Origin of the sequence: Candidatus Deianiraea vastatrix, assembly GCF_007993655.1 — a bacterium.
Taxonomy (GTDB): domain Bacteria; phylum Pseudomonadota; class Alphaproteobacteria; order Rickettsiales; family Deianiraeaceae; genus Deianiraea; species Deianiraea vastatrix.
The window spans coordinates 936,550-1,051,892 of sequence record NZ_CP029077.1 but is presented as its reverse complement, the minus strand read 5'-3'; the positions used below and the strand labels follow the sequence as shown (position 1 = coordinate 1,051,892).

Below are 115,343 nucleotides of genomic sequence, written 5' to 3'. Positions count from 1 at the left end.
TGTAATAGTTAAAACTAAATCCATAGCTCCAACTCCGCTTGCAAGTTTGCCAGTCAATTTCACACCAACAACATCAGGCTTAGTCATGTATATAGGCTGATTTAACATTACAGATTCAGCTTCAATTCCGCCAACACCCCAGCCCAAAACGCCAATTCCGTTAATCATTGTTGTATGCGAGTCTGTTCCAACTACAGTGTCTGGAAATAAAACTCCATCTTTTTGCGAGACAATCGGGGCAAGAAATTCAAGATTAATTTGATGACAAATACCCATTCCAGGCGGAACAACTTTAAAATTGTTAAAAGCAGATTGACCCCACTTTAAAAATTCGTATCTTTCTTTATTCCTTTCAAACTCAAGACCCAAATTCTCATTATGAGAATTTTCACCAGCCCAGCTATCAACCTGTATTGAGTGGTCAATTACAAGATCTGTTTGATTAAGGGGATTTACCAAGTCTGGATTTTTCCCTCTTTTAATCATTTCATTTCTCATTGCCGCAAGGTCTACAACAGCCGGAACACCGGTAAAATCTTGCATTAAAACACGAGATGGGAAAAATGGAAATTCAAAATCTCCATTTGCATTCTTATGCTTTACAAATTCGGCAATTTTTTCTTCTTCAAATCCACTTCTAAGTAGATTTTCAATTAAAATCTTTATGGAAAAAGGCGTTTTAGATAAATCAATACCGTGATTTTTTGAAAATTCTACTATATTATAATAAGAATAATCTTTTCCCAAAATACTAACTTTATCTAAATAACCCTTTGCCATAAATTAAAGAATTAAATTACTATTTCAAACGCTTTAATAATTCCTCAGCAGGAACAAATCCAGGTATTAAATCTCCAGCAATAATAAATGCAGGAGTTCCTTGTATACTAAGAGATCTTAAAATATCATAACTTGCTTGAATAGCTTCTTCAGTTTTCTTTGACTCCATTTCATCTTTAACAGCCTTGTAACGACCTTTTGTAGAGGCTTGAGCTATATCATAAACATCTTGCGGAGATATTTGACCCTTGTGATTCATTAATCTAAAGTGGAAATCATCAAAATGCTCAGGATCTTTAGCAAATACAGCAATTGAAGCCTTTGCAGCAACCAATGAAGCTTCACTCATAATCGGAGCGTTAATTAATAAAACCTTAACATCATTTCTTTTTTGGAATAATCTTCTAATTTCATCATTTGCTTTTTTGCAATATCCACAGTTATAATCAAATATTTCAATTATAATGTTGTTAGAATTTTTATCACCAATAAATGGAACTGATGAGTCTTTTATTAATTTTTCATACTCAACAGAAGCGTTTTTCTTAGAATTTGCCATTTTCTCTTCTTTTTGTTTTGCAAATGAAGCATTAACAGCATCAACTATTTCTTGACCATGACCCTTTATGTAAAATTTTACAAAGAAAAAGTTAAATAAAGATAAAAATAATAAAGATAAAACTATTTTTAAGATACATCTGCATGGACAACACTTTTTTTTCTCACAGCTAGAACCTTCAGTGCTACATTTATTTTTTCTGCAACAAACATTGCTCATTTTAGAAAAAAATGACTTAAAATTTAATAAACTTTTTACATTCATATTGACAATAAAATTATGATTACAATCTTTTAACTAGTAATAACAAAAAAATTTAATAATCAAGTAAAAATGAATATTTTTTATAAATTTTTAAAAAACATACTAAATATTTTATTTTTTAACACATGCAAAGTGTGTAAAAAACATTTAAGTGAAGGCTTTTTATGTCAAGATTGCTGGAAAGATATTGACTTTATTGAAAATCCAATATGTATAAAGTGCGGAATTCCATATAAATTTGAAATTAATAAAGATGCACTATGTCAGCAATGTCTCTCAAATCCAAAAATTTACTACGATATTGCAAGAAGTGTTTGTGTTTATGCAGAAAATACAAAAAAAATGATTCTTGACTTAAAATATGGTGATAATCTGTCTATTGCAAAAAATATTGCATTTATGATAAATATAAAATTTTCTAATATTATCGAAAAATGTGATATAATAACAGGTATTCCAAGTGATAAAGAAACTTTGAGAAAAAGAAAATTTAATCACTCTTGCCTAATAGCAAAGCATATATCAAAATTAACAAAAGTAAATTATAATCCAATCGTTTTAGCAAAAATTAAAAAAACTAGAAAACAATCAAGTCTTAATGTTGAAGAAAGAGTAACAAATTTAAAAAATTGCTTTTCCGTTTTAGATAAAGATTTAGTTTCTAAAATAAAAAAAATTGTTATAATTGATGATGTTTTTACAACTGGAACAACCTTTAATGAAGTATCAAAAGTTTTGAAAAAATATAATTCAAATATCGAAATTGTATGTATATCTTTTTCAAGAGCTCTTAAATTTAATGATAAATAAAATATAAAGATATATTAATATTATTATTTATTACATTGTTACTTTTGTCAGTTTATATAAAAAACCCTTATAAAATATGAATATTTCTAATTGTCACTTTTTCTTTAAAAATTGTCAGTTTTTAAAAATTGACAAAATTTTCTAATAATTTAAAAAAATATTGACAATTATGAAAAAAGTTTGTCAGATATTTTGTGTTTTTGTCAATTTAAATGGATTTATTGTCAGATATTTTTCAGTATATAGCAGGCTCTCTTCTATTCTTTTTCGTCTTTTATTTAGGTTTTAGAAAACTAAATAAAGTTACAGCAGGTATAGTAGTTGATAGTTTGTTTGCAGCTGGTGATATTTCTAAAAAAGTCTTTACTCCAAATAAAAAACCTGAAGAAAGAAAAATAGATACAAATGAAAATGAAGTTGAGCAAAATATTGATAATGAATTGGAAAATCAAGTTGCACAAAACCTATATCAAGAGCAAGGTATAGAAGTATTAGACAAGAAACAAGAAATTAAAAAAGAAGTTGTTAAAGATAAAATTGTTGGTGTTGCAGATATTGCAGATGTTGTTGTTGGTAAAATGACTTCTAAATTAGCAAAACAAACTATTGAAAATCTAAGAAATATGGACTTAAATACTTTACAAGAAAAAGGAATTCATCAAGCTACTCAAGAAGCTAGAGCTAATTCGGGAAATTCCAAAGGTATGTCAAGAAATATTTAATATTCTGTTGCTACAAAAACCATTATACATCCTGTATTTTTCGAATCTATATAAGTTGCACCACTTGAATAACCCCCAGTTGATACATTAAATGTTGTTGAATTACATTTATTAGATACATCATTTAACCCAAGAACAAATCCTTCAAGTGGCTTTCCATCATCCATTTTATTATCAACATCATATGCAATATCTGGTGTTACAATACCAGTTGTTCCCCTTCCAGTTGAAGTTTGTGTTGCATATGATGCATATTCCATTATTGTTTTATATTTTGACATATTTGAATTTTGACTAATTTCAAGCGGAATTTCACTTGTTATTCTATATCCAGCATTTGGAAATATTTTTGAACGAGGAATATTTAGTCCAATTGAACATATTTGCGATCCTGCCATTACCGTCATTCCAGTATATTTATCTGGTATAATTCCTGCATAATTAAGATGTTGCCAAGCTAAAAAAGATTCACCAGTACCATCTGCAAGTACATCATATTTTCCATTTCCATTTCCATTTTTTATTGCTGAATTTATATCAGTTGATGCTCTTTCAAAATCACCAGGAAGAGAATTATATGTCATTCTAAATGCATCTATCATTTTTTGATATCCTGTTATTTCATAAACAAGAGATTGAGCCTTGCCTCTTTCTATAAATCCATTTGCAATAACAGTTAGTGAAACTAAAATAGCTATTATACATATAACTATAGCCATCTCAGCTATTGTAAAAGCATTTTTTGCTTTATTTTTATAATTCATATTCTATATTAACAATTAACTTGAAATCATTATATTTGTATGCTAGAAAAAATAATAGTCAATATTATCATTATCCTTCTTATATCATCATGTGGTAAATATGATAAAAGACTATTTATAAATGATAGAAAAAAAGAACAGAAAAAACAAAATAAAGATAATACTAATAATATAAATGATATTACACTTTAATTTTTTATATTCAAATAATATGGTACACTCGGCGGGAGTCGAACCCACGACCAAAGGTTTAGGAAACCTCTGCTCTGTCCATCTGAGCTACGAGTGTATAATACCAGAAATAAAACTTCTTATTTTATATTCAAGTATTTTTTTACAATTATTTTAATGTTTTTCTCTTGATTTTTAATTTATTATTTGATGTACCTTTCCTATATAAAAGATTAAATTTAGTGAATTTTTATTATATTATTTAATTAATGGAAAAAAATGAAATTTTAAATCCAGAAAAACAAGACGAGCTAATGATTAGCCTTCGCCCTACCCTGCTTAGTGAATTTATTGGTCAAGGAGATTTAAAGCAAAATCTGTCAATCTTCATACACGCAAGTAAAATGCGTCAAAAAGCTATAGATCATATACTTTTTTACGGTCCACCAGGGCTTGGAAAAACAACACTTTCTCAGATAATTTCTAAAGAAATGGCTACTGGATTTCGCATGATAGCAGGGCCAATGCTTACAAAATCTGGAGATTTGGCTGCAATTTTGACTAATTTGCAAAAAAATGATGTCCTTTTTATTGACGAAATTCACAGGCTGCATCCATCAATTGAAGAGGTTTTATATTCAGCAATGGAAGATTTTCGAATTGACATAATAATTGGCGAAGGCGTAGCGGCGCGGACTATTAAAATTGACCTTCAACCCTTTACATTAATTGGCGCAACAACGAAAATCGGCATGATTTCAAGCCCACTTCGCACTAGATTTGGAATTCCTATGCAGCTAAATTTTTATACAGACCAAGAGCTTTGCGATATAATAATGAGAGATGCCGGAATAATAGATGTTAAAATCGATAATTCTGGAGCTATGAGTATTGCAAAAAGATCTCGCGGAACACCAAGAATTGCCATAAGAATGCTAAAAAGAGTAGCCGATATTGCAATTTATACCGAAAATTCAATCATTGATGGAGATTTTGCAGATAAAGCATTAAATCAATTAGGGGTTGATATTTACGGACTAGACGACATGGACAGAAGATATTTAAAGTTCATAATAGAAAATTACAATGGCGGGCCAGTTGGAATAGAGACCATTGCATCAGGCATTTCAGAAGATTCATCCTCAATCGAAGATGTAATTGAACCATACCTCATACGCCACGGATTAATCGAAAAAACCTCTCGTGGCCGCATCGCAACGCAAAAAAGCTTTTCCCATCTTGGGCTTGCATGTCATAAGTTGATTTAATTTCTCTTATACCTTCCTTAACCTTTAATCTTTATTTGCTAAGAAATATACTGATTTTATTAGTTTTTTAAAAATCCCAAATCTTGTCAATTTCTACAATTAAAACTCCATCTGGTTTTTTGTCTTTAAACGACCCTTTTGGAATGTAAATTTCAGAAAATCCAAGCTTAATTGCCTCTTTTATTCTAAGCTCAATTTGAAAAACAGGGCGAACTTGACCTGAAAGCGAGACTTCACCAATTGCTATAGTTTTTGCCTTGATTGGTTTTTTCGAAATCGCAGATTTTAAAGATAGGCAAACAGCTAAATCTGCCGATGGATCTTGTGTTTTAAGCCCACCCAATACACTTAAATAAACATCTTTATCAGAAAAATTCATATTGCATTTTGCACACAGCACAGCAAGTATCATAGAAAGCCTGTTATTATCCCACCCAACAGTCGTTCGCCTTGGATTTGGAATAAAAGACGGAGTTACCAAAGACTCAAGCTCAAGTAAAACAGGCCTTGTTCCCTCAAATGTTGAAAAGGCTATACGGCCTTGAATATCCTCCTTGCTACTTGACAAAAATATTTCAGATGGATTTGAAACAGGCTCAAGACCATTTTGAACCATCTGGAAAATACCTATTTCATTTGTTGCTCCAAAGCGGTTTTTAATTCCACGCAAAATACGAAAATAGTTGTTGTTTTCTCCATCAAAATAAAGCATAACATCAACCATATGCTCAAGTAACTTTGGCCCTGCAACCTGACCATCTTTTGTAATATGCCCGACTAAAATCATTACTATATCCTGCATTTTACAGTAATTTAAAAGCTCGTATGCTGCCGCTCTTATTTGCGCAACGCTTCCCGGGTTTGACTCTAGCGCCTCAAGATACATAGTTTGAATTGAGTCAATAATTAGAAACTTCACATCACCAGCTTCAGAAACAGTTTTTAGGATTTTTTCAACACATCCAGACGATGCAACAAGTGCAGGGAAGTTTTCCATTCCAAGCCTTTTTGCACGCATAGATATTTGCCCGACTGACTCCTCACCTGAAATATAAACCGTTTTCATTCCAGCTTTTGATGTATTATATGCACATTGTAAAAGCAGTGTTGACTTACCAATTCCCGGCTCACCGCTGATTAATATCCCACTTCCAGCGACAAATCCTCCACCCAAAACTCTGTCAAGCTCTGATATATTTGATGAAATTCTGTTATGATCTCCAGCCGCTATGCTTGAAATTTCCGAAAGCTTTAGTGCGTCAGATGTTTTTTTGGAAGAATTTTTCTTCTGTTTTCCAAAAAAGCTTGACACTTCGCTAGCGTCACCCTTTTCCTCATGAATTGTGTTCCAGCTATTGCACGCTGTACATTTCCCCGTCCATTTGGCGTAATTCATTCCACATTCAACGCATGAAAACATTTATTGTAATATATGATATAAAATATTATTGATAATTATTTTAATGTAAAGTTTTTTATTTTTGTAATATAATCACAAAAAATACTTGATTTTTAAATATTAAGATATACTTTTACTTGGGTTCGTAGCTCAGCTGGTAGAGCAGTTGGCTCTTAATCAATTGGTCGTGGGTTCAAGTCCCACCGAACCCACCAATTATTTTCCATTTCAAAATTTAAGATTAAAAGAATAGATTTACTGAATATATCGAAAAATAACATAGTATATTTAGGTATTTTCTCTCTCTTTCTTAATTTTCTTAGCCTTTTCAATCATATTTGACTTTTTCATTATGGAATTTACCCTATCTGGCATTGTTATTCCATTTAGATGGTCAAACTCGTGCTGTATACATGTTGCGGCAAGCCCATAAGCCTCTTTTTCATGCCAAGTTCCATTTTCATCTTGAAATTTTATTAATACAGACTCTGGCCTATGTATAACTGCATTTTGCAAAGGAAAAGAAAGGCAGCCTTCTTCATATTTTGACTTTTGATCTGAATATTTCACTATTTGTGGGTTAATAAAGCAATATTTTTTATCAACCATACTTTTTTCATTTTCATTTGATGTTATATCCATTATAAATATTTGCTTCATTATGCCAACTTGACATGCAGCAAGCCCTATGCCCTTATAGTGATACATACTATCAAACATATTTGCTATTTCATTTTTAAGATTTTCATCAAAAACCCTTACAGCATCACATTTTTGCTGAAGTCTTGGATCTGGAAATAAAACTAGCTTTAATATTGACATATTTTTCTTGCGTATTAAAATCTATCTTTTTTTATATTATAAATTTAATAAATATCAAGTAAAATATGCAAACGACATTATTTTGTATATTAATATATTTTATTTTCTTTAAGATAAAAAAACATCTTGCCTTCAAGAGCACAAGGTCTTATTACTATCCAAGAATCTTGGTATATGAGAATATATCGGATAAAAAAAATTCAAAATACATAACACCGCAAGCATTTGAAAAGCAAATTATATACTTAATGAAGAAGAAATTTCGATTTCGCAAACTCGACGATGCAATAAAGAAGAGGCAATATAAATCTATTATTTTAACATTTGATAAAGGTCTTGCAAGCCAATATAAATTTGTTTTTCCGATTTTAAAGAAGTATAATATTCCTGGACTGTTTTATCTGTCTCCAAAATATCAAAATTCAAAGAAAATGACAGAACACAACATTGTTGAAATGTTAAATAGTAGATTAATTGAAATTGGATCATCAGCAATGCACTGCGTTAATTTACAAACTTTACTTCCTGCAAAAAATGTTATTAAAGAAATTCTTTATTCAAAAATCTTTCTTGAGAAAAAATATGGCATTATTTGTAATCATTTCTCATATCCACTTAATATATATGACTATAAAATAACTCAAGTTGTGCAAAAATCAGGATATATAAGTGCTGCAACACAAGATGGTAAATCTTATAATAAAAATAAATATGACTTATTTGAGATTCCAAGGATAAAAATAGATTCAGATGTTAGTTTTGCAAAATTCAAGAAAATTATAAAAAATGGCAAACTATAGTACCACTCTATCAGCTTGCATAGCTAACTTTTCCCTTGCAATTTAAAAAATCTCCTTTAATAATAATGCAAATATATTATAATAACTTGCACGATATTACAAAAATTAGAAATTTCTCAATAATTGCACATATTGACCACGGAAAAAGCACCCTCGCAGATAGAATAATCGAATTTTGCAAAGCAGTTCATGATAAGCAAATGCAAGATCAAATCCTTGATTCAATGGATATAGAGCGTGAGCGTGGAATTACAATTAAATCTCAAACCGTACGTCTTAATTATAAAGCACAAGATGGGCAAAATTATGTGCTAAATTTAATGGATACACCAGGGCATATTGACTTTGCTTATGAGGTTTCTCGCTGTCTTTCCGCATGCGATGGCTCTCTTTTACTAGTTGATACAACTCAAGGCGTTGAGGCACAAACCCTTGCAAATGTTTATAAAGCAATAGATGCAAATCACGAAATAATACCGGTTTTAAATAAGACAGATCTGCCATCATCTGACATAAATGGTACGAAAGCACAAATTGAAGAGGTAATAGGGCTTGATACATCAAATGCAGTGCTTACAAGTGGTAAAACAGGAGCAGGAGTTGATAATCTTCTTGAAAGCATTATAAAATATATCCCAGCTCCAAGTGGAAATGTTGAAGGGCAAACGAAGGTTTTACTCGTTGATGCTTGGTATGATCAATATCTTGGGGTTGTAATGTTAATTTCAGTTCGTGAAGGCGTTTTAAAGCTTCGTGATAAAATTAAAATGCTTCATAATGGCTCTGTTCATGAAGTTGAAAAGCTAGGATTTTTCATGCCCAAAAGAAACGAAGTAAATGAGATAAAAGCAGGGGAGGTTGGGTATATGTGTGCAAATATAAGGCTTGTTGCTGACTGCCTTGTTGGTGATACAATCGTCCTTGAAAAAGACACAACAACCAAGCCACTGCCAGGGTTTAAAAAAGTTCAGCCTGTAGTATTTTGCGGTCTTTACCCAAGTGAGCCAAGTGGATATGTTGAAATGAAAACTGCGGTTGAAAAGCTTGCCTTAAATGACTCAAGTATATCCTACGAAGTTGAGTCATCCGCTGCCCTTGGATTTGGTCTTAGATGTGGCTTCTTAGGTCTGTTGCACATGGAAATAGTCCAAGAGCGTCTTGAGCGTGAATATGACGCAGACCTTGTTACAACTGCGCCAAGCGTTGTTTATAAAATGTATTTAAACGACGGAACTGTAACGGAAATTAGCAATCCGGCAACTTATCCAGATCCAGTATTAATTCGTGAAATAGAAGAGCCCCTTGCAAAGGTTTCAATTTTTACACCGGGTGATTATTTAGGCGATATAATGAAGCTTTGCACAGATAAACGAGGCTCTCAAATTGACTTAAACTATAGCTCCGGAAACCAAAGAGTTATGCTTGTTTATAAAATTCCTCTTGCTGAAATCGTTCTTGATTTCCACGATAAATTAAAGTCAATTTCAAAAGGTTATGCAAGTTTTGAATGGGAAATAGCCGAATATGTTAAGTCTGATGTTGTAAAAGTTTCAATTTTATTAAATGGAGATAGCGTTGATGCACTTTCGATAATAACACATAGAAGCAGAGCAGAGCAACGCGGAAGAGCGCTATGTGCCAAGCTTCGTGAGCTTATTCCAAGGCAGATGTTCGCCGTTCCAATTCAAGCTGCAATTGGTGCCAAGATCATAGCCCGTGAGACAATATCTGCAATGCGAAAAGATGTGACTGCAAAGTGTTATGGTGGAGACATAAGCCGTAAAAGAAAGCTTTTGGATAAGCAAAAAGCTGGTAAAAAACGCATGAAAATGCTTGGCTCCGTCGAAGTTCCGCAATCTGCATTCCTTGCCGTGCTTAAGATTTCGGATGATTAGATTTTCACTAAATAATCTTATTTAGTCTGTTTATGCTTATAGTATAATTCATTTATTCTTTGAATTATTATTTATAAAAAATATAACTAAATATCTTAAAAGTAAATTGACATAAAACAATAATATTACAGCATTTAATCAATCATGCAACAAACTTTATGATACAATGCTTATTTAATATATCTTTTGCCTCAAGATATGCCAATGTCTGCTTTATATCAACGAATATTTGAAGAATGATTTCTACTTATTTTGTCAATCCAAAGTAAAATTACACACCATGTGAACAAACTTAAAATTCATATCAACCATTTCTATCACGACCTACGCTACTACCTCTTGATGAAGCACTGCTTGAACGATTTCTAGAATATTTTATCTGACTAGCGAAATTATCATTTTGTTTCTCGATTTTAGAATTATTTCTACTTCTTTGTCTATCTTTGTTTTTGTCTTGTTTTTCTGTTTTATTATTCATATTTTGTTCTGAATTTTGATAACTATCTTGATATTGATTTTTATAATTATGATTAGCAACCTTAATCAATTGACCGTCAAGTTGATAAGAAGTATATGGAATATTTGCTGGAATTTCTAGAGATTTCGGAAATACTTCTTCATTTAGTCTTTGTTGTTGGGGATATTTTTTCTTAAGGCTATCCAATCTTTTTGCCCCAGTTGGCTGAGGTATGTATTTCTTTACTTTTTGATTCATCGTCATTATCTCATCTTGTTTGCTATTCATTCTCTCTACATCGATAGAAAGAGCATTATATACTGCCTTATTGACAGTCATATCTTTTTCTAATGCCAATAATAATATATTCGTTATAGAAACCCCATCATCATACATAGATCCAGCTAGATTTTTTAATAAACCATAATCATCAACACTTATAGTATTAGGTTTAATTGATGTTATAAAGCAATACTTGCCGATTGCATCAAGAAGAACTTGCTTTTGGTATTTATCTTGAATAAGATTTATTTTACCATAAAGCATCCTAATGTCTTGTAAAGTCAAATTTTCTACACACAAACAATCATAATATCCATTATATTGCCAAGGATTTTGCACACCATTCTTAACATTATCTCTTAGCCACACAACGGCATCAATAAACGCTTGCTCTAAACCTTCGCGCTGTAAAAGATTTGCAAAAAAGTTTTGTGGAATATTAAAAAATTCAAAACGGTTTACATTTTTTAAGACTTTTTGGTCAATAAAAGGTCTTTGTACTTTTAAACTTAGATTCATGTCATTATAAACACTATCATTACCTGTTATTGATCGATCTGAATCTTCTTGTTGCATGACTTCTTCAATTTCAGAAGATAAACTTTCATCACTACCATCCTCATAACTATTTTCACTGGAAATTTCTTCGTCTTCTTCAATTACATTACTACCAGAATTATTGTTGCTATTTGAGCTATTCATATTATATATAAAACTACACTTAACTTTTATATATACAAAAAAAATAATAATCAACAAAAATATTTTTTCCTTGCTTAATATTATTTCGTCATTATTATAATTAGAAAAATAGCAAAAAATGACCTTAAATAGTGCTAAAATTGGTGTTTTATACAAAATATTAAGTCTTGAAATTACCGCACCTGAGTGTCTTTATTTTGAGTCTTTCGGAATTAAAAACGGCACTGTATTTAGGGTTTTAAATAAGAGTCTTCTTGGAAAAATTATTCAAGTTGAAATAAGCTTAGGGCTTGGTAAAACATGCATTATGATTAGAAAAAGTGATGCAAAAAAGATTATTTGCTCGAAATTATGAGTGAAAAATACCTTAAAATCTTGGTAATTGGTCGCCCAAATGTTGGAAAAACATCGATTATAAATAGACTTTGTGAAAGCCGCCTTCGTGTTGGAAATTTCGCAGGTGTTACAACTGGCTTGCAAAGTGTAATGATTGAAAACAAAGGCTGTATATACGAATTTATCGATTTGCCCGGTTTTTATTCAATTTCAAACTGCCAAGGCGAGGATGAAAAAATAGCGGTTGAAATCCTAAAAAATACCGATAAATACGATATAATTTTAAACATTATAGACTGCACAAAAATAGAGCTAGACCTGCAACTTACGAAAGAAATTGTAAAAAGCGTTAAAAAACCTATGATTTTATGCCTAAATATGTGCCATATTGCCGAGAAAAGCGGCATATTTACTGGCAATATAAAGCGTGAAAATGTCTTGTCTATAAATCGATTATCAGATATCTCAAAGCTTGAGTTTTTAGAAAAAATTGACAATGCAAAAATCATAAATGAGGCTGAAATAGCAACGGAAATTACTGATAAAATTGTTGTGAAAAATGTAGAATCTAAATTTGATATATCAAAATTTTTAGACAAAATCTTTTTAAATAAAATAGCTGGACTGCCTATATTTTTGCTTATAATGTTTGTAATTTTCAAGACTGCATTTGGAATTTCAGATAGCTTTAAGGAAATAACCGCCACCTTATTTGATTTCTTGTCAAACAAAGTACAACAAATGCCTTTAAATCGTGAAATTTCATCGTTTTTATCAGATGGAATATTGCGTGGGTTTTTGGGCTTTATTGAATTTCTGCCAAGCATAGCCGTTCTTTTTTTTGCAATAGGTATTCTTGAAAAATCGGGATACATGATGCGAATATCCTTTATTATGGATACAATTATGAAGTTTTTTGGACTTTCCGGTCGAGCAATTATTCCACTTGTAACAGGCTTTGGATGCTCGATTCCAGCGTATTTATCGGCAAGAATACTGCCAAATAAAGTGCAAAAAATCGCAACAATGTTTGCAATCGGTTTTATGACATGCAGTGCGAAATTTACATTTTTTATAATGCTGGTGGGTGTTTTTTTTGAAAAATCTGTCGCCCCGTATGTCATGCTTGGAATCTATATTTTCAGTGCATTAATTGGCCTATTTGTCGCATTTTTGATAGGAAAAGTACTAAAAAACAACCAAAACACACTAATGCAAATTTTTGAAATGCCAAGCTATAAAATTCCAAATCCAGTCGATATTTTGCGATATACATTTTCAAATGTTAAGATATTTTTGAAAAAAGCAGGCGGATTTATACTAATTTGCTCATGCGTTATATGGATTTTAGCAAACTACCCAGTGAGATCTGGCTTTTTTGATGAAAATTTAGATGAAACTAGGGTGCAAATTTTACAAAAAGAGAGGCTTGAAAACAGTATTTTAGGTAAAAGCGGAAAGATAATGGAGCCTATTTTTGCCCCAATTGGCTTTGACTGGAGGATGAATATCGCAGCATTTTCAGGGCTGCTTGGAAAAGAGGTAGGCATTGTTACCATGGGTATTTTATATGGATTTGATGCTGCAAATTTAAGCGATGAAGACCTCGATGCTCGTAAAAAATCTGCACAAAGCAGAATAAAGCGAGCAATTTCCCTTCCATCTGCGCTTTCTATGATTGCATTTTTTATGCTATATCTACCTTGCATTTCCGCAACAGCAACTTTTAAAAAAGAGTCTCAAATGCGCTATGCAACCTTAAGTCTTGTAGTAATTACATCACTTCTTGCATGGGTTTTTGCGTTTTGTGTATACAAAATTTCTACTATATTCATATAATGCAAGATCTATGCTATAGATGTCAAGTTTGGAAATTATGCTTATCAAAATGTCATTCCAAACGTTACAAAATACTTGATAATAAATCCAGAGACTTGTTTAGTTAAGAGTTCTAATGCAAACAAGACACTATATTGCAAATCCAGAATAAGGGCAATCTGCTACGCAAAATAAAGGAAAACACTGTAAATTGATACTTTTTCTTAGAAAATCGTCATAAAATTAGAGTTATCTATTAATGGATATCAAGGTTTAAAATTCATCAAAGCTTGACAATAAAAATTACTATTATTCCATTTAATAGGCTATCATAAGCTTGAAAGTAAGTATAAGAAATTTGACTGGTAAGATATGAAAAATACACTATATACAAATGACAATCTTTTTATTTTATACGGATTAAATTCGGAATCTGTTGACTTGATTTATCTTGACCCTCCATTTAACTCAAAACGCACTTACTCCGCTCCAATTGGAACTAAATCAGCCGGTGCAAGCTTTAAAGATATGTGGACTTGGCATGATGTTGATGAAGCTTACCTAGATAAACTAGTTGATAAATATCCATCTTTGGTGCGATTTATTCAGTCAATTGAGGAAATACATAGCAAAGGCATGATGGCATATGTAACCTATATGACTCAAAGGTTAATCGAAATGCATCGTATTTTAAAAGACACTGGCTCAATTTATCTACACTGCGACCCTACGGCAAGCCATTATTTAAAAATTGTTTTAGATGAGATTTTTGGCAGAGATAATTTTAGGAATGAGATTAGCTGGGAAAGAACAACAGACACAGGAAGTAGCAAAGCTATTGCAAAGTTTTTTCCAAGAAATGTTGACATTATTTTATTTTATTCAAAAAGTGAAAATTATTTATACAACAAATTATACACTGAATATGATATAGAATATATTAATAGCAAATTTAGCGAAAATGATGAAAATGGTAGATATAGGTGGCAAGTCTTAAAAACATATTCAGAAAGTACACTTGAAAGATTAAAAGCAGAGGATAGAATTAAAAAAACCAATAATTCAAAATATTATTACTATAAACAGTATTTGAATGATAGCAAGGGCATTAGAATGAGTAGTTTGTGGAAAGCTGATGATATAGCACCATTGGGTCCAAATGTAAAAGAAGCAACAGGCTACCCAACTCAAAAACCCCTAGCTCTGTTAGAGAGAATAATAAAAGCTAGTAGTAAACCTAATGATATTGTTCTTGACCCATTTTGCGGATGTGCAACAACCTGCGTTGCAGCCCAGAAGTTAAATAGAAAATGGATTGGAATTGACATCGAGCAACAAGCCGCACCAGTATTACTTGAACGCCTTCAAAAAGATGGATTTATTGACGATAGCCTTAATTTTAAGCAAGAGGGTGTTGACTTTATTCATAGAACAGATGTTCCAAAAAGAACAGATATTTCAGAAGAACCAATTACAGCAAGTATTAAAGAAAGGCTCTTTAAAGAGCAAAAAGGTTGTTGCAATGCATGCAATATTTCCCTTGATATATGGCATTTTGAGGTTGATCATATAGTTCCTCGTGCAAAAGGCGGCGGTGATTACTATGAAAATTATCAACTTCTATGCGGTAATTGTAATAGAATTAAAGGCGATAGACCAATGGAATACCTAAGAACTAAAATCAAGACTAGACAGGAATTGATGCAAAATAAGATTACCTTTGGTGAATGATTATTTATCTACAATCTTTATATCATTTACAATAAACAACTATTGCTAAATTCATTGACTTTTATTTTTTATCTACTATAAAGTGGAAAAATTTTTCTATTATGAAACTTAGATATATATTTGCCATATTTGTAATTTGTGGCTTTAGCTTCTTTAATTCTGATGATAATAAACAAGCAGCAACGAAAAATAATGAAGTTCAAATTCAAAAATATGAATTTAAAGACTTAAATGACTTTATAACTAAAGCTCCAGGTGTTGCAGTTCTTGTTATAAAAGATGGCAATGTTGTATTGAAAAATGGATACGGTCTTGCTAATATACAAAATAAAGAGAAAATCAATAGCGATACTATATTTGAATCTGGCTCTCTTGCAAAAATGTTTACAGCTGCCGCAATATTAAATCTTGAAAAAGATGGCAAAATTGACACAACAAAGCCAGCACGAAACTATCTTCCAAAAGATTTCACTTTCATTCCAAATAATATAACAGTAAAAAATCTAATATTTCATACAAGCGGCGTTCCAGATTATTTAAATGATAAGAGATTAAATTTAAATGGAAAAGTAAATTCCGATATACAAATAGAAAATAAAGATGTGATAGAATATGTCAAAGAATATGGTGTTGCGAAAAAAGAAATAAATACAGTTTTTAATTACAGTAATACAAATTATGTTTTATTGTCAATGATTATTGAAAATGTTTCTCAAATGACATACGCAGATTATATGAATAATTTTTTTAAAAGTCTCAATATGCACTCTTTCATACATACAAAGGATAGACAAAAATTACCTAATGAATCAATTTCATATGGAGAATGGCCACATTTCAAAATATTGAAAAATAAAACAAATTATCTAACTACTGGTGACTTTGGAATTCAAATATCAATCAACGATTTTGAACAATGGATAAAATACATCACTACAAATGAATCCTTGTGGAATAAATATCAAGAAACGGGATATGTTGTTAGCAATAATGTAAAAACACCTATACAATATAGCTATGGTATGAGATTTGGAAAAATTGGCGGTATAGAATGTATGTTTCACAGGGGGTACATTAATGGTGCATCAAATATATTCCTATATAACAAAGATGTTAATGCCTTTATTGTAATTTTATCAAATACATCAAGCACTTTTACAGATAATCTTGCAGAATATATCTTAACAGAAATGAAAAAAGTGAGTGATGCACAAAAGGCTAAAAATGTAGCTTTAGAATCTAAATAAACAACTGGAAATTTTATTATATCGTCTATAATATCAAGTAATTACAGAGAAAATATAAGATTTGTTCCACGTGGAACATTTATTAAATAATTTCCCATAAATTCTTGATTTTTATTTTTCTTTCAATTAACTTTATTTAAAAGCTTAAAATTATGCAAAAAGTTGAAGTTTACATGACAGCAGATAATGATGAAGGCGTATTGGTTAAAGTGTGCAATTTATTCGCTGCACGAGGATATTCCATTGAAACTATACATGCAGAGCCATTAAATGAAGAAAAAACAATATCGTCAATTGCAATAAAAGCAAATCTTCCACAAGAAAAGCTTGAAAATATTAAAGAAAAATTAATGCAAATTGTACCGATAAGAGATGTTAAAATTGCAATCTTAGAATAGAGGTTTTTAAATTTATACAATAGTATTAAATTTTTTATTTACTTTTATTTAAAAGTGTTTAGATTTTTTCAAATTGCTTTGGAAAATGAAAAGTGTTATGGTTGGAATGTCTGGCGGGGTTGACAGCTCTACCGTTGCGGCTATTTTGCACTCCGAGGGCTGGAATGTAATAGGCGTAACACTGCAACTTTACAAACAAGAGCAAATTATTGGTAAAAGCAAAACATGTTGCGGCTCTAAAGACATATATGATGCAAAAACTGTATGCAGCAATCTTGGCATTCCGCATTATGTCATTAACTATGAATCAACTTTTAAACAAGATGTAATTGACGACTTCATTCAAAGCTATAAAACTGGAAAAACGCCAATTCCATGCGTAAAATGCAATCAAACCGTGAAATTTCGTGATATGTTAAAAGTTGCATGCGATCTTGGAATTGACTATATAGCAACAGGGCATTATGTAAAAAGAGTAGATATAGACGGTCAAGTTCAGATGCACAAGGCAAAATACTTACCAAAAGATCAGAGCTATTTTCTGTTTGGAACAAAATATGAACAACTTGAAAAAACATTATTTCCACTGGGCGATTTTACTAAAGATGAAACAAGAAAGATAGCAGAAAGCCTTGGTGTTAAAATTAGTCAAAAGCCGGAAAGCCAAGATATTTGCTTCATCCCAGATGGCGATTATGGAAAATTTTTAGTGAAAAACGATCCATCTTTTGAAAAAGATGGCGATATAGTGATGCTTGAGACTGGAGAAGTCGTTGGAAAGCATAATGGTGCTGCGTTTTTTACTCAAGGTCAAAGGCGTGGAATTGGGGTTGGTGGATTTGACGCACCCCTGTATGTAATTAAAACAGATATTGCAAAAAACATAGTCTACATAGGCAAAGAAGAGCTTTTATATTCAAGTGAATTTGAAATTTCAGGGCTTAATTTCCTTTCAAAAGAGCATGCTAGCATGAGTGAGTTTGAGTGCAGTGTTATTGTAAGGGCTTTAAAGCCGGAGGTGAAAGCAAAAGTTTTTCGCATTTTAGACGACAAAATGCTGGTTAAGCTTAAAACGCCAACCCGCGCAATAACATCAGGTCAGGCATGCGTTTTTTATGATGAAACACGCGTTCTTGGTGGTGGGTTTATTATATAGGTAATTATATTGGGATTGTATATTTTGCAAAATCACTATTCATAAAATAATCAATTATTTCATAACTGATTATTGGAGATCTTATAACGGCTTAATTCCAAATGAAAAACATATACAAACTAAATCTGAAACTTTCACGATTGAAGGTTGCAACTCTCTGCTTCGTAACTTCTTAGCAAGAATGAGGAGGAAATTCAAATGCCACTCAAAATGTATCAAAATACTCGAATATTCGATCAAACTACTGATGCTAAAATGAAATGGTCAGTTATCTATTTTAGATTAGCAATGCCATTAATATAATCATAAACTCAAAAAATTAAATTGCAAAATATTTTGTTAATAAATTGATCATGGGGAAGCAAAAATATAGCGAAGATGTATTGTATAAAAAGGTTAAAATTGAGAATAATGAAAGAAATGAATCATCTAATTGCCATCAAAATCAATTTTCTCACAAACAATATCCAAGGAATGGTAATATATATCATAAAAGCAATGCAAATCAGAAAAGATTGCAAATGAAATGAAAAATAACGTTAGCCAAGTCGATCGTCTTTCTCAAAAACAATCGCAAAACTTCCATCAGATGTAATGAAATCAAGATTATCGCTGTGCTTTACCATGGCGATTTTCTTTCTAATTTGCCCAATTCGCTTTGTTCTTTGAATAAGCTCTTGCCCAAGATAGCACCCTTTTTCAAAACTCACGCCATTTAGTTTTTCAAAATCATATTCCAAAATAATGCCCTTTTCCTGTGGAATAAAACGCCCATCAACAATAAGGTTTTGAATTAAAAAGCTATTGTATTCATCATTTTGCTCTCTTCCTTCGTAATTTCCTATATTTCGATAAATTTCGCTTTTAAAACGATTGTCTTGAAATGAAAAATCTGATTTTTCAGGGCTTGATATAACATTAAAGCTAGTTTTGATAAAATCTATTTTTCTGCGTAATTTGTATTTTGTAAGCGTTTGTATAAATGAATCTGCAAAAATATCTGCAATATCGATGAAAATCTCATTATTTTTTGATATGACGAAAAAATCGTATAAAAATCGCCCATTTGGAGTAAGCATTGCACTATAAAATCCGTTTTGCTTTTCAAGTAGTTTTACATCATTTGTTATAAGTCCTTGCAAAAAGCCAAGAATATCGTCTCCGGTAATTTGTATTATTTTTCTATTTGTAAGTAAGTATTTCATAATATTTATAAATTCCTCTAATTAAACAACAAGAAAATTATAATACAAGAATTTTATTGCCAAATGTAATCGATGTCATGCTTATTAATCTTTTTTGATTTTCTATTTAAGAAATTTTCTGATGATATTTCAGGGCAAGATTTATTAGATATTTCAGAATTTACTTCATTCATTGGACTTGAATATATTTGATTTTGTAAATATAAATTCTTTTTTCTTAATCTATACAAAGCCTGATATTGTGCTTTTTTTGCTAAAAACTTCTTTTTATTTTGCGATCTTTTCTTTTCATTGTATTTTGCAACATATTCTTTGCATTTTTCTCGTCTTTCGTTAGTTATACTCTTTTTTACTAAATGCTTATTATTGTTATAATATTTTTTATTATACTCCCTCTTCTTTCTTTTCTTCTCCCTTTCATTTGGCATACAAAATAAAAATATCCCATCAGTATAACATAATATTTTTTTTATTCAAGATATTTTTATTAAAATTCCAATTATTGACTTTTATAAACTTGTTTTTATCTTAAGCCAAATACAATGTTTAAATGAAAAAATTTGATGTAATTGTCATTGGTGGTGGGCATAGCGGAATAGAAGCTGCTTGTGCATCTGCACGTCTTGGAGCAAAAACGGCCTTGATAACTATGAAATTTGACAATCTTGGAGAGCTTTCGTGTAATCCTGCAATAGGTGGAATTGGCAAGGGAACAATAGTTCGCGAAATTGACGCAATGGATGGCGTTATGGGTAGATTTATCGATAAAGCAAGCATTCATACTAAGATTTTAAACGCAAGCAAGGGTCCTGCTGTTTGGGGTTTGCGCGCGCAAGCAGATAGAAAGCTTTATAAAAAAGCAGCACACGAAACGCTTTCGTCTTATAAAAATCTTGAAATTATTGAGGCACTAGCGACAAAAGTTGAATTAAATGGTGGAAAAATTAGCAATATTGAAATTAATAATAATGAGAAAATCTCGTGTAAATCTATTGTTTTAACAACTGGAACATTTTTATCAGGCGTTATTCATCAAGGCGAGTTGACGAGTCAAAATGGCAGAATTGATGAGCCGCCAAGTGTAGAGCTTTCAAATTCGCTAAGGTCTATTGGAATTTCACTTGGAAGGCTTAAAACCGGTACGCCAGCTAGGATTTTTCGCGATTCAATAGATTATAGCTTGCTTGAATTTCAAGAAAGTGATGAAAATCCAATGCCTTTTTCCTATTTAACAGATAAAATAACCCAAGAGCAGGTTGTATGTCATATTACATATACTAATGATAAAACACATGAAATAATTGCACATGCTGAGAGCAGATCTCCTATGCACAATGGGCAAATTTCATCTCGTGGCCCTCGTTACTGCCCGTCAATTGAAGATAAAATCCGTCGCTTTTCGCACAGAGATAGACACCAAATTTTCCTAGAGCCAGAAGGGCTTGATAGCAATTTAGTGTATCCAAATGGAATATCAACTGCTATGCCAATTGATGTTCAAGAGGCATTTATAAGGACTATACAAGGGCTTGAAAACTGCAAAATTGCACGCTTTGGTTATGCTATTGAATATGATTACATCGATGCACGCAAGCTTACAAAAACTCTTGCATTTAAAGGAATTGACGGTCTTTTTACAGCTGGGCAGATTAATGGTACTACAGGATATGAAGAGGCGGCAGGTCAGGGTCTTGTTGCAGGAAGTAACGCAGCATTTTTCGCTCTTGACGCAAAAGAGAATGCAATTGACAATCGTTTTGCAAATGAAAATGCATTTAATATTGGGGCAGAAAATTGCAATAAAAGCTCTCTTAATGAGGAAATACTGTCACAAAATTTGGAACATGAAGGCGATAAAGATGAATGCAAACTACCAGCTTGTGAACTTCAAATGTCTCGTCATAACTCATTTATTGGCGTTATGATTGACGATTTAACAAATCTTGGCGTAAGCGGCGAACCATATAGAATGTTTACATCCAGAGCTGAAAATCGCCTAAATATAAGGAATGATAATGCCGATTTAAGGCTTACGCAAATTGCAATCGAAAAAGGGCTTGCGTCAAATGATAGAAAGGCGTTTTTTAATGAGAGGATTTCACAGATTCGCGCGCTTGAAGATTTGCTTTCCTCCAAAGTTTGCACTCCTGTAGATCTTTTGCAATATGGCATTAATGTCTCTCAAGACGGGGTTAAAAGAAATTGCCTTGAGTTACTTCGCAATAAAGATATTTTGATAAAGGATATAGCAAAGATTTTACCACAAGTCGATAGCTTTACAGAAAACGCTAAATTTGCCGTAAATGTTGACCAGAAATATCATTTTTACATACAAAGACAAAAAGAGGAAATAGAAAGCCTTGCAAAAAGTGGCGAAATGAAGATCCCACAAGATATAAACTATAGAGAGATAAAGGCACTTTCAAATGAAGTGATTGAAAAACTTGAAAGATTTAGTCCGCAAACAATTTTTGCCGCATCGCAAATTTCAGGGGTCACGCCGGCTGCCGTAATGTCAATTATTTTATATATTACAAGTGTCAGAAAAGGAGCTTGATATAATTTCTCAATATAACGAGGTAAAAAGGGCTAACATGGATAAAATTGTCCTGTTTAAAATAGGTGCATTTTATGAAATAATCGGAAATGATGCTATAAAAATAGCGCCAATACTAAATCTTAAAGAGACTTCGAAGAAATATCGTGGGCAAATGTTTCCTATGTGCGGCTTTCCTGTTGGTGCGCAAAGTGAATATGTTAGAAGATTGCTTGAAAATGGTTTTTCAATAGTAATTGTAAACGAAAAGGAGATTAGTGGTAAAGTTAAGCAAAAAAGAGAAAGATTTGTATCAGATATAGTAACCCCTTCAATATCGCACTTGCAAGAAGAGTTTTCATATTCTCAAAATTCTTCATATATCGCATCTATTGGCATGCTAAATAAAAATGCTGCGATTTTATTTATAGATATTTCAGTTGGCGAGTCTTTTATAGAATATTGCCTTCCAAATAGAGATAGCTTAATGAAAAAATTATTTCTATACGAAGCAAAAGAGGTTTTGATTAAAGATGACTTCCCTGTAAATATAGATATATTTGGTATTAATGTTATAAGAATTTCAAACTCAATGATTTGTGAAAATGATTGTATACAAAATATCAATGGTGTTCAAAATTTAACCCATAGCGAGAAAATGCTTTTCTGGCAAGTTCTATGTTATATTGAAAATATTAACCCTGATGTTAAATTCTCTATTAATTCAATAGAAAAAAGATATAATCATAATCAAATTTATATTCCAACTTCAACAATATTAAATCTAAATATTGCAAGTGATAAAATAAGAAATAATAATACATTATTTTATCTTTTAAACAAAACATTAACGCCAATGGGGGCAAGAATGTTAAAATCGATACTAACACAGCCAAAGCAAATTAATATAAATGAAAGACTTGATATTATTGAATATTTAATAAGAAAAGAGGATTTGATGAATGATATTGCTCAAAATCTAAGAAATATTTATGATTTTGATAGATTGATTTTTAGACTGATTAATAAAACTCCAAATAAAAACGACTTTATAAAGTTTATTCAAAGTATATACCACTCAGTTGAGTTAATTAATGTTTTGCTTTTAGAAAGGCTATTTATTTCCGAGATAAATATAGCATCATCATATGGTAAGCAAATTTTCCAAGAAATTTCATCAATTATTCCATATTCAGATAATATTGAATTTCAAGATTATGATATACCTTTGGATAAAATAAAAGCAATATCCGATATTATAAGAGACAATATTGTTTTGATTAAAAAGATATCAAATTTTATTGGCGTTATAGACACGCTTTATAGCCTGTCTTTTTGCTCAAAAGAAAATAATTGGGTACGGCCACAAATTATTGAAAATGATGAAATCTATATTAAAAATGGCTATCATCCAATTTATAAATCTTTGTTTTCAGATACAAAAGTTGTTGAAAATGACTACATTTCAGATAAAAAAAATAGAACTTTTATAATAACTGGCACAAATATGTCAGGCAAAAGTTTGTATTTAAAGCAAGTTGGGCTAATTTGTTTTATGTCTCAAATTGGCTGCTATGTTCCATGCTCAGAGATGAAGATTGGTAAACTAAGTGCTATTATATCACGAATTGGCGGCTTTGATGCTATGGAAGATGGTAAATCAACTTTTTATGTGGAACTTGAAGAAATTGCAGATATGATATATCACGCTGATGACAATTCCCTTTGTTTAATAGATGAACTTGGAAGAGGCGCATCTTTTGAGGATGGTCTTGAAATATCAACTAAGGTTCTTGTCCATTTGCATAAATACGCCAAAACAAGAGTCCTTTGCTCAAGCCATATATATCAAATTACCGAGCTTGAAGGAAAAATTTCTGGAATAACAAACTATCATTTTAAAGCAAACATTAACATTCATGGCACTTTAGAGTTCACATATCTTCTTGAAAAAGGCACAGCTAAGCAATCTATTTTAAAGGAAATCGCAAGAATAGCTGGAATACCGGAATTTTTTTGGAATCAAGATAATATTGCTGACAATGAAGATATGAAATCTTAGCCGTATCTTTGTTTTAAGGATAAAAATTTATCTTGACAATAAAAAATATATTTTTAGCCTAAATTAACATCACTTAAGTCTATGAAAGTTAAATCATCTTTAAAATCTGTAAAAACTAGAAAAGGTTGCCAACTCGTTAGAAGAGGTAAAAAAGTTGTTGTTATATGCAAAACAAATCCAAGATTTAAAGCTAAACAAGGTTAATACTTTTTACAGACTAATTCTTTTATGAATTATCTTGATTTCGCAGGAAAAAACGTCGTAATTACTGGCGCAACTGGCGGTATAGGCGGTGCAATTTTTGACGCATTTTATAAATGTGGTGCGCGCGTTCTTGCAACTAGCACATCAAGTGAAAAAATAGAGAAATTATTTGAAAAATACGAGGACAAATCGAGACTTTTTTCCCTAATCGTCAACATGAAAAACAAAGACGAAGTTGAAAATCTTTGCAAAAACGCAAATGAAAAAATGGGTGGGCTTGATGTTATAATATGTAATGCCGGTCTTACAAAAGATGGACTTGCAATGAGAATGAAAACAGAAGATTTCCAAGAAGTTATCGACATAAACCTAACATCGAACTTCATTTTAAACCGTGAAGCTGGAAAAATAATGATGAAAAATCGCTTTGGAAGAGTCATAAACATAGCATCAATAGTTGGTTTTACTGGTAACATGGGGCAGGCAAATTATGTTGCATCAAAAGCTGGTCTTGCGGGAATGACAAAGACAATGGCTGTTGAATTTGCAACACGAGGCGTGACTTTTAACTGCATAGCTCCAGGTTTTATAGAAACTGCAATGACTGACGCAATTCCAGATGCTGCAAAACAAGCAATTTTATCAAAAATTCCGGTTGGATCTCAGGGAAAACCGGAAGACATAGCCTACGCAGCACTATTTTTGGCATCAAATAACGCATCTTACATAACAGGAACTACAATTCATGTTAATGGCGGCATGTTTATGTAAGCTTTGAAGGTAACTATCAATATTCTAAGTTCCTTCCTTTTGATTTTCTAACTAAAGTATTTCTTACTTTATACAATATTTAATTTCCCACAAAATATAATGAATTGAATATTTAAAAAGTTCTTGACTTTTACATAAGTCTTGCCTAATATGTCTTTATGTTAATTTGTTATAGATATGATACACCTTCTTGAAGTACAAGACTTGAAAAAAAAGCTTAAAAATGGATCGATTTTTTTAATAGATGTTCGCGAGCCAAGTGAGAATGCAGCATCGTCTATTCCTGGTTCAATTTTAATGCCACTTGGAACAATTAATCTTGCTGAAGTTCGCGCGCATAATAAAGATAATAAGCCTATTGCCTTGCATTGTAAAGGCGGAGTTCGCAGTCTTGAAGCTTGTAAAAAACTCCTTGAAGAAGACGCAAATCTTGAAGTATACAATGTAGAAGGCGGAATTTTAGCATGGCACGCAATGGAAAATGGCGAATATGGATCAGCCCCAGTTGGCGGTTGCAGTGCTGGTGGTGGATGTAGCTCTGGCGGTGGCAAATCTTCAGATAGTAAAGTGGGCTGTAGCGATAGTAGTGGATGCAGTGCTGGCGTGAAATCTGAGTGCTCATCGAAGAAAATTGAAGAAAAAACAGGATGCTGTAAAGATTCAAATTATGAAAAAGTAGAATTGTCAAATAAATCTTCTTGCTGCAAGGGTGGTGAGAGAAAATCCGACTGCTGCAAATCTGCAAGTCATCATGAAGCTTTTGGCTCTTCTTGCTGTAAAGAAGGCAATAAAGGTGGTTGCTGTGATGAAAAATCACAATGTTGCAAGAGTGATGCAGTAAAATCTGGATGCTGTAAAGAAACTGGATCGTGCTGTAAGACAGGTGCTAAAAGCTGTAAAAGTCATATTCCATGCTTTCAATTTTGGTTGATATTCTCAGTTATTGCTGTTTATTTCCCAAGAGCACTCCATATATTTGGAATTATTGTGATTTTTAAATTAATTTTCATGGCAATAAAAAATAAATCACAAAAGATTTCATCTGGTTGTTGCAAAATTGATAGTAAATCATCAGGTTGTTGCAAAAATGGCAAGCAATCACCTTCTCAATGCTGTGATGACGCTAAAACTTGTGATAAAAATTCTGCCTGTGATGATATTGATGATGACAATACATCATCTGTATGCTGTGGTGGTAAATGTCGCTAATTTTCTGATATTTTTATGAATGTAGAGGTATTTTTTGATGGAAAGCGAACCAAAACTGCAACATTTGTTGTAAGTGATAAAAAAACTCGCGAGTGTGCTGTAATTGACTCGGTTTTAGATTACGATCAAAACAGCGGCGCAACCTATACAGAGCTTGCAGATAAAGTCATAAAATTCATTACAGTAAATGACTTAAAGCTAAAGTGGATACTTGAAACCCATGTTCACGCAGATCACCTAACCGCATCGCACTACATCGCTTCAAAACTTGGCGGTAAAGTTGGAATTGGCAGGAATATTCTTAAAGTTCTTGAGTATTGGGCGCCCATTTTTGATGATAAAGAAATAAAGCTAGACGGGTCGCAATTTGATGTTTTGTTTGACGATGGTCAGGAGTTTTCAATTGGCGAACTACCTGTACAAGTAATCTATACCCCAGGTCACACGCCAGCCTGCGTCACATATTACGTCGGAAAAAAAGCGATTTTTACAGGTGATACAATATTTTCGCCACTCGTTGGAACGGCAAGAACAGATTTTCCGGGCGGAAGTTCGGCGCAGCTTTTTGACTCTATACAAAAATTATATAAACTGCCAGATGAGACACTTGTCTTCGTTGGTCATGAATATCCTCAAAAAGACAGCGATCCAGTGATTTTATCAACAATTGGCAAGGAAAAAGCGACTAATGTTTCCATTAATTCGCAGACCAAAAAGCAAGATTATGTTGCAAAAATGAATAAATTACAGGTAAATTTGCCAGTTCCGCAGTTAATCCTGCCATCTTTGCAGGTAAATTTAAGAGCTGGAATTTTACCAAAATTCATTAAAATCCCACTTAATGTTCTTCCTGCCGGAAATGCGCAATCTGGTAAAATAGGCGGCTGTAGTGCTGGGTGATTTAGTTGTTTGGAAAAAGCTTCTTTGTTTCTATTTCTTGTAATAAAATCATCCACTTTATTTGTAGCTGTCTCCTTAGATTCTGCAATTTAGTAAAACATATTATAACATTGATTCTAGAGAAAACTGCATTTTGTATTTTTGTTTGCTTGACCGAAATTTATACCACAAAAACATGCTTTTCATAACTGCGAAAAAGGAAATTATAAAATCTTGATGCTTGATTTAGTAATTAAAAGCTTAGCAAAATAAACTTTATTTTTAATCTTGTGTGCCAAAATACAATAAGCAAAAATTATATTAAACATAATGACAATATATTTGACTTATATAATGCCTTTTGTATATAAAATATAAGTTGCATATGCAATGAGTTTTTTTATTTATTTATGTTAGAAAATTTTATAGACAATATACCAGACTTTGCAAAAGATATTAAGCTTAATGCAAAATCACTTTTACTTTCAGAAAGCTCTATTTTGTCAGATGTTCAAGTTGCAATATGTGCTATTTCATGTGCAATTGCGGTAAAAAATAAAAATCTTGAGTCTTTAATCTTGGAACATTTTTCACCAAAGTTGTCAGAAATGCAAATAAATGCAGCAAAATCCGCAGCAGCAGTAATGAGCATGAATAATGTCTACTACAGGTTTTTACATCTTTGCCAAAATCAAGAGTATTCAAAAATCCCAGCAGGACTTCGTATGAACGCAATTGCAAGTCATGGAATTGAGAAAGTTGACTTTGAGCTTGCAAGCCTTGCGGTTTCAAGTATTAATGGCTGTGGAATGTGCATAGATTCTCATGAAAAAACACTAAAAACCCATAATGTTACTTCTGAGCAAATTCAGCATAGTGTAAAAATTGCAGCTGTAATTAACGCTCTTTCTGTGCTATAATTAACTTGACTAGTGGAAGCATTGTGTCTTCCACTATAAATTTTATTTCCATTTTTCTATTTACTTTTATATTTTTATATATAAAATAATTTCGTATTTCATATTTTCACATGGGTGCAAAAAATAAAAATAATTTTATTATTACATCAACTATACTTCTTACAACACTAATATCATCTGTTTTTGGGAATTTGTTTTTCTTTATTTCCATAGTATTTTCCTTATATCAATTAAACGGATATATGCTAACATCAGATGGCAGAGATTATGCAAAAAAATCTTTTTCTTTAATTATGCAATCTAGTGCTTTTAGAAAAGATTTAACTCATTGTATAGTTGAAAATAAAACTATTAAATATGAGGCTATTTCGGCTTGTATGCAAAAAAATGGGCATGATACTGGTAAGATTGATTTAAATAAGGTTATTGATGACAAGTAGCGAATTGTATAGCTTAAAAATAAAATTTCTTTATAAAAACAATTATAAACTTACTACCCTAGCTTAATAATATTTCCTTAATCTCGCCAAGTAATTTTGAAATCCCGATCCTTTTATCAGATGAAGTCTGAATAAATCCCTTTTCTGGAATGACTAAATTATTTAACTTTACAGTCTTTAAAACCTTTTGCCCGTTTTGCGCTAAAGTCTCTTTTTCACTGTCGCTTAATTTGTCAATTTTTGTGTAAATTACAGTATAAGGTACGCTAAATTCCTCAAAAAAAAGCATCATTTCAATATCAATTTCCATAATATTTCGCCTGCTGTCTATTAAAAGATAGCACATTTTTAACCCTTCTCTGTTTTCAAGGTACTGGGAAACTAAAGCCTCCCAATCTATTGACATTTGGCTAGATTTTCCCGCAAAACCATAACCGGGAGAGTCTGTAATTGTGCATTTTTCGTATTGGTAGAAGTTAAGACTGACGGTTTTACCTGGTTTTTTTGATGTAAAAGCGACTTTCCCAAAAAGCGAATTGATTAAACTTGACTTCCCGACATTGGATCTTCCAAAAAAGCAAACCTCACCCTTAGTTTTTATACTTTCAATATCTTTGTATAAATTTGCACTTTTTATGTAACTTACCTTCACATTTTCATTTTAAGCTAAGATAGAAATTTATTATTTTAAAATAAAAGTCAATTTAAAAAAATTGCAATCTTGTGCATAAAATCTTCTTTTGGGTAGAAAAAATACTTGAATTTAAAAATACTTCAATTACTTTGTGTAAAGTGCTACTTTTTACATGCTAAATAAAGGCAAAATATTCGCTTTTGATATAGAAACAGTGCCGGATTTGCATGCCGCAAAACGCCTTTTATGTCTTGATGAAAAAACAACAAATGATGAGGTTTATCGCCTTATAGTTGAGTATCATGAAAAAATTGCAAATGGAAATCAGTTTCTTCGTCAGCCATTTTGGCAGCTTGCGTGCCTTAGCTATGTTGAGGCGGAAATTACCGATACAAAAGATGAAAAATGGTATAAAACCCTAAATATTAAAAGTGCTGGCGATGAAAAATCTACTGAAGAGGAATTAATCTTGGGTTTTTCAAAATATTGCGGGAAAAATACACCAAGGTTTGTAACATTTAACGGCAAAACTTTTGATATTCCAGTTCTAAAATACCGTGCAATGTTTTACGATATTGCCTTTGATTGGTTTTATAAAGAAGAGCAAATTTCGCAATATAGATCTGAAAAAACCTATAGCGATAAATGGGGCGACAGGTATAATCTTGATTTAATTGACTTTTATAAACCGCCAAGCGGAGGACTAAAAATGGCCGAAGTATGCAGCCTATTTGACATTCCAGCTAAGATAAACACAGATGGCAGCGAGGTTTTTACACTATTTAAAGATGGAAAAATTGCAGAAATTAGAAACTACTGTGAAGAAGATGCAATTGCAACCTTTATATTGTTCTTAATATCTGAGTTTCATAAAGGTGAGATTTCAAAATCAGGGTATGAGAAATCACTTGCGTCTTTATTTGAAAATATCGCAAAAATAAAGCATCTTGAGCAGTTTTATAGTCAAGCAAAAACATCGATTAAATTTGGTAAATTTATTGTATGATAGGAATATCTTTTGGTGAAATAGCAGTTGTTGCAATTATTGCCCTGGTTTTTCTTCGCCCAAAAGATTTGCAAGAAAATGTTGCAAAAATTATGACAACAATTACGAAAATCCGCGATAAAACCGATGACTTTAAAAAACAAGCAGTAGATTTAATAATGCAGCAGGAGCATGATGAAAACTATTTACAAAAAATGTATAGCGATATTGTACTTGCAGCCCCATTGATAAAAGACTTTGATGAAAGAGTAAATATCGATATATCAAGAAACAACGAAATTGTAAATAATGATGTTGCATCTGATAATTTTGATATACAAGATATTGAATCTCGAAATGAAGATAGGGATGAATTTGAGGAATTTTTCCTTAAAATGCAAGATGAAGATGATTTTAAAACAGAAAAATCAAGTAAAACTTTATCTGATGAGCCAATTAGTCTAAATCAGAACATGCAATTAAATAATAATAAAGAGGAAAATCTAGACTTATTCCTAGACTTTGTAAGCTTTCCAACTAAAGATGACAAACCTCAAAAAGAAGAAGCTAATAATTCCAGACTATCGCAAGAAATGTTGAATTTTGAAGACATAGACTACGAGGTGTTAAAGGAGAAATTGAAAAAATAATTTTCTAATGACTCTTTTTTTCCTTTCCAGATGTAACAAAAAATAACAAAACAGTCGATATTGCAAAGCCGAGTAGGGCATATATTACCGCTATATCGATATATTCAGGGTAGTCGTAAAGAGTTCCAAATAAAACTATAATGCCGGCAATTAATGTAGTCGATGCATTTGACAAGACAATTTTTATTATCATATTTTTTGAATTACTCACAAGAGTGAAAAGCAAAATAATGAAGCAAATTGATGTAAAAAATATTGCAAATCTAATCATTGGCTTTATATCCTATTAATTTATTAACTCTTCTTATCATAACAACGCTGTCTTTTACTAAAACTTTTTCAAGGCTTGTGTCAAGGGTATGAACTATTAATGTTTCTCCATCAAGATATACACTTATTGTTCCAGGTGTAAGGGTTACCGAGTTTGCAAAGGCAACCATTCCAATTGTTGTAGTTTTTGGTATTCTTATAGTGCAAAAACCACTATTTGAACTACCGCTTACACTCCATATACGACGCACTACATCAATTGATGCAAGAAAAACGCTTTTTACAACCCATACATAATATAGGAATATATGCTTGATATGTTTATATTTTATGTCTCTGTTAATCTTAATTAAATCAAAACTTGTGCATATTAATATTGTTGACCAAGAAGCTATTATTGCGAAAATTAAAAATCCAAAAGAATACTCAGATGACATTAAATACCATATTAATAGCATTGTAAAGAATATTAATAAGTAAAACTTGAGTAATTTTAGGAAGTTTATCACTCTACGACGCATAGCAAACAGATAAAACCTGATCTATAATCTTCTGCGCGCTTGGAAGGGCAAGTTTTTCAAGATTTGCAGCATACGGAAGCGGAACATCTTCAGCCGTCACACGCTTTATTGGTGCGTCAAGATAATCAAACGCAAGCTCATTTACTTGGAAGGCAATTTCGCTTGAAATTCCGGCAAAAGGCCAGCCTTCTTCAACGCAAACTAGTCTATTTGTTTTTTTAACAGATGAAATAATGGTGTCAATATCAAGTGGGCGAATTGAAAGTAAATCTATTACCTCTGCATTAATTCCATGTTCATTTTGTAAAATTTCAGCAGCCTGAAGGGCAAATCTCATAGCGTATGAAAATGCAACTATAGTTACATCACTTCCACTTTTTGCAATTTTCGCCTTACCAATTTGAATTTCTTCATCAAAATCAGGAGTTATATCCCACGAGTCTCCATAAAGAAGTTCATGTTCTAAAACGATAACAGGATTTTCATCACGAATAGCAGCAATAATCAAGGCTTTTGCATCTTTTGCGCTGTATGGTGAAACAACTTTTAGCCCTGGGCAATGTCCATACCAAGAAGCAAAACATTGTGAGTGTTGCGCGCCAACTCTTGATGCAGAGCCATTTGGGCCACGAAATACTATAGGGCAACGAACCTGTCCGCCAGACATATAATGTGTTTTAGCGGCAGAGTTTATAATTTGATCTATCGCCTGCATTGCAAAGTTAAAAGTCATAAACTCAACTATTGGGCGAAGACCGGCAAATGCTGCGCCAACTCCAATACCTGCAAATCCATGCTCTGTAATTGGCGTATCTATTACTCTTTTACTTCCAAATTCCTGTAATAAACCTTGAGTGACTTTATAGGCACCTTGATATTCGGCAACCTCTTCACCCATTATAAAAACATTTTTATCCCTTCTCATTTCAAGTGCAATTCCGTCTCTAATTGCTTCTCTTGTTGTTATTTTTTCCATATCTAGAAATATATTTTTTACACTATGATGACAAAAAATAAAAAATCAAGCATTTTCTTGTAAAGTTTTTATATAATAATCCTATATTTAAACTTCTGAAGAAGATTAAGAGATGAAATATGTATTGCAATATGAAAGTAACTATAGAGAAAAGATTGATGTAGGATTGGACTATATAAAGTTGAATAATCAAGCTTGCAATAGTTTAATTAAAGCGGCAAATTATCGTGCTTTTTCCACGGCAAGTTGACTTTCTTATTTTGTAGCAATTCAAGAGATCGGTAAACGCGCCATCTTGTGTTATGCGGGCGGATTATTTCGTCTATAAAGCCATAAGTTGCAGCAACTATCGGGTTGGTTATCTCTTCTTTATACTCTTTTTCACGAATAGCAAGCTTTTCTTTGTCACCTGCTTCGTCTTTAAAGAGTATTTCAACAGCACCTTTAGGACCCATAACGGCAATTTCAGCGTTCGCCCAAGCGTAATTTACATCTCCACGAAGGTGTTTAGAATTCATAACAATATACGCTCCGCCATATGCTTTTCGCGTTACAACCGTGATTTTCGGAACTGTAGCCTCGCCGTAAGCATAAAGTAATTTTGCACCATGTTTAATTATGCCATTATGCTCTTGATCGCGACCTGGCAGGAACCCTGGTACGTCAACGAATGTTACAAGAGGAATATTAAAAGCATCGCAAAAACGCACAAATCTTGCTGCTTTTCGTGATGAATTTATATCAAGGCATCCAGATAATTCTTTTGGTTGATTTGCAACAATCCCAACTGTCTTGCCCATTAATCTTCCAAAGCCAACTATTATATTTTTTGCATGCTCTGATTGAATTTCCATGAAATCTTGATTATCAACGAAGCGTAGAATTAACTCCTTCATGTCGTATGGCATGTTTGAATTTGCAGGCACTAGGGTATCTAAAGAATAGTCCATTCTATCGCATTTATCATCACTTTGCGTAAACGGCAAGCTATCTTCTTTATTTGAAAGTGGAAGGTATGTAAATAATTTGCGAACATTAAGCAGTGTTGTTATATCATCTGGGAAAACGAAATCTGCAACGCCTGTTTTCTTGCCATGAACGCTTGCACCGCCAAGGTCTTCTTTGCTTATGTCCTCGTAAGTTACGGTTTTTACAACATCCGGCCCTGTTACAAACATATAAGATGTGTCTTTAACCATGAATGTAAAATCAGTGAGGGCAGGGGAGTAAACAGCGCCGCCGGCACATGGCCCCATTATAACAGAAATTTGCGGTATAACGCCAGATGCAGTAATGTTTCTTTGAAAAATTTCACCATATCCGGAAAGCGAAAGCACGCCTTCTTGTATTCTTGCCCCACCTGAGTCATTAATTCCTATTAAAGGTATTCCATTTTGAATTGCCAAATCTTGTATCATGCAGATTTTTTTTGCATTTGTCTCACTAAGTGATCCACCAAGTACTGTAAAATCTTGACTATATACAAATACTGGTCTTCCGTAAATCGTGCCATATCCAACAACTACTCCATCTCCCGGAACTTTGCTTTTATCAAGACCAAAATTTGTCGATCTATGCTCAACATAAAGCCCTCTTTCCTCAAAGGAGCCTTTGTCAAGTAAGACATCAATTCTTTCTCTTGCAGTGAGTTTATTTTGCTCATGCTGTTTATCGATTCTCTTTTGCCCACCACCCATTTGAGCAGCTTCACGCTTTTTAATTAGTGACTGTATAACTTCGCTTGACATAACAAACACATTTTTTAAACTTCTATGACAAAATTTATAAAAAGCAAATAAAAAATCTTGAATAGTAATTTTTATTATATAGAAATTACGAAAGTTGCAATTTTATGAAGATAAATGTAAAGATTTTCCCTTGTTCAAAAAAGCAAAATTTAGAGATTTTGAAAGATATTTTTGGAAATGAAGTCTACGAGGTTAGAGTTATTTCCGTTCCAGAAGATGGAAAGGCAAATCGTGAATTAATTGAGATTTTATCGAAGCATTTTAATACTCCAAAGTCAAATATTACTATTAAATCAGGGCTTTCTTCAAGAGCGAAAGTTGTTGAAATAATAAATTAACAACCACTAGAATGCATTCCACAGCCAAAATCTGAAGGAAGTGACATGTAATTACCAAATTTCGTTTTTAAATACACATCGCTATTATTTGGAACTGGTATTTGAATATTCTCAAATTGTGCGTATTTTAATGGGAAGATTGTTGATTTTGCGTAGGTTTTTATCGCAGTTTCTTCGTGCGGATATTCAATGCCACCTATTATTAAATCTGAATCTTGCGTTTCGTATTTTTTTGCAATTTCACTTGCCCATTTTGCGCTCATAGTTTTAGTAAGTGCTATCTTGCGCCAGTATTTCACAAAATTTACCCTCTCTTTCATTTGCTTTTCAAAATGCTCTTTATTTGCAAAGTCGTAAGGAAAAATATCAATTTCTATATCGTTTTTCTCGTCTCTTACATGTATTATATCTGTTACATGAAATGAAATCTCATCAGTTTTAAGCTCTTTTATTTTACTACGCAAAATTTCGTAGTCTTTACGCATCATTCCAAGGTCTATATCGTCGTCCCACGGGATAAATCCTTTATGGCGTACCGCTCCTATTAAAGTGCCCCAATCTGCCCAGTAGGAAAGGTTATTTGCCTTTAAAATTTTATCTAATTTTGCAAGCAGATTAAGGTGATAAATCTGAATTTCACGAGTAATTCCTGTTGCTGGTTTTAGTTTTGAAATATCGGTTATATTTGCTAAAATTACCCTGTTATTCGCAGATAATTTATCTAATTTTCTCTCTATTTGTTTTGTATGCGAAATTGAAAAAAATATATAGCCAATTAAAAAGAACTTAAAAATTGGGCAGTTTATACTGGTAAGTGAGCAAGAGCATGCAAATTTTGATAGTGCTTTTTTCATTTTTTTAACTAAAAATTTATATTGAGAAATCTGACTTAATTACCTCATTTGTATTAACTTTATTTTTTTTAATCATGCTATTAATTATGATAACTATAATAATAGCAGCACCAATTGAGTAAAACAATTTTAATGAAATTTTACTAACCTTTATATAGCTTTTATATCTAAGATTTAAAATCTTTTGCGAATGCTGGTTGTTAATATTTTCAATGTCTTGCGATATATACTGCATTATCTTCTCTTCTTTTAATCCTATGATTTTCGCATATTGACACACCAGTCCTTGATAATATATTTTTTGCATTATTTCTTCAACCTCTCCAGACTCTATAGCCCTTATTATATTCTCACCTAGTTTCAGTTTTTTAGCAATTTGCTCTACAGTAAAACCAACCTCTGTTCTACGCTTTTCAAGTATATTTCCAACATCAATAAATTTTGCAAGATTACCTTTTTCATTCATATATCTAATAGATATTCCATATATCTTTATAATATGATTTTACTAAAAGTCAAATAAATAAATTGACTTTACGAAAAATATTTCTATGCTTTTTGTGAAATAAGCTTTTTTATGTCAAAATTTTCAATATCTGCAAAACACGAGGGCGTTTTAATGCTTCCACTTGGTGGATGCGGCGAAATAGGTAAAAATATGACCCTTTATTGCTATAAAAATACATGGATTATGATAGATTGCGGTGCGTCTTTTGGTCAAGAGAGAATAGTACCGGGAGTTGATATTATAATTCCCGATATTAACTTTATAAGAGTAAATAAAATTAAGATTTCCGCTATAATTTTAACACATGTTCATGAAGACCACGTTGGTGCTTTATCTCACTATATAAAAGAATTAAAATGCCCTGTTTATGGTACAAAATTTGCTTTAGACTTCGTAAATTTGAGGCTAAAAGATAGAAGAATTGACCCAGGCGAAGTGAAATTTAAAGAGATAAAAAATAGCTTGATAAAAATAGGAAATTTTGATATAGAGCCTATATTTTTAACACATTCAATTCCAGAAATGCACGGCATGCTTATAAAAGCTGGCGATATATCGGTTTTCCATACCGGAGACTGGAAATTTGATCCAGACCCGGTAATTGGTGAGACTTCAGACTTCGTAAAAATGAGAAAATTATGCGAAAATGGTGTAACGGCACTTGTTTGCGATTCAACAAATGTGCTATCTGAAGGTCACTCCAATAGCGAAGGGGAACTTGAGGCAAGCCTATATAGCCTTATGAAAACTAAAAAAGGCATGATTGTAATTACAACTTTTGCATCAAATGTTGCAAGAATTGAGACAATAGCAAAGGTTGCAAGAAAGCTTGGTCGTGTTGTTGGAATATCGGGTTTATCGCTTCATAAAATCACATCAATTGCCCAAAATAATGGCTACCTACAAGGCTATGACTTTTTAGATGCAAAAGAAGCTATGACTTATCCAAAAGGCGAAGTTGTTATGATTTGCACTGGCTGCCAAGGTGAGCCACTTGCAACAATTGCAAAAGTTTCAAATAATTCCCATCCAATAGTAAAGCTACACAGTAACGACACAGTAATTTTCTCGTCAAAAATAATACCTGGAAATGAAAAGAAAATCCTTTCAACACTTAACCGCCTTGCCGATAAAAACATAGAGGTTATAACGGAAAGAGAGCATTTTGTGCATGTCTCTGGGCATCCAAAAAAAGATGAACTTCGTCAAATTTATACAATCGCAAAGCCAAAATTTGCAATTCCAGTTCATGGTGAATCTGTTAATCTTCGTGAACACTGTAAAATGGCACATGATGAAAAACTTGCGGAAAAATCTATATTTTTGCGAGATGGTGATGTTTTGTTGATTGAAAAAGATGATGTTAAAAAAGTTGGAGCAGTGAAAGCCGATTATCTCTGTGTTGATGGCAGATTTTTACTTCCCCCTTCCTCGCGTGCAATATCACAAAGACGCAAAATTAAAGAAAGCGGAGTTTTATCAATGAGTTTTGTTGTAAATAAGGCGAAAATGTCTATTACAAGTGCGAAATTTGATATAATCGGGCTGCTTGATGATGAAAATTCAACATTTAAAAAGCTTGATGAAATTGTTAAAAAACTTGAAAAAGTGATTAATTCAGAAGTGCTGTCATCATTTAAAAAAGATAAAATAAATAAGGAAATTGAGGCAAAAATTCATAAAAAATCCTACGACATGGCAAAGGGTTTTATAGAAAAAAGCTTCCTAAAGAACTTTGATAAATCACCGGTTTTATCGCTGTCTTTGCATTATCTTTAGTTGCTAAATTAATGCACAAATTCCAAAAGCAATAAGCACAAATCCTGAAATAACTTTAAGTACTGTAATGTATTTTTGGGTAATTTTCACTCTTATTTTTGCAACAAATAAACTCAAGAAAATCCACCATGAAATGCCGGCAACTGCTATACCGGAGATCATAACAGCAATTTCATTAAATGTCAAGTCGCTATCACCCATTGTGCCAAATACACCAAGGAAAAACATAATAGTCATGGGGTTTTTCATTGTAAGCAGGAATACGAGAATAATAGTTTGAAAAAAATCTCTAGCATTAAAATCTATGTTGGATACAGGGTTTTTTGCATTTTTTACCTCTTTAAAGCCCATGTATACTAGGGTTAGCCCGCCCGTAGTTTTAATAATATTTTGATACTCAAGTAAAAATTTGGTTAAAAATTGCATTCCACCGCCTGCAAGAAAACCATAAAAACAATCTGCAATTGTCGCCCCAATCCCCACTGCAAAACATGCAAAAAACCCTTTTGCAAGCCCGTTTTTAATCCCAATCATGGCAATTGGCCCTATAGCCATGCTAATTGAAAAACCTATGATTAAAGCTTTTAAGAAAATTTCCTGCATATTTCTATATATTTTACTACATTTGGAGCCCGATATTTTATATTTCAAGAAAAAAACTGACTTCTATTTTTGCATCACCAATAATTTGAAAAAACCTTTATGTATACAGCAGTTTTCAAGGGGAAGCCACACGCAGCACTCAAGATTGACGCAATAGGCATGATTTTATCAAATTTAGCCACGGAAAACACGCTTATTTACAGAGAAATTTCTCTATAAAAGTCTAGCAATTATGATTTCTTTTTCGATGTTTTCGATTTTAATATTGCCTTAAATTCAACTTGAGACAAAACTATCGATAAAATAATCACTCCAGATCCAACTAACTCGTTTGTTTCTATCTTGTCATCAAGAAATAAAACTGCTAAAATAAAGGTAAAAATGATTTTTGAAAAATCAAGATTTTGCAATTTTGTTATACCATTTTTTGCAAGTTTATATGATTTTGCAAAAGAGAACATTGCAAGCGATGAAACCACAATAATTAATAATATTTGCCAGTTAAAATACATTTTGTAATCAAAACCGCCATTTTGACTTAAGTAGAAAACTGCAAAAATTGAGAAAAACAAATCATCATAAAACATTACCTGTATCGTGCTTTGTTTGGAAACTTTTTTAACTGCGATATGCGTGGTGGCTTTAAAAATCACATGTAGGAATAAAATTCCGTAATAAAATCCGTTTATATCAAGCTTTTTTGAGATATAGATACAAACACCAATGAAGGAAAGAGCGCCATAAAGCCAGTATTTTAAGATCATTTTTTCACGCAAGAATATTGTTGCAAAGAGCATTACAACAAGTGGTGTTGCGTGGGTTATGATGTATGCATCGCGCGGCTCGACATAGTGCACGCAGTACATTTTTGTAACTCCCGCTATCATTGCAGTTGAAAGTAGTAAATTTGCAAATCTAAAAATATTCATGTACATTTTTTCTTGCCAGATAGCTTTCGCAAAAATAATATTATACATTATAAACATTCCAATATTCATGTATGATGCAAGCATTAAAGTTTTCATGCCCATGGATTTTGAAAAGTATTTAATGCATGTATACAATATTGCATTAAATAAACAAAAGGATAAATATAAAACCGAATCAGCCGAAAAGGAACTTTGCAGTTTGTTGCTAACTTTTATCATAAAAAACAAAAAAGAAGTGAGAGGAATAGGGTAATTTATCTTTTTTATTTCTACGATAATCTTTTAGCATTTTCTGTATTTGAAATTATGTAATTTAAACCAAAAGAAGAATGCAATTTGCTTGATAAAGCACTAACTACATCCTGCGTCAATAATTTTATATCAGCTTTATATGTTTTAATTGCATTTTCAAGTAAAGAAAGTGAGCTTGTGTAATACTGTGATATTTCCTTTTCTATATAAGCTCTTTTTTCTTCAAGGACTTTTGAATTTTCACTTAAAATATTATCTATTTGTAAATTCATTTCCTTTTCAACTTTACTTATTTCACTATATACACTAGCTATATCTTTATCTAATTGAGCTATTTTTGAAAATAGAGTGTTTTTATTTACATCTCTAGCGGTAATTATTTGGGAAATCTTCTTAGATGTAAAAAGGAAATTAAAAGCAAAAAGCGAACCAAATGACACAAGAAACCAAAAGGCTTGTGATAGGTATGTTGCAAATTCAAGTTGTGGCATTATTTTATAACAAAAAGCATTAAGAAAATTGCAACTAATGCAAATAGACCAATTGATTCACAAAGACCGGCACCAACGTATATATATTTACCAATTTTACTTTCAGCTTGTGGATTGCGAGATATTCCATTTAATCCACTTGAAAAAACTAAGCTAACACCAATAGCAGCTGCACCCATAGCAATTGCCATAATACCTATCGCTATAAATTTCATAGAGGTTGCATCCATAATTACAACAAACAAGTTAATCATTTACCAGATATAAAAACTAACAAAAATAATTTGCAAGCATTTTTTTTATATTATATTTTTTATAGTAATTTTGCAAGATAAAATGATCCACAAATTACAATTCTTACCGGTTTTAAATTGTCGATATTTTCTATAGACGAATATTCTAAAATATTGTTTTCAAAGGCTAAAATTAACTTTATTGCATCTTCCAAAGACTTTGCAACAAGTGTTTTAAGACCTATTTCATTTCCTGCTTTTGCTATAATTTCAGGGCTTTCAGGTATTGCCTCCATTGTTGACCTAATTGCAACTGCCATTTTAATATTATTTAAAAATTGCCATAAAAAACTTCTGCTATCTGTGTCTTTTGTTCTGCCATTTATAATATAGTTTGATATATTGTCTTTTTGCTGCTCAAGTGATAAAAAGTCAGATATTGCCTTTGCTCCATGTGGATTATGCGCTCCGTCAATATATAAAATACTATTTTTTGGCAATAATTTCATTAATTTATGATTTTCATCCACTTTTTCTAGTCTATATCGCCATTTTACAGACTTTAAACCCTTTGCTATTGACTCTATTGTTATTCTTTTTTGCATATATTTAAACCTTAGTTCCAACCACAGCTTTTGCAAGGTATTTATCTGTTCTTTTTTCCATAAATTCAAGTGCTGTTTTTTCTAAAATCTCAAGCTGGGTAGTGATTTTATCTCTATCATCTGTTTTAAATTCATGCTCAAGTTTCTCAATTTCCGCCTCAATTTTTTCTATTTCATCGCTTGATATGAGATTTCCGTCTTCATTTATTGCTTTTTCTATAGTATTTATCGATATTTTTGCGTTTTCAATTGTCTGGGTCAGAAGCTTTGCAAGCATGTCAGATTTTGCGTTTTCAATTGCGGAAATAAGCATGTCAGACATTTCCTTGTAATCAAGCCCATAACTTGGGCAAATTTCAACATCAATAGCATTATCTTTGCCGTCTTCTTTTGCCGAAACTGATAAAATTCCATCTGCGTCTATTTCAAATTTTACGCTAATTTTTGCCATTCCAGCAGCCATTTTCGGTATATTTTTAAGAGTTATAACGCCAAGGCTGCGGCAATCTTTTGCAAATTCACGCTCGCCTTGAACTATATTTAAAATAATTCCTGTTTGTTCATCGTGCGAAGTTGTAAATTCTTGCGTTGCAGAGCATGGAATTGGTGTATTTCGATATATAATTTTCTCAACCACGCCGCCAAGAGTTTCAAGCCCAAGTGATAAAGGGCATACATCTAAAAGTATAGTATTTGAGCCACTTTTTCGCCCTGCAGCACTTATCGCAGCGCCTATTCCAACTATTTTGTCAGGATCTAGGTTTTGAAATATTTCACAAGATAGCATTTCAGCAATTTTCTCTTTTATAATCGGCATTCTGCTTGCTCCGCCAACCAAAATAAACCCATTTATTGCTTTTTTATCGATTTTTGCACTCTCTATTGCACTCACCATCACCTTTATTGTTTTTTCAATGATTTCCTTCGACAAGATCTCAAGTTTTTTGCGATTCACTTTTAAATCTGCGTTTTCACTAAACTCTTCATTATAAGTCAAAAACTCCTTTATTTGTCGTGCTTTTTTTTGCGTTATACTCAGCTCTTTTGCAAGTAAATTGTCTATATCGTCTCCCCCAAGATTTCCATCTCCACTAGTTGAAATAACACGGAAAATCCCTTTTTGCATGCGAAGAATAGAGACATCAAATGTTCCACCGCCAAGGTCATAAACGCCGTAAATTCCCTCTGCACCATTGTCAAGCCCGTATGCAAGCGCCGCTGCGGTTGGCTCGTTTATAATTCTTTTTACTTCAAGTCCTGCGATTTTTGCAGCAATTTTCACCTCATTTCTTTGATTATCATCATAACTTGCCGGCACTGTGATTGTGCAAAGACCAATTTCATCGCTGATATTTTTTATTGCTAAATCTTTTAAATACGACAAAATAAATGCTGAAATTTGCGTTGAATTGTAGACTTTTCCAAATACATTATACCCCTCAAAATTACTGTCTGCAATATGTCTTTTCGCAGATTTTATTACTATATAATCATCGCCTGCAAGTAATGCTTTTTTTCCAACTAAAATATCGCCATTTTTTGAAAATGCAACGCAAGATGGAATTAAATCACTGCCCTCGTCTTCTATTGTAATCGCTTTTCCATCTAAAATATACGACACAACACAATTTGTTGTTCCAAGGTCAATGCCTATATTGACTTTAGATTTCTCGCTATCCATTTGAACATTTCCTCTTATTGGTTCTTCGATTTGCATGCTTTTTATGTAACATATATTACATCATGAAATAAAAAATCTTATTTTCAAGAAGAAATTATTGACTTTTAAAAAACATCTATAATAATGCCTAGAGACTTATTTTTCAGCAATGTATAGACTTTATCACTACCCACTTTGCCCCTTTTCAAGAACCACAAGACTAGTTATGACAGAAAAGTCTTTGAGTTTTACACTAACATCTGAAAATTTCTGGGAAAAAAGAGAGGCATTTATTAAAATGAATAAATCTGGATCCGTTCCATTTCTAATTAAAAAAGCAAGTGAAGAGGAAATTAATGATGGTAAAAATCATTTACTACTTTCCGGCATTAATGCAATTGTGGAATATTTAGATGAAAAACATGAAAATAATCCAATATATTCAGGTACGGCAGAAGATAAAGCTGAAATAAGAAGAATAGTTGATTGGGTAAATGTTAAATTTTATAACGAAGTAGTCTCATACATATTAAATGAAAAAGTAATCATCTTCTTTAAAAACAAGGATATACCTGATACATCAATATTGCATATAGCTGTGCAGAATTTATTTGTACATATAGATTATTTTGGATATTTACTTTCAAAGCGTGGATGGATAGCTTCAAATAAAATTTCTATTGCAGATTTAACTCTTGCTGCTCATATTTCAGTTCTTGATTATCTTGGAATGATAAATTGGGCTAAAATGTCCTCTGGCAACAAGGAAACCTTTAGGGAATGGTATAGAATTATGAAATCAAGACCATCTTTTAGATCAATATTACAAGACTCTGTAGCAGGCTTTGCAGCGTCAAATTCATATAGAGATTTAGATTTTTAAAGCCTAAAATATGGCAACTTTTTTTTATCAAGGCATAACTGAAAATGGCTCTCAGGTATCAGATGTTATAGTTGCAAGCTCAAAAGGTGAAGCTATATCGCAGCTTATGGAAGTTGGTATAGAAGTTGTTAAAATTACAAGAGGTATAAAAAAAAGAAAATCTGATGATATAGGCGTTAAAATAAAATTAAATAGAAAAGACATGATAGCATATTTCATACATGTTGCCGAGATGTCTCATGCTGGTATAAAAATATTGCAATCACTTGATTTACTAATTGAAATGTCAAATAGCAAGAAACTTAAACATACTGTTTCTATAATGAAAGATCAAATTAATGCAGGTTTAAATCTTGCAGATGCAATGCGATATGTTGGCTGTTTTGATGAAATGTTTTGTAATCTAATTTTTGTTGCAGAAAAATCAAACTCTATTGAAAAAGTTGCGCAAATGATAGTAGATTATATTAAGTGGACGGCAAATATTAAAAGAAGTATAAATAAAGGCGTTATAAGACCAATGTTTTCACTTGTTGTGATACTATGTGCGATGATTGGAATGGCAACTTTTATGATGCCAAAATTCCTTGAGACATTAAGCCAAATTGGAAATCAAAAAATCCCATCATATGCTAAAAATTTTATTACATTTTCGGCATTCTTACAGGCAAATTGGTATATGATTCCGGTAATAGTATTTCTCCTATTTCTATGCTTTTTTATTCCAAGGTTTTTTAAAATTATACCAGCTGTAAAATTTATAGATATGTGTAAACTCAAAATGCCAATTTTTGGAACACTCTTGCTAAAGATTGAAATTGCTCGTCTTGCGGCATTCTTGTCAATATTAATACATGCAGGCTATAAAGCAAATGAGGCTATTTTAATGGCAAAAAATGTAATGGTAAATTACTATGTTAAAGATGCCGTTGATAAGGTTGGGGTTATTATGTCAGAAGGTGAAACTTTATATAATTCATTTAAAAGATTTAAGGTTTTTCCTAAGTTTTTCCTATCAATGATTGGTATAGGAGAGACTGTAAATGACATCGAGGGAACAATAATGAATATTAAAGAATCTTATGATAAAGATATTGATAGCACTGTAGAGCTTGCAATTGCAAGTGTAAAGCCAATAATTACCATAATATCTGCAATTATTGTCGGCTGGATGGGTTCTGCAATATTTGGACCTATGTATAATAGCTTAACTGGAATGACAAATTCAATGCGATAGTAAAGCTAATCTCTATTTTTCGGCTTTAGGCAAAATTGCGTGCCGTGAGTTAGTCCTGTTGCAAAAATACTGCTATGATTTTCATCCGCCAAAAATTCAGTTTTTACATTATCACTTTTCAAAATTTCAGCCATTTCGCGCACGCCCTGTATCATTCTCTTTGTCTCATTTAGGCCAACTGTCATGTATAATTTTGCTTCTTGATTAATTTTTGCCTTATCGATTTGTGAAAAAATATACCTATCTTTATACCAAAATGATGGAGAAACCGCTATATAATTATTAAACATATCGCCGTCTGTTAAATAAACCCAAGTTACAAATAGCCCGCCGTATGAATGCCCAACTATTGTTTTTTGCTCATTTGTACGATATTTTTGGTTAATAAATGGAAATAATTCATCCTTAATAAATGCCTTAAACTTTGCCGCATTTCCAGACTTTTTATAATGTAAATCATCATAGTCGTTATCTTTGTAAGTTGAAATTGGCGTATAATCTCTCGTTCTATTTAACGTATACATAGATAGTGATTTTTTGTCGTTGTAGTCTGGTATTTTATCTTGGTCTGTGTAACCAATTGCAACCAAAATTGCTTCTTGCAAAAAACCACGATCAGATAAGTGCTCAAAAATATTATGCGCAATTGCAAATGAGTAATCTTGGTCAAGTAAATATACAACAGGATAGCTATCTTTCGAAGTTTTGTAATGCTTTGGAAGTGATATGTAAAGCCTATAATTTATACCATTTTTGCTGGATTTTAAATAATGAACTTTCGTATTTTTAAGGCTAACCTGCTTTGCAAGTGCATTATTTATGGTAAATAAAAACGAAATTAAAACAATAAATAAAGCACTTTTTTTCATGAAATAAGACTAAATTGCCTCTATATTTTCAAAATCAGATGATTTGCGTGAGTTTCTCTTTCTTTCGTTTTCATCAAGATAACGCTTGCGAAGGCGAAGGGATTTTGGTGTAACTTCAACGAGTTCATCATCTTCAATATACGAAATCATTTGCTCAAGAGTCATGATTTTCGCAGGCGTTAAGCGAATTGCTTCATCTGATCCTGATGCACGAATATTTGTAAGTTGCTTGCCCTTTAAAACATTTACAGGTAAGTCATTATCTCTATTGTGCTCGCCGACGATCATTCCATTATAGACTTTTTCGCCAGGGCTAACGAACATTATACCTCTTTCTTCAAGGTTAAATAATGCATAAGCAACGGCGTCACCGTCTCCGATTGAAATTAAAACACCATTTTGACGACCTTTAATCTCCCCTTTGTATTTTTGATAAGAGTTAAAAGATCGACTTAAGATTCCACTTCCTCTTGTGTCGGTTAAAAATTCACCTTGATAGCCTATTAAACTTCTTGTTGGTGTGTGGAAGATTATACGAGTTCTACCTGTTCCAGATGGTCTCATGTCAACCATTTCACCCTTTTTATTTTGAATTTTCGCAATAACAACGCCAGTACAGTCGTCATCAACATCGGCTTGCACTTCTTCGATTGGCTCTAAAATATCTCCAGTAGTTTTATCTTTTTTAAACAAAACTCTTGGGCGAGAAACCGAAAGCTCAAAGCCTTCACGACGCATTGTTTCAATTAAAACGCCAAGCTGTAATTCACCTCTTCCAAAAACTTCAAAGCTATCTTTTTCTTTTGATTGCTGAAGCTTGATTGCAATGTTTGATTCCGCTTCTTTTTCAAGCCTTTCTTTAATAACGCTTGAGGTTACTTTTGAACCTTCACGCCCAGCAAGTGGAGATGTATTTACCGTGATTGTAATTGACATTGTTGGCGGATCAATTGGTGTTGAAGGAACTGGCTCTTCAACATCTTGCGCGCATATTGTATTAGACACTGTTCCCAAAACACAGCCCGCAAGAACTACGATCTGCCCAGCACTAGCTGTTTCTGTATTGATTTTAGTCACGCCGGAAAATGTCTGAATTTTAGTAATCTTAACCTTTTCAACTGTATTTGAATTTATGTCTAAAACCTTTACGCTATCGCCAACTTTTACATTTCCGCTATAGATTTTACCAGTAAGCATTCTTCCCATAAATGCATCATTTCCAAGCATTGTTGCAAGGAATCTGAATTTTCCATCGCTATATTGTTCAACTGGTGGTTTTACGTGATCTACAATTTTTTCAAATAAATCAATTAAATTCTCTTTTTTGACGTTGCTTTCAAGGCTTGCCCATCCGTCACGACCTGAGGCGTATAAAATTGGGAAATCGCACTGCTCTTCGCTTGCTTCAAGTGCAACGAATAAGTCAAAAGTTTCGTTGATAACCTCTTCTGACCTTGCATCTGGCTTGTCAACTTTGTTTATTACAACAATTGGGCGAAGACCCTGCGCTAATGCTTTTCTAAGGACGAATTTTGTTTGCGGCATAACACCTTCAGAGCTATCAACAAGTAAAACAACCCCGTCTACCATTGATAAAATACGCTCAACTTCACCACCAAAATCTGCGTGCCCAGGGGTGTCTACTATATTTATATTATAGTCTTTATAAACAATTGATGTACATTTTGCAAGGATTGTAATTCCACGCTCTTTTTCAAGCTGATTGCTATCCATGACCCTTTCTGCCATTTGCTGATTATCTCTAAAAGTTCCTGATTGCTGCAGCATTGCGTCAACAAGTGTAGTTTTTCCATGGTCAACGTGAGCAATGATTGCTATATTTCTTAAGTTTTGCATTATTTAATTTCAAAAGTATTTAATGCTCTAAGGTCTTTTTTTAAAAAGCAAGTTTTTTTTAAACTTTCACAAGTAAATTTTAAGATTTTTTAAATCTCAATAATTTACATGAAACTTAGAGCATTATAGAATATTTACTTTGCAGCATCTCCACCAGTTTTTGCAGGCTCATCAGCACCTCTCTTACCGCAAACTTTTGCTATATCGCAATTTTTTATCATTTGCAAATTAGCACCTTTTTCAAGTTTGGATAGAATATCTTCAAGCCTGATAATGTGATTTGACTTTAGTCCTTTAAGATCAACTTCGATAAAAGGCGGGATTTTTCCAACTTCTGCAATAACCTTCGGATTGTAATTCATCACATTCAAATATCCACCAAATTTAATCGGCAAACATTCTAATTTATTTACAAATTTTACAGGAACTGCAACTTTAATTTTATCACCTTTTTTTACAACTTGTAAATCAATGTGAAGAATTTTATTCACTCTAAATTGTATATCTTTTGTTATAACTTGATACTCAGCAACTGGTTTTTTTGATATTTCAGTTTTAAAATTTGCAATGTCTTTCATTTCAACATTATCAAATATTTTTAAAGTAAAAACTTCAGTCATGAAGCTTGAGTTTGTAGTTAATTTTTCTATTTGTGATAGAGATAGCAAAACATTTAAGTTTTTCCCATCTTTTGTATATATAACAGCTGGTAAAACACCAGAAGTTCTGACTTCACGAGACGCAGACTTTCCAATTGAAGCCCTCGCTACGCAATTTAAAATAATTGACATAAACGCAAAATTTAATAATTTAAACAAAAATAACTAAACTGCTTTGAGAGAGAGCAGTTAAATCTAATAATATACAAAATACTAAATTTTTTATTTGCAAGTAATTTTTTCTTATGTATAAAGAAATTAAATTTTTTGTTTTATGAAAGAAGAAAAAGATATTATAGAAAAAGCGTTTTTGGATATTAATTCATTTGAAAAAGCAGAAATTAAAAATGCAGTTGATGCTGTTTTTACAAAATTAAACACATTTGAGCTAAAAATCGCCGATGTAAAGGATGGAAATGTTATTGTGCACGAGTGGATTAAAAAAGCAATATTGCTAAAATTTCGCACATCTGAAAATCAAATTATGCCTTCCGGTATTGAAAGTTACAACTATTTCGATAAAGTAGAGCTAAAATTTGCAAACTGGAGCGAAGATGACTTTAAAAATGCAAAAATCCGCGCAGTTCCAGGTGCTATCGTTAGAAATGGCTGTTTTATAGGGCAAAATGTAGTATTAATGCCGTGTTTTGTAAATGTTGGTGCGTCAATTGGCGATGGAACCATGATTGACACATGGTCAACCGTTGGATCTTGCGCTCAAATCGGCAAAAATTGCCATATTTCAGGTGGAGTTGGTATAGGTGGCGTTTTAGAGCCGCTACAAGCAAACCCAGTAATAATCGGCGATAATTGCTTTATTGGCGCTCGAAGTGAAATTGCAGAGGGCGTTATAGTTGGCGAAAACTCAGTAATTGGAATGGGCACTTTTATATCATCTTCAACGAAAATCGTAGTGCGTGAAACGGGCGAAATTTTATACGGAAAAGTTCCAAGCGGCAGCGTTGTTGTATCAGGCATTATGCCACATGAATCTGGAATTTCCACTCGTGTTGCCATAATTATTAAGCAAATCGATGAAAAAGTAAGAACAAAAACCTCTATTAATGAGCTTTTGCGTGGATAAAGAAAGAATTCTAGCTTATATTGAAGAATAATCGTTGCAAATAGAGGCTATAATAATCGTAAAGCATAAAAAATACTTGACTATTATTTTTACCCAAATAACTCTGACATACAGTCGGAGTATAGCGCAGCCTGGATTAGCGCATCTGTTTTGGGTACAGAGGGTCGGGGGTTCAAATCCCTCTACTCCGACCATTATTATAAAATCAACTTAAAAGCTGTAATAAAAAATCTCCAATTTAGCCAAGTCTTGTAATAATAAATTCCTAACAAATATGACATCTGTATTTTATGATGTTAATGCCATGAATAACTTACATTTTAGTGTAATTGTTATTCATTTTTAGAAAATTACCCTATAATTGGCTTGATTTCTTCGATGAAAAGCAATATCCGCATATGACACCTATTATAAGTCCAGCTATACATGCTGAAATTGTATGGCAATTTAACTCAAATCTACAAAGCATTGTTATCATTGTAATTGGCAACATAATGACAATATATTTTATGCCATATCTTCTGCATACAAATGTCATTGCACATGACGCCATGGATGAATGACCAGACGGCATATTTGATTTCTTTTGATTTGGTCTTATTGAATCTTCAAGATGTATAGCATTATAAAAATGTTTAAAACCATGGGTTAAAATTGTTGTTGATATACCAACATATATCGATTGTATAATTCCTATTTTATCTTGCATTATTATCGGTATTGCAACTTGTAGTGCTGTATTTCCATATCTTGCGTATTTATCCATCGTGCAAACTGGCTTTGTATCATTTGCTTTGCGATTATTGTAAAATGATCTATTACATTTATAAAATGAAGATATAAAAAATCCAATAAATAATAAAATTACTATCAACCATGATGAGCGATATTTAGATATATTTGTTTTCAAAAGTTTTACTATATTAGTCATGATTTGAAAAAATATCAAGTTCCTGTCTATAAAATTCACTTTTCATTCCAAAAGCTCCCATTACTGAATGAAAAATGTAATCTTGGCTATAGTCTTTATTTTGTGCAAATTTCTTTGCATTTATATTGTGCTGCTTTTTAAAATCTTCAGACATCCAGACTAAAAATGGTATTTCCTTCTGAAACTTTGGTGCAATTGAATATGGCGTTCCATGTAAATAAATGTTATATTCACCAAGAGACTCTCCGTGATCTGATATGTAAATTAATGCAGATGATTTTGCATTTTGCTTTAAGAATTCGATTGTTTTATGCAGGAAGTAATCGGTATAAAGTATGGTATTATCATATGCGTTTATTAACTCTTCTTGTGTGCATTTTTGTAAATCAGTTGTTTTGCAAACTGGAGTAAAATGCTCAAATTGCTGTGGATATTTCTCATGATATAAAGGTCCATGGCTTCCTGATTGATGTAAGATAATTAATTGATTTTTGCCATTTTGCATCTCATTTTTTAAATTGCATAACATAATGTCATCATATGTTTTACCCGTCTTTTTTTCATTGCATTGAATCTGCGATGTATTTTCTATTTTGGAAATATTCATCTTAGGCATTCCCCAGTTGTTTGATCTTAAAATAACATCAATTCCATGTCTATAAATATAGCTTGGAAGATTTTCATATTTTGCACTTTTTTTACTACTTCCAAGGTGTGAAAGCATACACTCAATAGATCCTGTTGTATACGTTGTGCAAGATTGCGTATTTGGCATAGCAAAAACTCCATCTTTTTCCAAGTATGGATTTGTCTTTTTGTCATAACCATATAGTGAAAAATTATTTCTTCTTGCAGACTCTCCTATAACTAAAATTACAACATTATTAAACTTCTTGTCGAAATATCCATTTGATATTAACTCTATCTTTTGATTTTTAAAATGTTTTTCAAGGATATATCTGGATGTATTTCCAATATACGAAAATGGCATTATTAATCCACCAAGATGCTTTGCGTTTTTGTCTATCCAAAGCCATGATTTTGAATTAACAAATAATAAAATTACAATACCAAATATTGATACTAAAATTCTAGTAATACATTTCTTAAATGATATTTTACATTCCTTGTAGCATATTAATATAATAGATGGCAATATTCCAAATATTATTACATAAAAGATAATTTTGATATTAAAAAGACCAACTGCTTCATCGTGATTTGTATTAAATACATTTGAAATCATTGTTTTATCAATTATAACCGTATATTGCGTGCAGAAATAAAAACAAATTGAATTAATTAAAAGTGTAGTTGTTGTAAATATTTTAAATATAATTTGATTTACAGAAAGTATAATGCCAAAAATATAGACTATAATAATTTGAATAAATAAGCATTCAAATAATATTATAACTCCACTTAAACTAAATACGGCAATATTTTTACACGCAAAAGTAAATAATGGATATGATGTGCAAAGTGTTAGTAGTGAGTATAAAAATGGCTTTGTAATGTTAAATCTGAAATTTTTTAGCATATAATTTCTCGATTATCATTTGTAACTTTCAAAGTATCTATCAGAAATTTGAATAAATAAAATAACATGATGAAACCTAGCCACGAAAAATATAGTTATGATAATAAAATGGTGCCGACTGAGGGACTCTAACCCCCGACCCACTGATTACAAGTCAGTAGCTCTAACAGCTGAGCTAAGTCGGCACTCCAAAAATCCTGTAACAACAAGAAAAATAATAATCAAGTTTTTTTTATTATTTTCGTAAATGTTAAATATGATGAGATAAATAAAATCATTGCAATACAAAGAACTTGACCCATGGTAAGTAAATTAAAAAATAAGCCAAGCTGCTCATCAGGGTTTCTAAAAAATTCAATAAAGAACCTAAATATAGCATATAATGAGACAAATATTAAAGATAAATAACCTTCCTTTTTCCCAAGATTAGTCTGCTTTTTTAGATAAAGCATAATAAAAAATAATATAAATCCCTCAAAGAAAGATTGATATAATTGGCTTGGGTGACGCAAAAGCATTGTATTGTCTGTTGAAAACATAACACCCCAAGTTTGATCAGTCGGCCTTCCATATAACTCACCATTAATGAAATTCATAATTCTCCCAATTCCAAGGCATAACGGCGTAATTACAGCACATATATCAGTAATTGCAAAAAATCTTTTGTCATACTTTTTTGAAAATAAATAAACGCCTAAAATAAAGCCAATGAGTCCACCATGAAAAGACATTCCGCCTTCCCAAGTTTTAAAAATATCTAGTAATGAATTGTTTATATAATATGAAAAGTTGTAAAATAAAACATAAAATAGCCTTGCACAAAGTATTACACAAAGAACAATGTAAGTGGAAAATTTATCAGTCAGTTCCTTACTTTTTAAGTAATCCCTATTGACATAATATGGAATGATCAAAAGCCCAAAAATGTATGCAAATGAGTAGTAATGTATCTTTATTGACCCAAAAGATATTAATACCGGATCAATATCGCTATAAATTTTTAACCCATTAACAATAATCATAGAAAAACACAAAGATATTCAAAATCATCATCCTTCATGTCATTTAAGACCTTATATTTGGTATATATTTCTATCTTCCCGTGCGTTTTGGCTTTTGATATAATAATTTCATACATTTTTTTACCGACAGTGCTAGCTATATTATCGCTTTCTATATACAAAATCCAGTAATCTTTCTTAGAGATTAATAATTTATATAGATTAATTAATATTTTGTCGTTTTGGCTAAGATTCTTTACCTTTACATTCATTAAAACATCCAGTGTGAGATATTTTTTTATCAATCTAAACATCTTTAATTGACCACAGCTGATTAATTGTATTAATAATGCAGTTTTTATATTTAGGTTATTGAAGATTTTTAAAAATGGCTCATCATTTAGATTTATTTTATATGAATTTTTAATATTTGTTTCCTCAAAATATTGCCTTGCTACATCGCCTATAAATTCATGTATATACTTATCGTTTGTCATAATCTTTGTAACGAAATGATAAAATAAATAATACAATTGACCAAATTAATGCCGAATATGATGGAACAAGTGCCTTTTGCAATGGTGCTATATTGTAAATATAGTGTACATTAATAAATGAATATGTAACGCACCCAAGATACATAGATGTTAGAAATAAACTTGATATTTTGCCAATATTTTTTGTTGTTGAAATAGACATATACCATCTTGTTGAATAAATTAATACTAAAGTTTTCGGCAAAGCTTGTAATATTGTTGAAAGATATATAAATACTATTGACCCACCAAGATTTGATAACATGAAATTTCCAATTGACAGAATTAAAAAACAAATTGCAAAATTTAGTATTTTGTTTTGAAAACTAAATATCTTGTCAAAAAACACTGCAAATAAAAAGGAAAAACCTATAGAAAAAAGCCCATTAAATGTTGCAAAAATTGATTCCTTGCCAATTTCCTTTACAAGAAACGGTGTATTACTTTCAATACATGTTGCAATTAACGCATTAATAATTGCCGATATATAAATTACAAAAAGTGGAATAAGTAGCTTATTTTTCTTATCATCTTCACTTTTTATGCTTGGTATATTTTTTTCATTAGATATTTTTGTAAAGGGGATAATTAAAATGTAGGATAAATATATAAAATATATATAAAATGGCGCTAAATATGATATACTTCCTAGTGCATAGCTAGATATTACAATTACTGTTGATAAAATGTAGTTAATTGCAAAATTTGTAGACGAAAAGCCCATTCTTTCTTCATTGCTTAATATAAATCTTGCATATGAATATGCAGTTGACACAAGCATAGCTGCGCCTATTCCAAAGAAAAATCGTGTGTAAAGTGTGAGATTTAGATTTTGGAAAACAATAAATTCAGCCCCAGATAAAAAGCTAATGATGCTTCCAAGTATAGCAAATAATTTATATTTTGGCCATTTATCTATTATACTTCCAAAAATAAAACATGATGATAAAAAGCCAAGGCATGGCATTGTAAAAATAATATTTTGTAATAATATTTCGTGATTTGGAACGTGGTAAAACGCTTTATTTAAAGATGAAATATTGTATGTCAGTGGCGCCGCTATTAGCGAGCCACATGATGTGAAAAGAGCAAGTAGCAGTATGTCTATTTTTCGCTTCATACTCTAATGCTCAGATTATTACTTTTTGCTATTGCATTGTGTAGATTTTTCATAGCATCAATGCTGTTTTTTTCATAAGTCTCTAAAAGCAGGGTGTATCCTTTTGCAATTAATGATTTTTCTTCAAATTGTGTTGATAAAGTGCTGAGAAAAATTCCAAATAGCCATAAAATTGTTATTCTCATTGCAAAACTTAATATAGCAAATTCATGAATCTTTGCAGCGCCAATAATAAATAAGAGCACTGGCGTACATAATCCAATAATTAATCCACCCTTAAAGACTCTTTTTTTAATTAAAATTAAACTTCCAAGTAAAGGTATTGAGTATTTATAATTAAATCCATTTTGTATAATCTTAAAACCACTTTGAGCATCAATTATATTATCAGATACTTTGCCGTATATTTTATACATTTTCATAAAAATTTGTACTAATTTTTCTACCTCTAGCAAGAAAAATAAAAAATGCAATTGTTTTTTATATTTTTATGTTTTATAAATTTTTCAAATGAGTTTTGTTATGAAAAGTAAAATATTTCATCCTATTGTTTTAAAATTTTGCTTTCTTGGCGCTCTGGATAGATTTATGTTAATTTACTCTGTCTATCTGATATTTTTTGCCAAAATTGGTCTTAGCCCAGCATTAATTGGTATAGCTCTTTCTGTATACGAAATAGGAAAAATTTGTGGTAATCCAGTTTCTGCAACTCTTGCTGATAAATATGGAAGGAAAATATTAATTTCCATTGGATTTATCTTTAAAGCAACAGGCGTTGGTCTTTGGGCTTTTATGCCATCAGTGCAAAGCGCATTTATAGGTGTTTTACTAATTGGCATAGGCCAGTCAGGCACAAGTAATATAGACTCATATATGTATGATGAATTTAAAGCAAATTCACTTGAAAGATACTTTAAAAGCGCAATCGCAATGAAGTCAATTGTAACAAACATGAGCGCCTCAGTTGGTGGATATGTAACAAGCTTGCTATACTCAAATTTTGGATTTTCCGGTGTATTTACAACCTCCGCTATGCTAATGATTTTGGTCTCAATACCATATGTCATTTTCTGCTTGCAAGATTCTAAACTATATACAATTGATAATAAAAATAAATCTCTTATGTATGTTGCCAAAAATGGATTTCTCGAAATTAAAAACGACAGAATAATGTTTTATGCAATATTGCTAGTTTCAATGTTTTTCTCTGCATATATAATGTACACAGACACAAATAAAATGATAATGAATGATATAGGCTTTACCCCAGATGTAATAGCAAAAATATATGCCGTTGCCCATATTACTCCAATTTTTACAACATTAATCTTTTTAATCTTCAGGCCAGGGCTTTTAATTCGTGGCGTTATAGTAATTGCAATGATTATATGGATTGCAATAGCAGTTACATCGTATATGTTTTATGGTAAGCCTTTGGTTGCAGTAATTCTTGTGTTTTTATTTATGTATCCAATATTTGAAACATGTATTAAAGATAATATGCATAGATTAATTAGTAAATCTTCACTTCGTTCAACAATAGTTTCATTTTCATATTTACTATCATCAACACTAAATATATTCTTTAGTTTATTTATAGGCTTTATTGCACATCATTACTCATATAAAGTTGCAATTATTGCATTTTCCTTTACCATTTCAGCATTGATATTTACTGTAATGCTTATTCAGAGAATTAAAGTTATGAAAAGATTATTTTGTTAGTTTATGTTATTTTTTAACTATTTAATGATTATGGCACTTTCAGTCTCAGCACTGATTGTAAGCTTTATTGTAATATTTTCATCAACAATAGTTTCCGTCTTTGCATATGGAATATTGAGCCTATTTTTAACAACAATGTACCTAGTCTTGTGCGCCCCAGATGTTGCAATTACTGAAGCAGCAGTTGGTTCTGCAATTAGTACAATGTTTTTCTTAATGGCTATTCGCGCTATTGAAAATAATATCTCACATAAGCAAAAACATGAGAAAAAAGAAAGAATAAAAATATCTTTAAAAAATGCAACAATCGTTAAAAGCTCTATTGTTTTTTGCTTGTTTGTACTAATGATTTATATTGGTGTTTCAGATGCATTTATTGAAATAGGTAAGCTTGGAAATGCGGTAAATTTTGAATCATCAAATTACTATATTGAACACTCATATCAAGAAACAGGCGTGAAAAATATCGTAACATCAGTTCTTGCATCCTATCGTGGCTTTGATACTTTGGTTGAAAATTTAGTTATCATGACATCAGCTATTGGTGTATATTTTATACTAAAAACAAAAGATGCAGAGGAAGATGTTAATTAGCTGCATTTATGAAAGATGAATTTTTTGCTTGCATTTAAAAAATGAATGTTAATTTATTCAAATAAGAGCCGTTTTAGCACAGTGGTAGTGCACTTTCTTGGTAAGGAAGAGGTCGCAGGTTCAATTCCCGTAAACGGCACCACTTTTTATCTCTACCATAAAATACGATTTTTAATCATTGTGAATAAATCACTATAAAAACAGCCTAAATTACCTTTATTTCCATTTTAAGTTCACACTATATAAACTAGTGTCTATTCTGGTTTTATCATAATTTATAGCGTTACTACAGGTGAATCACGCTAATAATTTGGAGATTTCTCCTGATTTTCGACACTAAACACCATAACTTACATGGATTTAGATAAACGAGAATCTCGACCCTTGCTATTCATTATTTTCTTATTTTGCAATACATTTTCTACACAAAAACCCTAAATTCATAGCTTTGCAAACGAGTGTTTTGCCAGTTTTAAGTTAAGATCTTGTTTGCATATGTTCATTAAGGTTAATATGCTTAGGGATTCGTTGTTTTTGTACATTTTCATCAAAAATTAACTAAATTACTGCATTTTTACTTTGTGCATAGCTTTAGAAACGAGTTTTTTACGATTCAAAGGCTTTATTTGCAATGCAATGAAGGTATGTAACAAATATGGATAATTGTACCAACTGTCAAAAAATATCCTAAATTTACTGGGTTTTGCTTTATTTATTTTCTATTTTTAGCTCCTGTAAAACTTCTTTATCAGCAATAACGCTTTCTGGCTTAATCATCTTAATTTTCGATCCATTTGCGACAAACCCCCAAGAAAAACCTTTTCCAATCGCAATAATTTTGTCATTCATCAGCCTTACAGGAAAGGTTTTAGCCTTCCAGTGTAAAGTATGACCATTTGGAACAGCCCACTGCGGTTCGTCATTAAAATTTTCATAGCTATAAAGTGGATATTTCGTAAATTTTGGATCCCAGTCTACAAAATGCCTCCACTTGCCATTTTCCCAGTTTGAGTCTGTGTCAACAATTTGCACCCATCCATCTTTAAAGTTTTTATCCCTGGATATAGCGCTCATTCTTGGATAATTTTTATTGCTTGGTAAATTTTCTATATAGTTAATTTCTATATTATTAATTGTGATGGTTTTGTGGAAGTTGTCTAAAAAATCCCTTGTTCCACTTGGCAATTTTTTGTCAACGAAACCCTGTTCAAAAAATTCATCCCTAACTTTTGTCGCAGAAATATCATCATCAAAAGATGATTTAACTTGAATAATGTCGAAGTCTTTCTCAAATCTTTTGTCATAATTTGCCTTATCTCTATCGTAGTAAATAAAGGCAATATCATCTTTATTTGGCTCTGCTTTGAAGATTTTTCTATATTCAGACTTTGCGGTTTTGATTAAATTATTATCCCAGTCTTGGATGGTTTTACCTTTTTTGACGTAGTCAAGTTGGATGATAGAGTAATTTGTAAATCCGTCTTCCGTGAGGGTGTTTGTAATCATCTTTTCTCTATCATCTCCGCTAAATACATTTCTTTCGTCTTTTTGCATGCCTTTTGCCTGAGAAATTGCAATTAAAACATGTTTTCCATGTTTTTTTGCCTCTTTAATCATATCGTAATGACCTTGATGAAATGGCTGAAAGCGCCCTGGGTAGACGACGAGGTTGTATTGTTTTTTATTAAACTTCGCACACGAAACAACCAGCATTAATGCAGTAATTAACAGTAATTTTTTCATAATCTTAGCGCATTGTTGCCAAATTATAATAACAAAGAGTTATTAATCAAGAGTTTTTTGCAAAAATATGCTAGATTATGCAGTTCTTTGTACTTGAAAATTGATATTTCTATTATTTACGGCTCTTTGTCAATATCCTTCTAATCTCATCCCTAAACCCATCCATAGTTTTGACATAAATCTTACTTCCAGCCTCAACTTTTTTGCTGTATCTATTGACGCCAAAGCCGATGAAAATGTCTGCCTCTTTTGCCTTCCAGACTTCCAAATCGTTTTCTCCATCGCCTATGTGTACGACTTTTCCTTTGATTTTACCTTCTTTTTTGAGTAATTTAATTAAGTCGCTTTTCTTTTTTGAATAGACTGTATGGCTATCTGGGTTTGCACAATTTACATATTCAAAGTTTGTAGTATCAAATTTGAAAGCAGTTTGAAGAGATTGTTTTGAAAAATCTTTAAAATATCCCGAGTAAATATCGCTTTTTGAAGTTCCAAATTCTTTTACAAAATCTGGGATTATGCCACAGCCGAAAGCTGAGCCGCCAATTATTAAAACCTGATGCCCCTGCGATTTTAGTTTTTTAATGACATTTCCAAGCCCAGGTGTTTGATGTTTTATGATTTTTCCGATTGCAAAATTTAAATCTTTTTTAGACACATTTTTGTAATATTTTGCCGCGATATTCTTGACAACATCATGCTCCTTCTGCGTTTTTATTAAATCGCTAACGAATGCTTGATATTTGGCCATTTTTTTCTCATCACCACCTACAATGCTGTAATATATTTGATCAAAATATGCAGAATCTTTATTAAAATTATACATAGTTGCATCAAAATCGAATATGAAGGTTAGTTTTTCGTCTTTTTTTACGCTACACTTCGCACACGAAATAACCAGCATTAATGCAGTAATTAACAGTAATTTTTTCATAATTTTAGCACATTTTACCAAATTCTAATAACAAAAAGTTATTAATCAAGAAGTTTTTCAAAGAAATGCCTTGCCGCCTCATAGACGGGGTTAATTTTGCCATCTTCTCTTGCAACGTTTAAGATTTGAATCTCCTTCCTTGAAATCCACTTAAATTCATCAGCCTTGCCTTCTTCAAGCTTGAAATTTTCCCATCCACTAACTTGAATTGAAAATACAGTATATGCACATTTTTCGCCGTTAATTACGCAATCGCCATCGAATACTATCTCGTTTATTTTCACAAGTTCTAAATTTAACTCTTCTTTTAACTCTCTTTTAATTAATTGCCTGAAATTTTCATCAATTTCAAGTGTTCCACCCGGTAATTCCCAGCAATTTGGGTAAGATTTCCGGCTAGCAGATCTTTTTTGGATATAAATCTGTCCTTTTTCATTTGTGATTATAAAATCTATAATATGTTTTTCGTATGAGCCGATAAGTTTGTATTTTTCGTTCTGATTTTTGTCTCGAATATAGTCAAAAGCCTCTTTGTGTAATGGATTTTTATCGTCATATTGCATGTAATTTACAAAAATTCGTTTATCAAAGCTGCCTTTTTGCTCTCTTTTTTTCGTTTGTGCTAAAATTACATCGTCTTTTGCTATGTTATTGGCTTTTAAAATTTCGTCTATAACCTCGTAACAATCGGCAATTTCAGCGATTAACTCACCCCTATCTTTAGCCTCGATTACCTCCATTGCCTCCTCGTGAAATTTGTTTAATAGCTCTTTTTTGTACTCCTCTTGCCCAAGTATCTTGTAAGATGCTATTCTTTTTTCGCCATTTACCTCTTTTTCAAAAAGTTTTGACCGTACAAGCTTATTAAATGAATATCTGTGTAGCATAATTTTGATAAAATCACTTTTTAACTATTTCTTAAACTTGAAAGCTTCTTTATAATAATCAACTTTTTTAAGCTTTTATTTGGGGATTGAAAAATAAAAAACTTCTTGATTTTAAAAAATATCTTGCTATCTTTTTACAATTGTAAGTATTTTATGATAAATAAGGTTATTTTAGTTGGTAATGTTGGCCAAGATCCAGAAGTAAAAGTAATGCAAAGTGGCTCTAAAGTTGTAAATTTTTCCCTTGCAACATCTGAAACTTGGAAAGATAAAAATGGCGAAAAAAGAGATAGCACAGAATGGCATAGAATCGTTGTTTATGGCGATAGACTGCCAGATATTATAGGGCAATATGTTAAAAAAGGTACAAAATTATATGTTGAAGGCTCAATTAAGTCTCGTAAATATACTGATGCTTCCGGAAATGAGCGTACAATTACAGAAATAGTCTTGCAAAATTACAGTGGAACAGTGAAAATTCTTGACTCAAAGTCTGGATCTAGCGATAATAGGTCGATAAATTCAGCAGAGGATGGCAGCTCACATAAAGAGCAAATTGCATCACAAGATCATTCAGGTCATATAGATGACGATATTCCATTTTAATGGATGTGCTGAAATTTATTGAACGCCTCTAAGAAAATAGTTTTTACTGCAACCAAAAGTTTATTTGCGATTGTTTGTTACATCTAACAATTGTAATGTTTCAATAAAAATTAATCCAGTTTTATTGGATGCACTTACTTATATCTGTTTTATTGCCAAAATCACTGTTATTAAAGAAAACGCAGCTGCAAATTTATTCCTGAGCTGTAGAAATTATTTTACACTTCTTGGCCGATGTTCATTACTACTTCCCATCTTTCTTATGGAATTTTTAACAGCAGAATTTTAGATTAATTTACGCAAAGCTAGCCTGTGCTTTTGATACAAATTCAAATTTATTTGTGAGATAAGCATAGTTATTCAGATTAAGGCTTTCCGATTGTAATAACTGAGTCACTACTTTCCATCCTTCTTCGTTGGAATAAATTCCTTGTATTTATCTATTTTATACTTACTTACTTTACATTTCTGTGCAGCTTGTGGATTTTTCTTAATTTCCGTTATTCTATTTAAAATAATTTGCACAAATATATTCTCTTCAGGGCTCTTTCCACTAAAAACCTTATCCGTTGCAAGAAGTTCAAATTGCTCTTGCTCAAGCGAGGCTATTAAATTAAGCGATGAGCATAAATCTTTCTTAGTCATCATAAATATTCCAACAGTTTTTGCCCAAAGAGGAACTTTTTCATTCGTAGTTAAAAGCAATTTTGACGCCTCTTCAACTCTTGTCATGTCTTTTAGCTTTATTGCAGAAAGATAACTTGCAGTTGTAAGCCATCTCCAATATCTACTTGGATCTCTTTTTGCAAAACTAATTAAATAATCAACTATATATATATTATCAAGTGGATTTTGCGAATTTGAGTAATAAAGCCCAGCAAGAGAGGGAATATATTCAGAAATAGGGTCAAATTCATTTAATAGTAAAAACCATTTCTGCAGTTTTGCATAATTATAGTCCTTAAGTGGCGTTGTTGTTCCATAGTCATCACCTGCCATTTGTATTTTATATCCAAAATGCCGATAAATAAAGCTATCATCGCCCATGGAGAAAAATTTCATTAAGTGTTTTCCAGGTGGAACAGGGGTAATGGTTAAATCTGGTTTTATATTTTTCGTTAAAAAGAACCATACTAGAAAATTTAGTGCAAAAAATAGCCATATAACATTTCTTACAAAATAATATTCAGATTCACATGAATGTATTATCTTTCTCATAATTTAAACTAAAATTCACGCATTCTAATGTCAAAAATTGCAACAAAAGTAATAAATATACTATAACAAATAGCCTGTGCAAGTAAAATCCCAGTACTTGTTAGAGAATATGACCCATATACAATAAAATCACTTTTTGCAAATAAATCAAGTCTTGGTATTATTACTGATAATATTTTTAATATAACTTCCGTAATTGAGTTAAAAGAAAGCCCAGCTTTAGACATATCAATATATGCAACAAAATTTCCTATAACTCTGGATATAAAATATCCACCAAAACACATTAATAATCCAAGTGTCGAGCTTCTAATTGCAATTGATAAAAGTAATGACATTGTAACTACAACTGCCGCCTCAAGCATTAATGTTAATCCCCAATACATTATATTTACAAAATCCTGCATATATATTACACACATTATAAATACAGCTTGCGCTATTAATACAAAGCTTATTAATAAAAATGATGATACAAAAGAGTATATTATAGATGCACGCGATGGGATTCTTGATAAAAAGACATCCATTTCCTTGTTTTCAAATAATCTTTTAATATGAAATGAAATAAAAACCATCATTCCAATCATAATAATAAAACGACATGTTGCCGAAGCATAGATAACTCTCATTTGATCAGATTCAACAATCGAAGTGCTTCCTAGAAATCCAGCTATAATTGACGCTATAATCATTCCAAATAAAATACCTATTATAAATCTATCCCTTCTTGCTGAATAGATGGTGTGTAAAAATATTCCACGCATATTTTGAAACATGTTATAATAAAAAATCTACTCTATTTCAACAACTAAAAAACAAAAATCAACTTTTTTTTGCTTCCACAGTGAAAAATTATATTTCCCCTTTGTGCAAAATTTTCTTTAATATGAAAGTAAGTAAAAATCCAGATAATATACAGTTCATTGATCTTCTTACCCAAGTCTCACATTTCTCAAATAAGCAAATTAATGTAATTATTAATGTAATAAAAACAATAAATGATGAAAATAAACAATTATATGCAACAAAGCTTGACCTTAAAGATATGGAAAATAGACTTCTTAAACGCATAATTTACCTTTTTGCAGCAATACAAACTATAATGACTTATATAATAAAAATACTTGCTTTTTAGAAATTATCTTAGATTACTATTTCATATATATTTATAAATAGTGCGTTTATTATTGATAATATTTCTAATACTATTCTCATTTAATGCATCATTTGCCGCAGAATATAGTGATGATGAATTTGCTGAATTTGAGAAAAAAATACCGCTAACCCCAGATCCATATGAAAAAATAAACCGCAAGATATTTGCATTTAATATGGCTATAGATGATTATTTTTTTGCCCCAATTGCCAGATCATATATTAAAGTTACAAGTCGTGATGCAAGATCAAAAGTTTCAAATTTTATTTTAAATCTTCAAGTTCCAAGCGATATTATAATATCTGCAACTCAAGGCGATGCTCAAGGCTTTGGAATTTTAACTTGGAGATTTTTTATAAATAGTACCTTTGGATTGTTTGGATTTTTTGATGTTGCAAATAAGCTTGACTTAAAGCCGATGCAGAAAAACTTTAGTGATACTCTAGCTCTTATGGGTGTGGATCTTGGTAGTTATTTTGTTTTACCGTTTTTTGGACCAAGTTTTACAAGAATGGCTATAGATATGCCTTTTAATATGGCGTTAAATATGGAATTTAAAGATGGCACAATGCCAATATCTTATCGTCTTTTTCAAGATAATGAAAATATTCGTCATATTTTAACAAGTGATAAATATAATATTGGATTACTCCCTGTGAAATTAATCGATATTAGAGCAAGATTAATGGGAATTACAACTGATATAGATAACACAGCGATAGATCGCTATGTTGCATATCGTGATATGTATTATCAATTTATGAAATATAGTGCAGATCTTCGTGTAAAGATTATTAGAAATGGCATTTACAAGACAAGAACAAATGATGTAAATATAACAGACTTGTCAGATTTTTGCATCTCTCACCCTTGGCATGATGAGTGCATGTTTCAAGCACTCTAATTTTCTGCCTCTTCAAAACCTTTTTTTCGAATTATACATGAATCGCATTTCCCACACTCCTTACCATTTTCGGGGCTATAGCATGATATTGTTTTTGAATAATCAACACCAAGCGATAAGCCAAGTTTGATAATTTCACTTTTTTTCATTGCAATTAATGGCGTTTGTATTTTCAATTCGCCATTGGAAAATGTTGTTCCTATATTTGCCATTTTCTGAAAAGATTCTATAAATTCAGGCCTGCAATCTGGATATCCGCTATAGTCAATAGCGTTTGCCCCTATAAAGATTTCCTTTGCATTAATGCTTTCCGCATATCCAAGTGCAATTGACAAAAATATTATATTTCTTGCAGGAACATAGGTATTTGGAATGCCATCGTCGATAACGCCAGTCTTGCTAATTTCACCAACTCCAAGTAATGATGAATTAAAATCACTAAATGCAGATCTCATATCAAATATTTTATGCTTTACCTTAAATACTTCCGCATTGTGTTTTGCATATTCAAGCTCTATGCTATGCTTTTGCCCATATAAAAAGCTAATTGCATAGACATCATATTTTTGACTATTTACCAAGGCAAGTGTTGTAACGGAATCAAGCCCTCCAGATAGCAATAAAACACATTTTTTCATATACTACTTTTGATTAATCAGTAATTTGCGAGATGTTGTTAGCTCTTTTTCGGTTTTCGTGTCTTTTGATGGTGCTAAATCTTTACTTGAGTTGCTTGGAACTTGTGTTTTTGTTTCCACATTGCTAGCTTTTGCGTTATCAACAACATCATCACTTGCAGAATCAATATCTATCTTTTTTTCTTCATTATTATCTTTTGCTATCAAATTTTCACGAATTGGCTCAAATAAATATATCTTTTGATCAATAATGCCAGATGATATTTCCGATATTGAATCATACCCAAGCCCAATTTTATCAAGCTTTTTAATTAATCCATACTCGGTTAATATTAGTATATCTTTATTGTTAATGTCATAATCCATAACAATTCCAACTATATGATCATTTCCATAATTTACAACGCTTTCAAGCCTGCAATCTGTTTTTATTGATCTTGATATTACTATTAGTTGCCCAGGTTTGATACTTTTTGCAATACTCTTTATTTTTATTGGCTTGAATTTATCCATAAACTCATCGTATGAGCCTAGTTTTGTGAGGAAGATAGCTGGTATATAGCCTTCTTTAAAGAACATTCTATAAGACCATATAATAAATTCAGGTGTAATATCTTGATTTAACTTGAATATATTGGCATAAAAAGGCAGATTTTTACCCTTTTGTTGATTTTGATATTTAATTTTAATTAGCTCATTTGCGCCATCATGCCCAGTTGTTGGAACAATAAGTGATGATGTGGATAGGTTTTTTTTCACTAAATAAAATGAGCTCTTACCTTTTGTATAGCTGTCTGTTGTGCTAAATTTTCGTGGTAGCGGTATTTGCTTTAGTATGCTTGATTCTGTAATATATTTTTCTCCATTCATTAAGATGCCATCAATATTGAGTTTATAAATTTCACTTACAATATTTAGTGCAATGTGCATCATGGCGTTTATATCTCTTTTGCCAAGAATTTGTTTTTTGTTTGCATTGCAGAAAAATATGCTATCACCGCTCATGTTATATCTTGATGGCATTTCACCAGATAATATAGATTTATAATTTTGATTAAAAATGCTTCTTGCAATCTCCATATCCTCTATTACGCCTTCAATTAGCGATGTGCTATTTTTATATACAGCTGAATCATTTGATGAAAAGTATTGTAAAAATGCCTTATAGTATTCAATTTCTCTTTTCATTCTCTCGTTAATTTCTATTCGTAATAATTTTTTTTCATCATCAGATATTTGCTTTGCCTTTATTTTTTCTAATAAGAATACTATTTCTGCCTGATTTTGATTAGCTTGAGATTTTTCGTATTCAATTGTATCTTTTATTATTTTATCATTGTAACTATCAGATACCCTATTTTCAAATATTGATTGATTTAGCAGGATTTGACAACTATTTGCCGAAAGATTTGATGCTGAATTGTAGAACTTAGCACAAGACGTTAGGCAGAGCGTGCAAATCAATATTTTAAAATAGCTAATTTTATTCATTGTAATTCATTTAAATATTCTTGAATATCGGCATTGGTACAAAATCCAGCAAGAACCGGGTCTTTTGGTGTAATTGACGCAATGCCTTTATACGATCTATCTCTTATTTTTGTAACTGTTGATTGAGTTGTACCAACGAGCTTTATAATGTGCTTATCAAGTAATTCTGGATATTTAATAATTAAATACAATATAGCACATGGTATTAAATTCCTTTTTGCAATTGGTTTATATTTCTTTTTCTTCGTGCTTTTAGTAAGATCTTTCATGAAAGTTGTCATGGTTAGAATTGTATTCTCGTTTGACTCGCATCTTGTAATTTCATCTCTCGTTAGTTGATGATTTTCAATCGGATTTACAGGCTGAACTAAAACCTCATCATTTGCTATAGCCTCAATTTCCATGTAATGAAGATGGCAGAAATCTGCTATTTGTTCAAATGTAAGCGATGTATTTTCAATAAGCCAAGCCGCTGTTCCTTTTGGATTTATAACCATATATTCAAATATTTGTAATACAAATTAAACACCATTTTTTCAAAAATCAAGAGTTATTTTTGATAATACTTTTTTTTGTCCCATCTTTTATTCAAAATGTCAATATACAAGGGGGTAAAAGCCTCGCCAGTAACATTTCCTGCCGTTCGCACGGGACCAATTAATTTGTCAATTGCGAAAATTAGCGATAAAGCCTCAAGCGGATAATTTAAAGTTGCTAAAACTCCAGATAAAATTATAACCGCGCCGCCAGGAATTGGGGGGGAGCCAAGAGAGCTTAAAAAGCAGATTAGACCTATAGTTGCGTAATCAGTAAGCCCGATTTCGATGTGGAAAAGCTGTGCAACAAAGACAGAATAAAGTGCTAAAATGCAGGCATTCCCGTTCATCCCTATGCTAGTGCCGATTGGCATTAGTAAATTCGTTGAATCCTTGCTTGTTCCAAGCTCTTCTTCGGCGATTTTCATGTTCATTGGAAGTGCCGCAGCGCTGCTGCCTGTTGCAAGCCCGAAAATCTGTACCGGCATCATTTTTTTCATAAAAATAATTGGATTTACTCTAAAGCGAATGAAAAGCCACGCGGGATAGAAGATAAATACTAGGATAAATATTGCGAAAACTGCCGATGCGAAGAGCTTTACAAGCGATGCAATAACGGAAACCTCTTGCACACCCGCAATCCATGTCATGAGTCCAAATATACCAAAAGGTGCGAATTTCATTACGATTTTTACCATTGCATACATAATTTGCGCGAAGCTTTGTACGAAATTGCTAAGCCCAGAGCCGATTTTCGCGCGAACAGAGCTTGCTGCAACTGAAAAAACTATCGCAAAAAACATAACTTGAAGTAAATCTGCCTCGTAAAAAGCACGAAAAACATTATCTGGAATAATGTGTAAAAGCTTGTCGCCAAGGGAGGTATTTACCTTTCCGGAGGCAATTAATTTTTGTATACTGCCATCAACTTTTAGCTTTGACAAATCAATATTTGAACCAAGACCGGGGTGTAAAAAAACAGCGGTAAAAAGCCCGATTAACACTCCAAAAACATTCGTTATAATAAACAAAGTAACCCCTTGCATAGAGGATTTTCCAAGGGTTTTTACGTCTCCCATTGATAAAATCGCAGAAGATATCGCAAAAAATATAAGCGGAACTATAGTCATTTTCACAAGATCTAGGAAAATATCGCCCAAAACCTTAAAAGATGCAGGGTTTAGACCTATGTCAAAAAAGCGTAAAAATACACCAAACGAGCAGCCTAAAATAATTGCAACACTAATCTGTTTTCCAAGACTTAGCTTAAAGAATGCACTGCAAGGTAAGAGAAAAATACCAAAAAAAGATTTTTTACGTCTTGACATTTCAAACAAAAATTTCTCAATTAATACTACCAATAAATTTAAAAGCAAGGAAAATTTACATATCTTTTAAATCACAAAAATTAAATTGTCATTGCAACAAAACATTGATTTTTGTAAGAAATGTCTTTCCTTTTTTTCTTGTATTCTCCATTTTTATGAACACAATTATTGTCAATTAGTGTATTATCTGCAAACATTATGCCTGTTGATTTATATCCGTTGCCATCGTCTATTTTGCGATCTATCATATTTGCATCATATACTGTAAGGCCACCTATATCTGCGTTATTTATGGGATATAACGTGTTTATACTGACATAATTTGCTATTATTAACTTTACTTTTTTGGCATTTTTTGCATAAACATCTTTTTGTCTTAAAATATCTGGACCTATGGTTTCACCGTATTTATCGGATGTATCAGTTGTTATGTACCAAACGGATTTATCGGAATATCCACTGACGACAGGTAGAGTGACATTTGCACTTTTTGCTAAAGTAAGACTGCTATCTTCGTGTATTTCAGCTTTTGGATTGACAATTTTTGGTATTATGTTTGACATGGCAAGTTGAATAAAGGCAACTCTTGCGGAGTATAAATATTCTATTCTTCCGTTTCCAAGTTGATTACCGCGGCTTTGTGCAAGGTATGCTGATTTTTGACTTTCGCTTATACTGCCTGATATTTTATTAATTGGTACATCTCCAGGGTAATATTGGTATGATATATGGAATTTGTTTATTCCATTTTTTAAAACAGTATAGTCAGATATTACAGATTGTATTCTATTTTGCTTGGTTTTTTCTTGTATATGGGCGCATGAGAACGCAACTAAAATTGATAAAGATAATACATTAACGCATTGTTCAATTTTCCCCTTTGTAATCATATTTTTTACAAAATAATAAAGATAAATACACCCTACTATAATTGTTAAAATATTTTTTTGAAGTAAAAAGTAATAAAAAAGAAATATCCCTTATAATATCTAGAAATTTGGTAGATTTTATTTGAATTTATAGTTGTAAATGTAAAAACAGCCCCAATTACGAGGCTGTTTAAATCTAAGAATGGATTTTATTTTAAGCCTTGGCTTTTTGACCTATACCCATTTTAGCCTTGATGTAATTTGAAAATTTAATCAAATCTTCATTTCCAGTTTCTTCAACTTCCTTGCACCAAGCCTTAACTTTTTCAGCTCTTTCGGCAACTGAAAGTCCAACGCCTTGCCATACTTCTTCAAGATTTTCCTTGAATTTATATAGCTTTGCAATGTGAGAGCTTGAGTCGCAAATCTTTGAAAGTCTTGCATTTTCCTCTTTGTTCATCGCACTTGTGTGTGTGCTGAGTGCCCTGAGTGCCGATTTATATGAAACTTTAACTTTAGCGCTAACTTCATCAAATCTTTCAGAAAGTGCTTTTTTTAGAACATTTAATTCATATTTTCTAAGGCTTACCATTTTATTTGCAAACAATTGTAGATTTGTTCCAAATTTGAAATTAGATGATCTTTTTTCAGGGTAAGGAAGGAATTCATGAATCTTGCAAAGACCGAATTTTTCTAGGGTTTTTAAATAAAACCAGCCTATGTCAAACTCCCATTTTTGGTAAGAAAGACGAGCAGATCTTGGGAAAGCGTGGTGATTATTGTGGAATTCTTCACCGCCAACTATAAGACCTATTGGTAAAATGAGTGGAGAAATATTCGTTGATGTATCTTTCGCAGCGAAATTTCTGTAACCAAACCAGTGACCAACACCGTTGATAAAACCTGCAGCCCAGAAAGGAATCCAAGCCATTTGAATAAGCCAAACAACAAGACCAGTTGCGCCAAAAAGGTACAAATCAATTAATAACATTAACAAAATTCCTTTTGCAGAGTGTCTTGCATATACATTTCTTTCAAGCCAATCTTCTGGAGTTTCTTGACCATATTGCTCCATAGTTACTTGATTTTTGCATTCTTTCTTATAGAATAAAACGCCTAAAAACATAACATTCCAAACGCCTAAATAAACAGGTGAATGTGGATCTTCAGCAGTTTCGCACTTTGCATGGTGCTTTCTGTGAATTGCAACCCATTGTTTCGTCTCCATTCCAGTCGTCAGCCAAAGCCAAAACCTAAAAATATGAGCAATTATCGGATGCAAAGTAACAGACTTGTGGGCCTGAGATCTATGCAAAAACAAAGTTACACCCGCAATTGTCACATGCGTTGCAACCAAAGTAAAGACTAGTGGACTAACCATTTTTTCAAACAAAATTTACATTCTAAAACCACTATAATTTTAATTGTCAAGAACTTTTATTTTTTTGAGTAATTTGAGTTTATTGCTATAAAATAATGCAGTATTTTAATTATGATATTAATATTTTTTCATATTTTGTGATTTTGAATTGTATTTTTGGGTCAAAATTTTCATCAAGACCTGTTAAATATGACTTAATTGAGTTAATTGTTTCGTCTTTTTTTGTTGCTTGATTTTTATCAATAAAGTCAATATTTTCCTCAGATTTTTTAAATGGAATTTTTATTTGATAATCTATATTAACTAGATATTTTTTCGTAACACCAAGGCTTGATAGCTCTTCTGTGTAAATTACCTTTGCACGAGATGGTATTTTTCCGGGCATAATTGTGTACATTAGATTATCTATAAAATTTTTCCCACTTTCATATTCAACGCTTTCTATAGTGATTGTTTTGTTTATTCGGTTTTCATAAAGATACATTATTCCACCTTCATCTCTTACTGTTTTACTAAATTGCATAAAAATATCGCGTGATGACATTTCTTCAACAATCTTAACTTGATCTTGAATACTTCCAATTGAATATAGCCCATCATATTTATATTCTTCACGAGATGAAATATATTGCTTTATTAGTATTTTTGCAATACCAAGCGTTGGGTGATAATATTTATCAATTTTTGATATTGATATATCACTTACATCATCTTTTTGCTCAATTTGAGTTACAATTCTAGCTTTTGGTTTCATGGAATTTAATTTGTTTATTAACGCACAAGAGCAGAAAAATGCAATCCCAAGTAATATCGTTACAATAAGATATAAATTTCTTGATATTGTTGACGATAAATAAACATCTTTATACCATTTCATTCCATCGGAAAAGTAGTTTCCGGATTCATACAATATTTTTATAATATCTGAATCGTTCTTGTTCATAGATTAAAATAGCTATCTTGCTCTAATTTTTATATTGAGATTTTTTAAAAATCAACGAAAAAATATATGGTGTTACTTTTTCATTCTTTTTTTTATTTTCGTTGCAAAAAAAAGATATATTTTATATATTAATGCTGGTATGACAACAAAAAGTATAATTGATGCAAGTAGCATTTCAAAAGACGAATAATTCTCAATTAAAGCCTCGGCTTTTTTGCCAAATGCGTAACCTAGAAGCACTACAATTATTGAAAAAATAGTTCCACCACTTGTCGTAAGAACGGAAAATAATTTAATATCCATGCGACTAAGACCAGCAGGCACTGCAACAAAATGTTTTACAGCCGGAATTGGAACAAAGCGTCCGAAGAATACCAGAAATTTACTATATTTTAAAAATTGTCCTTCCCAGTATTGCACTCTTTCTTTTGGTAGAAAGAAAAATTTGCCATATTTGTAAAGCAAGCCTCTTCCAAGCCATGCTGATGTATAATATGTTGCAATTGAACCGAGAAGTATACCAAAACTTGCTGATAAAATCACTAAAAATATATTCATTTCACCTTTATATGCAGCAACGCCATAAGTTATTAAGAAAACCTCACTTGGTATAATAATTGGCAAAAATGTACTTTCAATTGCCATTATTCCGATCACACCTATATATCCCATTTTGTCAAAAAATGCGATAACATCATTTAAAAATTGTGATATATCCATGATATTTTTAATTATGTTATGAACTTTTAAAAAAGAATATTTCAAAAGTCAATAAAAAAAAGTTGACAAAAAAAAATTATATGTTAATTGAGTAAATAATTATTGTTGTTTATTTTTTGCTATTATGCAAGGTTTAGAGTTTATTTTGGCAAGATCGTATTTCACTCTTGCGATTACATTTCATATAATATTCCCAACTTTAAATATAGGTCTTTCTTGGCTTATTTTATTTTTTGAAAGCGTTTTTGTTAAAACTGGAGATCAGAAATATCTAAAATTGTGCAAGTTCTGGTCGAAAATTTTTGCCATGCTCTTTGGCGTTGGCGTGATTAGTGGTATAATGATGTCTTTCATGTTTGGTCTTACATTTTCAAAATTAATAGATGTTGGCGGTAATGTTTTGGGACCGTTACTTACTTTTGAAGTTCTTACATCATTCTTTTTAGAAGCATCATTTCTTGGTGTTATGCTATTTGGTTGGAGCAGAGTTGGTAAAAAATTCCACTTATTTTCAACATTCTGTGTTGCAATTGGAACACTAATTTCAGCATTTTGGATATTATCTGCCAATTCATTTATGCAAACGCCAGCAGGAGTTGAGCTAAAAGATGGCATTGTTCATGTTGTTAATTGGGTTGATGTAATTTTCAATCCATCATTTGCTTGGAGATACATGCACATGATAGATGCTGCAATTATCTCTGCATCCTTGTTTGTTTTTGGAATTTCTTGCTATCTAATTAAGAAGGATAAAGACACGGAAATTGCAACAAAAGCGGCAAAAATTTCAGCAACTTTCTTGATGATTGCTTCGCTTTTACAGGTTTTCCTTGGCGATGGACATGGTCTAAATACACTAAAGCATCAGCCATCAAAAATTGCAGCGCTTGAAGCACATTGGGAAAATGAGCCAGGGTCTCAAAAAATTGTGCTTTTCGCAGTCCCAAATGTGAAGGAGGAAAAAAATGACTATGAAGTTGCAATTCCTGCTCTTGGAAGTATAATCCTAACACACTCAAAAGACGGTAAAATACCTGCTATTAAAGACATTCCAGTTGAAGACAGAGCCCCAGTTGCAATTCCTTTCTATTGCTTTAGAATAATGGTTGGGCTTGGAGTTTTGTTTATAATTCTTGGAATATGGGGCTCAATCGCTTCTCGCCGTGGAACTCTTTCCCCTCGTGCAAAAGGAATGGCGCAAGTAATGAGAAATATCTCAATTTGGTCAACATGCCTTGGCCCAGTTGCAGCTATTTGCGGATGGTATGTAACTGAAGTTGGCAGACAGCCTTGGGTTGTATATGGCGTAATGCGCGCGAAAGATGCCATGACTCCAAACCTCGATCCATATTCAGTTTTGTTTGGAATATGCTTTACAGGTCTTGTCTACACAACTATAGCTATCATACTTGTTCGCTATGTTACCGCAACAATTAAGAAGGGATATTCTGCGATTTAGTAGGATTTGAAACTGTCTAAATATTCAATAATTTCCGTTGACTATTATAAAATTTGATATATTCTATTAAAAATAGAATTTTATGAATAAAAAAATAGCCCTTGCTTTTTTTGGAATTTGCTTTTCTTGGACATTTTCTTGGTATGCCTTAAAAATGCAGTCAGCATCGCAGGTTTCCATATTTCTATCCCTTGCCTATAGGTTTTTTATTGCAGCACTTTTGTGTCTTGTAATATCGAAAATCATGTGCTATAAAATGAAAATTGACAAGTCAAATCTGAAATATATTTTAATTTCCGGAGCAACAAATGCTTCACTCAATTTTGCACTTGGTTATGAGGCTGCAAAATATATTCCAAGCGGAATGGTTGCGGCAATTATGTCACTTTCTATAATTACAAACGAGCTTTTTTCGGCATTTTGCGATAAAAGAAAAGTGTCAAAAAGAACAATTGTAAGTGGTTTAATCGGCACTGTTGGGCTGATTTTATTCATTCTTCCAACGATTAAGTTAAGCGAAGATCCAAGGCTTACAATGCTTGGTATTTCCTATGCACTTTGTATGCCGATTCTTGTTTGTTTTGGCTTTCAGTCTATGAAAACATGCGTTAAAAAAACCCAAATTCCCCTTCTTGTCTACATCTCTTATTCCTTTATTGCAGGCTGTATTATAGCATTTATCGTGGCATTATTTCAAAATCATAATGTGCTATGGGATTTTTCGCCAAAATACACGATCTCTCTTGGTTATTTAGTTGTTTTTGCATCCTGCATCGCATATTTATCCCTATATTATTTAATCGACAAAATTGGCTCTGCAAGGGCAAATTATTCATCTTTAATATATACAATCGGCGCAATTTGGGTTTCAACTTATTTCGAAGATTACGCTTGGTCAATAGTGAATTTCGTTGGATTTTTAATGATTATTGCAAGTATTTTTAATGAATTTAGGAAGAAAGTATGAAAAAATTTGCAATAATTGGAACTGGTCTAATCGGTGGATCAATTGCCAAAAAACTGCATAAAACCTACGAAATTTATGGAGTATCAAATGCAGAAATAAAATCTGAAATTTTTGCCAAGACTGCTATTTTTGGCAGCGAAAATGCTATAAATTTGATAAAAAACGCAGATATTATATGCGTTGCAACCCCCATTTTTGCATATCATGAAATTTTTGCCCTTTTATCTGGTCAAAACCTAGATAGCAAGCTTGTTTTTGAGGTTGGATCTGTCAAAAAAATGCCACAAAAAATTGCGAAAAAATATAATCTAAAAATTAATTTTACACACCCAATAGCGGGTAGTGATAAAAGTGGATTTTCAAGCTCCAGTACTGATTTATTTAAGTCTAAAACCATTATACTCGATGATGCAAATTTGGAAAATGTTCAGCTTGAAAAAATCGCTTTTGAGCTTGGTTTTTCAAAGGTGTTGCAGCTCTCATGTAAAAAACACGACGCAATTTACGCAAAAGTATCCCATTTTCCCCAGCTTTTATCGTATTTTTTTACAGATTTTCTGGCAATGTTAAACCTGCTTGATTTTGATAAGGAATTGCAAAATCTAAGCGATAATTATGCAAAATTTAGACGACTTGCGCAGTCAAATAAATCAATATGGATGGGCAAAAATGGCATTTTTAATGCAAATTTAAAAAATCTTGAAAAAATCTGGAATATTTTTAAAAATTATATGCTTGTAAATCTGCGTGGCGAAAATGTAATATTCTCAGATTTTGTCGGGCTTTTCCCTCGTTTTTTATCCGATAATTTTAGTGAATATAGTAATTATTTTGGCTCTGGAATTATTGATTTTATGGCATTTAAAGGCGAAAAATTCTTGCACGAAAGGCTTATAAATACTGCTAAATTTCTAGAATTTTTAAACACTAAATCTGTTTTAGAATATGCAAATTAACGAGCATTTATCGAGGTTTTTTGAGGATCGCAATAACGAAATTTCAATGCGTGATTATATTAATTTTTGTCTTTACAGTAAAAACGGGTTTTATAATAGTGAAAATCCCTTTGGCAAAAGCGGTAGTTTTGTAACTTCGCCCATGATTTCTTCACTTTTTGGCGAAATTATCGCACTTTTTTTGATAAATTTAATACAAGAAAACGCATTAAAATCAATATCCATAGTGGAAATTGGCTCTGGAAATGGGCTTTTAATGCTAGATATTGTGCGTATTTTTGAAAAATACCGCATAAATGCTGAGTTTTTTTCTATCGAAAAAGCAGAAAATAATCGCAAAAACCTTGCCAAGATATTTGAAAATAAAGTAAAAATACTAGAGAAAATCGACGATTTTAATGGCAATAATCCATGTTTTTTCATCACAAATGAATTACTTGACAGCTACGGCGTAAATCAATATATTTTCAAAAAAGATAGATGGAATATGGTAAAATTGCGTATTGAAGATGGGAAAATCGTGCAATTTGCCGATAATAATTTTGACAAAAGCGAACTTGAGGCATATATTGAAAGATTTTACAAAAATGAAAAAACCCCGACTGTGCTTGAAATTTCGCGCGATCAAATTGATGATTTTGAGCATGTTTGTAGAATTGTAAATGCAAATTCCGGCGGGCTTATTTATTTTGATTACGGATATGAAAAATCGCCAAATACATCGACTCTGCAAGCGATTTTAAACCATGAGAAGGTAAATATTTTGCAAAATCCAATGCAGGCAGATATTACGCATCTTGTCAATTTCTCAGTGTTTATGCAGGTTTTTCGCAAGACTGTAGAAAATTATTCAGCGCTTTCCTGCATTTTACAAGGTGAATTTTTACTGCAAAATGGCATTAATGAGCTTGCTGAAATTTACGCAAAATCGAGCAAAAATAGCGATAATATCGACAAAATTCGCAGCAGCGTTCGTCGCTTAACGAGTGAAATGGGTGATTTATTTAAAGTGATTTTAGGCATAAAATTATAAAATTTATTGCTTTTAAAGAAAATGTTTTTATATTTAAAAAAATGTGAAATAAATGATTATTGGAACCGGAATTGACATTTGCGAAAAGAATAGAATTGCAAAAATTTTAAGCGAAAATCCTAGATTTATTCAGAGAATTTTGACAAAAAATGAGCAGGAAATTGCCGCGAAAAAATCCGATTTGGCATCTTTTGTTGCAAAAAGATGGGCAGCGAAAGAGGCTGTTTCAAAGGCATTTGGCTGCGGCATTGGTGCGGCGCTGTCGTTTTTGGATATTGAAATTAGCAACGACGAGCATGGCAGACCTTTGGCAAAAATCTTAAAAAGCACGATAGAAACACCACTTTTTACTGGCACCATCGATGAAATTAAAATCCATCTTTCAATTTCCGACACGCACAACATAACAAGTGCTAGCGTTGTGGTTGAGGGCATTTAACAAAAACATGGTTCCCTCAGATTTGATTATGAGTAATAAGTTTCCTACGTGCGTAGTGTTTCAAAAGTTCAGATTTGAGAAAATTTTGCGATTGATTTTAACATTATAGTGCTGCAATTAAGCAAATTAAAAAAGCATTTATAATCTACATTTTTCAATTATAAATTGACGATAGCAATTACTAAATTTACGACTGAAATAATTGCATGCTTCAAGTGACGTATGGAAAAATGTTCATTGCTGTGCTTGAAAAAAGTGATTAAAATCCAGATTGATAAGTGCTTATCATGAATAATAAAGCCTTTAGAATAAGTAAATAATGGCAAAGATCTTAGAAGTGGCTAAAATTTACATTGATTTGAAGTGAAAATAAGAGTTGTGTTTGAGAAGTTTGAGGAAGGATGAATTTTGTAGTTTAATAGCCGATAAAGTTATTGCTCATGAATAAAGTGTTCCAAAAAATCTACGAATTTGATGTAATTTTGAATTGATTAGCTTGAAGTTGGCATTTCCTTCAGAAAATCTAGGTAAATGGCATTATTAATCTGTGTTTTAGGCTACTTATGGTGATAAATCAAGTTTAGAAATGGCTAATTTTTTTAAGTATCTGAGTTCATACAATTTAGAGAAAGACTTGTCATTATTATAGATTTTGACAAACCAATGTAATGGTATTAAAGCTGTCGATGATTGTATAAAGATAATGAGTAGTTGCAGTTGTATGTTGGATGGAAAAAAGTATTATAAATACTGTGATTTTCATGTTGTAACATCGAGTTTTTGGATTGAAATTGTTATATTATAAAGGAAAATCGCTGAGAATATTGTCAGTTAAAGTGTAAAGATGCGCTGGTTAATTAGGATTTATGAGCATATATTATTGTAATCTTTGATAGAATCTGATTTTACGCCAATACAACCAAGAAGCGATGGTGAGATTTTTTCGTGATTAAATTGTACATTTTTGAGATTTTTTCCTATAATTGACTTTTTACCGCTATTCGTTGTATAAAAAAACGCAGGTACTGTAAAGGTATTTTCATTTTTATTAATGGATAATATGTCAGTTCCATGGTCTGATGAGTAAAATAATAGCGTATTTGATTTAGAAAATCGTGATAAAACCTCAGATAAAAAGTGGTCGGTGTATAGTATGCTATTTATATATGCGTTTGTGGTTTCTTCATGTGTACATTTTGCAATATTTTCGCTTTTGCAATATGGTTTTTGTATTGCAAAGTCTTCGGTAAATTTGTTTGCATATGGTACGTGAGAGCCAATTTGGTGAATGATGTAGAAATTTTTGCCCTTTTGATGGGTAAAGTTGTCTAAAATTGGTAATAACTCCATGTCGTAATTTATATTTCGAACTGGGTCTGTATATATCGAAACATCAGATTTCACGGCAAAATATGCATATGTAGAGTCGTATTTTCCTCTTATATTTTGCGCGCCAATCCAGTGAGTTTTAAAGCCAAGAGACTTCATTATATCAACTATTGAGTATAGCTTTTCTCCATCTTTAACTGAAAGCATTACCGGCAGAGCCTGCCTTGTATTATCTGAATTTGAGATTGATGTGATGCGATTTATGCCGTATTTATCGATTGTTTTAACGTATTTATGAAAGAAATCAGCTCTAGCGCTCTCGCCAATTACAAAAACAACATTTATATCTGAATCGTTTTTAAATGAAAACAATCCCTTGGGATCTAAGTATTTTACATTGCCGACACCACTTTCAAAGCTTCTGGGCAGGTGTAAGAGGTAAAAAATATCCATTATCTGGGTTGTTCTTATACAAAGTCTTTGCATACTGTTGCAAAGCATTGCAAATGATAGCAATAAAGTTGCAACGCATGCTAGGCAGATTTTAATATTTGGCTTTGTTTTCCATGTTATTTTTGTAAAAAAAGATACAATTAGGGTAAAGGCAATGACGTATAAAGCTGTATGTGAATTTACATAAAAGTCTATCATTGATGTGTCATTTTCAAGGGCGGAGGCAATTACGCCGTTGCTCATTTTGTAGTTAAAAAACACAAGAGAGGCCGAGTATATTGATGTTAAAAAGGCAAATATAAAGATTGCAAGGCAAAATCCAATTTTTCGCATTAAAACAAGCGCGCTAAATATTAGATAATGGATTGCAAAATTGATTATTATATAAAGTGGATAGCTAATTTTTATAAGCAATATATGGGATAATTTATATGCGTATGGAAGAAGTATAGCGGCTTCATAAATAAGTACGAAAGCCCACAGTGGCAGTTTTAAACGCAAGGCAAAACTGAAGAATCTTGTAATTTTGAGATGCGTTATTTTTACCAAAGACATACGAAATTAGCAGTCAATTTCGGTAACTTTTAAAGCATTGTCTATAATAAAATTACGCCTTGGCTCCACAACTTCGCCCATGAGAGTTGAGAAAACTTCATCAGCTTTTTGTGCATCGCTTATATTAACACGCAAGATTGTTCTAGACGCTGGGTCAAGCGTTGTTTCCCAAAGTTGTTCTGAGTTCATTTCTCCAAGACCCTTAAAGCGTTGTAGTGATGCGCCTTTTTTACCTATTTCGTTGATAATTTCTGCAAATTTCATGTGGCTTGAAAATTCATAAACGCTTGCGGCGTTGGTAAATTTACATTTTCCAGTTACAATTTCACACATTTCAGCAATTTTTGAATTTGCGAAAATTTTTGCAAACTCCTGCATAGAAAGTGTAGCTTTGTCAAGACTGATCGATTGTGATACGCCACGAACATTACGAGATGCAACGATTTTATTAGTTGCAATGCCGTCTATTTCTTCACTTACAGCTTTAAATTGCCATCTTTCAAGCAGGTCTTCACTATCTGATATTTCAGCGAGTTTTTCGCTAAGTTTTCCAATTTTTGCTGAGAGGGTATCGATTAAATCGAAGTCTTTTGGGCGAAGTCCAGCAAGCACAACTGCAAGAAGGATTTCCTTTTCAATACGAAGTGGAATGCGTTTTATGTAGTTACTAAGCTCAATTGCGGATGTTAAAATCTCTTGTAACTGTGCCCCTGCAATGTCAAGCCCGTTACCATTTTTCAAAACAGAGTTAGAAACTGCGTTGTCTATTAGATATTGATTAAATTGTATATCGTCTTTTAAATAAACCTCTTTACCGCCTTGTTTAACTTTATAAAGTGGCGGTTGCGCTATATATAGATAGCCATTTTCGATGATTTTCGGTAGCTGGCGATAGAAAAATGTTAAAAGCAGAGTTCTAATGTGAGATCCATCAACATCGGCATCTGTCATGATTATTATTTTATGATAGCGAAGCTTTGTTATGTCCATGTCTTCTTTATCAACGCCAATTCCAAGTGCACCAAGAAGGGTTGTTACAACATCCGACGAAAGCATTTTATCAAAGCGAACTTTTTCAACATTTAGGATTTTACCACGAAGGGGAAGGATAGCCTGGGTTTTTCTATCACGACCTTGTTTTGAAGTACCACCTGCTGAGTCACCCTCAACTAAGAAAAGCTCAGACATTGATGGGTCTTTTTCTTGGCAATCGCTGAGTTTACTTGGCATAGAGAAGGTATCTAGTGCTGTTTTTCTGCGTGCAAGTTCACGAGCTTTACGAGCCGCAATTCTTGCCTGCGCTGCAAGCGCAACTTTTTCTATAATTTTTTTCGTTTCAAGTGGATTTTGTTCAAACCAGTAGGTTAGTTTATCATATGTTATACTTTCTGCAACTTGGCGAACTTCAGATGAAACAAGCTTATCTTTTGTTTGAGAAGAAAATTTTGGGTCTGGAACTTTTGCTGATATAACGCAGGTTAGCCCCTCACGAATGTCGTCTCCTGTTATTTCAACTTCATCTTTTTTTGACAAATGTTGTGGGATATATTGATTAATCGCGCGGGTAAGACCTCCACGAAAGCCAGCAAGGTGAGTTCCTCCGTCACGCTGTGGTATATTGTTTGTAAAGCAACGGCAAGTTTCGGTATAAGCGTCTGTCCACTGCATTGAAACTTCAACAACTATGTCATTTTCAGCTCCACGAATTGAAACGATTTGATGAAGAGCTGTTTTTGCTCTTGCAAGGTGTTTTACAAATTCTGCAACACCACCGTCATATTTGAATTCTATTAATTTTTCACGCCCAAGTCTTTTATCTTCAAGTATTATAAATACGCCGTGATTTAAGAATGCAAGTTCACGAATTCTTTCTTCAAGGGTTTCAAATTTAAATTCAATATCAGAGAATGTTTCTGTTGATGGCATAAAAGTTACCTCTGTACCTTTTTGATCAGAGTCGCCAACTATTTTAAGTGGATAATCTGCCACGCCGTGTGAAAATTCCATAACATGCTCTTTGCCGTCACGCCAGATTCTAAGCTTTAAATGTGAAGAAAGTGCATTTACAACCGATACACCAACGCCATGCAAACCGCCTGAGACTTTATATGAATTTTTGTCAAATTTACCACCAGCGTGAAGTTGCGTCATTACAACTTCCGCAGTTGAAACGCCTTCTTCGTGCATTTGAGTTGGAATTCCACGCCCATTATCACGAACAGTAACTGAGCCATTTTCGTTTATACATACATTAATTTTTGTACAATGCCCAGCCAGTGATTCATCAATTGCATTATCTAAAACTTCATATACCATGTGGTGTAAGCCAGTTCCGTCGTCTGTATCACCGATATACATTCCTGGTCTTTTACGAACGGCATCAAGACCTTTTAAAACTTTAATACTATCTGCACCGTAGTCGCCTTGCATAATTTCATTTTCAGGGATTTCATTTTCGTCATTTAGCATATAGGTTTTAGATATGTAAAATTAGGTTAGTCATGTCTTTTTAAAATGCAAGCAAAAAATCTTATTATTATATTGTTTGGATATTGAAAAAGCTAGCATTGCATTATTGTAATTTTAGTTATGGAATTTGCAGGAATTTGTGCATCTGGATTGAAAGTTTTAGATTATTTTCCATAGCGATTTTAACCGCAAGTGCGTTGTTTGCTGCGTTTTTTTGTGCATCTTGTTCGTCCATTGGTTGGATGAAAATTTCTTTAAAATCAAAAGCCCAGTCGGGGATTTTATTATAATGCTCAAGACTTGCAGAAATTAGGAATTTTAAAGCATCAATTTGCAGTCCGTCTGCTGGAATTGTGTATTTTCCATTTACGATTTTCGGTGAGCATATAACTTTTACAAAGTCAGGCAGATTGCGGTATATTGTGCCGTTTGTTTCGATTTGCACTGTGAAATTTTTATGCAGTTTGTTGCAAAGAGGAATAATATTTTGACGCATCGGCTCGCCGCCTGTAATTACTATAAGATTAATTTTACTATATTGCACTTGGTGTTTTTGAACTTGCGCAAGAATATCTTCAAGTGACATTTGACTAAAATTTTCAAACTCAGTATCGCAGAAACTACACGCCAAATTACAGCCTCCAAGACGAATGAAAATAGCAGGGCGGCCTGCGAAAATGCCTTCAGCCTGTATTGTTGGGAATATTTCTTGAACGAAAAGCAAGCTTCCGTCTGTGTTTTCCGGTGGTCTTTTAGGGTTTTTTCCAAACATTTGGTATATAAAAAAATATTTTAAAAATATCTTGACTGCAATTTTTTTTATATTCAAATAAATTAAATTTTTTTTATTAAGTTGCAGAAAATTAAGGATTTTATAGCTCTATATTTACCGATGGTAAGGGCAAAATTATTGAATATTATAGGGTATTTAAAGGCAAACAAGAAAGCTAGTTTGTCGACATTTTTAATATTATTGCTAATTGCATCTTTTACATTTTCCGGGCTATTTGCATCGATTGCAAGGGATGGTTCTTGGGTGCTCAAGGTTGGAGATGAATATGTTGGAAGGAAGCAATTTGAGGGTGAGTTATCAGTTGCAAAGAAAAGTCTTGGATATACAATGTCTGAGCAGGAGATAAAGCAGAAGGTATTTGATAGGTTTGCAATGAAGATAATTTTTGCAAAGGAAATGAAAGCACATGGCATAAATATTGAAGATGAGACGATTTTAAAGATTATTAAGGAAAATCCGATTTTTTTAAAAGATGGGGTATTTTCTGTTGATTTATTCAAGGATTTCTTAATACAAAACAGAGTTACTGAGGAAGATTATATTAACTATTTAAAGCTTGATTTATCCCAGTCTGTAGTGATGGATTTTGCAAGTTATTTTCTTTCAAGCAATGAAAATCTTGCAAAGGTATTGCTCAAATCTAGGACGGAAAAGAGGATTTTCGATTTATATACCATTGCTGAAAATAAGATTAGATTAAAGCAAGAGCCAAGTAATGAGCTTATTTCGGATTATTACAATAAAAATAGAGCATTGTTTAAGACTGATTCTGTATTTTCAGTTGAGTATATTTCAGGAGTTATGATAAGCGAGCAGGTGAGTTATAATCCTGATAAAAAGACTCTTGAAAAACTAAGAAATACTTATAAGCAATTAAAGGAATCTGACATTGTGCGTATTGCGAAAGATGCACATTATTGTCAGATTATTAGGAATATATCAAAGATTGCAACATCAAGTGAGGCTTTTGATGATTTAGCTAGAAGTTATGGATTAAAGCCAAAGACAAGTGAGATTGTTTTGTCGGAAAAGAATGCAAAGTATGCAGTATTGGATGGAATGAAAAAGGGCGATGTTACAACTATTTTGCATAATAATTCATGCCTTGAAACACAAGTTGTAAGGGTTAAAAGCGTTAAGGATGGTGAGTTCTTAAAATTTGATGATGTTAAATCCAAAGTCACTAGCATGGTAAGGAAGCAGGAGCAAGAAAAGGCTGCAAAGATTTTAATTGATGAGTTTAAAGATGTTAGAAAGCAGGGCATTAGCGAGTCTGTTAAATGGCTGAAGGCAAATGGGTTTAGCTCTGAAAATACCTCATTAAATCGCTATGATCAGCAGCAAAAGATTAGCTATGATTTGTTAAAGGATTTATTTACGATAGAAAAGGGTAATTTCACCGGCATTCATGGCTATAGACAAAATGGTGTATATCAGGCTGCGTTGTTTAAGGATGTAATTAGTGCAAAAGAGCCAAGCAAGGCTGAGATTGAAAAGCTTGCAAAGGAAATTTCTGGTATGAAGATAATTGACATTTATCAGCTTTATTATATGAGCTTAAGAGTAAAGTATGACATAAAGATAAACGAAGATTATTTTAATAATTATGTCGCAAAATAAGGACAATATTTATGATATTTTGCACACTCTTCATGATTTAAAGCTGAGTTTTTTATCAAGTGGTTTAGCGTTTAAAAAGGAGGGTGATGCTTATTGCATTGCAAGGAGCGTAGGGCAGGTTGATGTTTCATCAAGGCAGAAGGCTGAGAGTGTAGTAGATGTTGTAAAAGAGGATGTTGTTATAAGAGAGATTAAAAAGGATGTTAGTGTTGATATTGTGAAAGATTTAAATGAAAGGGAAGCCAAGATAAGGGGCATTGCAAGTAAGCTCAATTCTATTGATGAGATAAAGGATTATTTAACAAATGAGGCAAGTTTCTGCGAGATTAAAAAGCTTGCAAAGAACACTGTTGTGTGTGATGGAAGGAGTGATGCAAAGATTGTATTAATTGGGGAGGCACCGGGTGAAGATGAGGATATTAACGGTATTCCATTTTGCGGCAGATCTGGAAGATTGCTGAATAATGTTTTAAAGTCTATTGGGCTTGACAGGGATGTGAATTTATATATCACTAATACGGTATTTTGGAGGCCACCTGCAAATAGAAAGCCGACGGATGAGGAGATAACCCTATGCAGGCCGTTTTTATTTAGGCTAATTGAGCTTATAAAGCCTGAGTTTTTAATTTTATGCGGTGGAACTGCTATTAGCTGTATTGCAGGCCATGATGGTAAAATATCTGATTTGCATGGCAGGGTATTTGATGCAAAGATAGGTGATATGAGCATTAAGGCAAGTGCTATTTATCACCCATCATATTTATTGCGCAGCCCATCTTTTAAGAAGAATGCATGGATTGACATGATGTCAATATCCAAGCATATTGGTCATCTACTTTAGAGATGATTTAATGGCTTGGCCTGTGTCTTTTATGAATGCATTTACATTACTTGGCCCTATTGCCTTGTAGACATAAATTATCATCATAATTGCTATGAAGATTTTTATCATTTTGAACATAATAGTATCAAACTTTAACTATTATAGCAGATTTTTTAGAAGAAGTCAAGAAAAATATTGACTTTAATAAATAAAAGTTTAAGATGGGTGGTATTGTAGGATTTATCATGGAGGATTTTGCCCAAGAGGATGAAGAATATAGGATGGATGCAAAACAGGCTGAGTCGTTAGTTGAAAGGCTATTATCGGACAAGATTATTGACGAGATACAGCTACAGACTATTCGTGATGAAGTTCAGCAGACGGGGCAGGATGTAATAAGTGCTTTAATTGCTGCGCATTTGGTATCTGATAATATAATACAGTCTTACATTAGGAATGTTGATGTAAAGTCAATTGATCTTGCACACACTGCAATTGACCCAAATGTTGCAAGAAAGTTAGCCAAGCACGAGGCTGTAAGCAATGTAGTAATAGCGTTTTATGAGGATAGCAGGGAGGTTGGAATTGCAACTGTTGACCCTGATGTATTATCGAATATTGATGGATTATCGAGTTATTTTGATGGCAAGGATATTGTGCCATATCTTGCAAAGCAGGCGGACATTTTGGCGGCTATTGATAAGTCGTATGAGTATGAGTTTAATATAAGCAAGATTTTAAAGGAGCTTGCAAGTGCATCTGAGTATGAATTTAAGGGGATGGGCAATAGCTATCAAAGCCCTGTTGTAAGGATTGTTGATGCGTTATTGTCTGACGCTGTGCACAAGGGGGCATCTGATATTCACATACAGCCTGATGCAAAGTTTGTAAGGGTGAGGTATAGAATGGATGGAATGATGAATAACCAGTTCACATTTGATGTAAAGTATTACCCGTCTATTACTGTGAGGATCAAGATTATTGGTGGCATGAATATAGCAGAGTCTATAAGGCCGCAGGATGGGGCTATACAAAGCACGATTATGGGTAGGAAGATTGACTTTCGTGTGTCACTAATGCCGACTGTATTTGGGGAAAGTATTGTTATTCGTGTACTTGATAAGAATGAGAGTGTATCGTCATTATCGAATTTCAATTTTTCAAAGGATAACGAAACGAAGATAAGGAAGTTACTTAGCAAGCCTGAGGGGGTATTGATTATGACGGGGCCAACGGGTTCTGGTAAGACAACGACACTATATGCCATGATGTCTGAGATTGCATCGCCAAGGATAAACATGATGACACTTGAAGACCCTGTTGAGTATCACATGCCACTTGCAAAGCAGATGAATGTAAATGATGCTGCAGGCATTACATTTGCTGGGGGGCTTAGGGCTATACTTCGTCAAGACCCTGATGTAATACTAGTTGGGGAAATGCGTGATGAGGAGACGGCGATAACGGCCATGAGGGCGGCGATGACAGGGCATAAAGTGTTTTCAACCCTGCATACAAATGATGCACCATCTGCTGTGAACAGATTGCTGGATCTTGGGGTATCAAGGCACATTATAGCCTCATCTGTAAATGGTATTATAGCACAAAGGCTTATAAGAAGGCTATGCCCTGATTGCAAGAAGGCAAGATTAATGAGGGATGATGAATTTGCAAGGTATAAGATAAAGAAGGTAAAGGATATAAAGGTATATGATGCTGGAAGCTGCAAGAATTGTCATAATATTGGGTACAAGGGAAGATGCAGTGTTATTGAGGTTTTATCATTTGATAGCATGGTTAAGTCAATGATTGAAGATGGTGCGTCGGAGCATGCGATAGTAGGCAAGGCAAAGGAGGCTAAGACTTTTGTGCCTATTCAAATTGATGCTATAAAGAAGGTTATTGGCGGCGTGAGTTCATTTGACGAGGTGTCGCGTGTTATTGATATGTCTGATTATATTGTATGACGGAGGATGTAATGGCTTATATTTCTGCATTTTTTTCTTGACAAATAAACACAATGTTATGTTGTGTGGGTTAAGGATTTCTTGAGTTTTAGTTTGGAAATTCGGGGTTAGTTTAGGTATTAAAATTTAGGCATGATAGAGGGATTAATAAGAGATTACAAGTTTAGAAAGTTTAACAACTTTGGTAATGATTTTATATTTTTAGAAGGTAAGGAGATTGATTTATTAAAGGTAAAGTTTATTTGCGACAGGCGTTTTGGAGTTGGATGCGATCAGTTAATTATCATCACTAAGATTGAGGAGGGGTTACGGTATTATGTAACTATTTACAATGCTGATGGAAGTATTGCAAAGATGTGCGGGAATGCTATGATATGTCTTGGCAGGGAGTATTTAAAAGATGGTGATGTAGCAAGTGTTACGATAAGATATGGGGCAAAGGTTGAGGTAAGAAGGGATGAGAAGGGGGTTAGTGTTAAGATGCCGGAGATAGTACATAACAAGATAGAAAATTTGATAAATGTTGGGAACATGCACAGGGTGCAGGTTGTGGGAGACATGAGAGACATTAGCCAGAAGGTAAGCTATGAGTTTAACATGAGTTATATTAGGATTCTTGACAGCAAGACATTATTTATAACAACTATTGAAAGGGGTGTTGGCAGGACGCTATCGTGTGGATCTGGGATTGTAGCGAGTTGTTATTTTATAAGAAATATTGTAAAGATTTTAAAATGTGACGAGATATTTGCTATAACGGACGGTGTATTACAAAGTAAGATATTTGGGGTATATGATTTACCTTCTGTAAGATTTACCGATGATGGCATTTTTTATGTATGCAACAAAGATCTAGGGGAAAGATTTTAGCAATATTTGATGTCTTGGAGATTTAAAAATTATGGTGGTTGGTTTATTGGTTTTAGAGGCAAGGTCATAGATTAAATTAAATAATTAAGTAAGTTAGTTAAGATATTGGATGGTTAGATATTAGCAAGTATTTTAGGGAGGGCTGTTATTATTGAGATTTATTATATTTAATGGGGAATTTTGAGTGATATTATTATCTTGGATGTCATAGTTATCATCATCATTATTATCGTCATTAATATTTTGGTTATTAAGTTGATATTTGATGCGTTCATTATATTCTGTAATGATATTTTGGACATTATCAATTGATATTTTATCTACTGGGTTAATATGTTGAACAACATCATAGATTAGCTGTTGTTCATCACTTGGGTTATCTGGTTTTATGATGACAAGGCCATCCATAGCGAGGGTTCGAGCCATTATTTGTTTATCTGCGATTGATGGTTCTGATATTTCTTGGTCTTGGGTATCGATATTTATTTTAGTGATGCGTTGTATTATCATGGAGTTACGATTTATGATACGAGACATTTTATCAAGGCGGGATGATAGGGAGTCGAATTCTTCTTGCTGTATTGTATGGATTTGGGAAAGAAGGTCATTAGTTTCTTGGGCAAGGGTTTGGACGGATGAGGAGAAGTTATTAATAGTTTGGGTTGTTATTATATCCACTTGTTAAGAAATATGTGAGTGTTATGTATATGTAGGGAATTTTTTTATGGAAGCATATTTTAAAACATTTTACTTGATAATAAAATTATATTTAATTTAGTGTAGAAAATGTATTAATGCTATGAAGATAGTTAATTGGTTAAACGGGATTATTTTGTACCCGATTTTTGGCATTCCTTTTGCTGTATTATTAATTTTAGGAACGAGCATATTTTTATTTGCTTATTTAAGGTTTATAAATTTCAGGGGTGCAAAGGGGATTGATGAGGCAGCGAGTGGGAATATATCGAAGTTTTCTGCGTTTATGACTGCTGCTGCTGGGACGCTTGGAGTTGGAAACATTTTTGGAGGGGCTATGTGTGTTACTATTGCTGGGCCTGGGTCTATTATTTGGATATTAATACTTGGGGTATTTGGGTCTATTATAAAGTTTAGCGAGGTATATTTAGGGCATAGGTTTAGAAGTGTGAAGGATGGGATGGTAAGTGGTGGGAGTTTTTTTTATTTAAGGGATGGATTTCAAAGGATGGGGATTTTAAGGCAGATTGGTGTTATATATGGGATTGTATTTTTTATAGCGTATCTTGCGGCGGGGACATTTCAGATTAATCAGATAGGGGATTTAATAGCTGAGAGTGTATTTATTGGGCACCCGAGGATAAATGTTATAAGATTAGGGCTTGGGATAATGGTTGCGATATTTACGGGATTTATTTTATTTAGTGGGATTGTAAGGATAGCTGAGGTATTATCGAGGCTTGTACCGACGATGATATTATTATATTGCGTATGTGCTGTGTATATATTTATGAGGAATTTTGGGAATTTTGAGGGTGTGATGAGGGATGTTATGATTGATGCGATGAGGCCGCGGTGTAGTGGGGGGATGATTTTTATGTTAGGGTATTCATTACATAGGATATTATTTGCATCTGACACGGGAACTGGGGTATCTGCGATTGCAAACAGTCAATCGAATGCGTCGGCGCTTGTGCAGGCAAGGTTTGTATCATGGGAGCCTATTTTAGTGAGTTTAACCATGTGTATTACTGGGGTTTGCGTATTAATAACGAACACGCATCATCTTGCGGCAAGCAATGGGATGTTAGGGGTGAAGATAGCATCGCATGCGTTTTCTGGAAGTTTTATAACGCAGGGGATTTTTATATGTGTTGTATGTTTATTTGGGCTTACGACGACGATATCGCATGGGTATAATGTTGAGCAGGCGTGGAGGTTTGTTATGAAGGGTAAGGGGGTTATGATATGCAGGGGGGTGTATATTATGACGATAATTATAGTTGTAACGCAGGATGTAGGAAGGATATTACCGATTATTGATTTATCGTTCTTTTTATGTATAATATTGAACATTATTGGGATTTTAAGATTATCGGGATATATGAAGCGGGAGACTGTAGGGAGATAATTTTTTGGAAAAAAAGCTTGCTTTTAAAAAATAAATGATTTATAAGGGAGTACTATTTTTTTAAAGGTTCTGGGGAAGACTGAGGTTTTAACATTTATATGCGTTAAGGATGTAAGCATTATAGCGTGCGTTGCGAAGGTTAATATTGCAACGAGGGGTTATGAGATTATAAAGCAGGCATCAAGCGAGATTGATCCGACATCTGATGAGAGGTTTTTTGGAAACATGACGATGATGGAGACGCATTTAATGAAGTTAATTCATAGTTTAGAAAGGGACACGGGGGTTGTAATTAGTGATATAGTATTGTGCCTGCCTGATTCTATGTTTGCTATAGAGAAGTTAGGAGTTAGGCATATATTTTTCTTTGATTTATTAGAGGCGGACAAGGGGACAAGATTTAGGATGAAAAGTGAGATATGGCAGCATTTTGAAGATTTAAGCAAAAGCAATGTATTAATGGATATTGAGACGATGAAGTACATTTCAAGCGATGGGGAGGTTATGGATGACATAAGGTATATTAAGGGTGGGCAGATTAAGTCTATTAATTTAGGTTTGTATATATTAGGGGATATAGCGGCAAGGATTTCGAGCATGTTAAATGCGTGCAATTTGAGATTGCGTTTTAGTATGCCTATTAGTTATGCTATGAGGCATTGTTTTGTAGGGCCGGAGGATGACAGCATGGGGATTTTATTGATAAACATTGGGCATTCTGAGATTTCATATTGCGTACTTGGCAGCATTGGTGCTGAAAAGAGCGGGATTATAAGGCTTGGGTCGCATTTTATTGTTGTGCAGATTGCAAAGGAATTAAACATTGAGATAAGGATGGCAAACAAGATATTTAGGTTATATTTAAGCGGGTCTGGGGTTATAGATTATGCGAATTTAGGGGATTTTGTAATTGACAAGATTAAGTTAAAGAAGATTATTGTAAAGAGTATAGAGAGATTATTTGGGTTATTAAACAAGGATTTTATATCAAGCGGAAGGTCTTGCGTGCTTGAGAAGATTATTATAGATGGAGATTTAAAGAATTTAGAGACAACAAGGGATGTTGCAAAGAATATATTTGATGTACCTATTTATAGTGCAAGTATTTCAAACGAAACTGATTTAAGCAAGACGAGATATGATGTATTACATGGGGTAATTAGTAAGTATATTAAAAATCGTATTGATTTAAGTGAGATTAGTGATTACAAGATGAATCTTATGGGGAAATTTTACAGTTATTTTAGCAGGTTTGCGTATCGGTTAAATGGTTTTATATAGTTATTTTAGTTATTTTTTCTTTTTTTTATGTCTATTTCTTTAGATTCTGTAGCGTCTGTATCAAAGCAGCAAAATTTTAAGCCGAGGCTAGTTATTTTTGGAGTTGGTGGAGCTGGAGGCAATGCGATAAACAATATGATTCGTTCTGGGCTTGACGGTGTTGAGTTTTTTGCGATAAACACTGATGCACAGGCGCTTGAGTATTCACTAGCTGAGACTAAGGTTCAGATAGGAAAGGATGTAACTGGGGGGCTTGGTGCTGGGGCATTACCTGAGACGGGAAGGAGTGCTGCTATGGAAAGTGAGGATAGCATTAGAGGCATTTTGGAGGGAACGCACATGTTATTTATTACTGCTGGAATGGGTGGTGGAACTGGGACTGGTGCTGCGCCTGCGATTGCGGAGATTGCAAAGTCTATGGGGATTTTAACCATTGGTGTAGTAACCAAGCCATTTGATTTTGAAGGAAAGTCAAGACAAAGGGTTGCTGAAAGTGGGATAGATGCATTAAGAAAGCATGTTGACACATTAATTGTTATTCCAAATCAGAATTTATTTAGGGTTGTAAATGAAAGAACGTCGTTTGTTGATGCGTTTAAGATTGCAGATGAGGTATTATATAGTGGGGTTAAGTGTATCACTGATTTAATTACGATGCCGGGACTTGTAAATCTTGATTTTGCGGATGTTAAGACGGTTATGAAGAACATGGGAAGGGCGATGATGAGTTCTGGGGAGTCAACTGGAGAGGACAGGTCTGTGAAGGCGGCTGAAAGTGCTATTATAAATCCATTACTTGACATATCATCGGTAAATGGGGCAAGGGGTGTATTGATAAATATTACTGGTGGGTCTGACATGACATTATTTGAGGTCAACGATGCTGTTGAGACTATTAGAAACAATTTAGACGACAGTGCAAACATTATTTTTGGTGCGATATTTAACGAGCAATATGATGGGATTATAAGGGTTTCTGTTGTTGCAACTGGTGTTGGTGACGAGGATGATGATATTATTGAAAGCAGCAGCGGCAAGAAGGCTGAGGAGGATGTTTCCAAGAGAAATGTTGTAAAGAAAGAAGTAAAGGTTGCAGGGTCAAGAAGGGCTATGGAAATTGAGGATGAGGCTGAGATTGAAGATGCAAGAGTCATGGATGATGAGGAAGATGAGCTAGATGATGATTTTATGGATGATGTTGAGAGAGATTTTGATGCAAATGAAGAAGAGTTAATTGAGACAAAAAGCCAGAAGGCGGCATCATCTGAGATTATTGAGGATGACGAGTATTTATTTGGGCAGATAAGTGAGCCACAAAGGGAGGTGATGTTAAAGAAGGTTAAAAGAGATTACGACAAGGAGATAAATGGTGTTGCTGGGGATGAAGAGGCTGCAAGTAGTGAAGGTGGTTTGTCAAAGAAGAAATTTGGATTCAGCGGTGTTATTAATAATATTTTATTTGGCAGCGGAGATGATGAAAAAAAAAAAGTAAGTAAGACGAGAACATCGATTGCAGAGAAGGATTTCTTTGACGGAAATTTATTCAATGAAGAGAAAAATTCAATAGAATACATAGCCAAGAAGGTATTTTAGGTAAATATTTTATGGTCAGGCAGATAGATCCTAAGATTGTATCTAGGACGCATTTTTTATCATATGATAAGTTATGCAGTAATTTTGGGTACAATTTTAAGAACATTGAGTTATTGCAGGAGGCATTAATGCACCCGAGTGCGAAGATATGCGTTCCAAGAAAGGCAAGTATTTCATCGAAGATGGACGAGATTTTAAACGACAAGATTAAGGGGTCATCAAGAAAGTTTAATTACGAGAGATTAGAGTTTTTAGGTGACAGGGTATTAAGTTTTTGCCTTGGGAGTATATTATTTAGGATTTTTAGTGATGATTCTGAAGGGGATTTATCGAAAAAGTATGCAAGCCTTGCATGTGGCAGGGTATGTTATGAGATTGCAAAGAGGCTAGAGATTGACAAGTATATTGTAATGTCAGTTAGCGAGGAGAAATATGATGGAAGGAGCAACGAGTCGAATTTAGCAAATGCGATGGAGGCTGTGATTGGTGCGATATTTTTAGACGCAGGGATAGATATTGCGCTTGATTTTGTAAAGAGCCATTGGAGGGTGCATATAGATGGTATATCTGATTGGAAGTTAGTTGATGCGAAGAGTTTTTTACAGGAATGGTCGCAGATGAAATTTCATGTATTACCAAGGTATGAGACGATTGAGATAAGTGGAACGGAGCACAAGCCTATTTTCAAGGTTTGCGTAAGTGTTGATGGAGTAGATGGGAGATTTGAAGGCATTGGTGCGTCGAAGAAGGATGCTGAAAAGAGTGCTGCAAAGATTATGATTGAAGCGCTTGGATTATACAAGGAGAAGATTTAGCATTTATTATCTATAACAATATTAGCCATAAGGGGATAAGAATATGTGATTTATTTTATCTTTGGCAATATTGTATAGATCATTTAGATAGTTTAATTTTGAGAAAGTGGTATTATAGAGCTTTCTTCATTTTTTTCCTTCTGCAAGGAACCAACATAAGATTGTTTTTCTTGAAGTTCAGAAAAATCTATTAGAGAGATTGATTTCTGTTTTTCAGATGATTGATCGAGGAATATATTATTATATCCACAATTGTAGATTTTGGATGCATTTTTAGTCAAAGATTGATAGATATTTTGTTGTTTGTTGTTACTTTGCTCACTATTGATTTCATCATCATTATCTTGTTTCTTCTCAACTTTCATTGGTTGATCATCATATTGAATTTGCTGACTTGAATCATATTGAATTTGCTGACTTGAATCATATTGAATTTGCTGACTTGAATCACTACTTATTTGGTCTTCTTGCTGATTCAATTGAATAATTTTTGGCATTGATGCAGTATCAGGTATTTTTCTTTGTTGTTTTTCGTCTATTTTTCCTTGTTTGTTTGCTATTGTTACTAATCCATTTTCGAGTTTAACTTGTCTATCTTCAGTGACAAGTTTTTTCAGTGTTTTAATGTTTTCATCATTTTGATTGTATTAATTGAAATTTTTTATCATTTTTTCTGCTTTGTCAGCCAATATTGTATCGATCTCACATTCTTTTATCAGTTTATTATATTTTGTTTTTATTCTTTTTTCTCGTTCTTGCGACAATTGTTGATTTTTGTTTTGAGTATTGCGCTTTTTCTTGACGTCTGTGCTACGATTAAGATAATTGTATAGTATATCAACTTGTTCGCTGGTAAGGCTTATATAATGAGTATGATTTGGATTGTTATTTTTAAATGTAGGTGACGGATGTGTTATTGGTTGTGGCAATGCATTATTCCAATTACCATCTTTTTTTTGCTTGAGTTTTCTACTTATAACTTTTAGCTCTTCCTCGGTACCTGATATATATGTATATAACTCTTTTTCTTTAAGCTTATCAGCATAATTTTGAGAAATGATTTCTTTCATTTGTGCTTCTGTGAATTTTCCGCTATATTTTTTCTCGATATATTCGGTGATCTCATCTTGTATCTTTTTCATCGTTGGTGTTATGTTAGGTGTGCCTTGTAAAGATTTATAAATCGAATAGGATGCCAGCTCTTCTGTATCATCATTGCGTCCTATGCTATATTCCAAACCTTCATTGATTGGCATTTTGGCATTTTGTTGCTTGTATAGTGTAATGTATTGGTTACATTTATCTAAGAACCGTTGTTCCTCTTGATCATCATAATCATCAGACAATGCAAGATAGTGAAATTGATCTATTTCTTTTATTTGATCTTCTGTGAGAAGTTTTTGAATGTCTTCAAGGGTGCAAGTGATTTGAATCTTGAGCATGTCTTTATCTTTAGTCCCCTTTGGTTTTGCATTGTGAGATATTTTTTTCATTTGTGCTGTTATTGCATTGATTCTGGCGTTTTTTTCGTTCATTTCATATAAGTCTATGGGATTATTATCCTGTGTTGTTGTAGATATTGTGTAGTTTTTAGTACCATTTGTATCAACAGCATTAATCTTGAATGGGTGGGTATGTTTATTTTTGATGTGCTGTGCGATAGAAGATACGAATTTGTTGAATGATAAAGTATATTCATGAGTGCATGTGTTTGCATCATGCAAGGAATTGCAAGATGTAATTTTTGATATTGGTTGTGTTTGTTGTATTTGTTTGTTACGCCATGGTATACATGATGATGATTTCTGTTTTGCGCAACTATGAATATAATTCAGAACTGCATGTCTCTTACTAAGTTTGCCATTTTCTTGTGCATTCAAGAATGGATCGTTGTAGTTTGTGTTGTCTTGCAGCTTCTGCCTCAATTCATCTTCTAGGTATTTATTTTTCTTATTAACAAGATCTTTGAATGCATTGATAATAAATTCTTTATCGCTTTGGTCTATATAGTTTGGATTTTGCTTATTTTCTTTCATGATACGGTCCATTCTGCTGATTTGGTATTTATTTAGGAATGGGGAGTAATTTTCATAAATATAGTCTATAAGGATTGTTATATTCTTATCTGAAGATATTTGTCTTGCGAATTGTATGATACTAGGATTTGAAGGTACTTGTTGTGAGGGTTGTATGATATTAGGATCTGATATTATTTCTTTTTTGCATGTTTTATAATTTTCCATTATTTTTCTTTCATTTTTTATTATGACGTCGTCGTATATTTTTGCTTGAAGGTCATTATTGAAATCAGAAGATTCTTTGATTAATTCTTTAATTGCTCTTCTTTTATTTGTAACAATGCTATCTTCACTTATTGCATGATTTAATTGAATTAAAATATGTTGAAATTCATTAATTTCATTGAGTGCAGTATCGATTTTCGCTTTTATCTCTTGGCTTGTCGTTTTATTTGTGTGCGAAGAGTTATTTTGATTTAGAGATATTTCTTCATAAGAGTATACAAGATTCATGAGGTCGTCTTGCATTCTCTCAAATACTGTTTTTATGACATTAACTGTTTGTAAAATGAATGGATTGCTTTCCAGCGATTGTGGTTGCTCTGTTATATATATAGGTAAATTTTCCAATTCATTGAGTTCTTCAGGAAGGTGTATGTTGAGTATTGCAAGATAGAGTTTAAATTGTTTAAAGTATAGTGATTTTAAAGTATCAATATAGGCTTGTTTTAGTGGGTTATTATTTTCGTTATGAATCTTTGCTATTAGTTTATTAATGTCATTTTGCAATATTGTGATGTCTGCGATGCGTTGATTATTTGGGGGGATGAATGTCTTTTCTGGGTCTGGTTCATTAGACTGTAATTGTATTTTTGATTTTATTTGTGTAAGATTGTTACTTGCTTCTTGAGTCTCTATGAGTTGTTGGTCTATTGCAGAAATATCCTGCTGTAATAGATATATTTTGGTTTCGTTGACTTTCTTTGTGAGAGATGTTGAGGTTAATGTACGCAGGTTATTATTTTGTTGCTCTGATTGCGTTATTATCATTGTTTCGTCTTGTGCTTGCGTTTTTGGTAATAATTGATTTTGTTCTAATATCGTATTTTGGGATGTGTATTTTTGAAGTTGTGATTGCTTGTCTTGTAAGTTGATTAGGGATTTTTGAAGTTGTGATTGCTTGTCTTGTAAGTTGATTAGGGATTTTTGAAGTTGTATATATACTCTATCATATATGGCATCATCCTGAAAATAAACATGCTGTTTTGGTTGTACTGTTTTATCTTTCTGGAGTGACAAAAGATCGATACTGTTTATTTGTTCACGGAATAAAGGAATATTATCGGATAATTTATTGTCATTTAAAAATATTTGTAATATTGTTTTTAATTTCTGTAACAATGTATCCTTATCTTGTGTTAACATTTTCTTATTATGAAATGCTTTCATGTCTTTTGTCATTTGTATGTTATCTTCCGTTGTGCCAAATGATGATATTGTTTTTAAAAGTGTCGAAATATTTTGATAGTCTTTACCAAATATTTTGCCTTGGTTTTGCGATGTTTGGATTTCTGAAAACAATTTATGAATTGGGATTGCTTGTGTAAAATCCTCTATTAATAATTTTATTATTGCAGACATTGCAGCTTCGTCTTCGAATAATGTTTCTTGGATGGATAAGATATTTTTCTTATTATCGTATTTTATATGCTGATCTAATATTTTACACAGGTTAGTTTTTGTTTGATTGTAGAATTTTTCGAGTGCATCAATAGAAGTATTTATTTGTTCTTGGGAGAGATACATTGGTGCATCTATTGTCTTATCTTTCTGTATGATTGTTTGGATACTTGGATCGCTAAATATATGATCAGATATAGCACTAAATCTTTGTGATAGTTTGTTTAATTCATGCTTTGTTGATTGTATTATATCGAGATTAATTGTGCTTTGCAATTGTTTGGCTTTTTTAGCTTTTTCAAATTGATTATATTTATTTACTATAGGCATTTGAATTGAATTTTTATTTATGCCTTTTTCATCTGATATTTCATCATCTTGGTGCTTCTGTTGTTGCTGCGGCATTTTGGAATTAAAGACTTGTTGCAAGGTATAATCTATGACCATTGCAAGGGTATCATTAATAATAGTTTGTATATCCTCTGGAATGTTATTTTGATAATTACATATTGGAATAATTTGATTATCTTGGATTTTAAGGGTAAAAAGATCTTCGTTACGATGATTTGTTGCTATAATATGGTTAATTTTTTTAGACAGAAATACACCCCTAAGTATTTCATTAAAATTTTTACTTATTGTATTGATATTACCTTGTAAAATTTTTAATATTTCATCATTTACTTTTACGATTTCTGTTAGCTTAAGGTTTTGTGATTCTAGATTTTGTATATTTTTTGATATTGTCGTGCAATCTTGTTTTGTTTGTTTCAACCCATCTTGCTCTTGGACAAATTTGTGAATTGTTTGAGGGATTTTTTTAAGTTGATTATTTATTATTTCTCTTTTATTATCTTCAATGACACTCAGTTCAAGATCATAATAATTCACGTTAGTGTCTTGTTTTTGTATTTTTTGTTGTGTTGCCACTATTTCTTGATCTACCAGAGTTGTATCGTATTTATTTAAGACTAAGTCGTGTTTTATATTTTCAAGTAATTTCAGGTATGATATATCGCCTAGAAGTTTTCGGTGGCATGCATAGTTAATGCATAAGAATTTGTACATTTCCTCGATATCGTTTATTACGCACTGCGGATAAATGCGAGCTTTTTTTATAAGATTATTTAGAATGCTAATATATTGGTCCTTTGATTTGTTTTTGAGTGCTGCTTCGATTTCTTCTATGTTCCTTAGAGATATTACATCATTTTGATACACTACATTATTTTGATACACGTTTTTTAACCGAGAAAAAATATCCACAATTTTTTTATTGTCAAGTTTCTTGATTAAATATTTGACAATAATTTTTTGATGTTTAGCGATTATAGTAGATTTTATGAGAAAAATGAAAGTTATTTTTATATCTATTTTGATGTATTTAGGGTTAATTGTGGATGGTTTTGCAAACATGTGCAAAAAGAGTGACTGCATTGATTTAGCAAGCAAGCATAGTGTATTTGAGATAGATGGCAAGGGTATTAGTGTTATTCTTGGGTATATATTTTTATCATTTATTGGTGGTTTATGTTTAAATTTAATGCCATGTGTATTACCGATTTTATCTATCAAGGCGGGGATGATTAGAAAGTTATCAAGATTGGATGACATAAGGGTTATGAAGGCGAATTTATTTGGAAGTTTCTGTGGGATTATGGTATTTTTCGCAGTTATTGGGTGTGTTATATGGTATTTTAAAAGTATTGGCAGGGTATATTTGTGGGGTGGATATTTTCAAAGCGAGATAAGTATTGGGCTTGCGATAATAGGGTTATTTTATGTATTTGGGATGTCGTTAAATCAGAGGGTATATAGCATGAAGGGGGGCAGTAGTGACAAGTGGTTTTTTATATCTGGGGTTATATCTGGGGTTACATCTACGCTATTATCTACGCCATGTTTTGGGCCATTTATGGGGTCTATGGTAGCTATTGCTATTTTTGAAAAGAGTATTATTATATCATGGATTATTATTTTGTCTATTGGGTTTAGTTTAGGGTTTCCGTATCTTATGATGGGATTAATGAGGGATGCAAGGTGTATTTTACCAAAGAGTGGGGCGTGGATGAGGTATATTAGTTTTATGGGTAATATGGTTATGTTTATGACTATGTTATGGCTAGTATATCTTTTATGCAAAAAACCCTATGGACTTTTATTTTTACCGTTTATATTAGTAGTTACAAGTATTGTATTTTATATGGCAAAGAGTTCAGAAAGTGTGATTAAATCTATCATTTGGTTAATGATGGGTATATTTGTAGTAATTAGTGGTATGTCTATTTTCAAGGGTGTACTTGAGTATAAGTATGGGAAGATAGTAAAGCCTGAGGCGATTGATTTTAATGTTGAAAAGCTTGAGAAGTATGTATTTAAGGGAAAGACGGTTATGGTGAGGTTTACTGCGGATTGGTGTGTTACGTGTAAGATTATGGATGTATTGTTGTTTGATTCAGACGAGATAGGAAGGATGATTGGGGAAAATGATGTAGTGTATATGGTAGCGGACATAACAAATGGGAGTTCCAAGGAGGTTGAGGATTTTATGGCTGAAAACAAGATTGTTGGCATTCCTGCGATATATATTGCCTCATCGAGCGAGCCTGGGGGAAGTGTATATTCCGGAATATTAAAGAAGTCTGAGATGATAAATATTATAGCAAAGAATATATAGCATGGAGATTAATTTTGATGCAAGGCAAAGGGAGTTATTGGAGGTTTTAAGTGGGTATAAAGCCAAGAGGAGATTTTGGCAAAGAGGCAGGAAGAGTGGGGTGTATATTTATGGGGGAGTTGGAAGGGGAAAGACGATGATAATGGATGTATTCTTCAAGGAGGCAAGGTACAGGAATAAAATGCGTATGCATTTAATAGAGTTAATGCAGGAGGTATCGAGGTTTATTAACGAGGGCAAGGAGTTAGGTTATGCTGACCCTATGATGTATGTATTTAAGAGGTACAGGCATTTAGGGTTATTATGTATAGACGAGTTTGAGGTATTAGATGTTGTAAGCAGCGTATTAATTAGGCGGTTATTGATATTTTTAGGAAAGAGGGGGTGTATATTAGTAATTACATCCAACACATATACGAGTGATTTATATGCAAATGGATTACAAAGGGAGAGATTTTTGGAGTTAATTGAGTATTTCAATAGGCAGATGGAGGTATTTTATTTAGACAGTGGGTGTGATTACAGGGGGTTAATGGATGGAAGTGAGAGGAATTTTATTATTTCAAAAGACAAGCAGGAGGGTTTTATAAGGCAGATATTATGGGGAAATGGGCTAGTTGAGTATGAGGAGATTGATTTTAGTTTCAAGAGGGTAGGTATTGAGCATTGCAATGGGATGGCGTTGATTGATTTTGAGGAGTTTTGCAAAAAGCCTTATGGTGCAAGGGATTACGCTATATTATGTGGAAGATTTGAGAGGTTTGTGATATACAATATTGAAATGCCAAGTGAGGATAGGAATGCGTTATTGCGGTTTATTTGTTTAATTGACATATTATACGACGGGGCAAGGGAGATAAAAACAGTTGCAGATTTTAACTACAGAGAGCATGGTGAGGATATTGCATCTAGCATGCCGATTTTACGCAGGGCTATATCGAGAGTGTTTAGTTAAATTAGGGGTTTTTTAGGGCTCTTTTTGGCACCACAAGGCCATGCCAGATTTATTTTATCTAGCATGGGGGTTGGTGTTAATATTGTTTCCGCAAGGTGTTGCCTGTTGGTTGCTTTTGTTGTTGCTGATATTGTGAAAGGAGCTGGCTTGCAGGAATAGTGTTTGGATTTGGTACTATATTCCCTATTTGCTGCTGGTTTAGCGGCCGATTATAAGACGACTGGTTTGGCATCTGCTGAGTATACGGCGACTGGCCTTGCTGCTGCTGTTGATTAGGTAACTTACCGCTATTGAGTGGTGGATGTATTATCTGTTTTACAGTTTCTGCACCTTGTTGGGTAGGGGTGTGAAAAATCGGCTGCCGATATTGCTGCTGCGACGGGTTTTGCTGCTGCTGCTGATTATAAGACGACTGGTTTAGCTGTTGCAAAGTTGGATTCATTTGTTGATGGAATTGCGACTTATTGAGATTGTCATACGTTGAAGTTTGAAGGCGTTGGGCATCCGCATTAAAGTTTACATGCTGCTGCTGCGACTGTTGCTGATAATATTGCGACTGCTGCATTTGGCTATTACTAAACTGTTGCTGCTGCGGCTGTTGCGGCACTGAACCCACATATTGTATGCTTTTTACATATTCTTTCTCTTGATTTACAAGCGTTGTCCTTTTCATTTCAACAGGCACAAGCGCTTTGTTTTTTAATTCATCGAGTTCGTTTTGAACTGTCATGAGTTTTGCTGTAAGTCTAGTAATTTCTTTGTTCTGTGTACTTATAATATCATATAGTTTATCTTTCTCCAGTTGTGCGTCTTTAACGAGATTATATTTGTCTTCAATATCTTTAGAATTATTTTTTAATGTCAGAAACTGTGTACTTAGTTTATTGTAATCTTGTTGCAATTGTGTGATTTTTTTGTCTTGTGTGGAATTATCTTGTTGGAGTTGTGTTTTTTGCTGTGTAATTTCATTTATTGCTTTTGTTAATTTCTCTATTTCTTTTTTTTGTATAGTGATTGTTTGTTTCAATTTGCTTATTTCATTGTCTTTTTCTATTTTGAGTTGTTGATTTTCTTCTTGTGATGTTATTATAGTGTCGTTCAGCATTTCATTTCGTTTTTTTAGGTCAAGCATTTTTGTGTTAAGTTCTTCAATTTGTTTTTGCAGGCGTGTGATTTGTTTATCTTTCGCTTCCCTATTTATGTTAAGATTATTATTATCTATGCTAAGCTTCTTGAATTCATCATTTACCTTATCAAGGTCTTGTTCATATTGTTGAATTTGCAGTTTATATTGTGTAATTTGTTGTTGATGTATAGTATCACTGTCTTTTATTTTCTTTTTAAGAGAAATAATTTCATTCTTCATTTGTATTATTTCTGCGGACTGGTCTTTAGTTTGTGACGTTTTTAATTGTTCTAATTGGTTTTTTAATATAAGTATATTTTGTTGTAATGTTTTTTGATCTTCTAATGCCGCTTGATAAGTAGCGTTAAGTGATGCTATATCTTTTTGTTGACCTTGATTTAATTGTCTGTGTCTATTCAATTCGCCTTCCGCTGTTTTTAATTGCTCTGTCACGAGTTTTAAATTAGATTGCTCTTTTTCTAATTTTGTGTCCATAATTTTCTGTATTTGTAATTTTTCATTATTCAATAGTTCGTTTGTCAGCGTTAGTTCTTTTATGTCCATCTCTAGTTTGGCAATCTGTGCAATGTATTGTGCATCATTATTTTGTTGTATTGGGTTTTTGGCTTTTTGTAGTTGACTTTTTAAGCCGTTTATTTCTATTTGTAATCTCTGTTTTTCATGTTTTATATCATTGAACTGTGCTTCGATGGCTTGTAGTCTTCGGATTTCAGTATTTTGGTTTTGCAATTGGTATTGTAAGTGATTTATCTCAAGATTCTTATTCTCCAGGTCTTTGTGTGTTACTTCGAGATGTTTCCTGTATTCATCAATTTCTTTTTGCAATTGTTGTATCTCGTTTTTCAACTTTCTCGTTTCTTCAGGGATTATATGATCTTTGTTGTCTGGACTATTTACTCTATTCATCTTGAGTAATTCTTCTTCCAATTGTTTTATTCTTTGATATCTAAGCTGAATTTCACTTTGCAATTGTAATATTTTAGTTTCTAATTGTGATATTTTAAACTTTAGGTTATTATTTTCATACTGTAGTGTTGTTATTTGATTTTCTTGCTGTTGTATTATCTGTGCTTGCTGCACATTTTGAGACTTTAGTCTTTGATTTTCAAGCTTTAGGTTGTTATTTTCATCCTGTAGTTTTCCGTATGATTCGTTTAGTTGTTTTATTTGCCCGTTTAGTTCTCCTATTTTCTGGTTTAACAAAGTGATTGAGGCTTGATCTTTAATATATGTTTGATTGCCACTCATTGCTTGATTGTGTTCCTTTGTGAGCGTTTCGATCCGTTGTTTTAATTGAGCATTTTCACTTTGCAATTTTTGTATTAAAGCATTTTGCTCTTGGATAAATTCCCTGGCTTTTTCATATGGTGATATATATTTTTTGGTTCGATTAGCAAGATCCTGCTGAGTAATTATTGTATTTATTACTGCTTCCATTTCTTTTTTTGCGTTTTTCTCGTCTTCTTCATTCTTCTTTAATTTCTCAATATCATTCTTTAGTGTTTCGATGGTTTTTAATGCTGCTTGATACGCTTTATTATTGGATAGACTGGTTTGAATGTTGTTTATCATTTTTGGTTTGATGGGGTTATTTATTATATTATCTTTCAGTTCTTGTGGTATTTCTTCATCACTAGGAATATCGGTATCATCGTTATTATTTTCCGTGTCTTGCGGGTTATATTCTGGTTGGATGATGGTGCTGGTGTCGAATGGTTTTTGATTCTGCTTGACTTTGTTTATTTTACTCTGTATTTTAGGCGGGATTCCACATTTGATCTTCGTGGGTTTACTCGAGGTTTTTTCTCTTCCGCTTTTGACGCTAGTAGTAATAACACTATTATTATCTTTCACTATCTCGGTTGTTTTGGATAATTGTTTAGAAAGTTGTTCCATTTTGTTTTTGTCATTATTTTTCCATGCTTGATAAACAGCATCAGGCGTAAACGAAGCAGATTGTTGTTTAGGAGGAGAATAGACAATACTCTTTGGGTTAATTGTTGCACGAGGATTCAGCATTTTTGTGGTGTTAAAGATATGTTGATGAATATCATGTTTTATTTGCTCATCAGTCAGTGCTTGGATATTATTTAGACTTTGTAATAGTTTGACATAAGATTTAATTTGGCTATGGACCTTATTGAGGTAATCGATATTGATCGTATCTATATAGCCTTGCTTTACAACACTCTTTGCGATTGCAATCTTTATTAACTTATCTTCGTTATCATCAAGCTCCTCATCTTCGTTATCATTACTTGAACTTACGGATTCCTTCGAATCTTCGTTATCATTACTTGAACTTACGGATTCCTTATCTTCGTTATCATTACTTGAACTTACGGATTCCTTCGAATCTTCGTTATAACTACACTGCTCATCTTCGTTATAATCAAACTGCTCATCTTTGTCATAATTAAACTCCTTATTTTGAATTGAGGATTTCTGCAACCCTTGGGTATTACTAGGATTGGGTAAGGATTGTAGAAAGGAAGGGTTTTTTTTCATAAATCTTACAAAGATAACAGTTTATTTTGCTACAATTAAGATAAAAGTCAATGATTTTTTTGATGAAGGGTAATTTTAATGAGTATTATCTTGTATGTTATGTGGACATGGATATGCATTTAGTGTTATGCAGTGGGGGATTTAGTTATTATATGTATTATATAGGTAGTTGTGAAATACAACTTAGAGGTGTATACTATTAATTGAGATTTAGAATGAAAAAAGCCCAACCAAATTGGCTGGGCTTAGGAATAAAAGATTAAACAAAATTAGTTTTGTTGTCTTTCAGCGTTTTCGATAGCATCGCTAACGTATTGAGAAACTTGGTTTGCAGTTTCTTGAGCTTCAATAGCGCACATTTGAGCAGCTTGAGCAGCGATTTGAGCAGCTTGAGCAGCGTTTTGAGCTATTTGAGCAGCGTTAGCAGCTCTTTGAGCAGCTTGAGAAGCTTGAGCGCTTGGAGCTTGAGCTTCAAATGCTTGAGAGCCTTGAGCAGCTTGAGCAGCAGCTTGAGCTTGTTTAGCAGAAGCGTCTGACATTTGTTGAGCAGCTTGAGCAAAAGCTTGAGCAGAAGTTGCTTGAGCAGTTGCAGCGTTCGCGATTTGTTGAGCAGACTCTAAAGCGTATTGCAATTGTTGAGCAGCTTGTTGAGCGATTGGCTGAGCAGCGTGAACAGCAAAAAGAGCAAGGTCTTTAATCAAGTTAGCTTGTTGAGCGCTTTGATTTGATGACTTACGAGCTTCTTGTTGAGCAGCTTGAGCAGCAGCTTGAGCAAGGGAAGCACATTGTTGAGAAGATGAAGCGCAAGCTTCAGATCCGTTTGCGAATTGGTAAACAGATTGTGAAGCGATTTCAGCAAAAGCGTTTTGTTCTTTAGCAAAAGCTTGTTGCTGTTGGTTTTGAGCGTAAGCTTGTTGCTGTTGAGCGTAAGCAGCTTCTTCCCATTGGTTTTGTTGTGCTGCAGATTTTTTAGCGGCAGCAGATTGTGATCTAGTAGACATTGTAAAAAAAAACAAATAAGTTTTAACTTCAAGTATGGTATTGATATATAATTAAAAGTCAAGTTTTTTTTAAAAAATATTAATTTTATTATGATGGATATTAAGTTTTATTGTGAGGATATGTGGAAATGATTGATTTTATGGGCAAGATTGTGAATTATGTTATTCACAGATTACATCTTGTTGAGGCTGGGTTGGTTGTTGTGTAGTTGATTGTTGTTGTGTATTTGGACTTTCATCATCATCGCAGCAGTCGCAGCAGTCTGTTCTACAGCAGTTAGTGATTTTTTCTTTATAGATGTAGTATTTTTTAATTATGACATCTTTTTGGACTTTTTTAATTATTTTTGTAGATTTTTGATGTTTAATTATTTCTTTAGGTTGTTGTGGTATTGTGATTGGTTTTTTAGGTTTAGGTTGGGTTATTTTCTTCTTCTTTTTTTTAGGGATTATAAGGCATTTTGGGCAGGAGTTTTTAGTAATCCAGCGAGGTTCTTGTTTGCAGGGGATAGGGGTTATATTATTTGGGATATTATTGGATGCAGATGTATTATTGTCGATATATTCGTCTTTATATATATTAGTAGTTGATTGTTTAGAGATAATTGGGCCGACGACATTAATTGATGTTTGTGTTTGGCAGTCTGCGCCATCGGGGAGGGTAAAAGTTGATGTAGTTTGATATTTTTTATCGCCTTGGTATTTATAGTATAGGAGTTCTTCATCGCCATATTCATTGCGCATTCTATCGATTTCATCATTTTTAGCAAGATCTGGTTGTGCGATTGAGATTTGTATGAGTGTAAGGTATATGATAAAGATAGCTTTAATCACGGAAAATTAAGACTTTAGTTTTTTGTAACAGTATTTTTCTTATTTACAATTATTTTTTTCTTTTTATTTTAGAGGTTGATATAGGATAGGCAGAAAATATGAATTGGTGCTCGTATAGAGAGAAATTATTATCTGAAAGATACAGTTTATCGACGAGTTTAAGGATAATGATATTTTTTATATTTATACCATTTGCGATTAAGGTGGGTTTTATGATGAGCAGTGGGTTTGTAGGTGGGGTATTTATATTGAATTTTTTAATACCGACATTGCTGTTATTTACGAACATTCGTGACAGAAGTTATGTAGTTTCGGAGCGTTTAAGAAGGACATATGAGTTAGAGGACAAGGTGAGGATTGTAAGTAGTAATGGTAGGTATAATTTACCGAAGTTCACGATATTATTACCGATGTATATGGAGAATTTAGAGACTGTGAAGAATTTACACAGTCATATTATGGCACTTGAATATCCAAGGGAAAAGATGGAGGTATTTGTAGTAGTTGAGAGGGGGGACGATATGACGATTAAGAATGCGTTAGAGGTTGGTTTTGAGAGATCGAACATTATTGTAAACATGAGTGTAAATACAAAGACAAAGGGGTATGCGATGAATTATGCTATGGATTATGTTAGTGGTGATTATATTGTAGTATATGATGCTGAGGACATACCACATTACAATCAGTTATTACTTGCTGCATATTATTTTTTAAGGAGAGAGGGTGCATGTGTATTGCAGTTTAAGTTAAGGTATTATAACAGGATAAATTGGATAGCAAACAACATTTTTGCGGAGTATGAGTTTATATTTTCGTTTCGAAACAGGGCATTGAGTTATTTATACAGTGTATTACCACTTGGGGGGACGAGCAATTTTTACCCTATTGAGGTATTAAGGATGGTTGGTGGATGGAATGGGAGGAATGTTACGGAGGATGCGGAGATGTCGAACATTTTAACAAAGTTTAGGATACCGATTATACAGGTTGATGGATGTATGACGCTAGAGGAGTGTGTTACAAGGTCTATGGCGTGGATAAGGCAGAGGTCTAGGTGGCACAAGGGATATTTTCAGACATTTTATTGTGCGATTTTAAACATTCCGGGTGATGTTATAAAGCATGGGATTAGGGTATTATTTAATTATAGTTATTGGATATTTATATTTTTTATTGGAATGTCGATATTATCGAACATAATTGTTATTTCGTATTCATGTTCGATGCTATATAAGGTTATTTTATATTCGATTACAGAGGAGAGTTTATATCTTATATATAAGAAGGTGAATGCAAATGGAGGTATATGGATATGTGGGAGTGGGATTGTGTTATATTTATTGCAGTATTGCATTTTATGCAGGAGGATTGGTGTACTTAGACATTACAATTTATTATGGATATCGTTTCATGGGATATTAAGTGGATTAATGCATGCTGGTGCGTATGGAAAGGCGGTATATGAGATAGTATTTAAGCCGCATTATTGGGACAAAACGTATCACAGTGGGGATTATGTTGAGAGGAAGAGGAGGTAGGATTATTCTTCGGAAAGAGTATTAAGGGAGTTTGAGGATATTGTATTGTGGGTTTTATAGTGGAAGATTGCAAGGCCGAGGATTACGGAGATTTCAGCTGCAGTGACGCAAAGGGTGAAGATTAAAAGTGTTTGTCCTTGGAGGTTAGCGACATATTTTGAGATTGAGACAAGCATTAGATTTACGGCAAGAAACATTATTTCAAGGGAGATTATGTATGATATTATTGACGAGCGATTTGATATGAGGCCAAAAAGGCCTATGATCATTAGGGCTGAGGAGAATGAAAGATAATGAGCAAGGCCGATTGAGTGGAAAAACATATATTAAGCAGACATTATTTTTTAAGAGGTATCCAGACTGTACAGGCATCTGAAGGGTTAGCTGATTTACTACCGGAGAATTTAGTATTTGTAAAGCTTGCTTTTGTTGTCATTTGAGACCAGTCTATTACGGTTTGGTTATAGCTTTGTTCTGGCACCACTGCACCTGTGCAGTTGCATTTATAGGCACCTGAGGCATTGTATGTACAGCCTGATGCTGGTGTGCAAGTGCAGGTTGAAGCGCCGGAGGAGTTATATGAGCAGGAGTATGGGTTAGAGCATGAGCAAGTGTAGCTACTTTCTGCTGATGTTGGTTTCCATGTGCAACCTGATGGGTTAGTTGCTGCTATTGATGGGTTGCAATTACATTTTTGGTTAGTGTTTGCAGAGCTATAAGTACAGCTTCCACCTGATATATAATTTTTTGCTTCGTCGCAATAGCAAGTTGCAGATCCTGATGTACTATATATATATGTTGTTGTTGGGTCGCAACCACTACATGTATAGCCTACATTACTTATGGATGTTGAGCTGCTATAGCAAGTTGCGCCATTTGCAAGTTTAAAATTATATGACAATGATAAAGTTGATTTGGCGCCAGATGAATTTAGTATATCTCCATTTGATGCTACTTTGGAAAATACAGCCTGAACATATATTCCATATATGCTATTTTCTAGCCTTACTGTGTCTGGCAGACTTGATGCTGACCATGTTGCGTATCCATGTGTTCCAGTACAACTTCCAGTGTTAGTCCAACCACACGTTGTCACAACTGCAGTGCAAGATGATGGGTATTTATTACTAGTGCTGCAAGTAGTTTGAGCTTTACTTCCTGTTGTGTTACCGCCAGTGCAATTTGAATAACTTGATGTATAAGGGCAATTATTGCAGTAGTAACCACCGGATGAGTTGTATGTGCATCCATATGGAGCAACATATGAAGTTGCAGCAACTGAACAGACACAATTATTTGGTGGTGTTGATGAAGACCAGCTACAGTTATATGGAACGGTTCCGCCTGAGCAGCCGCATTTATAAGCGCCGTTCTTTTGCCAAGAGCAGGATGATGGGCCGGTTGTGCAAGAGCAAGGCATTGTGCCTGATTGGCTTTCAACACAGCCAGTTGGATTTCCTTGTGGCTGGGTGATAACTTTATCGAGTTTAGTTGGGTAGTTTCCGCAGCCGGCGTTACTTGAGCCACCTGGTTCGAATATGAGCTGACTTTTATCGCCGTGAGGTTTACCGTCGGATATTTTAGTTGATATTTGTTGTGCAAAGGATGCTGATATTGCGCCTATTGGGCGGCCGTTTACTTGGTCTGTATTAAAGAGTATATCCGTTCCTGTGATTGAGGAGTTAGTTATGTTACCTGCAAGGAAAAGGAATGGTTGATTGGAAAATTCTGTTGACCATCTATTGTATGTTGCATTTTGCATTATTGGGGCGGTGTATTTAGTTAGGGTTCCATCGCTTGAGTAGTTAGTTGTTGCATCTTTTGAGACATAGAACATCCAAGATGCGTTAGTTGCTATTTTTGAGCGTGGAAGGAAGCCTGAGAGGGCTTGGGTTGTCATGACGGGGGTTATGGTTGAGTTAGCGCTTGGAACTTTTGATGGTTCAAGGATGCCGGACATAGCCATAGATGCCCATGCTAATGCTTGTTTATCGCTATTTAGATTTGAGACATTACCATCGCCGTATGATTGGTTAGTATTAGATGGGATATTTGATGCAAGGGGTTTTAGGCTACCGACGAGGTTTGCTTTTGGAAGGTCACCTGGCCAAGAGTGATATGCGATTTTAAATTTCCATATTGCTTCGGAGTATTCTGAGACTTCTTTATTAAAGGTTGTTATTTTCCAGAGATTCATCATTACTGAGACACTGCTTGCAACGATTGCAAATAGGCCTAGTATTATTGCAAGATAAAGGGCTATCATTACTGTTGAAGAGGCTTTTTTACGGTTTTTAATATACATATTATATGTAGGTATGATGTATTTGCTAGAGGATAAAAAATAATAATCAACAAAATTTTTAGAGTGAATTTAAGGCAGTGAAAATAAAAAGCTTGATTTTTATTATTGTTATGTTATTATTAGTATGTGTTTAACTTATTTGATATGATATCGAGCATTGCAACTGGTCAAAAGAGAGAGATGATCGAAATGGGCGGGGTGGAGTTTTTACCTGAGAAGAAGCAGGAATTTGAAAAATTTTTGACATACAAGAGAAGGATGTCGAGGATGGCGTCTATACAGGTTGTGTATATGATGGACATGCACATGCATGCTGTTACGGAAAAGAAGGAGGAGCAGAATATTTTATTTGATGGTGGGGGTTTAGATAGGGAGATAAAGCCTGAGATATTTTGCAGAAGCGTGATTTATATATACAAGAATTTACTACTTAGCAAGAAGTCTTATGGTGACACGCCAAAGAACAAGAAGATTGACGAGAGATTTTTATTTGATTTATCGGCGTTTATATATGGGAATTTAGAGAAGATTGATGGGCATATATCGAAGAATTTATCTGAGAAATGGAATGTAAAGAAGATTGATTTTTTAGTGAGGTCTGTACTTAGAGTTGCAATTGGAGAGAGGTTATTATTTGGCAAGCTTGACACGGCGATTTTAACGAGTGAGTACACGAATTTATCGAGTTATTTTTTCACTGGAAAGGAGATAGGGTTTATCAATGGGGTATTACATTCTTTTTGCAAGAGTTGTAATATTGATTAGTTAGCATCGAGGATATTGATGTTATGGCATGATATTTTAGGGTTTATCTAGGGTATTTATTTAGCAAGGATTTGTATTGCATGTAAATTAGTAGAGTGTAGCATCAGAATATTATTGATGTGATGATATAGTTTGCAGCAAGGACTATTATTGCGGAGGTTACAACGGAGTTAATTACGCTTTTACCAACGCCTTCTGCGCCGTTTGACGCAAAGTATCCATTAAAGCAGGAGATTATTGTTATCATTAGGCCAAAGACGAGGGCTTTTATGAGTCCGGATATTACATCCCAATTTGTGAGAAATGATGTTGTATTTTTGATGTATATTGCGGGGGAGAAGTTAAGATAGTGAACAGAGGTTAAAAAGCCGCCGTATATACCGATTATATCTGCGACAAGGGTGAGTATTGGAAGGCATATAAGGCCTGCGAGAACTTTAGGGAATATGATGTATTGTATTGGATTTACAGAAAGGGTTTTCATGGCATTTATTTGTTCTGTGACGGACATTGTACCGATTTTAGCGGAGATTGAAGAGCCAACGCGTGCTGCAAACATAAGGCCGCCGAGAACTGGTGCAAGTTCACGGGTAATTGAAAGTGCAACGACGATTGGTATTGAGCTTTCTGCGTTAAAGCGGGAAAATCCGCTATAGCTTTGAAGTGCAAGAACGCCGCCGGTGAATATTGCGGTAAGGCCTATTACTGGAAGGGTTAGATAGCCGATATGGAAGCATTCTATTGCAAATATTTTAGCAAAGAATGGGCGTTTTAGACCGTATTTGAAGATATTAAAGGCAAATATTGAAAAGAAGCCGAGTTTTTGGGCAAGGGATATAGTTTTTTGACCTATTTGAGATAGAAAGTTCATAGGAAAAGCATGTTGCATGATGAGGATAGGGTGGATTTTATAAATATCAACAAAATTATTGACAATAATGTGTTTATGTGTATTTTAGGTATTATTTTTTTATTTTATGGACAATTTGAAAGACGAAAGTGGATATGATGGGGATAGAGAGATGAGAAAGAGTATTGATGGTAATTATAAGTTTCACAAGACATCTTGGGAGGTGCATGGAGAAAAGATTAATGTAAAGGACAGACTAATAAGTGGTTATATGACAAATTACAGATTTTCAAGTATAAGAAAGAGGATGGTGGTAGATAAGAGAGAAATTCAGGGTGAAGCAAGAGGGGTAAATAATGGAGGCATTAGTGGAAGTTTATCAAATGGAGATGATAAGTTTAGAAAGGTGAAGCAGGGAATGAATGGGCAAAAGGATGAGAAAGGTATGGTATCAAATATTTGTAAGTGGGATGATAAATCTAAGATTAGGGAAAATAGTATGATAAGGAAGATTAATTGTGAGTCTATGAGATTAGAAGGATTGATTAATGAGCAAAAGAGAAAGAGCGATATGTATAGATAGAAAAGTTTTATTGGATGCAGGGATATTGTAATGAAATTTTTAGTTTCTTTAGTGGTAAATAGGTAGTTTAAAACAAAATCTTGACTTTTGATTTTTAAATAGCGATAGTCTTTAAAATGGATTATCGCTATGATTGAAGAAAGAATTAGAAATGTAATTGAGTCTTTTATTAGAGTGAATTATGCTGGAGAGTTTGGTGCAAAGCAGATTTACAAAAATCAGATTAAGGCATTAAAAAGTGGGCTTGAGGCTGGGGTAATTAAGGATATGTTATCGCAGGAGCTTGAGCATCTTGAATATTTTAGAGATTTAGCAAAGCGGTTTGGAGTGCGGCCGACTGTGATGCACCCTATATGGCGTATTTCTGCGTCTACCATTGGTTTTATTACTGGAAAGATGGGTATGTCTGCTGTTATGGCGGCAACATCTGGGGTTGAAAATGTTATATGCAGGCATTATAAAGAGCAGATAGTTGAGCTTGAAAGTATACTGTTAAGCATAGGATGCGGGCATAAGGACTACGAGTTTTTATTTGATTTCAAGGAGAGGATAAAGCAGATTATGGCTGAAGAAAGACAGCATGAGGAGGCAGGCTATGAGTATAACAAGCATGAGTCTATTGCAAGCAAGGTTATTTTCAAAGCAACTGGTTTGTGTTCAAGGCTTGCGATATTTATTAGCAAAAAGATATAGAAAGGAAAATAAGTAAAAAAATAGTTGACATTAACTAATAGTTGTGGTATAATGCTGAAATTATTTTTTATTTATGCAAGAGATACAAATGAATGGATTGAAATATGAAATTTTTAACAACCTTCAAGAAGTTGAGGAAAATAAGAAGTTATATGCATGGATGTTGGCAAAGTTTGCGAAGGATGAAAGACTTATAAAATCCATCGAATATGATTATAAAACATATTATTTAGCAAATGGGGCTATTTTTTGCGGTTGTAATCCAAGCTTAAATACAGAATTTAATAAATATGGAAAAATTTTATTTCCAGATGGTGGCTGTTATATTGGAGAGATTAAAAATGGCAAAATGGAGGGGAATGGTGAGTATAAATGGCCAAATGGCGAAAGTTACAAGGGTAATTTTAAAAATGGCAAAATGGACGAGTATGGTGAGTATGAATTTCCAAATGGGGAAATTTACAAAGGATCTTGGCAAGATGGTGAAAAGAACTATGGTGAGTATGAATTTCCAAATGGGGACGTTTATTGGGGTCAATTTAAAGGTAATGCAATGGATGGCTATGGTGAGTATAAATGGGAAAATGGCGCAGTTTACAAAGGGTATTGGAAAGATGATAAGAAGGAAGGCTATGGTGAGTATAAATGGGAAAATGGCGCAGTTTACAAAGGGTATTGGAAAGATGATAAGAAGGAAGGCCGTGGTATATACACTGAGATCAATGGTCAGCAACTTGGTGTTTTGTGTATTGATGATATTTTTGTAGAAGAAAAATTGATTCAACAGGTGCCAGTTGAGACAGGCAATGGCGGGTTTTTTGGTTGGTGTAAAAATACATGGTCAGGCATTAAAAATGTATGCTCAAAAATTGGAGATTTCTTTTCTTGTTGCTCTGATAATACTTCGCAATACGAAGTTATTCATGAAAATGTACCAGCGGCAGGATTTGGAGATCATGATGGTAACTCTGAGTGTGCGAAGGTGCTCGGTAATTTAAAAAGTCAATATCAAGGGACATATCAGAATAATCAAGGGCAATGTGTGACAAAGGAAGTTCCTCAACAAAATCAATATCAAGTGACATATAAGAATAATCAAGGGCAATGTGTGAAAACCGAAATTCCTGATGAGCTGGATGAATGTAGTGCAGCATATCCTAAGATTGATTATAATCAACAAGTGGAAGAAGGAAACAGTCTAAAGAGCCTTGTTGCGGCATTGAAAAAAGTGGAAGAAGGAAGAGCAGTCTAGGCAGCCTTGTTGAGGAATTGAACAAGGTAGGCAATGGTCAATTTACGAGTCAAGTAATAGAGGAGCAAAAAAGAAATATTGCAAGGCATTATCCAACAAGGTATAATTATTGACAGAGGTGATTACATATATCTGACTAGGGCTTCTGGTTGAGGCGTTTTATGCTTTATTTAGGGTGTAAAATGATTTTACGAGTCGTTAAGCAATAGGGGCGGCTGCCAATATGGTGAATTATGGAGAGTATAGGAGATATTGATTAAAAGAGGTTTATTCAGGATATATCTGACTAGGGCTTCTGGTTGAGGCGTTTATTCTCATCTGAGGCGGGATTATTTTACAGATGCGTTGGATATTTTGGTATTGGAGGTTGTGATTTATTGATGTTTAGTCATCATCTGGCACAGGGGCATCAAGGTTTAGGAGGTATTCTGCTTCTTCGTAGTTTTCGTGTATTTTTTCGTCTATATCGCGTCTATTTTGTTCTTCTATGCAGAAGTTTGTCATTGGGCGTGCGATGAGGCGTTTTATACCTATTTCATTACCTGTGACGCTGCAATAGCCGTAGTCGCCGTTATCTATTCTAAGGAGGGCTTCATCGATTTTTTTAATGAGTTTTGACTGCCTATCGCCAAGACGAAGATTTATACCGCGTTGTATTTCATTAGCTGTTATATCGCCTTCATCACCTGATGCAAAGTCTGGGTTTGCAACGCTTTCTATTTTTGGCTTTATAGTTTCAAGAAGTTCATTTTTTTGAGTTTCAAGAAGGTTTTTAAAGTATTTAAGTTGTTTTGAGTTCATGTAAGACCCTGTGTCAAGAAGCGGATCGTAGTCTTGATCGATGGTATCTGGCATATTTTCAGAAAACTATGTTATTTTAAGCTTTAGGGTTAGGGGCTTTTTTTTCGTTAAAGATTGTATGTTTTCTAAGAACTGGGTCATACTTCTTAATTTGAAGTTTTGATGCAC

109 protein-coding genes, 5 tRNA genes and 1 pseudogene (2 of these 115 only partly in view) are annotated in these 115,343 nt (G+C 33.0%); 55 read left to right on the top strand and 60 right to left on the bottom strand.

Going from position 1 to position 115,343, the window contains the following annotated elements; genetic code table 11:
* Together acnA and deia_RS05045 are read right to left on the bottom strand one after the other, a co-directional pair.
* On the bottom strand, nt 1-780 hold the 5' end (the start) of the coding sequence (acnA, locus tag deia_RS05050) for an aconitate hydratase AcnA (protein ID WP_146821195.1). Its footprint begins 1,812 nt before the window's first position; the window shows 780 of its 2,592 coding nt (coding positions 1-780); its start codon is at nt 778-780; its stop codon lies beyond the left edge, outside the window.
* Nucleotides 781-799: 19 nt separating this feature from the next.
* Nucleotides 800-1,558, bottom strand: a complete 759-nt coding sequence (locus tag deia_RS05045) for a DsbA family protein (protein ID WP_222912624.1) — start codon at nt 1,556-1,558, stop codon at nt 800-802.
* A gap of 114 nt (nt 1,559-1,672) precedes the next feature.
* On the opposite strand from deia_RS05045, the gene deia_RS05040 reads away from it, so the two are divergent.
* Together deia_RS05040 and deia_RS05035 are read left to right on the top strand one after the other, a co-directional pair.
* Complete coding sequence (locus deia_RS05040; protein ID WP_146821190.1) at nt 1,673-2,413, top strand: ComF family protein; 741 nt, start codon at nt 1,673-1,675, stop codon at nt 2,411-2,413.
* A gap of 212 nt (nt 2,414-2,625) precedes the next feature.
* Entirely contained in the window at nt 2,626-3,135 is a 510-nt protein-coding gene (locus deia_RS05035; protein WP_146821188.1) for a hypothetical protein, read from the top strand.
* Here the strand turns inward: deia_RS05035 and deia_RS05030 are convergent.
* On the bottom strand, nt 3,132-3,899 hold the full coding sequence (locus deia_RS05030; protein ID WP_146821186.1) for a type II secretion system protein: 768 nt from the start codon (nt 3,897-3,899) through the stop codon (nt 3,132-3,134). The genes deia_RS05035 and deia_RS05030 overlap by 4 nt on opposite strands.
* Before the next feature lie 212 nt (nt 3,900-4,111).
* A tRNA-Arg gene (locus deia_RS05025) sits at nt 4,112-4,188 on the bottom strand.
* A gap of 151 nt (nt 4,189-4,339) precedes the next feature.
* On the opposite strand from deia_RS05025, the gene ruvB reads away from it, so the two are divergent.
* Nucleotides 4,340-5,338, top strand: coding sequence for a Holliday junction branch migration DNA helicase RuvB (gene ruvB, locus deia_RS05020; protein ID WP_146821184.1), 999 nt, complete (start codon nt 4,340-4,342; stop codon nt 5,336-5,338).
* A 67-nt stretch (nt 5,339-5,405) separates the two neighbouring features.
* Here the strand turns inward: ruvB and radA are convergent, their stop codons facing one another.
* Complete coding sequence (radA, locus tag deia_RS05015; RefSeq protein WP_146821182.1) at nt 5,406-6,758, bottom strand: DNA repair protein RadA; 1,353 nt, start codon at nt 6,756-6,758, stop codon at nt 5,406-5,408.
* Nucleotides 6,759-6,876: 118 nt separating this feature from the next.
* Here radA and deia_RS05010 point away from each other — a divergent pair.
* Nucleotides 6,877-6,952: transfer RNA gene (locus deia_RS05010), tRNA-Lys, on the top strand.
* A 73-nt stretch (nt 6,953-7,025) separates the two neighbouring features.
* Here the strand turns inward: deia_RS05010 and def are convergent.
* Complete coding sequence (gene def, locus deia_RS05005) at nt 7,026-7,559, bottom strand: peptide deformylase (protein ID WP_146821180.1); 534 nt, start codon at nt 7,557-7,559, stop codon at nt 7,026-7,028.
* 65 nt (nt 7,560-7,624) lie between these two features.
* Between def and deia_RS05000 the strand changes: the two genes are divergently transcribed.
* Both deia_RS05000 and lepA read left to right on the top strand, forming a co-directional pair.
* Complete coding sequence (locus deia_RS05000) at nt 7,625-8,359, top strand: polysaccharide deacetylase family protein (protein ID WP_146821177.1); 735 nt, start codon at nt 7,625-7,627, stop codon at nt 8,357-8,359.
* 86 nt (nt 8,360-8,445) lie between these two features.
* Nucleotides 8,446-10,254, top strand: a complete 1,809-nt coding sequence (gene lepA, locus deia_RS04995) for a translation elongation factor 4 (RefSeq protein WP_222912649.1) — start codon at nt 8,446-8,448, stop codon at nt 10,252-10,254.
* Between the two features lie 304 nt (nt 10,255-10,558).
* Here lepA and deia_RS04990 read toward each other — a convergent pair whose 3' ends face one another.
* Complete coding sequence (locus deia_RS04990; RefSeq protein ID WP_146821173.1) at nt 10,559-11,695, bottom strand: hypothetical protein; 1,137 nt, start codon at nt 11,693-11,695, stop codon at nt 10,559-10,561.
* Between the two features lie 118 nt (nt 11,696-11,813).
* On the opposite strand from deia_RS04990, the gene deia_RS04985 reads away from it, so the two are divergent.
* From deia_RS04985 to deia_RS06010, 7 genes are all read left to right on the top strand, one after another.
* The gene (locus tag deia_RS04985; RefSeq protein WP_146821171.1) at nt 11,814-12,050 is read left to right on the top strand and encodes a FeoA family protein; all 237 of its coding nucleotides are present in this window, start codon (nt 11,814-11,816) and stop codon (nt 12,048-12,050) included.
* Complete coding sequence (gene feoB, locus deia_RS04980) at nt 12,047-13,870, top strand: ferrous iron transporter B (RefSeq protein WP_146821169.1); 1,824 nt, start codon at nt 12,047-12,049, stop codon at nt 13,868-13,870. The genes deia_RS04985 and feoB overlap by 4 nt, the downstream gene beginning before the upstream one ends.
* A gap of 351 nt (nt 13,871-14,221) precedes the next feature.
* Nucleotides 14,222-15,580 carry a DNA methyltransferase gene (locus deia_RS04975; protein ID WP_146821168.1) on the top strand — a complete coding sequence of 453 codons (1,359 nt, stop codon included), beginning with the start codon at nt 14,222-14,224 and terminating at the stop codon, nt 15,578-15,580.
* Between the two features lie 101 nt (nt 15,581-15,681).
* Nucleotides 15,682-16,827: a serine hydrolase domain-containing protein gene (locus deia_RS04970; protein WP_146821166.1), complete on the top strand. Its 1,146-nt coding sequence runs from the start codon at nt 15,682-15,684 to the stop codon at nt 16,825-16,827.
* Between the two features lie 152 nt (nt 16,828-16,979).
* Nucleotides 16,980-17,225, top strand: coding sequence for an ACT domain-containing protein (locus tag deia_RS04965; RefSeq protein WP_146821164.1), 246 nt, complete (start codon nt 16,980-16,982; stop codon nt 17,223-17,225).
* A gap of 85 nt (nt 17,226-17,310) precedes the next feature.
* On the top strand, nt 17,311-18,381 hold the full coding sequence (gene mnmA, locus deia_RS04960; protein WP_146821162.1) for a tRNA 2-thiouridine(34) synthase MnmA: 1,071 nt from the start codon (nt 17,311-17,313) through the stop codon (nt 18,379-18,381).
* Between the two features lie 19 nt (nt 18,382-18,400).
* Entirely contained in the window at nt 18,401-18,640 is a 240-nt protein-coding gene (locus tag deia_RS06010; RefSeq protein WP_146821512.1) for an IS1 family transposase, read from the top strand.
* 280 nt (nt 18,641-18,920) lie between these two features.
* Here the strand turns inward: deia_RS06010 and ygfZ are convergent, their stop codons facing one another.
* Both ygfZ and deia_RS04945 read right to left on the bottom strand, forming a co-directional pair.
* Nucleotides 18,921-19,586, bottom strand: coding sequence for a CAF17-like 4Fe-4S cluster assembly/insertion protein YgfZ (gene ygfZ, locus deia_RS04950; protein WP_146821160.1), 666 nt, complete (start codon nt 19,584-19,586; stop codon nt 18,921-18,923).
* Nucleotides 19,587-19,639: 53 nt separating this feature from the next.
* A complete protein-coding gene (locus deia_RS04945) occupies nt 19,640-20,014 on the bottom strand; it encodes a hypothetical protein (RefSeq protein ID WP_146821158.1) in 375 nt (124 codons plus the stop codon).
* Between the two features lie 122 nt (nt 20,015-20,136).
* Between deia_RS04945 and mnmG the strand changes: the two genes are divergently transcribed.
* The 8 genes from mnmG (at nt 20,137) to deia_RS04905 (ending at nt 28,607) form a co-directional block, all read left to right on the top strand.
* Nucleotides 20,137-22,143 (top strand): tRNA uridine-5-carboxymethylaminomethyl(34) synthesis enzyme MnmG, encoded by a 2,007-nt coding sequence (gene mnmG, locus deia_RS05950; RefSeq protein WP_146821156.1) that lies wholly within the window; start codon nt 20,137-20,139, stop codon nt 22,141-22,143.
* Entirely contained in the window at nt 22,124-24,184 is a 2,061-nt protein-coding gene (locus deia_RS04935) for a MutS-related protein (RefSeq protein WP_146821154.1), read from the top strand. Before mnmG ends, deia_RS04935 begins: the two co-directional genes overlap by 20 nt.
* Before the next feature lie 81 nt (nt 24,185-24,265).
* Nucleotides 24,266-24,388: a 50S ribosomal protein L36 gene (gene rpmJ, locus deia_RS04930; protein WP_146821152.1), complete on the top strand. Its 123-nt coding sequence runs from the start codon at nt 24,266-24,268 to the stop codon at nt 24,386-24,388.
* Nucleotides 24,389-24,412: 24 nt separating this feature from the next.
* Complete coding sequence (gene fabG / locus deia_RS04925; protein ID WP_146821150.1) at nt 24,413-25,159, top strand: 3-oxoacyl-ACP reductase FabG; 747 nt, start codon at nt 24,413-24,415, stop codon at nt 25,157-25,159.
* 177 nt (nt 25,160-25,336) lie between these two features.
* The gene (locus deia_RS04920) at nt 25,337-26,368 is read left to right on the top strand and encodes a rhodanese-like domain-containing protein (protein WP_146821148.1); all 1,032 of its coding nucleotides are present in this window, start codon (nt 25,337-25,339) and stop codon (nt 26,366-26,368) included.
* 15 nt (nt 26,369-26,383) lie between these two features.
* Nucleotides 26,384-27,268: an MBL fold metallo-hydrolase gene (locus deia_RS04915; protein WP_146821146.1), complete on the top strand. Its 885-nt coding sequence runs from the start codon at nt 26,384-26,386 to the stop codon at nt 27,266-27,268.
* A 389-nt stretch (nt 27,269-27,657) separates the two neighbouring features.
* The gene (locus deia_RS04910) at nt 27,658-28,167 is read left to right on the top strand and encodes a carboxymuconolactone decarboxylase family protein (protein ID WP_146821144.1); all 510 of its coding nucleotides are present in this window, start codon (nt 27,658-27,660) and stop codon (nt 28,165-28,167) included.
* Between the two features lie 110 nt (nt 28,168-28,277).
* A complete protein-coding gene (locus deia_RS04905; RefSeq protein ID WP_146821142.1) occupies nt 28,278-28,607 on the top strand; it encodes a hypothetical protein in 330 nt (109 codons plus the stop codon).
* A 58-nt stretch (nt 28,608-28,665) separates the two neighbouring features.
* Here deia_RS04905 and yihA read toward each other — a convergent pair whose 3' ends face one another.
* The gene (gene yihA / locus deia_RS04900; protein WP_146821140.1) at nt 28,666-29,259 is read right to left on the bottom strand and encodes a ribosome biogenesis GTP-binding protein YihA/YsxC; all 594 of its coding nucleotides are present in this window, start codon (nt 29,257-29,259) and stop codon (nt 28,666-28,668) included.
* Between the two features lie 154 nt (nt 29,260-29,413).
* On the opposite strand from yihA, the gene deia_RS04895 reads away from it, so the two are divergent.
* On the top strand, nt 29,414-30,247 hold the full coding sequence (locus tag deia_RS04895; protein WP_146821138.1) for a 3'-5' exonuclease: 834 nt from the start codon (nt 29,414-29,416) through the stop codon (nt 30,245-30,247).
* On the top strand, nt 30,244-30,876 hold the full coding sequence (locus tag deia_RS04890; protein ID WP_146821136.1) for a Sec-independent protein translocase family protein: 633 nt from the start codon (nt 30,244-30,246) through the stop codon (nt 30,874-30,876). The genes deia_RS04895 and deia_RS04890 overlap by 4 nt, the downstream gene beginning before the upstream one ends.
* Nucleotides 30,877-30,880: 4 nt before the next feature.
* Here deia_RS04890 and deia_RS04885 read toward each other — a convergent pair whose 3' ends face one another.
* From deia_RS04885 to deia_RS04870, 4 genes are all read right to left on the bottom strand, one after another.
* Complete coding sequence (locus deia_RS04885) at nt 30,881-31,069, bottom strand: monovalent cation/H+ antiporter complex subunit F (RefSeq protein ID WP_161982874.1); 189 nt, start codon at nt 31,067-31,069, stop codon at nt 30,881-30,883.
* Nucleotides 31,070-31,139: 70 nt separating this feature from the next.
* Nucleotides 31,140-31,604: a Na+/H+ antiporter subunit E gene (locus deia_RS04880; RefSeq protein ID WP_161982873.1), complete on the bottom strand. Its 465-nt coding sequence runs from the start codon at nt 31,602-31,604 to the stop codon at nt 31,140-31,142.
* 52 nt (nt 31,605-31,656) lie between these two features.
* Nucleotides 31,657-32,643, bottom strand: coding sequence for a pyruvate dehydrogenase complex E1 component subunit beta (locus deia_RS04875; RefSeq protein ID WP_146821130.1), 987 nt, complete (start codon nt 32,641-32,643; stop codon nt 31,657-31,659).
* 209 nt (nt 32,644-32,852) lie between these two features.
* Entirely contained in the window at nt 32,853-34,391 is a 1,539-nt protein-coding gene (locus deia_RS04870) for an acyl-CoA carboxylase subunit beta (protein ID WP_146821128.1), read from the bottom strand.
* 104 nt (nt 34,392-34,495) lie between these two features.
* Between deia_RS04870 and deia_RS04865 the strand changes: the two genes are divergently transcribed.
* Nucleotides 34,496-34,729 carry a DUF167 domain-containing protein gene (locus tag deia_RS04865; protein ID WP_146821126.1) on the top strand — a complete coding sequence of 78 codons (234 nt, stop codon included), beginning with the start codon at nt 34,496-34,498 and terminating at the stop codon, nt 34,727-34,729.
* Here the strand turns inward: deia_RS04865 and deia_RS04860 are convergent.
* Nucleotides 34,726-35,583, bottom strand: coding sequence for a LicD family protein (locus tag deia_RS04860; protein ID WP_146821124.1), 858 nt, complete (start codon nt 35,581-35,583; stop codon nt 34,726-34,728). The genes deia_RS04865 and deia_RS04860 overlap by 4 nt on opposite strands.
* 16 nt (nt 35,584-35,599) lie before the next feature.
* Nucleotides 35,600-36,049, bottom strand: coding sequence for a helix-turn-helix domain-containing protein (locus deia_RS04855; RefSeq protein WP_146821122.1), 450 nt, complete (start codon nt 36,047-36,049; stop codon nt 35,600-35,602).
* A 111-nt stretch (nt 36,050-36,160) separates the two neighbouring features.
* On the opposite strand from deia_RS04855, the gene deia_RS04850 reads away from it, so the two are divergent.
* Nucleotides 36,161-37,870 carry a ribonuclease J gene (locus deia_RS04850; protein ID WP_146821120.1) on the top strand — a complete coding sequence of 570 codons (1,710 nt, stop codon included), beginning with the start codon at nt 36,161-36,163 and terminating at the stop codon, nt 37,868-37,870.
* Between the two features lie 3 nt (nt 37,871-37,873).
* Here the strand turns inward: deia_RS04850 and deia_RS04845 are convergent, their stop codons facing one another.
* The 6 genes from deia_RS04845 to deia_RS04820 form a co-directional block, all read right to left on the bottom strand.
* Nucleotides 37,874-38,473 carry a LysE family translocator gene (locus tag deia_RS04845; RefSeq protein ID WP_146821118.1) on the bottom strand — a complete coding sequence of 200 codons (600 nt, stop codon included), beginning with the start codon at nt 38,471-38,473 and terminating at the stop codon, nt 37,874-37,876.
* Between the two features lie 230 nt (nt 38,474-38,703).
* Entirely contained in the window at nt 38,704-39,621 is a 918-nt protein-coding gene (locus deia_RS04840; RefSeq protein WP_146821116.1) for a DMT family transporter, read from the bottom strand.
* A gap of 50 nt (nt 39,622-39,671) precedes the next feature.
* Complete coding sequence (locus tag deia_RS04835) at nt 39,672-40,145, bottom strand: ATP synthase subunit B family protein (protein ID WP_146821114.1); 474 nt, start codon at nt 40,143-40,145, stop codon at nt 39,672-39,674.
* Nucleotides 40,145-40,375: an ATP synthase subunit c family protein gene (locus deia_RS04830; protein ID WP_146821112.1), complete on the bottom strand. Its 231-nt coding sequence runs from the start codon at nt 40,373-40,375 to the stop codon at nt 40,145-40,147. The genes deia_RS04835 and deia_RS04830 overlap by 1 nt, the downstream gene beginning before the upstream one ends.
* Nucleotides 40,376-40,458: 83 nt before the next feature.
* On the bottom strand, nt 40,459-40,983 hold the full coding sequence (locus deia_RS04825) for a folylpolyglutamate synthase/dihydrofolate synthase family protein (protein WP_146821110.1): 525 nt from the start codon (nt 40,981-40,983) through the stop codon (nt 40,459-40,461).
* Nucleotides 40,984-40,987: 4 nt separating this feature from the next.
* Nucleotides 40,988-42,700 carry an Hsp70 family protein gene (locus deia_RS04820; RefSeq protein WP_146821108.1) on the bottom strand — a complete coding sequence of 571 codons (1,713 nt, stop codon included), beginning with the start codon at nt 42,698-42,700 and terminating at the stop codon, nt 40,988-40,990.
* A 112-nt stretch (nt 42,701-42,812) separates the two neighbouring features.
* Between deia_RS04820 and deia_RS04815 the strand changes: the two genes are divergently transcribed.
* A complete protein-coding gene (locus deia_RS04815) occupies nt 42,813-43,526 on the top strand; it encodes a glutathione S-transferase family protein (RefSeq protein ID WP_146821106.1) in 714 nt (237 codons plus the stop codon).
* 10 nt (nt 43,527-43,536) lie between these two features.
* A complete protein-coding gene (locus deia_RS04810) occupies nt 43,537-44,763 on the top strand; it encodes a type II secretion system F family protein (RefSeq protein WP_146821104.1) in 1,227 nt (408 codons plus the stop codon).
* 5 nt (nt 44,764-44,768) lie between these two features.
* On the opposite strand, the gene deia_RS04805 is transcribed toward deia_RS04810, so the two are convergent.
* From deia_RS04805 to deia_RS04795, 3 genes are all read right to left on the bottom strand, one after another.
* Nucleotides 44,769-45,632: an alpha/beta hydrolase gene (locus tag deia_RS04805; protein WP_146821102.1), complete on the bottom strand. Its 864-nt coding sequence runs from the start codon at nt 45,630-45,632 to the stop codon at nt 44,769-44,771.
* Between the two features lie 9 nt (nt 45,633-45,641).
* Nucleotides 45,642-47,489, bottom strand: a complete 1,848-nt coding sequence (gene typA, locus deia_RS04800) for a translational GTPase TypA (RefSeq protein ID WP_146821100.1) — start codon at nt 47,487-47,489, stop codon at nt 45,642-45,644.
* A gap of 134 nt (nt 47,490-47,623) precedes the next feature.
* The gene (locus deia_RS04795) at nt 47,624-48,280 is read right to left on the bottom strand and encodes a 50S ribosomal protein L25 (protein ID WP_146821098.1); all 657 of its coding nucleotides are present in this window, start codon (nt 48,278-48,280) and stop codon (nt 47,624-47,626) included.
* Between the two features lie 142 nt (nt 48,281-48,422).
* Here deia_RS04795 and deia_RS04790 point away from each other — a divergent pair, with 142 nt between their 5' ends.
* Together deia_RS04790 and deia_RS04785 are read left to right on the top strand one after the other, a co-directional pair.
* A complete protein-coding gene (locus deia_RS04790; RefSeq protein ID WP_146821096.1) occupies nt 48,423-49,232 on the top strand; it encodes a 2,3,4,5-tetrahydropyridine-2,6-dicarboxylate N-succinyltransferase in 810 nt (269 codons plus the stop codon).
* Between the two features lie 115 nt (nt 49,233-49,347).
* A tRNA-Pro gene (locus deia_RS04785) sits at nt 49,348-49,426 on the top strand.
* Nucleotides 49,427-49,587: 161 nt separating this feature from the next.
* Here the strand turns inward: deia_RS04785 and deia_RS04780 are convergent.
* From deia_RS04780 to deia_RS04750, 7 genes are all read right to left on the bottom strand, one after another.
* On the bottom strand, nt 49,588-50,163 hold the full coding sequence (locus deia_RS04780) for a phosphatase PAP2 family protein (RefSeq protein WP_146821094.1): 576 nt from the start codon (nt 50,161-50,163) through the stop codon (nt 49,588-49,590).
* On the bottom strand, nt 50,156-51,703 hold the full coding sequence (gene eptA / locus deia_RS04775) for a phosphoethanolamine--lipid A transferase EptA (RefSeq protein ID WP_146821092.1): 1,548 nt from the start codon (nt 51,701-51,703) through the stop codon (nt 50,156-50,158). Before eptA ends, deia_RS04780 begins: the two co-directional genes overlap by 8 nt.
* Nucleotides 51,704-51,812: 109 nt before the next feature.
* Nucleotides 51,813-51,888 (bottom strand) — tRNA-Thr (locus tag deia_RS04770).
* A gap of 36 nt (nt 51,889-51,924) precedes the next feature.
* Nucleotides 51,925-52,725 (bottom strand): prolipoprotein diacylglyceryl transferase, encoded by an 801-nt coding sequence (gene lgt / locus deia_RS04765; RefSeq protein ID WP_146821089.1) that lies wholly within the window; start codon nt 52,723-52,725, stop codon nt 51,925-51,927.
* Nucleotides 52,722-53,201: a hypothetical protein gene (locus deia_RS04760; RefSeq protein WP_146821087.1), complete on the bottom strand. Its 480-nt coding sequence runs from the start codon at nt 53,199-53,201 to the stop codon at nt 52,722-52,724. Before deia_RS04760 ends, lgt begins: the two co-directional genes overlap by 4 nt.
* The gene (locus deia_RS04755; RefSeq protein ID WP_146821085.1) at nt 53,188-54,360 is read right to left on the bottom strand and encodes an MFS transporter; all 1,173 of its coding nucleotides are present in this window, start codon (nt 54,358-54,360) and stop codon (nt 53,188-53,190) included. Before deia_RS04755 ends, deia_RS04760 begins: the two co-directional genes overlap by 14 nt.
* Nucleotides 54,357-54,782, bottom strand: coding sequence for a hypothetical protein (locus tag deia_RS04750; protein ID WP_146821083.1), 426 nt, complete (start codon nt 54,780-54,782; stop codon nt 54,357-54,359). The genes deia_RS04755 and deia_RS04750 overlap by 4 nt, the downstream gene beginning before the upstream one ends.
* A 100-nt stretch (nt 54,783-54,882) precedes the next feature.
* Here deia_RS04750 and deia_RS04745 point away from each other — a divergent pair, with 100 nt between their 5' ends.
* From deia_RS04745 to deia_RS04735, 3 genes are all read left to right on the top strand, one after another.
* A complete protein-coding gene (locus tag deia_RS04745) occupies nt 54,883-56,085 on the top strand; it encodes an MFS transporter (protein WP_161982870.1) in 1,203 nt (400 codons plus the stop codon).
* Nucleotides 56,086-56,088: 3 nt separating this feature from the next.
* The gene (gene mbhE / locus deia_RS04740) at nt 56,089-56,679 is read left to right on the top strand and encodes a hydrogen gas-evolving membrane-bound hydrogenase subunit E (protein ID WP_146821079.1); all 591 of its coding nucleotides are present in this window, start codon (nt 56,089-56,091) and stop codon (nt 56,677-56,679) included.
* Nucleotides 56,680-56,746: 67 nt separating this feature from the next.
* A tRNA-Thr gene (locus deia_RS04735) sits at nt 56,747-56,821 on the top strand.
* A gap of 566 nt (nt 56,822-57,387) precedes the next feature.
* Here deia_RS04735 and deia_RS04730 read toward each other — a convergent pair.
* The 3 genes from deia_RS04730 to deia_RS04720 form a co-directional block, all read right to left on the bottom strand.
* Complete coding sequence (locus deia_RS04730; RefSeq protein ID WP_146821077.1) at nt 57,388-58,422, bottom strand: adenylyltransferase/cytidyltransferase family protein; 1,035 nt, start codon at nt 58,420-58,422, stop codon at nt 57,388-57,390.
* 112 nt (nt 58,423-58,534) lie between these two features.
* Entirely contained in the window at nt 58,535-59,356 is an 822-nt protein-coding gene (locus tag deia_RS04725; protein WP_146821075.1) for an HAD family hydrolase, read from the bottom strand.
* 41 nt (nt 59,357-59,397) lie between these two features.
* Nucleotides 59,398-60,243, bottom strand: a complete 846-nt coding sequence (locus deia_RS04720; RefSeq protein WP_146821073.1) for an NUDIX domain-containing protein — start codon at nt 60,241-60,243, stop codon at nt 59,398-59,400.
* A gap of 153 nt (nt 60,244-60,396) precedes the next feature.
* Here deia_RS04720 and deia_RS04715 point away from each other — a divergent pair, with 153 nt between their 5' ends.
* The gene (locus tag deia_RS04715; RefSeq protein WP_146821071.1) at nt 60,397-60,849 is read left to right on the top strand and encodes a single-stranded DNA-binding protein; all 453 of its coding nucleotides are present in this window, start codon (nt 60,397-60,399) and stop codon (nt 60,847-60,849) included.
* 396 nt (nt 60,850-61,245) lie between these two features.
* Here the strand turns inward: deia_RS04715 and deia_RS04710 are convergent, their stop codons facing one another.
* Together deia_RS04710 and deia_RS04705 are read right to left on the bottom strand one after the other, a co-directional pair.
* Nucleotides 61,246-62,067 (bottom strand): hypothetical protein, encoded by an 822-nt coding sequence (locus deia_RS04710; RefSeq protein ID WP_146821069.1) that lies wholly within the window; start codon nt 62,065-62,067, stop codon nt 61,246-61,248.
* Between the two features lie 8 nt (nt 62,068-62,075).
* Entirely contained in the window at nt 62,076-62,834 is a 759-nt protein-coding gene (locus tag deia_RS04705; RefSeq protein ID WP_146821067.1) for a hypothetical protein, read from the bottom strand.
* 122 nt (nt 62,835-62,956) lie between these two features.
* On the opposite strand from deia_RS04705, the gene deia_RS04700 reads away from it, so the two are divergent.
* Both deia_RS04700 and deia_RS04695 read left to right on the top strand, forming a co-directional pair.
* Nucleotides 62,957-63,205, top strand: coding sequence for a hypothetical protein (locus tag deia_RS04700; protein WP_146821065.1), 249 nt, complete (start codon nt 62,957-62,959; stop codon nt 63,203-63,205).
* 40 nt (nt 63,206-63,245) lie between these two features.
* Complete coding sequence (locus tag deia_RS04695) at nt 63,246-64,130, top strand: MlaA family lipoprotein (RefSeq protein WP_146821063.1); 885 nt, start codon at nt 63,246-63,248, stop codon at nt 64,128-64,130.
* Here the strand turns inward: deia_RS04695 and queC are convergent.
* The 8 genes from queC to deia_RS04655 form a co-directional block, all read right to left on the bottom strand.
* Complete coding sequence (queC, locus tag deia_RS04690) at nt 64,127-64,768, bottom strand: 7-cyano-7-deazaguanine synthase QueC (RefSeq protein ID WP_146821061.1); 642 nt, start codon at nt 64,766-64,768, stop codon at nt 64,127-64,129. The genes deia_RS04695 and queC overlap by 4 nt on opposite strands.
* 3 nt (nt 64,769-64,771) lie before the next feature.
* On the bottom strand, nt 64,772-66,259 hold the full coding sequence (locus deia_RS04685; protein ID WP_146821059.1) for a hypothetical protein: 1,488 nt from the start codon (nt 66,257-66,259) through the stop codon (nt 64,772-64,774).
* A complete protein-coding gene (locus deia_RS04680) occupies nt 66,256-66,756 on the bottom strand; it encodes a cell cycle transcriptional regulator TrcR (protein ID WP_146821057.1) in 501 nt (166 codons plus the stop codon). The genes deia_RS04685 and deia_RS04680 overlap by 4 nt, the downstream gene beginning before the upstream one ends.
* A gap of 53 nt (nt 66,757-66,809) precedes the next feature.
* Nucleotides 66,810-68,123 (bottom strand): dicarboxylate/amino acid:cation symporter, encoded by a 1,314-nt coding sequence (locus tag deia_RS04675; RefSeq protein ID WP_146821055.1) that lies wholly within the window; start codon nt 68,121-68,123, stop codon nt 66,810-66,812.
* 80 nt (nt 68,124-68,203) lie between these two features.
* Entirely contained in the window at nt 68,204-69,013 is an 810-nt protein-coding gene (locus deia_RS04670) for a hypothetical protein (RefSeq protein ID WP_146821052.1), read from the bottom strand.
* Nucleotides 69,014-69,206: 193 nt separating this feature from the next.
* Nucleotides 69,207-70,373, bottom strand: coding sequence for a DesA family fatty acid desaturase (locus deia_RS04665; RefSeq protein WP_146821050.1), 1,167 nt, complete (start codon nt 70,371-70,373; stop codon nt 69,207-69,209).
* A gap of 109 nt (nt 70,374-70,482) precedes the next feature.
* Nucleotides 70,483-71,316, bottom strand: coding sequence for a hypothetical protein (locus tag deia_RS04660; protein WP_146821048.1), 834 nt, complete (start codon nt 71,314-71,316; stop codon nt 70,483-70,485).
* 72 nt (nt 71,317-71,388) lie between these two features.
* Complete coding sequence (locus deia_RS04655; RefSeq protein ID WP_146821046.1) at nt 71,389-72,081, bottom strand: DedA family protein; 693 nt, start codon at nt 72,079-72,081, stop codon at nt 71,389-71,391.
* A 79-nt stretch (nt 72,082-72,160) separates the two neighbouring features.
* Here deia_RS04655 and deia_RS04650 point away from each other — a divergent pair, with 79 nt between their 5' ends.
* The 5 genes from deia_RS04650 to acpS all read left to right on the top strand — a co-directional run bounded on the left by deia_RS04650 (nt 72,161) and on the right by acpS (nt 76,890).
* Nucleotides 72,161-73,495, top strand: coding sequence for a cytochrome ubiquinol oxidase subunit I (locus tag deia_RS04650; protein WP_146821044.1), 1,335 nt, complete (start codon nt 72,161-72,163; stop codon nt 73,493-73,495).
* 82 nt (nt 73,496-73,577) lie between these two features.
* Nucleotides 73,578-74,462 carry a DMT family transporter gene (locus deia_RS04645; RefSeq protein ID WP_146821042.1) on the top strand — a complete coding sequence of 295 codons (885 nt, stop codon included), beginning with the start codon at nt 73,578-73,580 and terminating at the stop codon, nt 74,460-74,462.
* Nucleotides 74,459-75,418: a prephenate dehydrogenase/arogenate dehydrogenase family protein gene (locus deia_RS04640; protein ID WP_146821040.1), complete on the top strand. Its 960-nt coding sequence runs from the start codon at nt 74,459-74,461 to the stop codon at nt 75,416-75,418. The genes deia_RS04645 and deia_RS04640 overlap by 4 nt, the downstream gene beginning before the upstream one ends.
* Entirely contained in the window at nt 75,408-76,451 is a 1,044-nt protein-coding gene (locus deia_RS04635; protein WP_146821038.1) for an SAM-dependent methyltransferase, read from the top strand. Before deia_RS04640 ends, deia_RS04635 begins: the two co-directional genes overlap by 11 nt.
* 52 nt (nt 76,452-76,503) lie before the next feature.
* Entirely contained in the window at nt 76,504-76,890 is a 387-nt protein-coding gene (gene acpS, locus deia_RS04630) for a holo-ACP synthase (protein WP_146821036.1), read from the top strand.
* An 864-nt stretch (nt 76,891-77,754) separates the two neighbouring features.
* Here acpS and deia_RS04625 read toward each other — a convergent pair.
* From deia_RS04625 to deia_RS04615, 3 genes are all read right to left on the bottom strand, one after another.
* Nucleotides 77,755-79,227, bottom strand: a complete 1,473-nt coding sequence (locus deia_RS04625) for a phosphoethanolamine transferase (protein WP_146821034.1) — start codon at nt 79,225-79,227, stop codon at nt 77,755-77,757.
* A 6-nt stretch (nt 79,228-79,233) separates the two neighbouring features.
* The gene (gene gyrB / locus deia_RS04620) at nt 79,234-81,696 is read right to left on the bottom strand and encodes a DNA topoisomerase (ATP-hydrolyzing) subunit B (RefSeq protein WP_410519468.1); all 2,463 of its coding nucleotides are present in this window, start codon (nt 81,694-81,696) and stop codon (nt 79,234-79,236) included.
* A gap of 118 nt (nt 81,697-81,814) precedes the next feature.
* Nucleotides 81,815-82,468, bottom strand: coding sequence for a 7-carboxy-7-deazaguanine synthase QueE (locus deia_RS04615; RefSeq protein WP_146821032.1), 654 nt, complete (start codon nt 82,466-82,468; stop codon nt 81,815-81,817).
* 81 nt (nt 82,469-82,549) lie between these two features.
* On the opposite strand from deia_RS04615, the gene deia_RS04610 reads away from it, so the two are divergent.
* Both deia_RS04610 and deia_RS04605 read left to right on the top strand, forming a co-directional pair.
* The gene (locus tag deia_RS04610) at nt 82,550-84,109 is read left to right on the top strand and encodes a peptidylprolyl isomerase (protein WP_146821030.1); all 1,560 of its coding nucleotides are present in this window, start codon (nt 82,550-82,552) and stop codon (nt 84,107-84,109) included.
* Nucleotides 84,096-84,950 (top strand): uracil-DNA glycosylase, encoded by an 855-nt coding sequence (locus deia_RS04605; protein WP_146821028.1) that lies wholly within the window; start codon nt 84,096-84,098, stop codon nt 84,948-84,950. The genes deia_RS04610 and deia_RS04605 overlap by 14 nt, the downstream gene beginning before the upstream one ends.
* Here deia_RS04605 and deia_RS05945 read toward each other — a convergent pair.
* Nucleotides 84,942-85,070 carry a hypothetical protein gene (locus tag deia_RS05945; protein ID WP_281284132.1) on the bottom strand — a complete coding sequence of 43 codons (129 nt, stop codon included), beginning with the start codon at nt 85,068-85,070 and terminating at the stop codon, nt 84,942-84,944. The two genes, deia_RS04605 and deia_RS05945, sit on opposite strands and share 9 nt — an antisense overlap.
* 83 nt (nt 85,071-85,153) lie before the next feature.
* On the opposite strand from deia_RS05945, the gene deia_RS04600 reads away from it, so the two are divergent.
* Both deia_RS04600 and deia_RS04595 read left to right on the top strand, forming a co-directional pair.
* Nucleotides 85,154-86,899: a GspE/PulE family protein gene (locus deia_RS04600; RefSeq protein ID WP_146821026.1), complete on the top strand. Its 1,746-nt coding sequence runs from the start codon at nt 85,154-85,156 to the stop codon at nt 86,897-86,899.
* A gap of 132 nt (nt 86,900-87,031) precedes the next feature.
* A complete protein-coding gene (locus deia_RS04595) occupies nt 87,032-87,769 on the top strand; it encodes a diaminopimelate epimerase (RefSeq protein WP_146821023.1) in 738 nt (245 codons plus the stop codon).
* A 132-nt stretch (nt 87,770-87,901) separates the two neighbouring features.
* Here deia_RS04595 and deia_RS04590 read toward each other — a convergent pair whose 3' ends face one another.
* Entirely contained in the window at nt 87,902-88,447 is a 546-nt protein-coding gene (locus deia_RS04590; protein ID WP_146821021.1) for a hypothetical protein, read from the bottom strand.
* 121 nt (nt 88,448-88,568) lie between these two features.
* On the opposite strand from deia_RS04590, the gene deia_RS04585 reads away from it, so the two are divergent.
* The 4 genes and pseudogenes from deia_RS04585 to rnc all read left to right on the top strand — a co-directional run bounded on the left by deia_RS04585 (nt 88,569) and on the right by rnc (nt 93,565).
* A complete protein-coding gene (locus tag deia_RS04585) occupies nt 88,569-89,876 on the top strand; it encodes an alanine:cation symporter family protein (RefSeq protein ID WP_146821019.1) in 1,308 nt (435 codons plus the stop codon).
* Between the two features lie 231 nt (nt 89,877-90,107).
* On the top strand, nt 90,108-91,157 hold the full coding sequence (locus tag deia_RS04580) for a hypothetical protein (RefSeq protein WP_146821017.1): 1,050 nt from the start codon (nt 90,108-90,110) through the stop codon (nt 91,155-91,157).
* Nucleotides 91,158-91,184: 27 nt separating this feature from the next.
* Nucleotides 91,185-92,240, top strand: a pseudogene (gene ftsZ / locus deia_RS04575) (cell division protein FtsZ); the annotation flags it as partial.
* Between the two features lie 521 nt (nt 92,241-92,761).
* Nucleotides 92,762-93,565 carry a ribonuclease III gene (gene rnc, locus deia_RS04570; RefSeq protein WP_146821013.1) on the top strand — a complete coding sequence of 268 codons (804 nt, stop codon included), beginning with the start codon at nt 92,762-92,764 and terminating at the stop codon, nt 93,563-93,565.
* 92 nt (nt 93,566-93,657) lie between these two features.
* Here rnc and deia_RS04565 read toward each other — a convergent pair whose 3' ends face one another.
* Complete coding sequence (locus deia_RS04565) at nt 93,658-94,062, bottom strand: hypothetical protein (protein WP_146821011.1); 405 nt, start codon at nt 94,060-94,062, stop codon at nt 93,658-93,660.
* Nucleotides 94,063-94,212: 150 nt separating this feature from the next.
* The gene (locus tag deia_RS04560; RefSeq protein ID WP_146821009.1) at nt 94,213-98,529 is read right to left on the bottom strand and encodes a hypothetical protein; all 4,317 of its coding nucleotides are present in this window, start codon (nt 98,527-98,529) and stop codon (nt 94,213-94,215) included.
* A gap of 76 nt (nt 98,530-98,605) precedes the next feature.
* Between deia_RS04560 and deia_RS04555 the strand changes: the two genes are divergently transcribed.
* Nucleotides 98,606-99,940 (top strand): cytochrome c biogenesis protein CcdA, encoded by a 1,335-nt coding sequence (locus deia_RS04555; RefSeq protein WP_146821007.1) that lies wholly within the window; start codon nt 98,606-98,608, stop codon nt 99,938-99,940.
* 1 nt (nt 99,941) lies between these two features.
* A complete protein-coding gene (gene zapE / locus deia_RS04550) occupies nt 99,942-100,895 on the top strand; it encodes a cell division protein ZapE (RefSeq protein ID WP_146821005.1) in 954 nt (317 codons plus the stop codon).
* 76 nt (nt 100,896-100,971) lie between these two features.
* On the opposite strand, the gene deia_RS04545 is transcribed toward zapE, so the two are convergent.
* From deia_RS04545 to deia_RS04535, 3 genes are all read right to left on the bottom strand, one after another.
* Nucleotides 100,972-104,493, bottom strand: a complete 3,522-nt coding sequence (locus deia_RS04545; protein WP_146821003.1) for a coiled-coil domain-containing protein — start codon at nt 104,491-104,493, stop codon at nt 100,972-100,974.
* A 326-nt stretch (nt 104,494-104,819) separates the two neighbouring features.
* The gene (locus deia_RS04540; RefSeq protein ID WP_146821001.1) at nt 104,820-105,551 is read right to left on the bottom strand and encodes a hypothetical protein; all 732 of its coding nucleotides are present in this window, start codon (nt 105,549-105,551) and stop codon (nt 104,820-104,822) included.
* 162 nt (nt 105,552-105,713) lie between these two features.
* Nucleotides 105,714-106,385, bottom strand: a complete 672-nt coding sequence (locus deia_RS04535; protein ID WP_146820999.1) for a hypothetical protein — start codon at nt 106,383-106,385, stop codon at nt 105,714-105,716.
* A 98-nt stretch (nt 106,386-106,483) separates the two neighbouring features.
* Between deia_RS04535 and deia_RS04530 the strand changes: the two genes are divergently transcribed.
* Nucleotides 106,484-107,926, top strand: coding sequence for a glycosyltransferase family 2 protein (locus deia_RS04530; RefSeq protein WP_146820997.1), 1,443 nt, complete (start codon nt 106,484-106,486; stop codon nt 107,924-107,926).
* A 2-nt stretch (nt 107,927-107,928) separates the two neighbouring features.
* On the opposite strand, the gene nuoK is transcribed toward deia_RS04530, so the two are convergent.
* Nucleotides 107,929-108,249 (bottom strand): NADH-quinone oxidoreductase subunit NuoK, encoded by a 321-nt coding sequence (gene nuoK / locus deia_RS04525; protein WP_146820995.1) that lies wholly within the window; start codon nt 108,247-108,249, stop codon nt 107,929-107,931.
* A 14-nt stretch (nt 108,250-108,263) separates the two neighbouring features.
* The gene (locus tag deia_RS04520; RefSeq protein ID WP_146820993.1) at nt 108,264-110,231 is read right to left on the bottom strand and encodes a hypothetical protein; all 1,968 of its coding nucleotides are present in this window, start codon (nt 110,229-110,231) and stop codon (nt 108,264-108,266) included.
* A gap of 126 nt (nt 110,232-110,357) precedes the next feature.
* On the opposite strand from deia_RS04520, the gene deia_RS04515 reads away from it, so the two are divergent.
* Nucleotides 110,358-110,996: a transcription antitermination factor NusB gene (locus deia_RS04515; protein ID WP_222912623.1), complete on the top strand. Its 639-nt coding sequence runs from the start codon at nt 110,358-110,360 to the stop codon at nt 110,994-110,996.
* A gap of 103 nt (nt 110,997-111,099) precedes the next feature.
* Here the strand turns inward: deia_RS04515 and deia_RS04510 are convergent, their stop codons facing one another.
* On the bottom strand, nt 111,100-111,867 hold the full coding sequence (locus deia_RS04510; protein ID WP_146820989.1) for an MlaE family ABC transporter permease: 768 nt from the start codon (nt 111,865-111,867) through the stop codon (nt 111,100-111,102).
* Between the two features lie 106 nt (nt 111,868-111,973).
* Here deia_RS04510 and deia_RS04505 point away from each other — a divergent pair, with 106 nt between their 5' ends.
* The 3 genes from deia_RS04505 (at nt 111,974) to deia_RS04495 (ending at nt 114,374) form a co-directional block, all read left to right on the top strand.
* Nucleotides 111,974-112,429 carry a hypothetical protein gene (locus deia_RS04505; RefSeq protein WP_146820987.1) on the top strand — a complete coding sequence of 152 codons (456 nt, stop codon included), beginning with the start codon at nt 111,974-111,976 and terminating at the stop codon, nt 112,427-112,429.
* A gap of 129 nt (nt 112,430-112,558) precedes the next feature.
* Entirely contained in the window at nt 112,559-113,122 is a 564-nt protein-coding gene (locus tag deia_RS04500; protein ID WP_146820985.1) for a demethoxyubiquinone hydroxylase family protein, read from the top strand.
* Between the two features lie 73 nt (nt 113,123-113,195).
* Complete coding sequence (locus tag deia_RS04495) at nt 113,196-114,374, top strand: MORN repeat-containing protein (RefSeq protein WP_146820983.1); 1,179 nt, start codon at nt 113,196-113,198, stop codon at nt 114,372-114,374.
* 384 nt (nt 114,375-114,758) lie between these two features.
* Here the strand turns inward: deia_RS04495 and dksA are convergent, their stop codons facing one another.
* On the bottom strand, nt 114,759-115,229 hold the full coding sequence (gene dksA / locus deia_RS04490) for an RNA polymerase-binding protein DksA (RefSeq protein ID WP_146820981.1): 471 nt from the start codon (nt 115,227-115,229) through the stop codon (nt 114,759-114,761).
* 22 nt (nt 115,230-115,251) lie between these two features.
* Nucleotides 115,252-115,343, bottom strand: the 3' portion of a protein-coding gene (rpmG, locus tag deia_RS04485; protein ID WP_146820979.1) for a 50S ribosomal protein L33. 85 nt of this gene lie beyond the right edge of the window; the window shows 92 of its 177 coding nt (coding positions 86-177); its start codon lies off the right edge, out of view; the stop codon is at nt 115,252-115,254.

Excerpts from the sequence above, each read along its gene's own strand:
- deia_RS05045 (WP_222912624.1), bottom strand. The coding sequence starts at position 1,558 with ATGAGCAATGTTTGTTGCAGAAAAAATAAATGTAGCACTGAAGGTTCT.
- deia_RS05040 (WP_146821190.1), top strand. The coding sequence starts at position 1,673 with ATGAATATTTTTTATAAATTTTTAAAAAACATACTAAATATTTTATTT.
- deia_RS05035 (WP_146821188.1), top strand. The coding sequence starts at position 2,626 with ATGGATTTATTGTCAGATATTTTTCAGTATATAGCAGGCTCTCTTCTA.
- deia_RS05030 (WP_146821186.1), bottom strand. The coding sequence starts at position 3,899 with ATGAATTATAAAAATAAAGCAAAAAATGCTTTTACAATAGCTGAGATG.
- ruvB (WP_146821184.1), top strand. The coding sequence starts at position 4,340 with ATGGAAAAAAATGAAATTTTAAATCCAGAAAAACAAGACGAGCTAATG.
- radA (WP_146821182.1), bottom strand. The coding sequence starts at position 6,758 with ATGTTTTCATGCGTTGAATGTGGAATGAATTACGCCAAATGGACGGGG.
- def (WP_146821180.1), bottom strand. The coding sequence starts at position 7,559 with ATGTCAATATTAAAGCTAGTTTTATTTCCAGATCCAAGACTTCAGCAA.
- deia_RS05000 (WP_146821177.1), top strand. The coding sequence starts at position 7,625 with ATGCAAACGACATTATTTTGTATATTAATATATTTTATTTTCTTTAAG.
- deia_RS04990 (WP_146821173.1), bottom strand. The coding sequence starts at position 11,695 with ATGAATAGCTCAAATAGCAACAATAATTCTGGTAGTAATGTAATTGAA.
- deia_RS04985 (WP_146821171.1), top strand. The coding sequence starts at position 11,814 with ATGACCTTAAATAGTGCTAAAATTGGTGTTTTATACAAAATATTAAGT.
- feoB (WP_146821169.1), top strand. The coding sequence starts at position 12,047 with ATGAGTGAAAAATACCTTAAAATCTTGGTAATTGGTCGCCCAAATGTT.
- deia_RS04975 (WP_146821168.1), top strand. The coding sequence starts at position 14,222 with ATGAAAAATACACTATATACAAATGACAATCTTTTTATTTTATACGGA.
- deia_RS04970 (WP_146821166.1), top strand. The coding sequence starts at position 15,682 with ATGAAACTTAGATATATATTTGCCATATTTGTAATTTGTGGCTTTAGC.
- deia_RS04965 (WP_146821164.1), top strand. The coding sequence starts at position 16,980 with ATGCAAAAAGTTGAAGTTTACATGACAGCAGATAATGATGAAGGCGTA.
- mnmA (WP_146821162.1), top strand. The coding sequence starts at position 17,311 with ATGAAAAGTGTTATGGTTGGAATGTCTGGCGGGGTTGACAGCTCTACC.
- ygfZ (WP_146821160.1), bottom strand. The coding sequence starts at position 19,586 with ATGAAATACTTACTTACAAATAGAAAAATAATACAAATTACCGGAGAC.
- deia_RS04945 (WP_146821158.1), bottom strand. The coding sequence starts at position 20,014 with ATGCCAAATGAAAGGGAGAAGAAAAGAAAGAAGAGGGAGTATAATAAA.
- mnmG (WP_146821156.1), top strand. The coding sequence starts at position 20,137 with ATGAAAAAATTTGATGTAATTGTCATTGGTGGTGGGCATAGCGGAATA.
- rpmJ (WP_146821152.1), top strand. The coding sequence starts at position 24,266 with ATGAAAGTTAAATCATCTTTAAAATCTGTAAAAACTAGAAAAGGTTGC.
- fabG (WP_146821150.1), top strand. The coding sequence starts at position 24,413 with ATGAATTATCTTGATTTCGCAGGAAAAAACGTCGTAATTACTGGCGCA.
- deia_RS04920 (WP_146821148.1), top strand. The coding sequence starts at position 25,337 with ATGATACACCTTCTTGAAGTACAAGACTTGAAAAAAAAGCTTAAAAAT.
- deia_RS04915 (WP_146821146.1), top strand. The coding sequence starts at position 26,384 with ATGAATGTAGAGGTATTTTTTGATGGAAAGCGAACCAAAACTGCAACA.
- deia_RS04910 (WP_146821144.1), top strand. The coding sequence starts at position 27,658 with ATGTTAGAAAATTTTATAGACAATATACCAGACTTTGCAAAAGATATT.
- deia_RS04905 (WP_146821142.1), top strand. The coding sequence starts at position 28,278 with ATGGGTGCAAAAAATAAAAATAATTTTATTATTACATCAACTATACTT.
- deia_RS04895 (WP_146821138.1), top strand. The coding sequence starts at position 29,414 with ATGCTAAATAAAGGCAAAATATTCGCTTTTGATATAGAAACAGTGCCG.
- deia_RS04890 (WP_146821136.1), top strand. The coding sequence starts at position 30,244 with ATGATAGGAATATCTTTTGGTGAAATAGCAGTTGTTGCAATTATTGCC.
- deia_RS04885 (WP_161982874.1), bottom strand. The coding sequence starts at position 31,069 with ATGATAATAAAAATTGTCTTGTCAAATGCATCGACTACATTAATTGCC.
- deia_RS04880 (WP_161982873.1), bottom strand. The coding sequence starts at position 31,604 with ATGCTATTAATATGGTATTTAATGTCATCTGAGTATTCTTTTGGATTT.
- deia_RS04875 (WP_146821130.1), bottom strand. The coding sequence starts at position 32,643 with ATGGAAAAAATAACAACAAGAGAAGCAATTAGAGACGGAATTGCACTT.
- deia_RS04870 (WP_146821128.1), bottom strand. The coding sequence starts at position 34,391 with ATGTCAAGCGAAGTTATACAGTCACTAATTAAAAAGCGTGAAGCTGCT.
- deia_RS04865 (WP_146821126.1), top strand. The coding sequence starts at position 34,496 with ATGAAGATAAATGTAAAGATTTTCCCTTGTTCAAAAAAGCAAAATTTA.
- deia_RS04860 (WP_146821124.1), bottom strand. The coding sequence starts at position 35,583 with ATGAAAAAAGCACTATCAAAATTTGCATGCTCTTGCTCACTTACCAGT.
- deia_RS04855 (WP_146821122.1), bottom strand. The coding sequence starts at position 36,049 with ATGAATGAAAAAGGTAATCTTGCAAAATTTATTGATGTTGGAAATATA.
- deia_RS04850 (WP_146821120.1), top strand. The coding sequence starts at position 36,161 with ATGTCAAAATTTTCAATATCTGCAAAACACGAGGGCGTTTTAATGCTT.
- deia_RS04845 (WP_146821118.1), bottom strand. The coding sequence starts at position 38,473 with ATGCAGGAAATTTTCTTAAAAGCTTTAATCATAGGTTTTTCAATTAGC.
- deia_RS04840 (WP_146821116.1), bottom strand. The coding sequence starts at position 39,621 with ATGATAAAAGTTAGCAACAAACTGCAAAGTTCCTTTTCGGCTGATTCG.
- deia_RS04835 (WP_146821114.1), bottom strand. The coding sequence starts at position 40,145 with ATGCCACAACTTGAATTTGCAACATACCTATCACAAGCCTTTTGGTTT.
- deia_RS04830 (WP_146821112.1), bottom strand. The coding sequence starts at position 40,375 with ATGGATGCAACCTCTATGAAATTTATAGCGATAGGTATTATGGCAATT.
- deia_RS04825 (WP_146821110.1), bottom strand. The coding sequence starts at position 40,983 with ATGCAAAAAAGAATAACAATAGAGTCAATAGCAAAGGGTTTAAAGTCT.
- deia_RS04820 (WP_146821108.1), bottom strand. The coding sequence starts at position 42,700 with ATGCAAATCGAAGAACCAATAAGAGGAAATGTTCAAATGGATAGCGAG.
- deia_RS04815 (WP_146821106.1), top strand. The coding sequence starts at position 42,813 with ATGTATAGACTTTATCACTACCCACTTTGCCCCTTTTCAAGAACCACA.
- deia_RS04810 (WP_146821104.1), top strand. The coding sequence starts at position 43,537 with ATGGCAACTTTTTTTTATCAAGGCATAACTGAAAATGGCTCTCAGGTA.
- deia_RS04805 (WP_146821102.1), bottom strand. The coding sequence starts at position 45,632 with ATGAAAAAAAGTGCTTTATTTATTGTTTTAATTTCGTTTTTATTTACC.
- typA (WP_146821100.1), bottom strand. The coding sequence starts at position 47,489 with ATGCAAAACTTAAGAAATATAGCAATCATTGCTCACGTTGACCATGGA.
- deia_RS04795 (WP_146821098.1), bottom strand. The coding sequence starts at position 48,280 with ATGTCAATTATTTTAAATTGCGTAGCGAGGGCTTCAATTGGAAAGTCT.
- deia_RS04790 (WP_146821096.1), top strand. The coding sequence starts at position 48,423 with ATGAAAGAAGAAAAAGATATTATAGAAAAAGCGTTTTTGGATATTAAT.
- deia_RS04780 (WP_146821094.1), bottom strand. The coding sequence starts at position 50,163 with ATGACTAATATAGTAAAACTTTTGAAAACAAATATATCTAAATATCGC.
- eptA (WP_146821092.1), bottom strand. The coding sequence starts at position 51,703 with ATGCTAAAAAATTTCAGATTTAACATTACAAAGCCATTTTTATACTCA.
- lgt (WP_146821089.1), bottom strand. The coding sequence starts at position 52,725 with ATGATTATTGTTAATGGGTTAAAAATTTATAGCGATATTGATCCGGTA.
- deia_RS04760 (WP_146821087.1), bottom strand. The coding sequence starts at position 53,201 with ATGACAAACGATAAGTATATACATGAATTTATAGGCGATGTAGCAAGG.
- deia_RS04755 (WP_146821085.1), bottom strand. The coding sequence starts at position 54,360 with ATGAAGCGAAAAATAGACATACTGCTACTTGCTCTTTTCACATCATGT.
- deia_RS04750 (WP_146821083.1), bottom strand. The coding sequence starts at position 54,782 with ATGAAAATGTATAAAATATACGGCAAAGTATCTGATAATATAATTGAT.
- deia_RS04745 (WP_161982870.1), top strand. The coding sequence starts at position 54,883 with ATGAAAAGTAAAATATTTCATCCTATTGTTTTAAAATTTTGCTTTCTT.
- mbhE (WP_146821079.1), top strand. The coding sequence starts at position 56,089 with ATGTTATTTTTTAACTATTTAATGATTATGGCACTTTCAGTCTCAGCA.
- deia_RS04730 (WP_146821077.1), bottom strand. The coding sequence starts at position 58,422 with ATGAAAAAATTACTGTTAATTACTGCATTAATGCTGGTTGTTTCGTGT.
- deia_RS04725 (WP_146821075.1), bottom strand. The coding sequence starts at position 59,356 with ATGAAAAAATTACTGTTAATTACTGCATTAATGCTGGTTATTTCGTGT.
- deia_RS04720 (WP_146821073.1), bottom strand. The coding sequence starts at position 60,243 with ATGCTACACAGATATTCATTTAATAAGCTTGTACGGTCAAAACTTTTT.
- deia_RS04715 (WP_146821071.1), top strand. The coding sequence starts at position 60,397 with ATGATAAATAAGGTTATTTTAGTTGGTAATGTTGGCCAAGATCCAGAA.
- deia_RS04710 (WP_146821069.1), bottom strand. The coding sequence starts at position 62,067 with ATGAGAAAGATAATACATTCATGTGAATCTGAATATTATTTTGTAAGA.
- deia_RS04705 (WP_146821067.1), bottom strand. The coding sequence starts at position 62,834 with ATGCGTGGAATATTTTTACACACCATCTATTCAGCAAGAAGGGATAGA.
- deia_RS04700 (WP_146821065.1), top strand. The coding sequence starts at position 62,957 with ATGAAAGTAAGTAAAAATCCAGATAATATACAGTTCATTGATCTTCTT.
- queC (WP_146821061.1), bottom strand. The coding sequence starts at position 64,768 with ATGAAAAAATGTGTTTTATTGCTATCTGGAGGGCTTGATTCCGTTACA.
- deia_RS04685 (WP_146821059.1), bottom strand. The coding sequence starts at position 66,259 with ATGAATAAAATTAGCTATTTTAAAATATTGATTTGCACGCTCTGCCTA.
- deia_RS04680 (WP_146821057.1), bottom strand. The coding sequence starts at position 66,756 with ATGGTTATAAATCCAAAAGGAACAGCGGCTTGGCTTATTGAAAATACA.
- deia_RS04675 (WP_146821055.1), bottom strand. The coding sequence starts at position 68,123 with ATGTCAAGACGTAAAAAATCTTTTTTTGGTATTTTTCTCTTACCTTGC.
- deia_RS04670 (WP_146821052.1), bottom strand. The coding sequence starts at position 69,013 with ATGATTACAAAGGGGAAAATTGAACAATGCGTTAATGTATTATCTTTA.
- deia_RS04665 (WP_146821050.1), bottom strand. The coding sequence starts at position 70,373 with ATGGTTAGTCCACTAGTCTTTACTTTGGTTGCAACGCATGTGACAATT.
- deia_RS04660 (WP_146821048.1), bottom strand. The coding sequence starts at position 71,316 with ATGAACAAGAACGATTCAGATATTATAAAAATATTGTATGAATCCGGA.
- deia_RS04650 (WP_146821044.1), top strand. The coding sequence starts at position 72,161 with ATGCAAGGTTTAGAGTTTATTTTGGCAAGATCGTATTTCACTCTTGCG.
- deia_RS04645 (WP_146821042.1), top strand. The coding sequence starts at position 73,578 with ATGAATAAAAAAATAGCCCTTGCTTTTTTTGGAATTTGCTTTTCTTGG.
- deia_RS04640 (WP_146821040.1), top strand. The coding sequence starts at position 74,459 with ATGAAAAAATTTGCAATAATTGGAACTGGTCTAATCGGTGGATCAATT.
- deia_RS04635 (WP_146821038.1), top strand. The coding sequence starts at position 75,408 with ATGCAAATTAACGAGCATTTATCGAGGTTTTTTGAGGATCGCAATAAC.
- acpS (WP_146821036.1), top strand. The coding sequence starts at position 76,504 with ATGATTATTGGAACCGGAATTGACATTTGCGAAAAGAATAGAATTGCA.
- deia_RS04625 (WP_146821034.1), bottom strand. The coding sequence starts at position 79,227 with ATGTCTTTGGTAAAAATAACGCATCTCAAAATTACAAGATTCTTCAGT.
- gyrB (WP_410519468.1), bottom strand. The coding sequence starts at position 81,696 with ATGCTAAATGACGAAAATGAAATCCCTGAAAATGAAATTATGCAAGGC.
- deia_RS04615 (WP_146821032.1), bottom strand. The coding sequence starts at position 82,468 with ATGTTTGGAAAAAACCCTAAAAGACCACCGGAAAACACAGACGGAAGC.
- deia_RS04605 (WP_146821028.1), top strand. The coding sequence starts at position 84,096 with ATGTCGCAAAATAAGGACAATATTTATGATATTTTGCACACTCTTCAT.
- deia_RS05945 (WP_281284132.1), bottom strand. The coding sequence starts at position 85,070 with ATGTTCAAAATGATAAAAATCTTCATAGCAATTATGATGATAATTTAT.
- deia_RS04600 (WP_146821026.1), top strand. The coding sequence starts at position 85,154 with ATGGGTGGTATTGTAGGATTTATCATGGAGGATTTTGCCCAAGAGGAT.
- deia_RS04595 (WP_146821023.1), top strand. The coding sequence starts at position 87,032 with ATGATAGAGGGATTAATAAGAGATTACAAGTTTAGAAAGTTTAACAAC.
- deia_RS04585 (WP_146821019.1), top strand. The coding sequence starts at position 88,569 with ATGAAGATAGTTAATTGGTTAAACGGGATTATTTTGTACCCGATTTTT.
- deia_RS04580 (WP_146821017.1), top strand. The coding sequence starts at position 90,108 with ATGATGGAGACGCATTTAATGAAGTTAATTCATAGTTTAGAAAGGGAC.
- rnc (WP_146821013.1), top strand. The coding sequence starts at position 92,762 with ATGGTCAGGCAGATAGATCCTAAGATTGTATCTAGGACGCATTTTTTA.
- deia_RS04565 (WP_146821011.1), bottom strand. The coding sequence starts at position 94,062 with ATGCCAAAAATTATTCAATTGAATCAGCAAGAAGACCAAATAAGTAGT.
- deia_RS04555 (WP_146821007.1), top strand. The coding sequence starts at position 98,606 with ATGAGAAAAATGAAAGTTATTTTTATATCTATTTTGATGTATTTAGGG.
- zapE (WP_146821005.1), top strand. The coding sequence starts at position 99,942 with ATGGAGATTAATTTTGATGCAAGGCAAAGGGAGTTATTGGAGGTTTTA.
- deia_RS04540 (WP_146821001.1), bottom strand. The coding sequence starts at position 105,551 with ATGTCTACTAGATCACAATCTGCTGCCGCTAAAAAATCTGCAGCACAA.
- deia_RS04530 (WP_146820997.1), top strand. The coding sequence starts at position 106,484 with ATGAATTGGTGCTCGTATAGAGAGAAATTATTATCTGAAAGATACAGT.
- nuoK (WP_146820995.1), bottom strand. The coding sequence starts at position 108,249 with ATGTTTTTCCACTCAATCGGCCTTGCTCATTATCTTTCATTCTCCTCA.
- deia_RS04520 (WP_146820993.1), bottom strand. The coding sequence starts at position 110,231 with ATGTATATTAAAAACCGTAAAAAAGCCTCTTCAACAGTAATGATAGCC.
- deia_RS04510 (WP_146820989.1), bottom strand. The coding sequence starts at position 111,867 with ATGAACTTTCTATCTCAAATAGGTCAAAAAACTATATCCCTTGCCCAA.
- deia_RS04505 (WP_146820987.1), top strand. The coding sequence starts at position 111,974 with ATGGACAATTTGAAAGACGAAAGTGGATATGATGGGGATAGAGAGATG.
- deia_RS04500 (WP_146820985.1), top strand. The coding sequence starts at position 112,559 with ATGATTGAAGAAAGAATTAGAAATGTAATTGAGTCTTTTATTAGAGTG.
- deia_RS04495 (WP_146820983.1), top strand. The coding sequence starts at position 113,196 with ATGCAAGAGATACAAATGAATGGATTGAAATATGAAATTTTTAACAAC.
- dksA (WP_146820981.1), bottom strand. The coding sequence starts at position 115,229 with ATGCCAGATACCATCGATCAAGACTACGATCCGCTTCTTGACACAGGG.